The organism is Pseudoalteromonas sp. PAB 2.2, from assembly GCF_001938575.1.
Lineage (GTDB): Bacteria > Pseudomonadota > Gammaproteobacteria > Enterobacterales > Alteromonadaceae > Pseudoalteromonas > Pseudoalteromonas lipolytica.
Genome location: NZ_LYPI01000008.1, coordinates 346,029 through 461,371 on the forward strand (window position 1 = coordinate 346,029; position 115,343 = coordinate 461,371).

Genomic DNA, 115,343 nt, shown 5'->3' on the forward strand with positions numbered 1-115,343 from the left:
TGCTTGGCAATGCTTTATTTTTATTAATACTCCCCCTTTTTCGAGCAGTTCATTCAGTAAATCATGAAATTGATGCGTTAAGTTAAGTTTGTCATAACTCATTGCCAGCTCTTCAATAAACACAGGGGCAAAAAAGGTAAACTGGCTAATTAGCTCACGCCAATAGTAAATTGCTTTCACATAATCTTCTTTGGTAAAAGCGCTGTGGCCGAGCTCATACAAAGGGCGAATAGCTTTGTGGTTTAAGCTAATCGCCTTGCGCATAATTTGTGTATCGTTGTCTTGTAAAGCGGCTTCACAATAAAAATTAGCAATGGCTTTAACATGCTGTGGTTTTGTAAATAGCTCACTGTGCGCCTCGTACATGTTAATGCCTTTATCCCACTCTCGCGTTTGCGAATATAGGTTAATAATAGGCTCTAAGGCTTCTTTGTATCCGGCTTTCACAAGCCAGACTAAATGCTCTTCCGCACCATCTAACAGCCCTGCCATAATATAATCTTCGGCAAGCTCTAAACGGCTGGTGGCTGCTTGTTGTTCATCTAAACTGGGGTGTTTTAATAACAGCTCATGAATTTTAATTGCACGGTCTAACTCGCCACGACGGCGAAACATGGTCGCCAATGTTGAATAGTGTTCAACGGAGTCTGCTGCAACTTCAAGAAGATTAATTAAGTGTTCTAAGCCTTGGTCTTCTTCTCTGTCTAAGAGAAACTTTAAGCCTTTAGAATATTCAGAGGTGATTTGGCGATTAAGCTGATGAGCTTGGTTTTTAGCACTGTTTTTACCCATTATCCAGCCGTAACCGGCTGCAACGGGTAAAAGTAAAAACAGAAGCTCAATCATGATTAGGTGTCTTTATTAGCAACAAGCTTTTTATTGTTTTTTTCAGGCGCTAACTTTTTCTTTAAGCGATAATTTTGCCACTTTAACTGCGAAAACAGTGTAAAGCTTATAAAACAACCAATGGCGACACCTAAAATAAAGCAGATACTTATTACAACAGCTAAGGGCAACGTATTACTGGCAATTAAATAATTGATTTGCACAAGTTGTGGATTTTGTGAACCAAGTACAAATGCAATAAATAAGCACAGCGCTATTAATACAATTTTTAATACCCTAAACAAGTAACTACTCCTGTATAAAACTAGGCAATACTCGCATTTACGCGGTCACGTAATTCTTTACCTGGTTTAAAATGTGGTACGTGCTTACCGTCTAGCTCAACTGTTTCGCCAGTCTTTGGATTACGACCTGTGCGCGGAGAACGATAATGCAATGAGAAACTTCCAAAGCCACGGATCTCGATACGATCTGAGCTAGATAATGAACCGGCCATTTGTTCAAGAATTTCTTTAACGGCATTTTCAACATCTTTCACTGGAATGTGTGCGTGTTGTTCAGCTAGTTGTTCTATCAATTCTGACTTAGTCATAACGTTTCCTTAAAAAGAGATAAAGGAAGGGCAAAACTGCCCTTCCAATTAAAGACTATAGATTAGTCTTTTTGAGCATTTTTGAATGCTGCAGCCATTGCGTTTTCAAACGCTGGCTCTTCTTTCTTAAGCTTCTCTAGTACTTCTTTCTCTTCTGCTTCGAAAAGAGCTTTAACAGATAAGCTTAAAGTGCGGTTCTTACGATCAACACCAACGTATTTCGCTTCGATTTCGTCGCCTGCAGAAACTACAGTAGTAGCATCTTCAACGCGCTCTTGAGCGATATCAGCTACACGGATGTAACCTTCAACGCCTTCGATTAGCTCAACAGTTGCGCCTTTCGCATCAACTTCAGTCACTTTACCTTTAACAATAGCACCTTTTTTGTTTGCGTCCAGGTAGTTATTGAAAGGGTCAGCTTCGATTTGCTTAACGCCTAGAGAGATACGCTCACGCTCTGGGTCAACTTGCAATACGATAGCAGTGATTTCGTCGCCTTTCTTGAATTCACGTACAGCTTCTTCGCCTGGTGTGTTCCAAGAAATGTCTGAAAGGTGAACAAGACCGTCAATACCGCCTTCAAGACCGATGAAGATACCGAAGTCAGTGATTGATTTGATCTTACCAGTAACTTGGTCGCCTTTGTTTTGTAGACGAGCAAATTCTTGCCATGGGTTAGCAATACATTGCTTAAGACCAAGAGAAATACGACGACGCTCTTCGTCGATTTCAAGAACCATAACTTCAACAGTGTCACCTAGTGAAACAACTTTTGAAGGGTGGATGTTCTTGTTAGTCCAATCCATTTCAGAAACGTGTACTAGACCTTCAACGCCTTCTTCGATTTCAACGAAACAGCCGTAATCTGTAAGGTTAGTAACACGACCAGAAAGCTTAGAACCTTCTGGGTAACGACCAGCGATAGCTGCCCATGGATCTTCGCCAAGTTGTTTAAGACCTAGAGATACACGAGTTTTATCTTTGTCGAATTTAAGAACTTTAACTGCGATTTCGTCGCCAACATTAACGATTTCTGAAGGGTGCTTAACACGCTTCCACGCCATGTCTGTGATGTGTAGTAGACCGTCAACACCACCAAGGTCAACGAACGCACCGTAGTCAGTAAGGTTCTTAACGATACCTTTAACTTCTTGACCTTCAACAAGGTTAGCAAGAAGTTCTTCACGCTCTTGTGAGTTTTCTGATTCGATAACTGCACGGCGAGAAACAACAACGTTGTTACGTTTTTGGTCAAGCTTGATTACTTTGAACTCAAGCTCTTTACCTTCAAGGTGAGTTGTGTCACGTACTGGACGAACATCAACAAGTGAACCAGGTAGGAAAGCACGGATTGAATCAACTTCAACAGTGAAACCGCCTTTAACTTTACCGTTGATAACACCAGTAACAGTTTCTTGCTCTTCACATGCTTTTTCTAAGCGGATCCACGCTTCGTGACGCTTCGCTTTCTCACGAGAAAGGATAGTTTCACCGAAACCGTCTTCGATTGCATCTAACGCAACATCTACTTCGTCGCCAACAGCAACTTCTAGTTCACCAGCAGCATTTTTGAATTGCTCAGCAGGGATTGCACTCTCAGATTTAAGACCAGCATCAACAAGTACGATGTTGTTCTCGATTGAGATAACTGTACCTTTAACGATAGAGCCTTGCTCTGCTTCAAAACCCTTTAGGCTTTCTTCAAATAACTGCGCAAAATTTTCTGACATTATACGTCTCTAAATAATTAAATAACCAATTAGCAACCATGCTGCATGGGGTTGTTAAAATAGCGCTGGCATCCTGCCGGCACATTAAAAAATTTACTTTTTAGCTTTAGGGAGCTTACCCGCAAGTACGGCTTCGTCGACTAAAGTAATAACTTTATCAAACACTTGCATTGCATTGAACTCGCTAGTATCGATTTCAATGGCATCTTTTGCAGGCACAAGCGGCGCAACTTCACGTGTCATATCACGGTGATCGCGTGCTTTTATGTCCTCAAGTAGACCACTTAGTGTAACATCTAGTCCACGATCGTTCAACTCAGCAAAGCGACGACGCGCACGCTCCTCAGCAGTCGCTGTTAAATATATTTTTAATGGCGCGTCTGGGAACACAACCGTGCCCATATCGCGACCATCTGCAATTAATCCGCTTTCAGTACGAAACGCGCGTTGACGACGCAATAATGCTTCTCTTACGCGTGGTAAAGCAGCGACTTTTGAGGCTGCAGCACCAACTTCTTCGTTGCGAATTGTTGTTGTGACGTCTTCGCCTTCTAGTACAATTTTAGACGTGTGTGTTTGGCTATCTACCAAAAACTGTACATCTAAGTTTGCAGCCAGTGGCACTAATGCATCTTCATTGTCTAATTCAATTTGATGATGAAGTGCAGCAAGTGACAGCACACGATAAATCGCCCCGCTGTCTAATACATCCCAACCTAATTTCTCGGCTAACAAGCGACAAACAGTTCCTTTACCTGAACCACTTGGGCCATCAATGGTGATTACGGGCATTAATAACGCCTGCATTTATAACCTCCTGCAATGCACACCAAAATAAAACCGCAACATTATACGTCAGTTCTCGTAATAGATCCGCACTTTGAATGTAACTTTTTATATTTTCTTCTGTTTTATTGACTTGAGACAGACTCTAGTACCTTGAAAAACGTTGGAAAAGTTTTATATGTACACTTAGGATCATTAATGGTTATTGGCTTACCGCCAACGGCCACCATCGCAAAGCACATGGCAATACGGTGATCATTGTATGTATCTATCGCTACATCATTAAATGTTTTTGGCGGTGTAATTTCGATGAAATCTTCACCTTCGACTACCTCAGCGCCCACTTTACGAAGTTCTGTCGCCATGGCGTACAAGCGGTCTGTTTCTTTTACACGCCAGTTATAGATATTGCGGATTGCAGTTGTACCTTTTGCGAATAACGCAACAGTGGCCAGTGTCATGGCCGCATCAGGAATAGCGTTTGCGTCGATATCAACCGCGTTAAGTTCACCTTTACGTACAACCAGCTTTTCATCGTACCAATCAATCTTAGCGCCCACTTGTTCCATCACTTTAGCAAAGCCAATGTCACCTTGAACAGACGCAGCACCAACACCATTAATTTCTATTTCACCACCCGCTATTGCGGCAGCTGCAACAAAGTATGATGCGCTCGATGCATCACCTTCGACCATAATGCGCTCTAGTGCTTGGTATTGTTGGCACCCTTTTACATAAAATACTTCGTAGTTGTCGTGTTTAACTAACACACCAAAACGCTGCATAACATCTAAGGTAATATCAATATAAGGTTTTGATACTAACGTACCTTTAATACGGATTTCTGTATCACCATTAAATAATGGCGCTGCCATTAATAAAGCTGTTAAAAACTGACTAGATATACTGCCGTCAATTTCAACTTGGCCGCCATTAATTTTACCGCCTTTAATGGCCAGTGGTGGATAGTCTTTATGTTTTAAATATTCAACATCACCACCCAGCGCATGCAGAGCATCTACTAAATGTCCTATAGGACGCTCTTCCATACGTGGCTCACCGACAAGCTCATACTCGCCCTCTACAGCGGCAAGAACCGCTGTTAAAGGCCGATAAGCAGTGCCAGCATTGCCGAGAAATAACGGCTCGCTAGGTGTTAAGAATTTACCTGCTACACCTTCAACGGTCGCAACGGTTTTATCGTCATTTAAGGTAACATTCACACCCAATAGCTTAAGTGCGCCTAACATATGACGAATATCATCACTGTCTAGCAAATTTTCAACGACCGTGGCGCCCTGTGCAAGCGCCGCCAAAAGTAAAATACGATTTGATAAGCTCTTTGAGCCCGGCAGCGTGACACTGCCATTTACCTTTGAGATAGGTTCAAGACGAAGCTGTTCCATATTAGCTATTCTCCTTGGCGAATTTGTCCATAAAATCAACCAAGGCTTGTACACCAGCAAGTGGCATTGCGTTATAAATACTTGCGCGCATACCACCTACAATGCGGTGGCCTTCAAGCGCCAGTAAACCCGCTTCTTTCGATTCTTTAATAAACTGGTCATTAAGCGATTCATCGTTTAACCAAAATGGTACGTTCATACGCGATCGGCAATGCTTAGCAACTTTATTATTATAAAATTCTGAATTGTCGATAAAGTTATACAGCAATTCTGCTTTGGCAATATTTTGCTCTTCCATGGCTTTTACGCCACCGTTTGCTTCTAACCATTCAAACACTTCTGCTGCTAAGTACCATGCAAATGTCGGTGGCGTGTTGTACATGCTGCCTTGCTTTGCTTCTAATGCGTAATCAAGAATACCTGGTTTTTCGAGACCTTCGCGCTCAAGCAACGTTTTACGAATAATAACAATTGCTAAACCCGATGGGCCGATGTTCTTTTGTGCGCCTGCATAAATGACATCGAACTGGTTTACGTCAATTTCGCGTGACAAAATTGTTGATGACATATCGGCGACTATTGGCGCAGATGGGTGTGAAGGCACGTCAAAAATCTCAATACCATCAACCGTTTCATTTGGGCAATAGTGAATGTATGACGCATCAGCTGGTAATTCCCAGCTTGTCGCTGGTTTAATTGAAAACTGGCCATTTTGCTGCTCGTCATTACGAACATTAATACTTGTCACTGCGGTGAACTTTTCGGCTTCTTGTGTCGCGCCTTTTGACCACACACCGTTTTCACAATACACCGCGGGCTTATCTGCTAAATGCAAATTTAGTGGTACAGCACTAAATTGGCCTCGGCCACCGCCGTGCATGAATAAAACTTCAAATTCGTCACTGATATTCATTAGACGGCGTAAGCTTGCTTCACATTTTGCTGTAAGCTCTAAAAAGTCGCTACTACGATGGCTGATTTCCATCACAGATACGCCTAAACCTTGCCAATCTATAAATTCTTTTTGTGCTTTTTGCATTACTGCCGGCGGTAACATTGCCGGTCCTGCACAAAAATTATATTTAGTCATTACTTTGCCTCATTCCAGTAATTATAGTGCGGATAAAAAAAGCGGCCGAAGCCGCTTTTTAAATCAATGTTACTCTGAAGGTGGGTTATCAACCGTTTCTTCAGTATGTGTATCGACTACTTCAACGCCCTCGCCTTCGATGGCTTCAAGCTCATCAACTTCGATTTCTTCGATACGTTGTAAACCAACTACTTGCTCTTCGTCAATAGTTCGTATCAAAATAACGCCCTGCGTATTACGACCAACCGTAGAAACCTCATTAACACGAGTACGAACAAGCGTACCGCGATTAGAGATAATCATGATTTCGTCGTTTTCATCAACTTGTACTGCACCAACCACTGCGCCATTACGCTCGCTTACTTTGATTGATACAACACCTTGTGTTGCACGGCTCTTCGATGGGTAATCGGCAAGTGCTGTACGCTTACCATAACCATTTTCAGTCACGGTGAGGATTGCACCGTCTGTCTTAGGCACAATTAACGACACAACGCGTTGGTCGTCTGCCATCTTAATACCACGCACACCGGTTGCAGTACGACCCATTGGGCGTACACCTTTGAAGCGGATTTCAGGGTTACCCTCTTCATCAAGTACCGGATTGCCATTTTCATCAACGACGGTCGACTCTTCCGCTTCTTTAAAGCGTACTACCTTGCCTGCGTCTGTGAATAGCATGATTTCGTTTGTACCATCAGTGATATCAACACCAATTAGGCTATCGCCTTCATTTAGGTTGACCGCAATGATACCGCTTGCACGTTGACGGCTATAAGCTGTTAATGGTGTTTTCTTAACTGTACCAAATGCTGTAGCCATGAAGATGTATTTATCTTCTTCGTACTCACGTACAGGTAGAATTGCAGTGATACGTTCGTCAGCTTCAAGCGGCAGTAAGTTCACAATTGGCTTACCACGCGCTGCACGGCTGGCAAGTGGTAATTGGTATACTTTCAGCCAGTATAAACGACCAGCAGTCGAGAAACACAGAATCGTATCGTGTGTATTTGCAACAAGGAGACGTTCAATGAAATCTTCATCTTTCATCTTCGTTGCTGATTTACCTTTACCACCACGACGTTGTGCTTCGTAGTCTGATAATGGCTGATACTTCACATACCCTTCATGAGAAAGCGTTACGACAACGTCTTCTTCATTAATTAAGTCTTCAAGGCTGATATCGTGAGCTGCTGCACTGATTTCTGTACGGCGTTCGTCGCCATATTGTTCTTTAATTTCAACTAGTTCGTCGCGAATAACTTCCATAAGGCGATCTGGGGTTGAAAGGATATAAAGTAGTTCAGCAATAAGATCGAGTAGTGTTTGGTACTCGTCTAAGATCTTCTCATGCTCAAGACCCGTTAATTTGTGTAAACGTAGGTCAAGGATCGCCTGTGCTTGTTGCTCAGATAAATAGTACTCACCATCACGAATACCTAGCTCTGGTGCTAGCCAATCTGGACGCGCTACATTTTCTTCACCGGCTTTTTCAAGCATGGCTTTAACAGTGCCTAGTTCCCAAGACCTTGCTGTTAAGGCTGCTTTTGCTTCAGCAGGCGTTGGTGATTTACGAATTAACTCAATGATTGGGTCGATATTCGCAAGGGCAATCGCTAAGCCTTCAAGCGTATGGGCACGGTCACGGGCTTTACGTAAATCAAATACCGTACGACGGGTGACTACTTCGCGGCGGTGAATGATAAATGCTTCAAGCATTTCTTTTAAGTTGAAACACTTAGGCTGGTTGTTATCAAGTGCAACCATATTCATACCAAACACGGTTTGTAACTGTGTTTGTGCATAAAGGTTATTCAGAATAACTTCGCCTACATCACCACGTTTAATCTCGATAACGATACGCATACCGTCTTTATCTGATTCATCACGGAGTGCGCTAATGCCTTCAATTTTTTTGTCTTTAACAAGTTCAGCGATTTTTTCAATCAAGCGTGCTTTGTTAACTTGGTACGGAATTTCGTGGACGATGATCGTTTCACGACCCGTTTTTTCGTCTACTTCAATTTCTGCGCGTGCGCGGATGTACACTTTACCACGACCCGTTAGGTAAGCTTGCTCTATGCCTTTCTTACCATTAATGATCGCGGCTGTAGGGAAATCTGGACCTGGGATATATTCAATCAGATCAGCAATTGTCATATCTGGGTTTTGGATAAGTGCCAAACACCCATTAATAACTTCAGTTAAGTTATGTGGCGGAATGTTCGTCGCCATACCAACCGCAATACCCGATGAACCATTCACTAATAAGTTAGGTACTTTCGTCGGTAATACGTCAGGAATTTGCTCCGTACCATCATAGTTAGGTACGTAATCAACCGTTTCTTTTTCGAGGTCGGCTAATAGCTCATGTGACATTTTTGCCATACGGACTTCCGTATAACGCATTGCTGCCGCAGAGTCACCGTCAACTGAACCAAAGTTACCTTGGCCATCAACAAGCATATAGCGTAATGAGAAAGGCTGCGCCATACGTACGATGGTGTCATATACCGCGCTGTCGCCATGTGGGTGGTACTTACCGATTACATCACCAACAACACGTGCTGATTTTTTGTAAGGCTTATTCCAATCATTATTGAGTTCGTTCATTGCGAATAAAACACGACGGTGAACAGGTTTTAGACCATCACGTACGTCTGGCAATGCACGTCCTACAATTACGCTCATTGCGTAATCAAGGTAGGAGTTTTTTAATTCATCTTCAATATTGACTGGCAGAATTTCATTGGCGAGATCAGTCATTTGATTTCACATTCCTTCAGTATTGACTCATAAAGAGGCAAAGCGCCGCCTTTAGAGCTTTAGTTATTATTTCATGACCATGCTACCACAATTAATTTAGATTTACAGGCGCTAAATCTTTGCGATTTATTAATTTACCCCTATATAATGGCCTCAGATTGACGAGGAAGTTTTTTATGACCGAACATCAAAATGTAGATAATGCAGAAATTGCAAAGTTTGAAGCCATCGCTGAACGTTGGTGGGACCGCGACGGAGAGTTCAAACCTCTTCATGAAATAAATCCTCTTCGCTTGGATTTTGTTGCCGACAAAGTTGGCGGCTTATTTGATAAAGAAACCTTAGATGTTGGCTGTGGTGGCGGCATTTTAAGTGAAAGCATGGCACGCATGGGAGCTAAAGTAACAGGCATCGATATGGGTCAAGAGCCATTAACCGTTGCTAAGTTACACAGTTTAGAAACCGGTGTCCCTGTTGATTACATGAAAGTACCGGCTGAAGAGTTTGCTAAAGAGCACCCTGCTCGCTTTGATGTAATCACCTGTATGGAAATGTTAGAGCACGTGCCAGACCCTGCTTCTATCATTCGTGCGGTCGCTGAACTTGCAAAACCTGGCGCAGATGTATTCTTTTCGACATTAAATAAAACACCTAAAGCGTATTTATACGCCATTGTGGGTGCTGAAAAGTTATTAAAAATGGTGCCCGAAGGCACGCACGACCACAAAAAGTTTATAAAACCCGCCCAATTAATTGCATGGGCAGAAGACGCAGGCTTAAAAGTAAGAGCAAGCACAGGCCTCAGCTATAATCCATTTTCTAAGCAATACAGTTTAAATGACGATGTGAGTGTTAATTACATTCTTCATTTTGAGAAACTTGCCTAATGGCTGGTTGTAATCCTGATATCGCTTTTGATGCCTTTATTTTTGATTTAGATGGCACATTACTCGATACTGCGGATGACCTTGGCGGCGCATTAAATCGCGTATTAGCAGATGCGAATATCGCGCCTGTTGATAAAAGCATTTATCGCCCAGCAGCGTCAAATGGGGCCAATGCATTATTAGAGGTCGGCTTTGGTGATAAATGGCCCGACGTTGAACAATTAGCATTAAGGCAGCAACTGCTCGACTATTATGCAGAAGACATTGCGATTCATAGCAAGTGCTTTAATGGCATTGAGCAACTTCTCGCCTCACTTGAGCAAAACAGCATTAAATGGGGGATCATGACCAATAAGCCCGGCTTTTTAACCGAGCCATTGGTGCAAGCTATCCCAAGCCTTGCTAATGCCATGGCTGTCGTGAGTGGTGATACCTTAGCAGTTGCTAAACCATCGCCAGAGCCACTTATTCATACTGCAAACATGCTCGATGTTGATCCAACGCGTTGCTTATACATAGGTGATGCCGAACGCGACATACAAGCAGCAAAAGCTGCCAATATGTACAGTGCAACTGCACTTTGGGGTTATATACCAAGTGTGGATACCGCACTGAGCTGGGGCGCAGATTTTAACTGGCAATCTCCAACTGATGGATTTATCCATATATAGTGTTAGTTTTAAGTTAAAACACCATATATTGTGATTGGGTTGAGTTTTAAGCAAACTTTGTTGATAAAAAAAACAGTCAGAAATTATTTTTAAAAACGATAATTTTTGTAGATCTTGAGTTGATTTTTACAAATTTCATCATCAATGAATGATCAAAGGTTAATGCTCACTAACACAATTCGTTTATCCAATAGTTATCCACAAAATGGGGCATTTCTATCCCTTGCAAATGATCGCAGACCACACTATCTTGTGATCTGCGTTTTAAAGAACACCAGATATTGTGGCTAAATGTTATTCAATTGACTCATGCTGGTGCTAATAATAATTATAATTAAGAATACCTTTGTCACTAAAAATATAATTTCCCAAGGAATACAGGCAAAACTATGAACCAACAGCTATCTGTAAGCAAACGTGACGGCCGTAAAGAGTCACTTGATCTAGATAAGATCCATCGCGTCATCGCTTGGGCCGCCGAAGGTCTAAATAATGTGTCTGTGTCACAAGTTGAATTGAAATCACATATTCAATTTTACGATGGCATTCGTACTGACGACATTCACGAAACTATCATTAAAGCAGCAGCCGATCAGATCTCTAAAGATACCCCTGATTATCAATACCTTGCTGCTCGTTTAGCTGTATTCCATTTACGTAAGAAAGCGTATGGTCAATTTGAGCCGCCGCGTTTATACGACCACATTACAAAACTGGTTGAAGACAAACGTTATGATCAACACTTACTCGTTGATTACACTGAGCAAGAAATTGACGAGTTAGATGCGTATATTGATCATAACCGTGATCTAAACTTCAGCTATGCCGCTGTAAAGCAGCTTGAAGGGAAATACCTAGTACAGAACCGTGTAACGGGTGAAATTTACGAAAGCGCGCAGTTTTTATATATCTTAGTGGCAGCGAGCTTATTCTCTGACTACCCTCGAGAAACACGCCTTGATTACATCAAGCGCTTTTATGACGCGGTTTCGACATTCAAAATTTCATTGCCGACTCCTATTATGGCTGGTGTGCGTACACCTACGCGTCAATTTAGTTCATGTGTACTGATTGAGTGTGGTGATAGCCTTGATTCAATTAATGCGACATCATCTGCGATTGTAAAATACGTATCACAACGTGCAGGTATTGGTATTAATGCGGGCCGTATTCGTGCTTTAGGTAGCCCAATCCGTAACGGTGAAGCATACCATACTGGGTGTATTCCATTTTATAAACACTTCCAAACGGCGGTTAAGAGCTGTTCTCAAGGCGGTGTCCGTGGTGGTGCAGCAACCCTATTCTACCCGCTGTGGCATTTAGAAGTTGAAAACTTATTAGTCCTTAAAAATAACCGTGGTGTTGATGACAACCGTGTTCGTCATCTAGATTACGGTGTACAGTTCAACAAATTAATGTACAGCCGTTTAATTAAAGACGACTACATTACTTTATTCAGCCCATCAGACGTACCGGGTCTTTACGATGCATTCTTCGAAGACCAAGCTAAATTTGATGAGCTATACGTAAAATACGAGCAAGATGAGTCGATTCGTAAAAAACGTATTAAAGCGATTGAGCTGTTCTCAATGTTCGCACAAGAGCGTGCTAGTACAGGTCGTATTTACTTACAAAACGTTGACCACTGTAATACTCATAGCCCGTTTATCTCAACGGTAGCACCGATCCGTCAGTCTAACTTATGTTTAGAAATTGCATTACCGACTAAGCCACTTAGTAACGTAATGGACGAAGAAGGCGAAATCGCACTGTGTACACTTTCTGCATTCAACTTAGGTGCAATTGAGTCACTTGATGAGTTAGAAGAGCTTGCTGAACTTGCAGTACGTGCGCTTGATAACTTACTTGATTTCCAAGACTACCCTGTCCCTGCAGCGAAAAACGCAACCATGGGTCGTCGCACGTTAGGTATTGGTGTCATCAACTACGCATACTACCTTGCTAAAAACGGTAAACGTTATTCTGACGGTAGTGCAAATGCATTAACGCACCAAACATTTGAAGCAATTCAATATTATTTAATGAAAGCATCAAATGAGCTTGCTAAAGAACGTGGTGCTTGCCCTAAATTTAATGAAACAACGTACTCGCAAGGTATTATGCCAACAGATACGTACAAGCGCGACCTTGACCAAATCTGTGATGAACCTCTTCACTTAGATTGGGATACACTGCGCGCAAACATTAAAGAACATGGTATGCGTAACTCAACATTGTCGGCATTAATGCCATCAGAGACTTCATCACAAATCTCTAATGCAACAAATGGTATTGAGCCACCGCGTGGACACATCAGTGTTAAAGCAAGTAAAGATGGTATCTTGAAACAAGTAGTACCAGAGTATGAGCGCCTAAAAGACAATTATGAGCTACTTTGGGATATCCCATCAAACGATGGTTATCTGCAATTAGTGGGCATTATGCAGAAGTTCGTTGACCAAACGATCTCTGCGAATACAAATTATGATCCATCTAAGTACGAAGGCGGTAAAGTACCTATGAAGGTGCTTTTAAAAGACCTCCTTTCAGCATATAAACTGGGTGTTAAAACGTTGTATTACCATAACACCCGTGATGGCGCTTCAGATGCTCAAGATGAGCTTACACCTGAGGTGGAAGATGATGGTTGTGCAGGCGGTGCTTGTAAAATCTAATTAAATTAATAACATACACAAGCGGGCTCCTTAGCCCGCTTTGTCCTGACTGTTTTTTGAGTATTCACTATGTCATATACAACTTTTAGCCGAAACCATAATAACCAATTACTAGAACCGATGTTTTTCGGCCAGACGGTAAACGTGTCACGTTACGACCAACAAAAGTACCCTATCTTCGAGAAGCTAATTGAAAAGCAATTATCTTTCTTCTGGCGTCCTGAAGAAGTTGACGTAAGTAAAGACCGTCTTGATTTTCAAGCTTTACCTGACCATGAAAAACACATTTTTTTAAGTAACTTAAAATACCAAACATTACTTGATAGTGTGCAAGGTCGTTCGCCTAACGTTGCCTTACTGCCAATTGTGTCAATTCCTGAACTTGAAACGTGGATTGAAACATGGGCATTTAGTGAAACAATTCACAGCCGTTCTTACACGCACATTATTCGTAACGTAACGCAGTCACCTGAGCTTATTTTTGATGATATCGTGAGTAACGAAAAAATCAGTGAACGTGCCGATGCGGTGACAAAGTATTACGATGAATTAATCAACATGATTTCGATTTACAACCTTTACGGTGAAGGTAAACATGTGATTAATGGTGAAGAAGTTAAAGTGAGCTTGTTCGACCTTAAAAAGTTGCTTTACCTTGCGATAATGTCGGTTAATATTCTGGAAGCAATTCGTTTTTATGTCAGCTTTGCATGTTCATTCGCGTTTGCTGAACGCGAGCTAATGGAAGGCAATGCAAAAATCATTAAATTAATTGCGCGTGATGAAGCTCTTCATTTATCAGGCACACAACACATCTTAAACATTATGCAAGACGGTAAAGACGATCCTGAAATGGCGATTGTTGCAGCGCAATGTAAAGATGAAGCAATTAAAATGTTTGTTGATGCCGCAGAGCAAGAAAAAGACTGGGCTGAATACCTGTTTAAAGATGGCTCAATGATTGGCTTAAACAAAGATATTTTATGCCAATACGTTGAATACATTACAAATGCGCGAATGACTGCGGTAGGCTTACCTGCTCAGTTTGAAAGTAAGAGCAACCCGATTCCATGGATCAATTCGTGGTTAGTCTCTGATAACGTGCAAGTTGCACCGCAAGAAGCCGAGATAAGTTCTTACCTTGTTGGTCAAATCGATTCTCAAGTTGATGCATCAGACTTTGGTGATTTCGATCTGTAATGAGCACTAAACACACTGCACAGGTTATCCTTGCAGGAACAGACAGCCAGAGTATAGATTTTGACTCTGGCTGTTCATCTCTCCTTGAATGCCTTGAACAACATAAAATAGATGTCCCCTATCAATGCCGCGAAGGATATTGCGGTGCTTGTCGTGCTCAGCTTGTAGAAGGCGACGTACGTTATAATCAAGAGCCCCTTGCCTTTGTGCGTCCAGGTGAAGTATTACTGTGTTGTAGCAAACCTAACGGTAAAATCACTATTGAACTTTAATGCCATACAAGATCACGTGTTTGGTAAAAATGGTGTTTATCTGCCACGCTAATCGTTTGCTGATCAATGGTAATATCCCACTGCAAATTTTTACTTAGATGAGTAACGAGTTGTTCAATAAACTGGCTATCGAAAGCAATAAGGTGACTGTTGCTGATCAACGCAAGCTGACGTTGATACTCATTTAACCAGTCACTTTCAAGCGTGGTGACAACCCACAGTTCATCAACACGCTTAGCAATTTTAGTTAACATGGATATATCGGGCTGATCAACAGACAGCCACGTCTCATAATGCTCATCGAGCGCTTTTATTGACACATCGGGTTGATTATTTTTTAGCCGAGCATTGATAGTTGCCTGCTTATTATGCGAAAACAAACAATAGCTCAGCAATTTGAGCACAAAATGCTGATAACTTTCCCCTCTGTCACAGGCGGTGGTGAAGGTTTCTTGATGATTACAATGCTCACGTAAATCTGCGATGGTGAACTGCGCCTTAAATACTCTATTTTTATCAGACATAACCACGGGCCATACCGATTAAATAATCTAAGTATAGTGTATGAAATTTAAATCGCGACAGTTTATAAGTTATAGTATAACGTTATTGCCATTGAAAAATGGTGGTGTTATATTATATCACAACACTCAACAACCAACGTAAAAAGTAGTAACAATGAAGCAATTTTCAATTATTTCTAGTGCTGTTGCCGCTGCACTGTTTTCTCAATCAAGCATTGCTGCTGTTATCACAGGCCAAGTAGTAGATAAAAATCAACAACCCGTTGTTAATGCACAAGTCCATGTGCATGGTAAATCACAGGCTGTAATGACTGACGCGCAAGGTGAATTTAAAATTGATGTCGACAGCAAAGGTCAACTTCATGTAAGCAAAGATAATTTCATTGATAAGCGTGTTGATATTAATGGTGATGATCAATCTGTTGTTGTTACTTTGACGCCTACATCCGTAGAAACCGTTGTTGTGTATGCGTCAGCCTTACACAAAAACAGCTTAGAGATGATCTCACCGGTTAATGTGTTATCAGGTGACAATTTAAAGAATAAAGCGAAACCGACTCTAGGTGAAACTTTAAAAGGCTTACCGGGTGTTAATGCCAGTTATTTTGGTCCCGTTTCATCAAGCCCTATTATTCGTGGTTTAGATGGCCCGCGTGTTAAAATCACACAAAATGGTTTAGACAGTAGTGATGCATCTCGTATCGGACCCGATCATGCCACTTCAAATGACAGTTTAGCAGCAGAGCAAATTGAAGTGCTTCGTGGCCCAGCGACCCTACTTTATGGTTCAGGCGCAATTGGGGGTGTTGTAAACGTTGTTGATAACCGTATTCCTACCGATAACATCGAGACATTGACAGGTGCGGCTCAATACACACACGACACAGTATCAAATACGAATACCTATGCAGCTAAGTTAGAAACAGGTAACAACGGTTTCAACTTCCATTTTGATGGCACAAAACGCACGGGTGACGACTACAAAACTCCCGCGTTTGAACTTCCAGAAGAGCATGAAGAACACGAAGGTGAAGAACACGCTGAGCACGAGACTGCTAAGAGCGTAGAAAATACCTTTATAGACAGCCAAACCGTTAACTTTGGAACTAGCTACGTTGGTGAACATTTAACGTTAGGCGTGTCATATGGCCGTATTGAAACAGATTATGGTATTCCTGCCCATGAACATCATGGCCACGATCATGAAGAAGAAGCTGAACATGAAGAAGCAGGACATGGCGAAGAAGCCCATGAAGAATCTGTTTTTGCTCAGTTAGAGCAAGACCGTTGGCAAGGCTACATGAGTTACGCTCTTCATAATAACTGGATTGAAAACATCTCGTTGCGCGTAGGTTATACAGATTATAAGCATGCTGAAATTGAAGACGGTGAAGTTGGAACGGTGTTCAGTAACAAAACAACTGAAGCGCGTGCGACAGTCGAGCATAAACTTGGTCTTTGGCACGGTATGGCTGGTTACCACTATACAGAGTCTGACTATGATGCCGATGGCGAAGAAGCGTTCACACCGGCTAGTGTAACAAAATCAAACGCGCTATTTTTACTTGAGGAAAAACAATTTGGTGATGTCACTGTTGAACTAGGTGCGCGCATCGAAGATTACCAAATCGATTCTGCTGTCACATTGGCTGAACATCATCATGATCATGCAGAAGAAGCGCATGATGAAGAGGAAGAAGCTGAAACAATTAACTACAGTGCCGATTTCACTAACTTAAGCTTATCTGCGGGTGCTATTTGGCAATATCAAGAAGGCCAAAGCGTTGCGCTTAGCGTGTCTCACTCGGAACGTGCGCCATTAAGTGCAGAACTACTCTCGAATGGTGTTCACATTGCAACAGGTACTTATGAATTAGGCTTAGGTTATCATATTGAAGAAGGTGAAATTCACTTTGAACCTGAAGACATCAAACAAGAGACTGCAACAAACTTTGATTTAAGTTTCCGTCGTTTCATTGGTGACTTTGGTTATACAATCAACTTTTTCTATAACGACATTGAAAACTTCTATTACCAACAAAATACGGGCTATTTCTTTGATGAAGAACATGGCTTAGAAATGGCAGAAGAAGTACACGATGATGCCATGGCGGTTTACCAATTTACCAGTAAAGATGCCAAATTGTATGGGTTAGAATTTGATGTGCACTATCAAGTTTCACCTAGCACCTTAGTGAAAGTATTTGGTGACTCGACGACAGCTAAATTAAAAGATGACAATAACTACTTACCACGAATCCCAGCGAATAAATTGGGTTCAGAGTTACAGTATACCGTCTCTGATTGGCAGTTTAGCCTAACAGGTACACATTACTTTGAGCAGTCAGACATCACTGCCTACGAGACAAAAACAGAAGGGTACACTTTGTTTGATGCGTCAGCGAATTATCAACTTGACTTAGGCCCAGTAGATACACAGCTTTATATCAACGTTGATAACATAACAGACGAACTTGGCTTTGTTCACAGCTCGTTTATTAAAGAAAAAGCGCCACTACCGGGCAGAAACTTCAGCCTAGGTATCCGCGGTTACTTCTAAAAAGTAACGAATATAAAAAAACCCTTTCACTTTAATAAGTGAAAGGGTTTTTTATTAACTTTTAAAAAAGTTAAACGCGCTGTTTAACCTTTTTGTTCGATTTTAGCCCATGAATCACGAAGACCCACCGTTTGGTTGAACACAAGTGTCTGTGCTTTATTATCGCGACAGAAATACCCTGTACGTTCAAACTGGAAGCCCTGCTCTGCTTGTGCATTTGCAAGTGAAGGTTCTAACTTCGCATTTGATAACACCACAAGCGACTCTGGATTAAGCGTTGCATTAAAGTCTTCAGCAGCTGCTGGGTTAGGTACGTTGAATAGACGATCGTATAAACGTACTTCTGCAGTAATAGACTCGCTAGCAGATACCCAATGGATTACCCCTTTCACCTTGCGACCATCACTTGGGTTTTTACCCAGCGTTTCATCATCGTAAGAACAGAAGATCGTGGTGATTTCACCATTAGCGTCTTTTTCAATGCGTTCAGCTTTTATCACATAAGCTCCGCGTAAACGCACTTCTTTACCCAGCACTAAACGCTTAAACTTATTGTTTGCTTCTTCACGGAAATCTTCGCGTTCAATATAAAGCTCGCGAGTAAATGGCACATCACGGCGTCCCATTTCTTCTATGTTCGGGTGATTAGCGACTGATAACGTTTCTACTTTATCTGCATCATAGTTCTCTAGAACCACTTTAACAGGGTCAAGTACAGCCATAGCACGTGGTGCATGTTCATTTAAATCTTCACGAATACACGCTTCCAACATGCCCATTTCAACCATGTTTTCTTGCTTAGTAATACCAATGCGTGAACAGAACTCACGTACTGAAGCTGGTGTATAACCACGACGACGTAAACCAGCAATCGTTGGCATACGTGGGTCATCCCAGCCTTCAACATGGCCATTAACCACTAAGTCATTTAATTTACGCTTAGACATAATGGTGTATTCAAGATTTAAACGTGAAAACTCGATTTGCTGTGGATGGCATTCTAGGCTGATGTTATCAAGCACCCAGTCATAGAGACGTCGGTTATCTTGGAATTCAAGCGTACATAAAGAATGTGTAATACCTTCAAGCGCATCAGAAATACAATGTGTAAAGTCATACATTGGGTAAATGCACCACTTATCACCTGTTTGGTGATGGTGAGCAAAACGTACACGGTACAAAATAGGATCGCGTAATACAATAAACGAGCTTGCCATATCAATTTTAGCACGCAGTACACACTCGCCTTCTTTAAACTCACCGTTACGCATTTTTTCGAATAAGGCTAAGTTCTCTTCAACAGGTGTATCACGATAAGGGCTATTTTTTCCTGGCTCTTTTAGCGTACCACGGTACTCACGTGCTTGGTCTGCTGACAAGAAACACACATACGCAAGCCCTTTTTCGATAAGTTCAACGGCATAGCCATAAAGTGCATCAAAGTAGTTTGATGAATATTTAATTTCACCATCCCATTGAAAACCGAGCCACTGCACATCTTCTTTAATAGAGTTTACGTAGTTGATATCTTCTTTTTCTGGGTTTGTATCATCAAAACGTAAGTTGCAAAGGCCATTGTAATCCTGGGCAATACCAAAATTTAAGCATATAGACTTTGCATGACCAATGTGTAAAAAACCATTTGGTTCTGGTGGAAAACGTGTATGCGTAGTCGCGTGTTTACCGCTTGCGAGATCTTCGTCGATACGCGTTCTTATAAAGTTACTTGGGCGATTCTCAATTTCCGCCATAGGAGCATAATCCTCTGAATATTGCATGGTGACAAAACTACTGCATTATTACAAAAAGAAGCGCTAACATACAGTAGTTGATGTGTGTTTATCGAAGATAATAATGCGATTGTTAAAACCCTACGGTCAAATCGGTAAAAAAGTTGTTCTAACGCAATAAAATGATCATTGACTGACGATATAGTGCCGATAGTTTCACTATTTAATAAGGAAAAGAGATGGCTTCACTCAATCAACACCGAGTCTATATTCCTAGCTCTGCACGTGCAAACCAGTATGTGTTAGTTGAATTTAAACCCAATGATGAGTTTTTTGCCCAGTTTACGAACATTAGCTGCGGTTACAAGCGTCTTGCAAGGGAATTATTTGCGCTGTGCGATGAGTATGAACTTCATAACGTACATCTCATTGCGAATGATAAACTACCTGTCGTACGCTACCATGATGAGGCGTACAGTTTAGAAACAACAAAACAAATATTATTTTTCTATAATCCACAATACCACGAAGCACACAATGTATTTGCTAATGGCGAAGAAAGATGCAAAAAAATTCGCTTATTATTCTTAGCAACCGGTGACGATATTCGTGCAAATGCGGCACAGTTCCACCATAAAGTGCAACGGGTAATCAATACATTACAAGACAAGCTTTTAAGCAACCAACCCCCGCTTAAGATTAGAGATCATCAACACTTAACCTATGACTTATTTGCCAAAGCCAAAGGCCACAAAGAAAGCTATGGCTATAAGTTGCGAAGTTTATATCCGCGTTATCAATCGCGCCAATGCCATTTGCCAAGCGATCACAGCGAAATGACCTATGCAGGCTTTTCAATTCCTGTCACACGCGCAATTAAGACACAATTTCAGCATATGCTAAATGAAGAAAACTACAGTCAGTTTTATCACTATATTTTTGATGCGTTTAAACGTGCCTGTGATAAGCGTCAACTTAACTTAGCTGCCTTTATCGCAAATGGCACACGCCCGATTGTGCGTAATAGTAATATTGACAATGCACAGAGCAATAGCGAGTTACAAAAACTGACTTTCGACTGCACCAGCGAGCAAGTACAAATACAGCAATTTTGGAATGCGGATACGTTGGTCGATGTGCTGCACTTTGTTATTGCAGCAGCAGAAAAAGATAAACACGATATCGGTTACGGCCGATTTATGAACCAAGTACAAAGTGCCATTAATGAGGTGACAGACGAACTTGCGTTTAATCCAACACGCCAAGACTTACGCGTGCGCTTTTATCAGCATATTAACTATCAATATTAAACAGGTTTTACGTGGGTGACAGCGATGTGTCACCCCTTTTACCTTAACGATTTTTTGGTAATTTAGATAAGTCTAAGCGTAATACCTTTGAGCGTCGCTGGTAGTTATACAACGACTTTTTCTTTGCGGGCAGTTCATCGACCGTCACCAATTCAAAACCTTGTTCAATAAACCAATGAATACTGCGCGTTGTTAACGCAAATAAACCATGATAACCACACCGTTTGGCTTTATTAATTATAAAACGTAATAAATTACTGCCTCGGTCTGCATCACGATATTGAGGGTGAACAGCAAGACTTGCAAATTCACCAACCTGCTCTTCATCAAATGGGTAAAGGGCAGCGCACGCGATAATAAGTCCATCACGCTCAATCACTGTGAATTGCTCAATTTCTATCTCTAATTGCTCTCTTGAGCGACGCACTAAATAGCCCTGCTCTTCAAGTGGTCTAATTAAGTTTAAGATACCGGTTATATCACTGATCGTTGCACTACGAAGTTGTTCAGAACTTTGCGGCGCAATCTGGGTCCCAATACCATCCAAAGAGAAGAGCTCTTGCAATAAGGCACCATCTTCTTTGTAGCTGACAAGGTGACACCGATGCACCCCGCCCCGACATGCATCAATAGCAGCTTGCAAAAAGACAGGGGCGCTCAAACATGAAGGTGTATGAGTGCGATAGTGCTCTAACACTCGCTCGGCTTCGTTTGGCATTAATTCTGCTATCGCTTCGCCATTTTCATCTAAAATACCTGCATCTTGGCTAAAGCCTAGCATTTTGTCTGCTCTGAGCTTTAAAGCAACTTGAGTCGCAATTTCTTCTGCGGTTAAATTAAAGCTCTCACCCGTCACTGAGGCAGCAATCGGACCTAGGAGCACAATACTATTGTTATTGAGTTGGTGGCGTATTCCCTCAACATCAATTCGCCTAACCCGCCCCGAGTGGTGGTAATCAACCCCTTCATCAACGCCTAAAGGCTGCGCTATAACAAAATTACCACTGACTACATTTAAAAATGAGCCCGACATGGGGGTGCTACTTAATGACGTGGATAAACGTGCGGTGATGTCAAATTGCATTGCTCCGGCCACTTTTTTAATCACTTCAAAAGTGGTGTTATCGGTAACACGGATCTCGTTATGAAAATGACTAGTTATGCCAACCTCATTCAAAGCGGCATTAAATTGTGGCCGTGCGCCAAACACCAAAACAATCTTAATACCTAAGCTTGTTAATAGAGCAACATCATTAATAATACTTCGACAGCCTGGCTGGTCTATCGCCTCACCACCCAGCATTACAACGAAAGTCTTGCCTCTATGGGCATTTACATAAGGAGTCGACTGACGAAATCCGTCTACTAATTCTGTAGTACGCACGTGCTAATTACCTTTTAAATTCAAGCGTTTTTTATTAAAACGGAAACAGAGGAATTAGTGTAAGGAATTTTTATTCATAAATAAAGAATTTTTATTCTTTATTTATGAATAAAAATTGACAGTGAATTAAGTAATAAAAAAGGCCCGCATAAGCGAGCCTCTTTTTAAGAGATTAAAGACCGATTACCAGCCTGTTTTCTCTTTAAGTGCAGCACCGATGTCAGCTAGTGAACGTACTGTTTTAACGCCAGCAGCTTCTAATGCAGCAAATTTCTCATCAGCAGTACCTTTACCGCCTGCGATGATTGCACCCGCGTGACCCATACGCTTACCTGGAGGCGCAGTTACACCCGCAATGTAAGAAACAACAGGCTTAGTTACGTTGTGCTTGATGTATTCAGCAGCTTCTTCTTCTGCTGTACCACCGATTTCACCGATCATAACGATTGCTTCAGTTTGCTCGTCTTTTTCGAACATTTCTAAAACGTCGATGAAGTTAGTGCCAGGGATTGGGTCGCCACCGATACCAACACATGTTGATTGGCCGAAACCAGCATCAGTAGTTTGCTTAACCGCTTCGTAAGTAAGTGTACCAGAACGTGATACGATACCTACTTTACCAGGCTTGTGGATGTGACCAGGCATGATACCGATCTTAGTTTCACCCGGAGTAATAACACCTGGGCAGTTAGGACCGATCATGCGAACACCAGTTTGCTCAAGCTTAACTTTAACGTCAACCATGTCTAGTGTTGGGATACCTTCAGTGATACAAACGATAAGCTCGATGCCAGCATCGATAGCTTCTAAGATTGCATCTTTACAGAAAGGTGCTGGTACGTAGATTACTGATGCAGTTGCGCCAGTTGCTTCTACAGCGTCACGTACTGTGTTGAATACTGGAAGACCAAGGTGCGTTTGACCGCCTTTACCTGGGCTAACACCACCAACCATTTGTGTACCATACTCAAGCGCTTGCTCAGAGTGGAAAGTACCTTGGCCACCAGTGAAACCTTGACAGATAACTTTTGTATCTTTATTGATTAATACAGACATTATTTGCCCTCCGCAGCAGCAACAACTTTTTCAGCTGCGTCTGTTAGTGATTCAGCAGCGATGATGTTAAGGTCAGAATTAGCAAGTACTTCACGACCTAGTTCAGCGTTAGTACCTTCTAAACGTACTACTACTGGTACGTTTACGCCTACTTCTTTAACTGCACCAATGATACCTTCTGCGATCATGTCACAACGAACGATACCACCGAAGATGTTAACTAAAACAGCTTTTACGTTGTCGTCTGAAAGGATGATCTTGAATGCTTCAGATACACGCTCTTTCGTCGCGCCGCCACCAACATCTAGGAAGTTAGCTGGCTTGCCACCGTGTAGGTTTACGATGTCCATCGTACCCATCGCTAGGCCTGCACCGTTAACCATACAACCCACGTTACCGTCTAGTGCAACGTAGTTAAGCTCGAAGCTTGCAGCGTGAGCTTCACGTGCATCTTCTTGAGATGGATCGTGCATTTCACGGATTTTAGGTTGACGGTAAAGCGCGTTACCATCTACACCGATTTTGCCATCTAGACAGTGAAGGTTGCCTTCGTCTGTGATAACAAGCGGGTTGATTTCTAATAATGCGAAATCGAAATCGTTGAACATGTTCGCAAGACCCATGAAGATCTTAACAAACTGTTTCATTTGCGTTGGGTTTAAACCTAGTTTGAAGCCTAATTCACGAGCTTGATACGCTTGAGGACCTACAAGTGGATCGATTTCAGCTTTGTGGATTAGCTCTGGCGTTTCTTCAGCAACAGTCTCGATTTCAACACCACCTTCAGTAGATGCCATGAAAACAACTTTACGAGAAGCACGATCTACTACAGCGCCTAGGTATAATTCGTTAGCGATGTCAGTGCAGCTCTCAACAAGGATCTTAGCTACTGGCTGACCATTTTCGTCTGTTTGGTAAGTAACTAAGTTTTTACCTAACCAGTTCGCAGCGAACTCTTTAACTTCGTCGATTGTTTTAACTAGCTTAACACCGCCAGCTTTACCACGGCCACCTGCGTGAACCTGTGTTTTAACAACCCACATATCACCGCCAATTTTCTCAGCAGCTGCTGCAGCTTCTTCAGGTGTATCGCAAGCGTAACCGTGAGAAACTGGTAAACCATATTCGGCAAAAAGTTGTTTTGCCTGATACTCATGCAAATTCATGATGCTTTATCCAATTTTTTATACTAAAAGAGCTGAATATTTATGCAAATAAACAGCTATCCCAAATTGCGCACCTAGTATAAATCCCAAGGCTCAACATGAAAACCCCAGTTAGACCAAAGGCGCAAAAAAAAAGCTGTGAACGCAGTCCACAGCTTACATTTTATACAACTAGATTAAACATCTAGTAATAAACGTGTTGGATCTTCTAGTAACTCTTTAATTGTCACTAAGAAACCAACAGATTCTTTACCATCAATTTGACGGTGATCGTACGATAACGCTAAATACATCATTGGTAAGATTTCAACTTTACCATTTACAGCCATTGGACGATCTTGGATTTTGTGCATACCTAAGATTGATGACTGAGGTAAGTTGATAATCGGTGTAGAAAGTAACGAACCGAATACACCACCATTAGTGATAGTGAAGTTACCACCTGTCATATCATCAAGTGTTAATTTGCCGTCACGACCTTTAAGCGCTAATTCACGGATACCTTTTTCAATTTCTGCAACTGATAACTTGTCACAATCTTTAAGTACTGGTGTAACTAGGCCACGTGGTGTTGATACCGCGATGCTGATATCGAAGTAGTTGTGATAAACAATATCATCACCATCGATTGATGCATTCACTTCAGGGAAACGTTTAAGCGCTTCTGTTACTGCTTTCACATAGAAAGACATGAAACCTAAACGAATACCATGACGTTTTTCGAATACTTCTTGATACTGCTTACGAAGGTCCATGATAGGTTTCATGTTTACTTCGTTGAATGTTGTTAACATTGCAGTTGAGTTTTTCGCTTCAAGAAGGCGATTTGCAATAGTCTTACGTAAACGCGTCATTGGAACACGTTTTTGAGTACGGTCACCCATAGGTGCAGCAGGTGCTGCCGCTTCTGCTTTAGGTGCAGCCGCAGGCGCTTTTAAGAATGTATCAACGTCTTCTTTCGTTACGCGACCATTTTTACCCGTGCCCTTGATTTTTGATGCATCAAGGCCCTTTTCAGCGATTAGACGACGCACTGACGGTGTTAATACGTCTGAGCTATCGCTTGAATCGCTTGCTTGTGCCGCTTCTTCTTTTTTCGATTCTGCTTTAGCAGGTGCTGCACCCGCTTTAACAGTACCAATCACTTGTTCGCCAAGCACTGTTTCGCCTTCTGCGTGGATGTGCTCGCCCATGATACCGTCTTCTTGAGCAACAACTTCAAGAACAACTTTATCAGTTTCGATGTCAACTAGGTTTTGGTCGCGCGTTACCGCTTCACCTGGTTGAACATGCCAAGTAGCAATTGTCGCGTCTGCGACTGATTCTGGAAGTACAGGTACTTTAATGTCCACTTCTTTACCTTCTGATGCTGGTGCTGATTGCGCCGCTGGCGCGTCTTCTGATTTTGCTGGTGCTGATTCTTTAGCAGAATCGTCACTTGCTGGTGCAGCATCTGCATCACCAAGTAAACCAATTACTTGTTCACCAAGTACGGTTGCACCTTCTTCTTGTGAAATTTCAGTAATGACACCGTCGTTTGGTGCAACTACTTCTAAAACAACTTTATCTGTTTCAATATCAACTAAGTTTTGGTCACGGCTTACTTTGTCGCCAACACTTACGTGCCATGTTGCTACGGTAGCATCAGCAACCGACTCAGGAAGTACAGGAACTTTAATTTCTGTGCTCATTGCTTATCCTTTATTTTCAATAGTAAGCGCATCTGCAACGAGCGCTTGTTGTTCTTTAGTATGCACTGACATGTAACCACATGCTGGCGATGCTGATGCTTTACGGCCAGCATATTTTAATTTAGCGCCTTGTGGAATTGCATCGACAAAGTGGTGTTGAGAACAATACCAAGCACCTTGGTTTTGTGGCTCTTCTTGACACCAAACGAAGTCTTTAACGTGTTGATAACGCTGCATGATTGCATCCATCTCATCGTGTGGGAATGGATAAAGTTGTTCAACACGAACAATTGCAACATTATTAAGCTCTTGCTTACGACGCTCTTGAAGTAGTTCGTAGTAAACTTTACCGCTACAGAAAACAACGCGTTCAACTTTCTCTGCTGGGATGTCATCAATCTCGTCAATCATATTATAGAACACACCTTCCGATAACTCTTCCAGTGTTGATGTTGCTAATGGGTGACGTAATAATGACTTCGGTGTCATAACAATCAAAGGACGACGCAGTGGACGAACTGATTGACGACGTAGCATTGCGTAAACTTGCGCAGGTGTTGATGGCACACACACTTGCATGTTGTGATCAGCACACAGTTGTAAGAAACGCTCTAAACGGGCTGAACTATGCTCAGGACCTTGACCTTCATAGCCATGCGGTAACAAACACGTTAGACCACATAAACGGCCCCACTTTTGCTCGCCTGAACTTAAGAACTGGTCAAATACAACTTGAGCGCCGTTCGCAAAGTCACCAAATTGGGCTTCCCACATGACTAATGATGTAGGTTCTGCAGTCGCATAACCATATTCAAACGCAAGCACCGCTTCTTCAGATAACACTGAATCGTATACTTCAAATGCACCTTGCTTTTCGCTGATGTTTTGCAACGGTAAGTAAGTTGATGCATCTTGTTGATTATGAACAACAGCATGACGATGGAAGAATGTACCACGGCCTGAGTCTTGACCCGTTAAACGGATATCAGTACCTGCATCAACAAGTGTTGCATAAGCCAGTGTTTCTGCCATACCCCAATCAAGTGCTTTTTCACCTGATGCCATTAGTTTACGGTCGTCGTAGATTTTCTTAACACGAGACTGTGCTTTATGACCTTCTGGGTAACTTGCCACTTTCTCGCCAAGTTCTTTAAGTTTCTCTACCGACACTTTAGCGTCGTATTCTACATCCCAATCGTGACCAACGAACTTAGCCCAATCAGATGAATGAGATGTTTCAGGTTGAATTTCTTCAACAACGCACGAGCCACGGTCTAAGCCATTACGGTAATCATCTGCGAGTACTTTAATTTCGTCTTCAGTGAATGAACCTTCAGCCACAAGCTGATCAGCATAGATTAAACGAGGTACAGGGTGTTTTTTGATTTTTTGGTACATAAGTGGTTGAGTCGCATTAGGCTCATCCGCTTCGTTATGACCATGACGGCGATAACAGACCAAATCAATAACAACATCACGTTTAAACTGATTTCTGAAATCAAGCGCAATTTGTGTTACGAATGCAACGGCTTCTGGATCATCAGAGTTAACGTGGAAAATAGGTGCCTGAACCATCTTCGCAATATCTGTACAGTATGGTGTAGAACGCACATCAGCCTGTTTAGACGTTGTAAAACCAACTTGGTTGTTAACAACAATACGGATACTACCACCACAACTAAATGCATTAGTTTGTGATAGGTTAAATGTTTCTTGTACAACACCTTGACCTGCAATCGCAGAGTCACCATGAATTGTAATAGGCAGTGCTTTAATACCTGACTTATCACCTAAGCGGTCAAGACGCGCACGAACCGAACCCATCACTACCGGGTTTACGATTTCTAGGTGAGACGGGTTAAATGCAAGTGCCATGTGCACATTGCCACCCTTAGTCGCAAAGTCAGATGAATAACCCATGTGATATTTAACGTCACCTGAGCTTAATGTATCTTTATGTTTACCAGCGAACTCATCAAACAAATCTGATGGGTTTTTACCTAAAACGTTCACTAGTACGTTCAGACGACCGCGGTGAGCCATACCAATAACAGCTTCTTTTTGTCCGCTTTCACCTGCACGATGAATCAGTTCTTTAAGCATTGGTACTAACGCATCACCACCTTCAAGTGAGAAACGTTTTGCACCAGGGAACTTAGCCCCTAAATATTTTTCAAGACCATCCGCTGCTGTTAACCCTTTAAGGATGCGCAGCTTTTCTTCTTTAGAAAAAGTTGGACGTGATTGCACTGATTCCAAACGCTGTTGTAACCAACGCTTTTCTTCAGTCGATGTGATATGCATATACTCAGCACCAACAGAACCACAGTACGTGGTTTTAAGTGCTTGGTATAACTCACCTAAAGGCATGGTTTCGCGACCGACTGCAAACGAACCCACATTGAATTCACGGTCAAAATCAGCTTCAGATAAATCGTGGTACTCTAATTCAAGATCGCGAACACGTTCGCGTTGCCAGATACCTAATGGATCTAGGTTGGCATTTTGGTGACCACGGAAACGGAAAGCATTTATAAGTTGTAGCACTTTGACCTGTTTAGGATCACCAGAGCCACCCTCTGCTACCACCACTTCTCTATGCTTGTTTTTAGCAAGCTCCGCAAATTGTGCACGAACTTCAGAATGTTTTACGTCAACATCCACACCATCAACTTTTGGTAATTGTTCGAACACTTCTCGCCATTCTTCTGGCACAGAAGTCGCATCATCTAAGTACGCTTCATAAAGCTCTTCTACGTAAGCAACGTTACCGCCGTTTAAGTGAGAAGATTCTAGCCATGCCTTCATCACACCTTCGTGCATTTATAAGCCCTTTTCTTTAGCGCAGAAATTAATTGTTGTAAAAACAAGGTGGTTAATAAATTAACCACCTTACATATTCAATATTTTAAACCGAACGATTTAAAAGCATTGACTTGATTTGTCCAATTGCTTTGGTCGGATTAAGACCTTTTGGACACACGCTAACACAGTTCATGATACTGTGACAACGGAACACGCTGAACGCATCGTCAAGGTCAGCAAGACGCTCTTCTGTCGCTGTATCGCGGCTATCAGCCAAGAAACGATATGCGTGAAGAAGGCCTGCTGGACCGATGAACTTGTCTGGATTCCACCAGAACGAAGGACACGATGTTGAACAACATGCACATAAAATACACTCATATAAACCATCAAGCTTATCGCGTTCTTCGATTGACTGAAGACGCTCACCCGCCGCTGGCGTGTCGTTGATAAGATAAGGTTTTACTTTTTCGTATTGAGTGTAGAACTGACTCATGTCAATAACAAGGTCACGTACCACAGGTAAACCAGGTAATGGACGAATTACGATTTTACCTTTGCCACCTTTAAGTAGCGTTGATAAAGGCGTGATACATGCCAAACCATTTTTACCATTCATGTTGATACCGTCTGAACCACACACACCTTCACGGCATGAACGACGGAATGATAACGTTGGATCTTGCTCTTTTAATTTCATAAGCGCATCCAACACCATCATATCTTGACCTTCTTGCGTTTCTAGCGAGAAGTCTTGCATACGTGGTGCGTTATCAATATCTGGATTGTAACGATAAACGGAAAATTGTACTTGTGCCATCGTCTCGCTCCTAGTATGTACGTGCTTTAGGTGGGAAAGCTTCACGCAGTTTCGGCGCGTAGTTTACTTCACGTTTGCTCATTTCATCCGTTACAGGATTGAAAATTGAGTGACATAGCCAGTTTTCGTCATCACGATCTGGGTAGTCGAAACGAGAGTGAGCACCACGGCTTTCTGTACGGAAGTTTGCAGCTACTGCAGTTGAGTAAGCTGTTTCCATCAAGTTATCAAGCTCTAAACATTCAATACGTGCTGTGTTGAATTCAGTTGATTTGTCATCAAGACGCGCATACTGAAGACGTTCACGGATTTCTTTAAGCTCTTTAAGACCTGTTGCCATTGCTTCACCTTCACGGAATACCGAGAAGTTAAGTTGCATACACATTTGCAGGTCTTTCTTGATTTGAACAGGATCTTCACCTTGGCCAACTTTAGAGCTTTCCCAACGATTAAAGCGTGCAAGCGATGCTTCAAGGTCTGAATCAGACGCATCTTTACCCACTTCAACACCGTTTAGGTATTTGCCTAAGAAGTTACCAGCAGCACGGCCGAATACAACTAAGTCAAGTAGTGAGTTACCGCCAAGACGGTTAGCACCGTGTACAGATACACACGCAATTTCACCAACAGCGAATAAGCCTTCAACAACTTTTTCTTGGCCATTTGCATCAATTTGTAATGCTTGACCATTTACGTTAGTTGGAACACCACCCATCATATAGTGACATGTTGGGATAACTGGAATTGGCTCTTTAGCAGGGTCAACGTGTGCGAATGTTTTCGCAAGGTCACAAACACCTGGAAGACGAAGGTTTAGAGTTTCTTCACCTAAGTGGTCAAGCTTAAGCTTGATATGTGGACCATAAGGACCATCGCAACCACGGCCTTCACGAATTTCTGTCATCATTGAACGAGCAACAACGTCACGCGATGCTAAGTCTTTCGCATTAGGTGCATAACGCTCCATGAAACGTTCGCCGTCTTTGTTTAGAAGGTAACCACCTTCACCACGACAACCTTCCGTCACAAGTACACCCGCACCAGCAATACCGGTTGGGTGGAACTGCCACATTTCCATATCTTGCATTGCAACACCCGCGCGTGTTGCCATACCAACGCCGTCACCTGTATTGATGTGCGCGTTAGTTGTTGATGCAAAGATACGACCTGCGCCACCTGTTGCTAAAACAACCGCTTTAGATTTGAAATAAACAACTTCACCTGACTCGATGTCGATTGCTGTACAACCAACAACGTGACCGTCGCTGTTTTTAACAAGGTCTAATGCATACCACTCAGAGAATACATTTGTTTTGTTTTTAACGTTTTGTTGGTAAAGACAATGCAATAATGCGTGACCAGTACGGTCAGCTGCGGCTGCAGTACGTGCAGCTTGTTCACCACCAAAGTTTTTCGACTGACCGCCGAAAGGACGTTGATAAACACGGCCATTTTCAAAACGAGAAAATGGTAAGCCCATGTTTTCTAATTCAGTAATAGCTTCTGGGCCTGTTTTACACATATATTCGATAGCGTCTTGGTCACCGATGAAATCGGAACCTTTAACCGTATCGTACATGTGCCATTCCCAGTTATCTTCATGTGAGTTACCCAGAGCTACCGTAATACCACCCTGTGCAGACACAGTGTGAGAACGTGTAGGGAAAACTTTTGAGATAAGTGCACAGGTTTTGCCTGACTCAGTGATTGCGAGTGCTGCGCGCATACCTGCACCACCGGCACCAATCACTACAGCGTCAAATTCACGAACAGAATAATTCACTTAAACACCCCATAAAACGATTAGACCTATTGCTACGTAAGCAACGGCCATAAGGTTTAATACAAAGCCTAAAACAGCACGTAATTTAGCGCATTTAACATAGTCAGTTAATACTTGCCAAAGGCCAATACGGGTGTGAACCATGATGCAAACAAGGGTAATTAGTGTAAACCCTTTCATTGCTAGGTTTGAAAATAGGCCTTGCCAGGCTTCAAAAGTGACTTCGGGTGTACATAAAAAATAGCCAACAATAAAAATCGCGTAAGCGCTGATAATTAAAGCGGTTGTACGAAGTGATACGTAATCTTGTACACCATCACGTTTAAGAGTTGCTTGATTTAAAACCATATCCACACTCCTGCTAGAATTGCAGCAACAACGCCTAAAGCCATTGCAACTTTAGCGCTGAAGTTACCTGATTCAAGTTCTTCCCAGTGACCCATATCCATAATGATATGACGGACACCACCAATTAGGTGATACGCCAATACAGAAATGGTACCCCACGCTATGAATTTGGCAATGAATCCGCTGAACAGACCCTTGACGAATTCAAAACCTTCAGGAGAAGAAAGAGACTCAGACCACGCCCAAATGACAAACGTTAAAGCAAAAAATAATGCAACACCGGTGACGCGGTGAAGAATTGATGCTTTAGCCGTAGCCGGCATAGATATAGTTGTTAGATCTAGATTTACAGGTCTTTGCTTTTTCACAGTTACTTGCCCATCTTGCCCACTTAGGGGCTCATCTACTTGTTTTTCTAAAACCCATCAAAATGAATTTCGATGGAACTATCTAAGTAAACCGTGTTAATACACAAAAAGTTCACACTGGTGCAAAACTCAAATGTAAAAATAAAGTTTACCTACAGACAATACGGTATAAAACCTTGGATAGTATATATAGCCAATGGTCTTTTTACAATTCTTGTTTAGTAAGAGACGTTTGCGAATTAGCCAATGGTATAATATTTAATCCTGACAGAATATTTATTATCCTTTTATGCATACTATTTATAAAAATTGACTTTACACCCCTCTTTCACGTTAAAATGAAAAGAATGTGCTTAAACAGATTCAGAACATAACAATCAGAGTTGTTATCTTAATAGGAGATAAATAGATGGCGGATAAGAAAGCCACGGTCCATATTGATGGTCTTGATCCAATCGAACTTCCAATTTACCAAGGCACTGCTGGCCAAGACGTAATCGACGTACGTACGTTAGGTTCTCATGGTTATTTCACTTACGACCCAGGTTTCATGTCGACGGGTTCATGTGAATCTTCAATCACTTACATCGATGGCGGTAAAGGTGTTCTTTTACACCGTGGTTACCCAATTGAACAATTAGCTGATGAATCAAACTACATCGAGCTTTGCTATTTGTTACTTAATGGTGAGTTACCGACTAAAGAACAATACGATGCGTTTGCACAAGAAATCACGCACAACACAATGCTTGATACTAAAATTGCAAACTTCTTCCAAGGTTTCCGCTTTGATGCTCACCCGATGGCAATGCTATGTGGTGTAGTAGGTGCACTTTCTTCTTTCTACCATGAAGATTTAGACATCACTGATGCAACACAGCGTAAAACGAGCGCGATTAAGTTAGTAGCTAAGTTACCGACAATCGCAGCAATGGCTTACAAATATAACGTTGGTCAACCGTTTGTTTACCCACGCAACGATTTAAGCTTTGCTGAAAACTTCTTACACATGATGTTCTCAGTGCCTGCTGAAGAATACAAAGTGAGCCCAGTTTTAGCTAAAGCAATGGACAAAATCTTCATGCTTCACGCTGACCACGAGCAAAATGCGTCAACGTCTACGGTTCGTTTAGCGGGTTCATCTGGTGCAAACCCTTACGCATGTATCGCTGCTGGTATCGCATCACTGTGGGGTCCTGCACACGGCGGTGCTAACGAAGCATGTCTTAACATGTTAGAAGAAATCGGTTCTGTTGACCGTATCGACGAATACGTTGCTAAAGCGAAAGACAAGTCAGACCCATTCCGTCTTATGGGCTTTGGTCACCGTGTTTACAAAAACTTCGACCCACGTGCGACGGTAATGCGTCAAACATGTCATGAAGTATTAGCAGAGCTAAACATTCAAGATCCATTGCTTGATATCGCAATGAAACTTGAACAAATCGCGCTTGAAGACCCGTACTTCGTAGAGAAGAAACTATACCCTAACGTAGATTTCTACTCTGGTATCATCTTAAAAGCAATCGGTATCCCGACTAGCATGTTCACAGTAATCTTTGCTATGTCTCGTACTGTTGGTTGGATCTCTCACTGGGATGAGATGCTATCTCAACCTGGCCACAAGATCAGCCGCCCACGTCAGTTATACACTGGTGAAACATCACGCGATTACGTACCAACAGACAAGCGTTAATACGATTTCGTGTTTAAAAAAGGCCGCTAAGCGGCCTTTTTTATTGCCCACCACTTGTCTATTTGTGCAAAGTAATTAAAATCGTCGCATTCTTGTTGTTTAGGCTTATCCATGTTTGATTTCGAAACTATACGCGCCGACTTTCCTTTACTCACACAGACAGTAAATGAATACCCATTAGTGTATTTAGACTCAGCAGCTACCTCGCAAAAGCCTCTATCAGTTATCAAAGCCTTAGAAAGCTATTACAGTGCTGAAAATGCCAATGTTCATCGCGGTCGCCATTTTCTCAGTGAGCATGCGACACGTCGCTATGAAGATACACGAACAGCAATCGCAGCGTATTTCAATGTACAGCGCACCGAAATTGTTTGGACTAAAGGGGCAACCGAATCACTAAACTTAATTGCAAACGGCCTAACTTCACACCTAAAATCAGGCGATAAAATAGCGATTTCAGCGATTGAGCATCACGCTAATATCGTTCCGTGGCAAGAACTTGCAAAAAAAGTAAATGCAGAGCTCATTATTTTGCCCATTACAGCTGATTTAGTCTTGGATAGTAATGAATGTGCTGCATTTATTCGTGAGCATAAACCGAGCGTTGTTGCTGTAACCCATGCTTCGAATACATTAGGAAATATCACTGACTTAGAGCCAATTATCACTGCTTGCAAAGAAATTAATGCGACTTCTGTTATTGATGGCGCACAGGCGGCGATGCATTTAAAACCCGATTTAAATAAACTCGATTGTGATTTTTATGTTTTCTCTGCACATAAAATGCTGGGTCCAACAGGATTGGGGGGGCTTTATGGTCGTTACTCACGCTTAAATACGCTTGATGTCTATCAAACAGGTGGCGAAATGATTGAGACTGTAAGCTTAACACACAGCACATTTCGTGATGCGCCAGGCAAATTTGAAGCGGGTACGCCACACATTGCAGGCGTAATCGCCTTTGCCGAAGCAATCAATTATTTAACAGCACTTGATTTCAATGGAATGCGTCAACATGAGCATACAATTTTCAATTATGCGATAAAACAATTATCAACCATCGATGGGATTTCTATTTATTCGCATAAAGAAAATAACATTGGCAATATCAGTTTTAATTATCGTGATGAGCATCCATTTGATTTAGCAACGCTACTGGATGGTTACGGCATAGCTGTTCGTAGTGGCCATCACTGTACCCAACCAATTATGAGCAAATTAGGCATTCCTGGCACTGTGAGAGCGAGCTTCGCACTGTATAATTCGCTCGACGATGTTGATGCTTTTATTAAAGCACTCAAGCACTGTATAGAACTATTAGATTAATGTTGGATATATTATGAATTCACCTTTTCACACCGTGACTCAAGACATCGAGAATGCAAATGGCTGGCAACAAAAATATCGTCAAATTATGCTGTTAGGTAAAAAGCTACCGGTCATGCCCGATGTTTTAAAAGTTGATGATGCGCTTGTAAAAGGCTGTGAAAGTAAGGTATGGCTTTATATTGATTTTGACCACTCCGAAAACAGCCTAGTGCTTGCGGGTGATTCTGATACACGTATTGTTAAAGGGTTACTGGCCTTAATTTTGGCCTTATACAATGGTCTAACACCCGAGCAAGCAACTCAAATTAATGCCTATAACGAATTTGAACGACTTGGTCTAATTAGCCATTTAAGCCCATCACGCGGCAACGGCATAAAAGCCATGGTTGATAAAATTCAAACCATGGCTCAGGAAAAGCGCTAAAAAGCACTATTTTAAACTTCGCTGTTTTTTATCTAGGTATTTTCTAATTGCTTTGGCTGCAACAAAAAAGCCAAAGCTACCCGTTACCATGGTTGCTGAGCCAAAACCGTTGTTACAATCCATGTTCATCGAGCCATCTGCGCCTTGTTTTGCTTGGCACACTTCACCGTCGGACGTTGGATACACTAATTGTTCGGTCGAATAAACACAATCAACATTAAATTTTCGCTTAGGGTTGCTACTAAAGTTGTACTGTTTTCTGAGAATATAACGGACTTTTGCAAGCAATGGGTCATGGGTTGTTTTAGCAACATCACCAAAACTAATTTGGCTAGGATCCGTTTGCCCCCCAGCACCACCGGTTGTAATAACAGGTAACTTGACTCGCTTACAATGGGCTATCAGTGCCGCTTTTTCTTTTACTGCATCAATACAATCAATTACATAATCAAAGCCCTGAATGTGCTCACGAATATTATCTAGGGTAATAAAGTCATCAATGACATTGACTTTAATATCTGGATTAATTAATTCACAACGCGCTTTCATCGCGTCTACTTTAGCGTCACCTATCGTGCCAGTTAAAGCATGTATTTGACGATTAACATTCGTTGCGCAAATATCATCTAAGTCAATCAACGTCAATTGACCTACCCCGGTGCGTGCTAATGCTTCAGCAGCCCAGCTTCCGACGCCACCAATACCTATGACACAAAAATGTGCTTGCTGTAACCAATCAAATTGTTGATGGCCATATAAGCGCTTGATACCACCAAAGCGAATGTCTTGTGTTGTTTCTTTCATTTACCAATCCAACGTCCAAGGAGTCAGCCACTCTTTGAATTCGTCTGCGTTAAAAACTTCATTGAGATATGCGCCTGTCGTATGCGCACAGCGATATTCTTTTAGTTGACCTTGATACATAAATTGCAGGGCATATGCATGCAAATTAGTACGCTCATCTGGCGTACCAGCATAAGTAACGTCACCCAATATAGGCGCACCAATACTTTTCATTGCCACTCTTAATTGATGCGTCTTGCCAGAAAAAGGTTTTAATAAGTATGCGCGCAGGCCGGGGCGAATACTTTTTGAATAAAAGCGCGTGATAGCTGGGTTTTCTTGGCTTTTTAGCAACTTAAACGCACCTCGGCGACTTTTTTGCATATCACCTTTGATCCAGCCTTGCTTTTTTTTAGGTTTTTCATCACTTACAGCAAGGTAAAATTTATTCACTTGGTGCGCAGTGAAAAGCGATGTAAATTCTGCTGCTGCCTGCTTGTTTCTGGCTAAAATAATTAACCCAGACGTTACTTTGTCTAGCCGGTGAACAGGAAACAGCTTTTCATTCACTCGTTGCTCTGCAAGTACAACAAACCCTGCACAGTCTTCACTGTGAAAGCTGACGCCTGCAGGTTTGTAAAAAACAAAAAAGTCATCTTCGCTTGCGTGAAGATGAACAGCGTGAACATCAGTCATTGCACTCGTTGCTCAAAGCGGCTATTACACGTGTGAGATCGTCGGGTGTATCAACACCAGCTTGAGGTTCACACACAGCTCCTGCAATTTTAATGCTGTAGCCGTGGTATAAAACACGTAACTGTTCAAGTGACTCAAGTTGTTCTAAACGCGATTCAGGCAATGCGATATATTGCTGAATGAAGCCAGCACGATACGCATAGATACCAATATGACGCGCATAATCAGCCAGATTTAGCGTGCTGTTATCGTCGTTCATCATTGCATCGCGATGATAAGGAATAGGCGCCCGCGAAAAATACAGTGCGTTTTGCTCAGTATCACTGACAACTTTGACACAATTCGGGTTAAATATATCATCAGAGTCAGTTATTTTAGCACTGAGCGTTGCCATCGGTGCATCAGATTCAGCCAGTAACTTTGCCACCTGACTGACGTTTTCACTGGCCAATAATGGCTCATCACCTTGTACATTGACGACAATCGTGTCACTGGCAAGATTTAGCTTTTCAACCACTTCGGCAAGTCGTTCTGTGCCCGATTGATGGTCTTCACGTGTCATTAATACGTTATCTGTAAAGCCCTTTACAACATCAAACACCGCTTGATGATCGGTGGCAACATACACAGCACTTGCACCTGATGCAGCCGCTTTGTTGTAAACATGCTGGATCATAGGTTTACCACATATGTCAGCTAAGGGTTTACCCGGTAAACGGCTAGAAGCATAGCGTGCAGGAATGACAACTACGAATTCCACTTATCAACCTCTTCTTGGCTTAATTCACGCGCTTCGTTTTCAAGAAGCACAGGGATATCATCTTTTATTGGGTAAGCTAATTTTGCAGCAGTACTTATAAGCTCTTGATTTTCTTTATCTAAGCGCAACTTACCTTTACATACTGGGCAAGCAATTATTTCAAGTAATTTTGTATCAAAGGCCATGAAGGATCCCTTTTTGTTTTAATAATGAATGTAATTTTTCAATAACAGCGGCAGTCGGCCTTGCATCAACAGGTAGATAATACCAATTAGGTTTAGCAAAACTAAAGCACTTTACTGCGTCTTTTTCTGTCATGAACACGGCATCATTTTCAAAGTCCGAAAAATCAGTCGGTTGATAGTTATAATGGTCTCGAAAATGGTGTGTCGAAAGCAGGTCTATGCCTTGTTGCTTAAGGCTTAACTCAAAGCGTAAAGGATTACCAATTGCACTGATAGCGTGCCCGGTATTTAGCGTATCTGATACGCGTTCAAAGGATGCAACCGATCTAAATTGGCTGGGTACTAAGTCATAGCGGTAGTTTGTCGCCCCACCATTCTCTACCACAAGATCAACTGACTTTAAACGCGCTTTAGTTTCTCTTAGCGGGCCTGCAGGCATCAAAAATCCATTGCCAAACTGGCGTTCACTGTCGACAATACAACACTCAATATCACGCGCCATTTTATAATGCTGCATACCATCATCTGAAATGATGATATCAATAGCGTGTTCTTGTTGCAGCTTTTCAATACTCGCTTGGCGATTGGGTCCTACCATCACCACGCATCCTAGCCGACGTTGAATAAGTACAGGTTCATCACCCGCTTCACTTGGGGTTGTTTTTTGTGTGACTAACAGCGGATAATTCGAAGACTTACCGCCATATCCACGGCTGATTACCGCGACCTTTAAACCCTGCTGTTGTAAGTACTCAGCGAGCCAAATAACAAAGGGGGTTTTACCATTACCACCTACACTAATATTGCCAACAACAATGATAGGAACATTGGCCTTAAACGCCTTGAGTATTTTGAGCTTATAGAGACTAACTCGTAAGGTTGAAATTAGCCAAAAGATACAGCTCAAAGGTAAAAGCAGCACCGTTAAAAAGCGGGGCTGTTTGTACCAGCTTTGTTCAATCATACTCACTATTGTTCACCAAATTGCATCTTACAAAGCGCAGAGTAAGTACCGTCTTTTTCTAGCAGCTCGTTATGAGTGCCCTTTTCGATTACTTGGCCATTATCGATAACATAAATACAATCACTGTTTTCAATCGTTGATAAACGATGCGCAATCACGATTGATGTCTTCTCTTTCATTAAAGTATCAAGTGCCTGTTGGATCAGTTTCTCTGACTCGGTATCAAGCGCTGAAGTTGCTTCATCAAGAATCAAAATAGGTGCATCTTTTAAGATGGCTCGCGCAATGGCAATACGCTGACGTTGACCACCCGATAACATCACACCATTTTCTCCTACCAGGGTATTTAAACCCTCAGGTAAGTCTTTTACAAACTCCCAAACATGAGCCTGCTTGGCAACAGCAATTAATTCATCTTCAGTCAGACTTCTGTCTAACCCATAACAAATATTGTTCGCTATCGTGTCGCTAAACAACACGACTTGCTGAGAGACCAATGCAAACTGTTTACGAAGATCCGTTAGCTTGTAATCGGCAAGTGACACACCGTCGAGTAATATTTCGCTTTCACCTTCTAATTCATAATAACGAGGTAATAAATTAGAGATTGTAGATTTACCCGAGCCTGAGCGCCCGACCAATGCAATACTTTCACCGGCATCAATGCTGAGTGTTAAGTTTTTAAGAACAGGCTCTTCTTTAGTAGGGTAACAGAATGTCACGTTTTTAATTTCAATGCGGCCTGTTACCTTATCTACTGTATATGTACCTGTGTCTTTTTCGATTTCTTCATCAAGCACTAAAAATATACTTTGTGCAGCCGAAATACCTCGCTGAAGGTCGCTGTTCACATTAGAAAGTTGCTTTAAAGGTCTTAACAGCATCATCATAGATGAAATTAATAACACAAAATCACCTGAGCTTATCGTGTCAATCATCGACGGCATCGATACAACCCATAAAATAACCGCCATCGCACTGGCTGCTAATATTTGTATAATCGACACGCTTAAAGCTTTCGTCGCATCCATTTTAATGCGTTGCTGGCGGTTGTGGTTGTTAATTGCAGAAAACTGAGCGATTTCTTGTTGTTGTCCACCAAAACCATGGATCACTTTATGGCCTGACAACATTTGCTCTGAAGTACGGGTAACTTGACCCATTGCCGATTGAATTTTTTTTGAAATCATTCGAAAACGTTTAGATACAAACGCAACAATCACTGCAACGAGAGGAATAATCACTAAGAAAATAAGTGATAATTTCCAGCTGGTATAAAACATATTAAACAATAAAAAAACAACAAAGGCGCCCTCTCTCACCACAATTAATAATGCTTTGGTAATCGCTTGCTGTACTTGTTCTGTATCAAATGTGATCTTTGATATTAAATCACCATTCGAATTTTTATCATGAAAAGAAACGGGTAAATGTAAAATATGTTCAAATAACTGTTGGCGTAATGTACGCACGACTTGTGAGCCAACATAACTCAAACAATACGATGACATGTAGTTGAACATCCCACGTCCCAATACCAGTGCAACAACGACAAATGGAGCATATGTTAACACCTTCGAATTACGGGCATTTAACCCTTCATCAATGAAAGGTTTCATTAAGTTGATAAACAAGGCGTCCATTGCTGAATAACCAATCATGCCCACGATTGCAAAAAACGCGATTAATTTGTAATCACCGACATAACTCACTAATCGCTTATAGATTTGGGTTGTAGTTTGATCCATAACACTCTCTTATTCATAGACTTCGACTATTGTAGCCTTATGACAGTAAAAACAAAACGCCAATCTTATTCAAACCAGTAACTTTCCTGCTCACGGGCGAATTCTAAACGGTATGACTGCGGGTAAAATTTTATTCTTATGTGTCCATACTCAGCTGTGGTGTATTGTGGTATGTCACGGTCATTGTATCGCTTAACGACATCAGAATGAGGAAACGACCATTGCCCTTGGTAGGCAGATGAATGAAGTACAATCTCAGGATTTACAGCATCTATAAATAGGCCACTTGAAGATGTATTGCTACCATGATGGGGACTGATAAGAATAGTCGCATTTAAATCAACTTCCTGACTCACTAACTGCTGTTCAATGAATTTAGAAATATCGCCAGTCAATAACACGCTATGCTGGGGATTGCTTATTTTTAAAATACAGGAGCGGTCATTATTATTATCATGATTCGAGTCGGCTGTAAGCGAAGTGATATTGAGGTTTTCAAATTTAAAATGCTGAGACAAACATGGCAGTTTGATTCCACTGGGATGAAACTTTTCAAACGTAGCAGTGTAACCTGCTTGTTTCCAACTCGTCAGTCCTCCCGCGTGATCATTATCTTGATGACTTATAATAGTCGCCACAACTTCTAAGTTTTGTTGTCGAATATTTGCAACGAGTACTGAATTTACATAATCATAACGCGCAAAGTATTGCGGACCTAAATCATACACAATGGCTTTGTTATTGGTGCTTATCATCGCCATTAGACCATGCCCTACGTCAAATAAATCTAATTGAAATAAAGGTTTTGGTGTCAACAACCAGTCTATAATAAAAATAAAGCTCGGGATTATACTAAAGCGTTTAAATGGGCTAAACAGCCCAATTAACAAGGTACAATACAAGTACAACAACGATTTAAAACCATTAATCCTCACATCAATCCAACGCCAATCATGAGGCGTTGAAATAATAAACTCAAAGGAGCTGTAAAATACAGCATCGAACAGCTTAAAAACGTAACTTGTATTAACAATCATAGACAACAGCGAATACATTACTAAGAGCGGCATAACCACTAAACTAATCAATGGCACAGCTATCAAATTAACTAAAAGGCCAATGACACTGACTCCGTCGAAAAAATATAACGACAAAGGTAAAAGCCCCACAAAAAGCGCTCCTTGGATCATAAACAGCTGAACACTGTGCTTTATTAAACCGTTTTTTATAGTTAGAGGCTGGTTAATCACTAAAAAAATAATGGCAACAGCAGTAAAACTAAAATAAAAACCAGGATTGAGTAGTGAAAATGGATTCATGACCAACACCACTGATAAAGCAAATAAGATACTTCGCCACTGCAGGGGATTTTTAGCTAAAAGGTAAATTATTAAGTAACAACCCAACATCACCAACGCTCGGGTTGCAGATACAACAAAATCGCTTAAGTAAACATACAAAAATGCACAACAGAACCCAAACACCACAAAAAGTTTACTAAGTTGCATGCTTTGTTTAATAGCAATCTGAGTACACATAAACACCCATTTGCAGGTATAAAAACCGAGCGTAAATATCAGGCCAATATGTAGTCCCGATATCGCAAGTAAATGACTGAGCCCCAGTTCGCGCAAATGAGTTTTATCGACTGACGAAATTTTACTTCTGTCCCCTGTTAATAAGGCATAGTACATCCATTGTAGTTTCGTACCCGCGGTAATATCACTGATATAAGATTGATAGTGTGACCTGATCGCAGCGCTACTTGTACTGCTTAAATGATGTGTTTTACCAACTGTTCTGCCCTTATAAATAATTCGCTCTGTGAACGCAAAGCGCTCACGATTAAAGCTGTCAAAGTTTTTAACAGTTCGAAATGCTTTTAATTTAATTTGGCTTGTTAACAAGCTTCCCACATCTAGTTGCTTTTCAGTCGTAATACTTAGCATCGCTAAAGGGGCTATAAACCTAGGCAGCGAGCAGCCTTGAACATTAATCAAGCGTACTTTGGCATAATAAGGCGATGCAACAGAGTGAATTGAAATAATCTGTAAATGAGCGTCAATGGGTTTGTCTATTTCTATTTGGCATAAACTGGCTGAGTAAAAAATAAGATAATGAAAGATTACGATAAAAATACCACAAATAAACCCTGACAATACCGACAAAAAAGGCTTAAAATAGAGACTCGCTAAAATGACAGCAAAACTCATTATATAGAACGCCGCAGTGTTCAGTGTGTAAACGGTTATAAAACACCCCAACACAAAGCCACTGCATAACCAAATAGATGTAAATGGTTGCTTTAGATGGCTAAAAAAACGATCCAACGGTTTTTACCCGATCATAACAAGGTAAGAGATCATAAATATTTAAGAATTTTTGGTCGTTTATTACATGACGCCAACTTATGGCACTTAAATAGACGCTCCGCTCGGGGTGCTTTTGCGGTAGGTTTGTTTTTTGCTTTCATCCCTGTTCCTTTTCAAATGGTTTTAGCTGCCGCCTTGGCAATTCCATTACGTGTTAACTTGCCTATTTCTGTTGCAACAGTGTGGATCACTAACCCGTTGACAATGCCTCCTATCTTTTATTGTTCATACATTGTTGGGACTATAGCCCTTGCTCAACCCACTCAACATTTCCATTTTGAGCCAAGTTGGCAATGGTTTATAGATAGCCTCACTACGATTGGACCCGCTTTTTTAGTCGGCTCATTAATTTGTGCTTCAGCGGCATCACTTGTAGGCTATTTTGCGATTGATATGCTTTGGAAGCGCTCAGTGCGAAAAGCGTGGTTACACCGTCATAAATAAAGCAACAACAAAATACTAAAAAACATACCTTTCAGTATAGACAAAAAACCCAGCTTAAAGCTGGGTTTTTTCTGTTAATTATCGCGTAGTTAATTATTTCTTACTGAACACGCGGCGCACTGCAGCAAATGGCAACAGTAAAAACGCAAACCACGGAAAGCTTGCAGATTGGCGTTCATATTGCTCAACTTCTTCCGCCGGGCATTCCTCTACACTGCCACTAATAGGTGTTAGTTTTACAGCTACCGTAACACTTTCGTGTTCAATGTTGCCATCAACATCACGCACTACATTACCAAACGAATCTGTTTTCTCAACCGTTTTAGTTGCAACACCGAAAATTTCGTTATTGTTGTTGATTGCTTTCGCTTCAGCTATTTTATAACCAAAACGTGTTTCACCATCCGCTTCATAGCACGGTAATAAGTCATTTAAGTTAACAATTTTATCTTCACCAATGGTGTACATAAAACCTTCACGGCGACGTGTAGACGAATTAAAAATATCGGTTTCACCTTCACCGACAATAATACCATTATCATTTACATCATTAGCAATTGAGTTTGAACTTGCAAAGTAGTCGCTTGGGAATACAACAGTGTCATTTTGCTTGTCATAATAATAAAACTTAGTTGTTGTTCTACCCTCAATACGCTTTGAAGCATAACCAACAATAATGTCATTGTCATTCATCGACAGCACTTGGCCTAATTGCCAATCATCGTCCTGATTGATAAATTCTTTGACTTCTCCGTTTTCGAATATAACCGGCATCGTGGTGCGTCGATCTGTGTCTTTGTATCGCACTTCAGACATACCCGCAATTAACCCATTTTTGTTAATCGCATAAGCGCCACTTTTAAAAGCGAACTTTTCATCGTCTTTGGGGGTTAAACCTATACCCAAAATTTCAGTATTCGTGATGTTGAAATTATTATCTAATGTCCATTTAACGGCACGTTTATTGTATATTCCATTATTGTTATTTCGTTCAATACTCTCAACACAATCTGAAACAGGCTCGTCTTCACCATCACACCTGTCGTCGATATTTTCTTGGCGATCTTCTGCAATGTCTGTCGACACGGTACCAACAACTTCGTAACCAAGCTCTGTTTTAACAATATCATAAGCAGCACTAAAACCGCCAAATTCATCAAACTCAGGCGTAAGAGGCACTTTTACACCATCAGCTGAAATCACCACTCCCCGTCTAATAAAATCACGTAAGAAATGTGTTTCCGCTTCGTCTTCATCAGCTTGTGTAAAAGATGTTTTCTCGTAAGGAGCACTGCCCCAACCCGCCATAACACCGTCTTCAGCAACCGCACTTAAGTAGTTAGATGTAGAGCGTGTTAAACCATCATAATCCAATGATTGTTCATCAAAAATAACTTGTTCAGTTGACCCCTCAGCGCTATAGACAGTGGCAATTGCACTCGCTAATTTCTGATACTCGGAATCCACAGAACGGCTATCACTCGCTAAAAAACGGATCATAAACGTATGCGCATCGGCATTGGTATTTACGGCATCGTTATTTTCAATGTCATCAAGTGTAAACGTAATTTCTTTATCAATTAGTTCAAATCTGTCTTTTTCGCTTTCGTAAGCAGACTTAATAGCATTGTCATCAAAATCAATATAAGAAATATCAATTGGTAATCTGTAAACACCATTACTTAAACCAATAACATGACCATTTTCGCTAACGTCTGTTACATAATTCAGTTTTGCGCCATCTAAGCCACCAAGCTCTGTTAGCTTATAGGTCGCGCTCATCGCTGAGGTACTTAAGGTGGCTAAAATACTGGCAGCGAGTAGTTTATATTTCATTTTAATCCTTACTACTGATTCTTTAAATCTTCGAGTTCTTCCCAGCGCTCAAATGCGGCTTCAAGCTCAGACTCTAACTGGGCTAAATGGTTCAATGCTTCTGTTGTAATTGCTGCATCTTGCTTAAAAAAGTCCGGATCACTAACCACAAGTTGCTGAGCATCGAGCGCTTTTTCAAGTTGTTCCACTTTACTGGGTAATTCTTCTAATTCAAGTTTTAATTTGTAAGAGAGTTTATTGCTCTTCTTTTGCGTTTTATCATTGCTCACACCAGCAGACTTTTCTGGTTTCACTTGTTGCTGCTGTTGTTTTTGCTGTTCGGCTAAATATGCGGTGTAGGCTTCATAATCGCTGTAACCACCCACAATATCACTTATTTTACCATCACCCTCGAAGGCCCACACGGAGTTACATGTATTATCAATGAACTCACGGTCGTGACTTACAATCAAAACCGTTCCTTGGTATTGGTTAATAATATCTTCCAATAGCTCAAGTGTTTCAATATCTAAATCATTGGTCGGTTCATCCAGAACCAAAATATTTGAAGGCTTTAAAAATAACTTCGCGAGTAATAAACGGTTTTTCTCACCACCTGACAGTGCTTTAACAGGCGTGCGTGCACGAGCTGGCGGAAATAAGAAATCTTGTAAATAACCCAACACATGACGTGAACGACCGCCCATCATCACTTCTTGTTTACCTTCTGCTACGTTATCTTGCACTGTGGCTTCTTCATCCAATTTCTCGCGATATTGGTCAAAATAAGCAAATTCAAGGTTTACACCTTGCTTAACAGTACCTGCATCCGGTTGTAAATCACCAAAAAGAATTTTTAATAATGTTGTTTTACCGATACCGTTAGGACCGACAAGACCAATACGATCACCACGCATGACCAGTGTAGAGAAGTCTTTAGCAATCACTTTATCTTTAAAAGCGTGGGCAATATGCTTCGCTTCAAAGACTAACTTACCAGAGCGCTCTGACGTTTCTATATTGAAGTCTGTTTTACCCACTTGCTCAACACGTTGTTGACGTTCTTTACGAAGCGCTTTTAGCGCACGCACACGTCCTTCATTACGTGTTCTTCGGGCTTTGATCCCTTGACGGATCCAGGTTTCTTCTTCTGCTAAACGTTTATCAAAAAGGGCATTCTGTGCTTCTTCTACTTTTAAATCATGTGCTTTTTGCTCTAAGTAGGTGGCATAATCCCCAGGATAAGAGACAAGTTTACCGCGGTCTAAATCAAGAATCCGCGTTGCAACAGCACGTATAAAGGCACGGTCATGAGAAATGAAAACAATGCCACCTTTAAACTCTTTTAAAAATTGCTCAAGCCAAATAACACTGTTCATATCCAAGTGGTTGGTTGGCTCGTCAAGCAATAACAAATCGGGTTCGCTTACTAAGGCTCGCGCTAAGGCAACTTTACGAAGCCACCCGCCAGATAATGACTCTAATTTAGCTTCAGGTTCGAGCTCTAAACGTGACAAAACCAGTTGAATACGCGTATCAAACCGCCATCCATCCACTGTTTCAAGTTGATTTGATAAACGTTCAAGTTTATTCAGCAACTTGTCATTGCAGTCCGTTTGCATTTGATTACTGACCTGATGATAATCAATTAATAGCTGAGCTATATCTGGCATACCCTGGGCTACGTAGTCAAATACAGTACCTTGAGCACCTTTTGGTGGATCTTGCTCTAAACGAGAAATGCGGATACCACCTAACTGGTTTATCTCACCATCATCTAGGGTAACTTGCCCATCTAACACTTTTAATAACGTTGATTTACCGGCACCATTGCGCCCTACAATACACACTCGTTCACCTGACTCAATAACCGCATCAGCATCATCAAGTAAAGGATGTGTACCGTAAGCAAGCTGTGCTTTGGCAATTCTGATTAAATCCATCGTGACTACTACTCTTATTCTTAATTATCAGCAATAAATTTTGCTAACTGTAATTCATCAAATGGCCAATATAGTGTTTCACCATTTTCTTTTTTAACAACTGGAATACTCGTTTGATACGCACTGATTAACTGTTCATCGTCCATAATATCGTGCGCTACATAATTTACCTTTGCAGCCACTAATAATTCATCGGCCAATTCACACAAATGACAACCATCTGTGTGATACAAAGTAAACTTAGCCATGAGTAATTAGCCAGCTATTATGAATTTGCTTATTACGCTTAAAGTCTGGAGATAAGGTATTCGCTGAAATATTTTCTGCTTTTAACCCTAAGCCCATCAGACCCACTTCATCAATTGTGAAACCGCGTTTGTTATTAGAGAAAATTAATGTGCCATTTGGACTTAGAATTTTCTTTACCCAAGTCAATAATTTAATATGGTCGCGTTGAACATCAAAAGCATCTTTCATGCGTTTTGAATTCGAAAACGTTGGCGGATCTAAAAAGATAAGATCATATTGGCCCTGCGCATACTCTAACCACTTTAAACAATCGGCTTGTTCAAAACGATAACGAGTATTACTAATACCATTCAGGTCAAAATTTTCTTGTGCCCATTTTAAATAGGTTTTCGACATATCAATCGTGGTAATCGCTTTTGCGCCACCCAATGCAGCATGAACAGATGCACTACCGGTATAAGCGAATAAATTTAAAAAGCGTTTATCTTTCGCATTTTGCTGAATGTAGCGACGAGCCAAGCGGTGGTCAAGGAATAAACCCGTATCTAAATAATCAAACAAATTCACTTTAAACTTAGCGCCAAATTCTTCAACCACTTGGGTGCGATTTTGTTTTGAAACTTTGGTGTATTGCTCTTCGCCTTTTTGTTTTTTGCGAACTTTTACTGCAATATTTTCAGCGGCTATATCTAATTGCTCAGCGGTTAAACTTATGACATCTTGCAAACGTTTTTGCGCTGTACTGTCATCAATTTCTTTCGGGGCGGCGTATTCGAAAATAACCGCGGCGTTATCATATACATCAACAGCGACGTTGTATTCAGGAATATCTGCATCGTAAACACGATAGCAACTTACTTCGTTTTGTTTTAACCAATTTTTTAGGTTCTGCTTGTTTTTCTTTAAACGATTAGCAAATGCTGTTGAGCCTTCATAGTTAAGTGCAGGTTTATCTTCTTTACTTAATTCAACTTGTTTATCGTCCAGTTGATAGAGATTAAGCACGACATCTAATGGGCCATTTTTAAACTTATAGCGTTTGAGTTTTACTAACTTCAATAATTTAAATAAGCTTTCATCTGTGCCTAATAAAGCTAACTTCCAATGATTAAAGTGCTTTTTAAAGCCCACACCTAAACTACGATGCAAGTTAACCAGCTCAGCCATTGAGCCGAGTCGCTCGCCATAAGGTAAGTTCGAAATCACAACACCGGGTAACTTAGCAACACTAGTCAATTTTGTAGCATCACTTTGCTTGAACTTAATCACGCTTGCAAGGTCTGCTCGCTCAGCATTTTCTTGTGCTTTTGCAATAACAGAGGCATCAATATCATGACCAATTAACCACAATTTAGGTTCTGTAATTTGTGCCATTAACTCTGCTTTTAATTCTTTATACTTTTGAATTCGAAAACTAGGTAAGCGCTCAAATGCAAAGCCTTCGCGGAATAAACCAGGTGCTTCGTTTCGTGCCATACTAGCCGCTTCAATCAAAATAGTACCAGAGCCACAACATGGATCGAATAATGGTTGTTGAACATTTTCAAGCCAGCCACTGCGTTTTACAAGTGCAGCTGCTAAGTGTTCTTTTATGGGGGCTTTGCCTTGATCTTGACGATATCCACGTTCAGACAAACGAGGACCAGAATAATCAATATACAACGCCACACCATGACGGTTTAATCGTGCAACAACACGCACATTAGCATTGTATTTATCAACATTTGGACGCTGTTCGAACAAGTCAGCAAAGTAATCAACAATTGCATCTTTTATTACTAAACCAGAAAACTGCGTGTTTTTTAAGCAATCATTCGTACCCGTAAAATCAACAGCGAATGTCTGTTTTGGCCCAAACCATTCTTGCCATGGCTGCAATCGTGCAAAATTATACAGGCTGTCTTTGTCTTTAACGCCTTCTTTCTCTTCTATCAACATTAGAATTCGCGTCGCAAACCGACTCGATAAACAAATTTTTTGTGCTAATAAGCTGTCAGCTTCAAAACGGACAGAACCAACAGTTTGCTTTGAGACTTCTGCGCCAAGTTCTGTTAACTCTTCAACAAGTAAATTTTCGATTCCGATAGAAGTAAGTGCGATAAATTGCAAAGTAAAAACCCTTAAATGCTAATTGCGCAGGATTATAGCATAGCTTAGCGAACAAAAACGCCATCATTTAAAGGGATATTAAGCAGATTTAAACTGTTTTTGTTGGATATAAACAGGAAAGATACGATTGTTTAGCACTTTGATAGCTTCAAATTGCTGCAACGATAGATTTTCATCTAACTGAAAGTGCTCACTTAAGTTAATACACACAGACGCATCGCTGCAATGATCAACAATTAAAAACTCACCTTCTTGGGCGTGTGAGCAAAGTTTAACAACCGCTTCAACACTTGGTTCACTGCCATGGTACTCATGAAAAAACCAACTTTTAGCAAGCACTGGTTTTAAATGAAATTTAACCGCAGTCGCGTTCAAAGCAATTTGGCAAAGCTGCGCAGGGCTCCAGAGCGAGAATGTCTCAAGATATTGATAGACTTGTTGGTAAAAATCAGCGTCTTCGAGGCTAAAATTTGGTTCACACAAGACAGCATCAGTGAGCTGACGAAGTTTGTAAGGCGTGCACAGCTGCATATTTTGGTCAAGGTCAACCAAAAGACGATTATTTTTAGAACAAGCAAGCCATTTCCATTGCTTTGATGCTTGTAACATGACTCCTCCCTCTACTAAAAATAAAAATTCCTGCATACTTAGCACATAAGTATAACTAAAGCAGACCATTAATAAAATGATTTTTTAGAACATTTTATTAATGATCAATTGCTTAGATAACTGATCCTTATAAGCCTTTTAGGATCGTTTTTACCAATTCTGGGCCTTTATAAATGAAACCCGTGTAAACTTGAACGAGGTCTGCACCGGCAGCAAACTTCTCTTTTGCTGATTCTGCATCATCAATTCCACCAACACCAATAATAGGTAACTTACCCTCAGTTAGACGCTTTATCTCACTAACGACGTGGGTTGAGCGAGCACGTACAGGTTGCCCCGATAAGCCCCCAGCTTCATCTGCATACTGTTGTCCTTGAACTGCTGCACGTTCAAGTGTGGTGTTTGTCGCAATAACACCATCGATCTTATTATTGATCAATGAGTCACTGACTTGTGAAATCTGTACTGCATCAAGATCAGGCGCTATTTTGACAAGCATTGGCACGTGCTTATTATGTTTTGCAGCCAAATCCAACTGTTCATTTTTCAGGCTTTGTAATAAATCATCTAGCGCTTCACCGTACTGTAAATCACGCAATCCTGGCGTATTTGGCGAAGAGATATTGACCGTAATATACGATGCATATTCGAATACTTTGCGCATACAGTGGATATAGTCGTCTTTACCCTGCTCGTTAGGTGTGTCTTTATTTTTGCCAATATTGATACCTAGAATGCCATCATACTTTGCAGCTTTAACATTATTAACAAGGTTATCGACTCCTTTATTATTAAAGCCCATACGATTAATGATCGCATTTGATTGAGGTAAGCGGAAAATACGTGGTTTGTCATTACCGGCTTGTGGACGAGGTGTCACTGTACCGACTTCAACAAAACCAAATCCCATTTGTGAAAAAGCATCAATACACTCGGCATTTTTATCTAGCCCAGCTGCAAGACCCACCGGATTTTTGAATTCTAAGCCAAGAAAATTAACAGGTTTATTAGGGACTGTTTGTGACCATGCTGCACTCAATGGAGTATGCGCAAATCGACGTAAATTATTAAGTGCAAATTCATGAGCCCACTCCGCATCACGGGTAAACATAAAACGGCGAGCTAGATCATAAAACATGGTTTGTTCCTTAGGTAAAATAAACAGTGTAGCTTTATTAAAACGCTACATTGCAAATTAAGGGCAAAAAAATACCCCAGCGAGCTGGGGTATGTATTTTAACGACTTTTCATTTATTTGGAAGTGTCACAGTTGTGGCTTAACAACATTAGTTCACGAAGTGCCACTGAGAACTTCGCAAAATCATGGCTTTGCGATGTCTTAAACTCAGATAACATCTGTTTCCAACGTTGTAATAACAACTCTTGATTATCCATCCACTCGTCAATTTGTGCGTCTACATCTTTGTTGTCACCAACAAAGCTATTTAACACAACCGCTGACAATGTGCGTTGTTGCCAGTCAAGCTCTTCTCGGTATGATGCACGAGCAAGTGCTTGCCAATGGTTTGCAACAGGTTGATTCGTAATTTGGTCTAAGAACCAATGTAATCCCATACGCGCACCCAGCTTGAAGTAAGTGTTAGACACCATGTCGATACTGCAATTTGAGTTATTAGCAATTTCAGCTAAGTCCATTACAGAGAATAAGCTTGAAAGTGAGACAATGCGCGTAGCCAGTGCTTTTGGCACATTGTTATCAATCAATTTATCTGCTGCTTTAACTAAGCGTTCGCTTTCTTTCTCAACCATGTAGCTGTTTAAGTTTTCGCTTAAATCGGCGAATGTGGGTGAGAAGAACTCAATTGCTTGTTCAATCGTTTGTGCTTTATTACGGTGACGTAAGAACCAACGTGTTGCACGACGTACAGTACGGCGTAATTGATACAGCATTTCTGTCTGAACTGCCGCTGGTATCTTATTATCAAGCGCCACAATTGATGACCACGTATCTGTCATCTGGAACACTTCTTTAGCGATTGAATAACACAGTGCTATTTCAGCTTCGTTTGCACCGGTTTCTTCATTCATACGAACCATGAAGTTAAGGCCCATATCGTTTACGATATTATTGGCAAGTTTAGTTGCAATAATCTCTTTACGAAGTGGGTGGTTATCCATTGCGTCGTTAAACTTCTCGCGAAGTGGCACTGGGAATGAATTAACTAACAACTGACGGTAATAAGGGTTTTCTGTGATCTCTTCAACAACAAGAGACTCTTTAAGAACCATTTTCGCGTATGAAACAAGCACAGACAGCTCAGGACGAGTTAAGTCTTTACCTGCGGCTGCGCGCTCAGCTAATTCTTCATCTGTTGGGATGAACTCAATCGCACGATTTAACTTGCCATCTTTTTCAAGTGCATGAATAAAGCGTACTTTTTCTTTAAGTGTTGACGTACCTTTAGACTGAGTAATAGACAGTGTATGCGTTTGACGGTAACAATCTTTAATGACTAGTTGTGACACTTCATCGGTCATTGAATACAGTAACTCATCACGTTGTTTACGTGTTAAGTCACCTTCAGTCACTAAACCATTTAATAAGATTTTGATGTTAACTTCGTTATCCGAACAGGCAACACCGCCCACGTTATCAATAAAGTCAGTATTTACACGGCCACCTTTGGCAGCAAATTCGATACGACCCAGTTGCGTCGCACCTAAGTTACCACCCTCACCTAAGATTTTCGCACCAAGTTCAGCACCATTAATACGTAATGCATCATTCGCGCGGTCGCCCACATCTGCATCTGTTTCTTTAGAGTTCTTAATGTAAGTACCGATACCACCATTCCACAGTAAATCAAACTCCATCATTAAGGCAGCTTTGATTAACTCATTAGGTGTCATGCTCGCTTTCTTGGTGCCAAGCATTTTCTTCATTTCAGGGCTTAAGCTAATTGATTTAGCGGCACGAGAGAAAACGCCACCCCCTTGTGAAATAAGATCTTTATTGTAATCTTCCCACGAAGAACGTGGTAGATTGAATAAACGCTCACGTTCTGGATATGACGTCGCTGCATCAGGGTTAGGATCAACAAAGATGTGCATGTGGTTAAACGCCACTTGCAGTCGAATGTGCTTAGAAAGCAACATACCATTACCAAATACGTCACCCGCCATGTCACCTATGGCCACCACAGTGAAATCAGTTGTTTGACAGTCGATATCCATTTCGCGGAAATGACGTTTAACAGATTCCCACGCACCTTTTGCAGTGATACCCATTTTCTTATGGTCATAACCCACTGAACCACCTGATGCGAAAGCATCACCTAGCCAGAAGTTATACTCGTTAGCAATGCCATTTGCGATATCAGAGAATGTAGCAGTACCTTTATCGGCAGCAACAACAAGATATGGGTCGTCTTCATCATGACGGACAACATCAACAGGCGGAACAATCTCGCCACGCTCAATGTTATCTGTAATGTCTAATAAACCACGGATAAAGATTTTGTAGCACTCTTGGCCTTCTTTAAAGAATGCTTCACGGTCTGTTGGAAGTTGCTTACAAACGAAACCACCTTTCGAGCCTACTGGCACAATAACTGTATTCTTAACTTGTTGTGCTTTAACAAGACCCAATACTTCAGTACGGAAATCTTCACGACGGTCTGACCAACGCAGACCACCACGCGCAACTTTGCCACCGCGTAAATGCACACCTTCAACACGCGGCGAGTAAACGAAAATCTCGAACGCTGGAAGCGGTAGTGGCATTTCAGGGATCATAGAAGGCTGTACTTTGAACGATACATATGACTTAAATTGGCCATCAGCTTCTTTTTGGAAGAAGTTAGTTCTTAGTGTCGCGTTAATCATATCAACGTATAAACGAATGATACGGTCATCATCTAGGTTAGCAACGTTTTCAAGCTCAAGGTAAATTTGACTAATCAGTTTCTCAAGCGTCTTTTCGCTACCAGGATTCTTAACAGAGAACTTCTTAGTAAATAAATTAACGATTTGCGATGCAATATGCGGGTAATTAGCAAAAGTACTTTCAATGTAAGTTTGCGAGAACGTTACACCAATTTGACGCATATATTTCGCGTAAGCACGTAAAATTGATGCTTCACGGCCTGTTAAGCCACCCATTAATACTAAACGGTTGAAGCCGTCGTTTTCTAAACGATTGTTCCAAACATTTGTTAATGCAGCACGGAATCGAGCTGACACTTTATCAAAGTCAGCGATACCCTTGTTGTCAATTAGCATGGTGAAGTCCATGATCCAATTAACGTTACCATCAGTTGTTTTTACTGAGTAAGGCGTTTCACCTACAACGCGAAGTCCAAAGTTTTCTAACATTGGCATGACGTCAGATAAATGAATAGGCTCATCCTTATGGAACAAGCTTAAGCGTACAACATTGGTATTCGCTTCTTCTTGCGGACGATAGAACAACATTTCTAATTTGTTTTCGTCGCTAAGAAGCTCAAGCTTTTCAATATCAACAACTGCAGCGCTTGGAAGAACTTGATCTTTATACGCACTTGCAAAAGCTTGCGCATATTTACGGTTTAATTCTTTACCGCGTGCTTCACCTGCACTTTCAAGTAATGCAGATTGTAATCTATCTTCCCAAGTACGGGCTGCTTCAATTAGGTTATTTTCGATGTCTTTCACGTTATATTCAATATTATTGTCAGTCACACGCACCGTGTAGTGTGTACGGGCTAATGTCGACTCAGAGAAGAAAGTAGTAAATTCGACTTTTTCGTCAGAATTAAATGCATTCGCTAAAATACTTTGTGTTTCACGGCGAAGTGCGGTGTTGTAACGCTCGCGTGGTACATAAACCATACACGAGAAGAAACGACCGTATGCGTCTTTACGAACAAAAATGCGACACATATCACGCTCTTGTACTTGTAACACGCCCATTGCAACTTCTAGCAGCTCGGTTTCACGTGCTTGTACAAGCTCATCACGCGGGTACGTTTCTAAAATATTTAACACGGCTTTGTATGCATGCGTACCTTTTGCAAAATCACACATTTCCATAATGCGGTTGATTTTACTTTTTAGTACAGGCACATCAGCAGCGCTGTTGTTATAAAAACTTGATGAGAATAAACCGATGAAACGGTCTTCACCAACCACGTTACCTTTGTCATCGAAACGTTTAATGCCTACATAATCGATGTATGCAGGACGATGAACGCGAGACACTGAGTTCGTCTTTGTTAAGATGAGTAAGTTATTGCTACGCGCTTCTTGACGCGCCACTTCAGGTAACTCAGATAAAAGACGGCTGTGCTCTTCGTCTGAGTTTTTCATTAAACCTAAGCTAGTGCCTTTTTTACCTTTTAACTGATAGTCGCCTTGAACTGGCGAAAGCTCGTATTCACGGTATCCCATTAGAGTGAAATTATCTTTCGCTAACCAGTCTAAAAACTCAACCGTTTCAGAAACTTCACTTTCTTTATTATTATGGTGACGCTTCGGTAAGTCTTTCGTTACAGCAATTAGTTTTTCACGAATTGGCTGCCAATCTTCTACAGCAACAGAAACATCAACAAGCACAGATTCAAGCTCTTTCTTAAACGATTCAATCACTTTTGCGTCTGTTTGACGATCAATTTCGATAAAGAATACCGTTTTTGTAGACGTTGATTCTTGCTCTGCTTTTAAGCTAGAAATACCCGTGATTTTTGCGTTTTTATCACGTTGAATTTTAAGCGGAGAGTGAAGTAGCAAGTGAGAAGCGATGTTTTCGCGGGTCATGGCCATGCGCACAGAATCAACTAAGAAAGGCATATCTTTAGCGATAATTTCTACAATTGTGTGCGATGACTGCCAGCCATCTTTTGCTACTTCAGGATTGAAAACACGGACAACCGCGTCATCAGAATTATTTTTTTCTAGCGAGTTCCATAGGCTTAGTGCAGCGCCATATAAGTCACTATCGTTGCGATGTGCCAAATCCTCTTTAGACATATTGCTGTACAAGGCTTTGGCGAATTTCTCAACGAGTAACACATTATCAGCGTGAACTTTTTTCTGGATCAGCTTACAGACATTATCTAAGATAACCGAGGCTTGCCCTTCATTTCGTGTCATTGTATGTTCCTTAATCTATACTACTTATTGATTAGTAGAATATTTGTACAGCCATTTATTAGCGTGGAGTCAGGTAAATTCTAACTCTTTTACAGCTAATAAACAGCCTTTTCGATGAAATCATTTTAAGCTTTTCAGCTATTTGGTCATCTATTCACAAAATATAGATATATATGGCCATTCCTGGCCATATCGGAGCACAATTATTTACATTATTTTTTCTGGTCAGTCCAGAGGAAGCTACCAATCGCGGGTAAAAGCAGCACTGCACCTAACATATTCACTAAGAACATAAAGGTAAGCAGAATACCCATATCCACCTGGAACTTCAGATCAGAGAAAATCCACGTGCTCACCCCTATCGCCAAGGTGATACCTGTGAAGAGTACTGCACTGCCTCGTTCAACAAGGGCGTTACGGTAAGCGACTTCTAATGCAACGCCACGTTTTAACTGTGACATCATCGATGACAGAATGTAAATTCCGTAATCAACGCCAATCCCCACCCCTAATGCGATAACAGGTAAGGTTGATACCGTTAAGCCTATTTCTAATTGCACCATTAATGCTTGCGCAAGTGTTGATACGATATACAACGGCAGTACCACGGCTACTGTGGCTTTTACGCTCCTAAAACTCACTAAGCAAAGTAAAATAACTGCGCCATAAACATAGAGCATCATCGGTAATTGTGCAGCCGACACAGATTCATTTGTTGCAGCCATTACCCCAACAGGGCCTGAAGCTAGCTTAAATTGCACTTTATCGGTTTGCTCTTGAGCTGCAAACTCTTTTACCTTTGCGACAACATGATCAATTGTCTCTGCTTTATGGTCATTTAAGAAAATGATTACAGGCATCACTGAACAGTTACCATCTAACAAACCAGAGCTGGTCTCAACACGCGATGTCGATTGCACTAAGCTTGCGGTATTACGCGGTAAACTTTGCCATTTTAAATTACCTTCATTAAAACCAGCATTAACCGACTGAGCAACGCTACTTAAACTCACTGCTGATTGTACGCCAGCTACATTTTCCATTTGCCATTGGAAACGACCGATTCGCTCCATTACATCATGCTCTGTACACGCTGCTGGATATGCTTCAACAATCACTTTTAAAATGTCTGATGAAATCGTGTACTTATCTGAAATCAAGAAGGTGTCTTGATTATATCGCGCATCTTGATGCAGTGAAGGTGCGCCGGCATGCAAGTCACCAATACGCATTTTATCTGCCTGCCAGTAACCGACTGCAAAGAGGAGTGCCGTTAAAACAATGATGACTGCTGCGGTCTTACGTTCAGTTGTCTTAACCAAAATTTCACGCAAGGTATCCAGCATGTTTGGTGTGTCTGTGTGGTTACCAGATTGGATACGCACCGAACCTTCAAAGTTCATGTAAGACGCCCAAACAGGCAGAAGGATCAAGTTAGTGAATATAATCACCGCCACACCCAAACTCGCTGTAATCGCTAACTCTCGGATAATACCGATATCAATGGTTAATAATGTTAGGAAGCCAATCGTATCAGATAACAACGCTATACCACCGGGAATTAACAAGGCCCTAAAACTTGCCTGACAACACACGCGTGTATTGCTGCCGGTGCACACTTTTTTACCAATGTCGTTGATCATTTGCACGCCATGGCTTACACCAATAGCAAACACCAAAAATGGCACTAGGATTGACATTGGATCAAGTCCAAAGCCAAGACTTGACAGTAAACCAAGCTGCCAGATGACCGCTATAATTGAGCAAGCAATCGGCAAAATTGTTAGTTTTAAACTGTGGCAGAATAACCACACCATGATAAATGTAAATGCGATAGCAATAGCGAAAAACAGCACCACGCCTTTCGCACCTTCTGCAACATCACCCGCCATTTTCGCAAAGCCAATAATATGAATACTGACTTTGTCTGTACTGAGCGGTTCGCGTACTTGTGTTTCTAATTTTTCAGCAAATGCGAGGGTATCGAGTTTTTCTTGCGTTTGGGGATCAAATTCAAGTAGCTGTGCTGTCACCATCGCACATGAATAATCACTCGCAATCATGCGCCCCACAACTTTTGCTTTTTCAATATTCTCTTTTACAACTGCTAAACCTTGTTTATCAGCAGTAAAGTTGGCTGGAATAATTGGGCCACCGGCAAAGCCGTCTTCGACAACTTCTACAAAACGTGCACTGGGAGCAAAAATTGAGTTTACTAGCGGACGGTTTACCCCTGGAATAAAGTAAAGTTGGTCATGAACAGCTTTTAACTGCGTAAAAAACTCCTCATTAAATATATCGCCCTCAGCATCACACACTGAAATTAAAATGCTGTTTGCACCACCAAACTGCTTTTCATGTTTGGTATACACTTTCATGTATTCGTGGTTTAGTGGAATATTCTTATTAAACGACGCATCGAGTTGAATTTGTGTTGCTTTAAACAATAAAAAACAGGTGATTACTGCAAACGAAATAATCGCAAATAGACGATGACGAAACACCGCCTTTTCTAAAAAATCTAAAAAGCCACGCATTACTGATTCAACTCCTTCACTTTAATGCCATCTTCAGAAGCCATAACCAGTTTATTCTGAAATACAACGCCATCGAGTAATGATTTACCATCAGCCATTTGCTCTTCTGTTAGCTCACCATCTTTGATATGAAAAATAACCCCACTGTTTGCGAATAATAGCCATTCATTTTTGTAATTAATTGCGCTATTAACGGTAGCGTGATTATCAGAGTCAACTTGTAGCCACTCTTGAGATTGCGCTTGGCGTGTAAAAATATTTCCCCGTAGACCTGCAACAAGATCTTCGCCACCGCTTTGTGCAGTTGACGCAAACGTAAAGAAAGAACCCATATATATTTCTTCTAAACGCTGCCATGTTTGACCATTGTCTAGGCTTTGCGCCATTAAACCCATTTCACCCACGAGCATTAGACGGTCTGCAACGTTAACAATACGGTTAAAATGTGGCAGGATTGATGCTGTTTCAGCTTCGTATCCTTCAGGATCATTGTTTTTAAGATCGTTTAAATAATCACGGTCATCCTCAAATAATAAGCTGTCTAAAAACCGTTTATTCCAGTTTTTTCCGCCATCATTCGTTTCAAAAAACATCCCATAAGCACCCACTGCGTAGCCATGCTGCGCTGAGGTAAATAAAATGTCTAAGCACGGCTTATCCATATGGGGCAATGCCTGTTGCAATTGCCATGTTTTACCAGCATCCGTCGTATTAATAATGGTTGCATCATGGCCACATGCCCATCCTAAATCCGTGTCATAAAAGTTAACTGCCGTTAATAACACTTGTGTAGGTACACTCGCCTGTTGCCATTGCTGTGCATCTGAGCTGGTAATGACAACACCATGTTTACCAACTGCGATCAGTTGATTGCCTGATATCTCAATATCAGTGAGAAGGGTTTTGTCTGCGTTAACAGCAGAAATTGCCTGCTGAGGCTGTGGCATGTCTTGAGCAAAACATGAAGCACTATAAGCAAGACAAGCATAAAGCAAATACTTCATAAAGATAAATCGCCTTCGATAGAATAAAAAAGCAAGCCAACAACATAATCGTGATTACACCTTTCATACGTTGACTTGCCTACATTGCAAGAGGCACCTGTTTTCAGGTGCCTAGTGTGTAGATTAACGACCTTCGCGGCGTAATGCGCTAGAGGTAAACTCATTGTCGTTTAATGTTTTTGAGAAGTCATACATTTTTTCTTGGTTATCTAAACCAATCGCTAAATAACGACGTGAATTTAAGTCGTGGTATACATCTAGCGTACTCCAATGCGTAGGTACTTCGTAGTAGTTCAAGCCATGCGACATTGCAACACGATACATTTGATCGCGATTATCATAAATATCGGCTACATGAACTTGCCAGCTATCCTCGTCAATATAAAACACACGCTTTTTATAAATATGACGCGTGCCTTCTTTAAGGTTCGCTTCTACAACCCATACTCTGTGCTTTTCATAGCGCACATGCTCAGGGTTAATATGACCCGCTTGTAAAATATCATCGTAGGTTAACTTGTCGCTATGAAGCTTATAACTATTGTACGGAATATAAAGCTCTTGCTTCCCTTTTAATGTCCAGTTATAGCGATTTGGTGAACCATTAAACATATCAAAATCATCGGTTGTACGTAAGCTATCTGCTGCAGTACCCGGTGCATCATAGGCTACGTTTGGCGCACGACGAACACGACGTTGACCTGAGTTGTATGTCCATGCTTGACGTGGCGTTAAGATTTGGTCCATTGTTTCATGAACAAGCAATGCGGTACCAGCAAGACGAGCAGGTTCTGTTACCTTTTGCTTAAACTTAAATAGAATATTTGATTCTTGAAGTTGTTCAGGTGTCGATTTTGGATTTGAGTATTCAACTAACAACTGTTCATCAAAACCTACATAATTATACGAGCCTGATGCCGTCGGTGCTGCTTGTCCAGCATAACGCTCTACGGCTAAACCACGAAAACGTAATAGGTGATTCCAAATGGCTTCTAAGCCGTCTTTAGGAATTGGGAATGGCACGCCTACTGCCGTGTTCTTAATACCATTACCGCCTTCAACTAACTCAGCCGTAGTCGCGTATTTTTTAGTAGCATCGTATACAAACTGAGGATACGAAGCACTGCGACGGGTTGGATAAATGTTCATTTTAAATGTGTCAGGGTATGTATCGAATAACTCAATTTGACCAGGACTCAAGAGATCTTTGTATTTATCGACGTTCGACTTATCGATTGTGAATAATACCTTGTCATCTGCAAACGGATCAGGGTGATGCATACCCGGTTTGTAATCTGCAGGAGGCGTTGTAATACCGCCTGTCCATTCAGGGATAGATCCATCTTTGTTTGCCGATTTTTCTGCACCAATGGGTGTTAAATCTTTACCTAAACGTGCCGCTTCATCAGCGGTAATTTTTGCAAGCACACTGCTGCTTGCAAAAACGCTACAAAACGCTGCAGCAATGAGGGTAGGTTTTCTAATAATCATAATTTACCCTTAAATTGAATATTTAATATTGAAAGAAACATAATCGCGGTCAGAGAAAGTATTCGTCGCACCACCACCCCAGAAAGAGTTGTAGCTAAAGTCGAATGACCACGCATTTTGATAGTTAAAGTTCATTGTCACGCCCAGTGACTTACGATCTTCAACAAACAGGAACATCGGATCAGGTGTAATACCATTCACGTCGTGTGAGAACACGAAACGTGGTGAGAAATTCACCCCGTTAAAGACATTAAAGTAATCACCTTTTGCGATTAAGCGATAACCCCACGCAGACGCAGTTGGGAATGGGTTTGTCTCAGGGCCGTTTGAAATACCGAGGTGGAGTGTCGAATAATCATCACCTAATGGGCCTTGCATAATACCGCTTCGACCCGTACCCGCAACATTCAAGCGTAACTCATCGTATTCCGGCATATCATTAATACGAACACCACCGATTTCACCCACAACAGCCCAACTATCAGCACCAAGAGATGGGCCAAATAAATGGGTAGCAGTAAACTGAAGCTGAGCTGTATTACGAAGAATATAGCCTTGTGCAACTTCACCAGGACCAACGACACTGGTCGCATCGCCTAAGCTCATTTGCGAAATACCTGCAAAATCAGGACGAATACCCGCAACAGCTAATTGCTCAGGCATACCAGCGTATAATAATTCAACATCATCTATTTGCAGTGGCTCATCTTGACGGAAGGCAAATTCGCCCGCAAGTGCGGTCTCACCCACGGTTGTATTAAAGCTTAAACCGTACAGCTTAATATCTTCAGGGTACTCTAATTGCCCTTTAGTGAATGCTTGAAGACTTGTAACATTATCTTCTGTTATTTCAGAAGTTAATAGCATACCAATATCAGCAGCCAATGCTTGCGATGTAAAATTAGATACTTGACCAGAAATAACAGGTCGGCGGCTGTGATAGTTAATGTGGTAAAGGGCGACTTCTGTATCGTTTAGTTCAGGTAAGTACATACCTAAACGTAAACCGTATTGTCCACCATCATCAGGTTCATTTTTACCCGCATCCCCCTTGCCTTTTAAAGCAACTTTGGTCGGAAATGCCAGGTACATTTGCGCCATCATTGCTTGCCCTTGCGGCGATTCAGGATCGATACCTTGTGAGCGCACAATATCATCTAAACTATTTAAGCTGTCTGTTAAGAAAGCTAAATCGATATCAGGGTTTGATGTGAAACCAAGCTGGATATTTTGTTGGTAACCATTTTCAGACGCGAAATCATTCGTTGAAAAATAAGTACCTGCAGCAGGAAGGCGCGTTTCGTGCCATTCATACTGATAAAAACCTTCAAGGGTAATATTATCGGTAATACCTAATGAAGCCCATAGCATACCAACGGGTATGAATGCTTCTTTTAACTCCGCACCTGGCGCTTTCAAACGGTCAATATCAACCGGGTTTACGTTGATACCGTGAGAAATTAAGGTACTTTCACCCCAGTTAACGACCTGCTGACCTAAGCGAATAGATAGCGGGTTTCGACCTTCGTTAAGGTCAAAGTTCGCCCAGACGTACGCGTCAAGTAAGCGTAAATCGGCACATACTTGCTCTTTGGTGTCGTCATCATCACAGGGGTCAACTTTCTTACCTGATGTTGGGTTACTATATGCAAAGTCACCATCCATCAACGCGAAATCATAAAAGTACATGAAACGGGTAAAAAGACCGTAATTATCTTTACTAATCGATAACTCATGGTTGCCTTTTAACAGCTTTGAAAAAGAATCACCACTGTCGAAGTTAAGGTTACCAGCATCGCCATTATTTGAATAAGCGCCTGGCTGGTTCCATACATCAGAAGAAGAGTAAATAGGATTTAAAGCAGGATGATAGCCCGACCAATCAAATGATGGGTTATTACTTTTACCTATAATTGCAAAGTCACGGTCTTCGACTCGAATACTCTGCCCATATGAAAAGCTAGAGTCAAAACGTACGTCAAAATCACCTAATTGAAAAGTGGCCGCGTGCAAAGCTGTGCTTGAGAGTCCCAGAGTCGCCGCCGCGAATCCCAAAGCTATTTTGTTTTTAACAAAAAGCGATCTTTTTATCATTGTGTTCATCCCCCTGTAACGGGTTGTTTTGTGATCAAATTGTTGTTTTTAGAATCTTTCTAACGATAGAAGCGAAATAGTAAAAATACAATATAGAACGCGTTCAATCGGTTAATATTTATTTAAAAATGTGACGTTTACGTATTGGTAAGACGTCATACCAGATAATTTATACACGTAAATTAACAATAGAACAAATTGAATTAACAAAAATATAATAAGATTATTTTATAGGAGGGAGAAAAATGTGGCTAATTTTTGGGTAAATTAGCACACTTTGTCGTATGACAGCTTTAAGGCTATTTGGCGTTTTAACTCACTTTTTCAAGCTTTAAAAACTGATTATCAGCGCCCAGCGTGAGCCTAAAACGCCCTCTTATCCCTAATGATGAAATAAAAGGACGTAAATGCTTGGCAGCAAAACGAATTGTTTTGCCACCATCTTCTGTTACCTGTACTGAAGTATATTTACCATGATAGTAATCAAGGCATTCTGCATAACTTAAATACAAAGAAAAAAAGTATTCAGTCATTAACCTACTAACGCTTTCTCAACTTTTTCAAATAAATCATCACTTAGGTTCTCTAATGATGCCAAACGTTGCAATTGTGCTTTGATTGCCTGCGAACGGTCGTGATCATAACGTTTCCATGCCATAAATGGTGTTAACATACGTGATGCATTTTGCGGGTTAATATCATTGAGCTTAATAAGCAAATCACCCAATAATTGATACCCTTTGCCGTCTGCACGATGAAATTGTGTAGTATTAAAATGACTAAAGCTGCCGACCAATGCTCTGACACGGTTTGGATTACCAAAATCAAAACTTGGGTGATCATACAACTGCTTAATGTCTTCAATGCAGGTTGCTGACTCTTTCATTGCCTGCAATGCAAACCATTTGTCCATTACAAGTACATCATGTCGCCATTTAGCATCAAATTCATTGAGCAAATTATCACAGCGAGGGTGATTCGCTTTTACAACCGCACTTAGCGCAGCTAACACATTTGTCATGTTAGAGCTGGCTACGGCTTCGTCAATAAAGTTATTCACGTCTTGCTGTTCAGTTTTTGCTAAATAGTGCAAACAGACCTGTTTAAGTGCCCTAACGGCAACAGCCTCGGCAGATGTTGTGCCATCATCGTGTAATGCCTTATAACACGCAATCAATGAGTCCGATAAGTCAGTCGCAATGTGTAGTTCAAATGCATTCATTACTGAAACAATGTCATCAACGGGGATCACTGCATATTCAGCCGCAATCGTGTCATAGCTTGGTAATTTTAATAGCTCTGCAATCAGTGCCAAATCCCCTGCTCGTTCTGTAATTAATACGTTAAGAGCAGAAATGATGTCAGGAGATAAGCATGCATTACCCGATGATATTGCGGCTTTAATTTCGTTGGTAAATAATCGTTGCTGTGCATCCCATCGCGAAAAATCACTTCGTGCAAAACGCATAATATGGAGCAAATCAGCGGTGCTGCTAGTTTGGTTAACAATACAAGGAGCAGAAAAATCTTCCAGAAGCACTGCAACAGGCGGCTCTATAACATTTTCAAACACAAAGGTATGTTGTTTTTCAGTTATATTAAGCACAGAATCTTGCATCTGATTATTAATCGTTAACGGCACTGATTGACCAGCAGGGTCAAGTAGTTCAATCGCAAACGGAATATGTAACAACGCATTATTAGGTTGATTATCTGGCGCAAATTGCTCAATAGTCAGTGTAAAGGTTTGATTAACATGGTCAAAATATTGATCTACTTTTAATCTTGGAGTACCCGCTTGATTGTACCAACGCTTAAACTGCTGCAAGTCAATTTCAGAAGCATCACTCATGGCTGCAACAAAGTCATCACAGGTAACGGCTTGACCATCGTGGCGTTGGAAGTAAAGCGCCATACCTTGCTGAAACTTTTCTTCGCCTAATATCGTGTGCATCATACGAATAACTTCTGCGCCCTTGTCATACACTGTCACAGTGTAAAAGTTATTCATTTCAATAACTTTTTCTGGGCGAATTGGGTGCGCCATAGGCCCTGCATCTTCGCTAAACTGATGAGTTCGCATTACTTTTACAGCATCAATACGGTTTAGGGCACGAGATCCCAAATCACTACTAAACTCTTGGTCTCTAAATACGGTTAAACCTTCTTTCAAAGACAACTGAAACCAGTCTCGACAAGTAACGCGATTGCCCGTCCAGTTATGAAAATATTCATGCCCAACAATAGACTCAATCGTGTGGTAATCTTTATCGGTGGCGGTTTCTTGATTCGCTAACACACATTTAGAGTTGAAGATGTTTAATCCTTTATTTTCCATCGCCCCCATATTGAAGAAATCGACGGCAACAATCATGTATATATCTAAGTCGTATTCAAGATTGAAACGTTCTTCATCCCACTGCATTGATTTTTTTAACGATGTCATTGCATGCGGGGTTTTTGGTAAATTACCTTTATCAACAAATAAGGCCAACTCAACATTACGGCCTGATTTCGTTGTGTACTGGTCACGTAACACATCAAAATCACCTGCAACTAATGCAAACAAGTAACTTGGTTTTTTAAATGGATCCTGCCATTTGACAAAGTGGCGACCATCATCGAGTGTGCCTGCATCAATCTGATTACCGTTAGACAATAAATGCGTGTATTTTTGCTCAGCAATGATCGTAACATCAAAACTTGCCAATACATCTGGGCGGTCCAAGTAATAAGTGATTTTTCTAAAACCTTCAGCTTCACATTGCGTGCAATACGCGCCCCCTGATAAATACAGGCCTTCGAGGGAAGTGTTTGTTTGAGGATCGATATGGTTGACAATTTTTAAAATAAAATTAGCAGGTAAATTGTGGATGATGAGTGCCTCATCCTCAAGCGTATAGTCACTGTACTCTTGCTCATCTACATGCAGTGAGATTAGTGTTAAATCAACACCATCAAGCACTAAATCAGCCCCCGTTTCGTCCACACGGTTAATCGTCATTGTTGAGTGTACGACGGTTTTTAAGGGCGCTAATTCAAAGCGTAAATCGATATGTTGTATTGAAAAATGAGGGGCTTGGTAATCTTTTAAATATTGAGCTTGAGGTTTACTCGTTGCAGACATCATTGACTCCAAATGGCCCTGTTTAACAGGGCCTAACATGAATTATTCAGCGCTGGTTTGTTTAACGTGTTTTGGTTCGATACGTAAAATTTTAATACCTAAATATGCGTAAACAACAGCGAGTACTGGATTAATTAAATTAAAGAAAGCGTAAAGTGCATAATCAAATGGGTTAATTAATAAAACGCTTTGCATATATGCACCACACGTATTCCATGGGATCAGCGGGCTTGTAATGGTACCACCGTCTTCTAAAGTACGTGATAAATTCACCGGTTTTAAACCGCGTTTTTCATATTCATCTTTAAACATACGTCCTGGTACAACAATAGCAATGTATTGATCTGCCGCCACTGCATTGGTACCGATACAAGTCGCAATTGTCGCTGTTATAAGTGAGCCGGTGCTTTTCGCTATTTTCAATATGCTTTTTACAAACATATCTAGCAAGCCAGTTTTCTCCATAATGGCGCCAAACATCAATGCGGTCATAATTAGCCAAGTTGTGTTTAACATTCCGGCCATACCGCCGCCACTGAGCAATGAATCCATTTTTTCGTCGCCCGTATCGATGCTAAAGCCATCAAAAAATGTTGTCCACACTAGCTTGAAATAGCCAATTAACTGCCCTTGTGATGTATCGATTTGACTATTAATTAAATCTGATTGAAACAACATAGCCCAAATAGCGCCCAGTACAGCACCAATTGAAATAGCTGGAAATGCCGGCATTTTTCTTATTGCAAGAATAAGCAACACGACTAATGGCACGAGCATTTCAAGCCCGATATTAAAGTTGCTTTCTAACAGGTTAATGATTTCATCAATTCGGCCTGCTTCTGCTGAACCACCTGCATTAAAGCCCATAAAAATAAAAATAATTAAGGCAATGATAAAGCTAGGCACCGTGGTCCAAAGCATATGATGAATATGCTCAAACAGATCGGCTCCGGCAACCGCAGGGGCTAAATTTGTTGTTTCCGACAGTGGGCTTAACTTATCACCAAAATAGGCGCCTGAAATAACAGCACCGGCAGTCACCACCTGCTCAAGTCCTAACCCCGTTGCAACACCTAATAATGCCACACCGATGGTAGCAGCTGTCGTCCATGAGCTACCAATACTCATCGCAACAATGCCACAAATTAAACAACTAGCCGCATAGAACCAACTTGGATTGATAATTTGTAAACCATAGTAAATTAAGGTGGGTACTGTTCCAGATAGCAGCCATGTGCCAATCAATGCGCCTACCATTAACAGTATAATAATGGCACCTAATGATAAGGTGATCCCTTCAATCATCGCTTGTTCAAGCTTTTTCCAGGTATAGCCGTTTTTTAGACCGATTAAGGCAGCAGTAAAAGTAGCAAAGAGTAAGGCTATTTGATTTGGCCCCGATGATGAGTTATCACCGAATAAATAAACAGCTGCACCCAATAGGCACACGAGAACAGTAATGGGGATCAAGGCATCTAAAAAACTGGCCTGTTTGATCGGCTTCTCTTCAATTGAATTCAAAAGATAGTCTCCTACACGTCTTATGTGGCGTGTTTAATTATTATTGTTTGATTGTCTAAAGAACGCCTTGGATTAATGTTTATTAATTAGACCACGAACATTTTAGACAGCCAGATTGATCAATTATAACAAGATGCCCCGTTTTGGGCAGTAAAAAAGGCGCCTAAGCGCCTTTTTATTAACCAATTATAGGTATTTATTTTTTCGCGAGCCGACCATACTTAATATAGTCTTGCGTAATTAACGCGGCTTCTTCTAAGAAAGGGTCGAGATCATCAAGCGTATCAGGTAAATCATCTAAGCTTTCCACTGGTTTGTGACCTAATCGAACTAATCGTTCATTAGCACGCTCAAGCGCACGCTCTTCGCCTTCGTCTTTCTCTTTAATACGTGTTGCTTCAACAAGTGAAATTGTTTTTCGATCTTTCTCTTCTTGATAACGTTTAATGTCATCGAACACATAACCAAATTCAGGCTCATTGGCAATGCGCGCATCATGTAATTTATTGACATAAGCAATCGCAGGCTTCAAATCGTCAACTGAATTATATTTAGCGCGAATGATGCTGTCCCAAGGTAATGCATTGTCTTGCTGACTTTCGCCCCAGTCTGCTGGGTCAATCGCTGAGGGGAATGACACATCGGGGATCACCCCTTTATGCTGCGTGCTTCCGCCATTAATACGATAAAATTTTGCAATTGTGTATTGTACGCTGCCAAGTGGGTGATCATATAAATCATACGCACGGCCCAGCGGTTTGTGCTGTTGTACTGTACCTTTACCAAACGTTTGCTCACCAATCACAATAGCACGACCATAGTCTTGCATCGCTGCTGCAAATATTTCAGAGGCTGATGCACTGTAACGGTCAACTAAAACGGTTAATGGGCCATCATAAAAAGTGACACCATCGCGGTCTTTTTGCTCTTCGATACGGTTGTTTAACGTATGAATTTGTACGACTGGACCTTGATCAATAAACAGGCCTGACAATTGCGTCGCTTCATACAATGAACCGCCGCCGTTTTGGCGTAAATCGATTATGATGCCATCTACTTTCGCTTCTTTTAATTTCGCAATTTCGACTTTTACGTCTTGCGATAAATTATTGTAGAAACCTGGGATTTCTATCACACCGATTTTACTTGTTAAATCTGAGTATTTCGCTTCAAATACTTCTGATTTAGCAGCACGGTCTTCTAAACGAATTTTATCACGGGTTATTTCAACAACTTTCGGAGTACCATGAGCATCCGCCCCTTTTAGATACTGTAAGCGAACTTTAGTACCTTTAGGGCCTTTGATTAAATCAACCACGTCATCAAGACGCCAGCCAATAACATCAACAAAGTCTTCGCCCTCTTGAGCAACACCTATAATGCGGTCATCTGCTTTAATTTGTTCAGATTTGTCAGCGGGACCACCCGGAACTAGGCTTCGGATCACGGTATAATCTTCATCATAACTTAATACTGCGCCAATTCCTTCAAGTTCAAGGTCCATGTCCATTTTGAACTGTTCAGCACGGCGGGGTGATAAGTAAGATGTGTGTGCTTCAATACTACGTGCAAACGAATTCATTACAATTTGAAATGCATCTTCACTGTTTGTCTGCACTAAGCGTTTTTGCGCATTGTGGTAACGCTTGGTTAAGACCTCTTTTATGCCTTGCCAATCTTTACCGGTCATTTTTAAACGCAACGCATCGTATTTAACGCGCTGACGCCACAATTCATCAAGCTCAGCTTGAGTCGTTGCCCACTTAGCGTCTTCGCGGTCAAACATATATTCATCTGCTTTATCGAACTTCATTTCATTTTCAAGTAACGATAAAGAATAATCATAACGCTCAAAACGACGCTTTAAGCTCAGATTAAAAATATCAAAGGCAAACCCAAGTTTCCCTGAAGAGAGCGCATTATCGAACTGGTCTTTATATTGTTCGAAAGAAGCAATATCAGACGCTAAAAACACACTTTTATTAAAATCGAGGGATTCGATATAACGATCAAATATCTGTTCAGATAATTCATCGTTAAAGCGAATGGGTTTGTAGTGTGCACGAGTAAATAAGTTTGTCACCCGTTTGCTTGCTGTACTATGTTGGCTTTCTTGCTTGAGTACTGGTAAATCTTCTGCAGTTAAATTATCTGTAGAAGCCAATAATGAACCTGAAAACAGGGCAGCGACTAACGGAATGAGCGTAAACTTTTTACTCATACACAACTCCTTTATTTTTTACAGCTATTAAATGATATACAGGCTGTCTGCTTTGGTCTTAACTTGCATTCCTGTTACTAACTCAACGTGAACTTCATCTTTATTCACTTCAGTAATAACTGCGTTTACAAGTGCTTGGCCAAGTTTAACTTTAACCTTGCTATTAACCTTGACCTCTGAGGCAGGTAATGGTTCAACTTTTCCTGAACGTTTTGCAGGAGCAGCTTTAGCTGGTTTAGTGTTAACTCTAGCGCCTTTATCGCCTGTTTTGGCGTGCGAACCCGCATTCTTTTTGTAAGATTTTGTGTCTGCATCTTTACGTGGTGGACGCTGGGTTTTTTTGCGTTTAGCCATTTTTGCGCGGCTTTCTTCTAACGCTTTTTGAGCGTGCTCAATGTGCTCTTGTTCCACTTTTTCATCTTGATTACCATCAAGGTCAATACGGAACTCAGACTTTGTCACGGCTTCTAAATAGCGCCAGTTTGAGGTGTACTTTCTTAACGCTTGACGAACCTGAGTTTTACTTACTTTCTCAGAGCCTTCAATGCGCTCAGCGATATCTTTAAAGATACCCACTTTAAGCGGCTGAATGCCGTCTTTTTGTTTAAAACATTGTGGAAATTCTTGGTATAAGAAATCCAATACTTCATTAATATCTTTTAGCTTGTTTGTGGTTTCCATGTTAGAACCTTTTATTACATCTTTTCATCGAGCGATGAATCGACATAGTGTGTTACCCAGTCGGTTAACTCTTCGAAGTCCGCTTCAATAAGCGCTAAATCACCGCGAAGGTGTTCCCAAATACCATTTATAATTTCATCAATTGATTCACAGTCTAAGTCATCTGGAAGACGATCCCAAGCCATATGAATCAAGTCGTTGAGCCTTTCAGCTGCAACTTCTTCTTCCCCTTCCCAATCACCGACATCGTGAATGGCAAAAAGGTAATCTTGCACATTTAGCAGATCTTTCATTTCAGATTTGCCTCAAAGCATTTTACCAATGCTTCTAAACCAGCTTGATCATCAGTATCGAATCGACCGATGCTCGGACTATCGATATCAAGCACAGCAAACACGTGACCATCTTTGAAGATTGGTACAACAATTTCAGAGTTTGATGCTGCATCACAAGCAATATGACCTGCAAAAGCGTGAACATCTTCAACTAATTGTGTTTCTTGTGTTTGTGCCGCAGTCCCACATACCCCTTTTCCAACTGGAATACGGATACACGCAGGATTACCTTGAAACGGCCCTAGCACTAATTCTTCTGGCGAATCCAGTAAATAAAAGCCCGCCCAATTTATATCCTCTAATGAGGTAAATAACAACGCACTAATATTCGCCATATTAGCTATGACATTGGGTTCACCAGCGATCAGCGATTCAGTTTGTTTAACTAATGACTGGTAAAAATCTTGCTTTTGCATACCAAACTACTTCTTATTAAACATACAGTAGCTAAAGGTACTCTTTGTAGGCGATAAATGAAACCTTTTAAGGGCAAAAAAAAACATTTTGCCCTTAATTTCAGTCAGCTTGATTAAATATTCTGCTATTGATGAGATGTTTGAGATGGTAGACCCTGTCGCAAGCCAAATAAAAATAATCCTGCGGCCAATGCAGACATAATTGCATTTACAATAAACGCCATACCTGATGTCGCACTTAGCAAGTAACTAAAAATAGCACCCCCGAGTAAACCCAAAGTAAGAACGCCTGAATAGTTTACTTTTGCGTACTTGTACATAAGCAGATAACCAGGCACAACAAATGCTGCCATTGTAAGGCCAACAATATGTGCATTTGCAATCGCGTTCATAAATAAATTGAAAAAGATACGCCAGCCATTTCCTTCTAGCGTCAATGCGTAATACACACCGAGTACACAGCCAATAATGACGGGTGATAATAATGAAAGTCCTACACTCTTTGCTAAACGATGTTTCATAAATTCCCTAATTTCACAAAGATAATACGAGAAGTATTAAGCATGGACTAACTCGGTAGAATACGAAATATCGACCATAGTCGTAATTTAAAAACAGCAGAAACAAAAAAGCCGCTGAATTAGATTCAGCGGCTTTTATAATGGTGGAGAGATAGGGATTTGAACCCTAGAGGGGCTACAAACCCCTGCCGGTTTTCAAGACCGGTGCATTCGACCACTCTGCCATCTCTCCGAGTGCGGAAAAACTACTCGCTTTCGCCAGTAGTAAAAATAATGGTGGAGAGATAGGGATTTGAACCCTAGAGGGGCTACAAACCCCTGCCGGTTTTCAAGACCGGTGCATTCGACCACTCTGCCATCTCTCCGACGGCGTGCATAATAGATAAGGCAGCTTAGTTTGTGAAGCTTTTTTTTCAAAAAACTGTTTAAGTGATTAAAAAACAACTAAATCGTTCAGCAAAAACACAATGCGAGCCAAATTGTGAACAATCTGAACTTTTTTATTATTTATCGTGTCTATTGATCTACAAAGGTTTGCCCAAATATATAACTCTTGATAGGCTTAGTTCAGTTTAACTATTGGAACTAACGAACATATCAGTTCATTTAAGGAGCTCTAACAATGGCGTTTAATCAATCGTACAATACCGCTAGACCGGTTATGTCGACCATTGAAACAAATAAAGTACTAAAAAACACGTATTTTTTACTTGCTATGACACTGGCTTTCAGTGCCATCACTGCAGGTATTTCAATGGCAATGAACCTACCTTACTTTATGGGTATAGTATTTAGCTTAGTTGCGTTTGGTGTGCTTTTTGTGGTGCATAAAAAGGCAGACAGCGCATCGGGTGTTGCATGGGTATTTGTTTTTACGGGGTTGATGGGAGCAGGCTTAGGTCCGATTCTTAACTACTACGCAGCAATGCCAAATGGTCCAATGCTTATTATGCAAGCACTGGGTTCAACCGCACTTATTTTCTTTGGTTTATCGGCGTATGCGCTAACGACCAAAAAAGATTTCTCATTTATGGGCGGCTTTTTAACCGTAGGCTTAATCGTTGTTATCATTGCAAGCTTAGTCAATTTATTCATCGGCAGCTCAATCACGTTTATGGTGATAAATGCAGCAGTTGTGTTAATTATGTCGGGTTTAATCTTGTTCGACACAAGCCGCATTATTAACGGCGGTGAAACAAACTACATTCGTGCCACCGTTGCACTGTACTTAAACGTGTATAACCTATTCACTTCGCTTCTACATCTACTTGGCGCAAGTGATGACTAATTAAATAGTTCTGTTAAAATAGCCCCTTTCTAGGGGCTTTTTTATTGGATGCGTTTTGGCACAATTTGTACTTTCACTTCACACCGCACCGACCGATCATGACTGTACGCAACGTCTGATTAAATTTACACAGGCTTGCCTTGATTCAGGGCACACAATTTCAGCTGTTTTTTTGTATCAAGCAGGTGTGTATCACGCCAGTCAACATTTAGAACTCGCCAGTGACGAGTTACCTGTTAGTCGTTTATGGCAAGAACTCAACGCTAAAAGTATCCCACTTTTACTGTGTGTTACCGCGGCAGAAAAGCGTGGTTTAGACATCGAAAATACAGGGGTATTCACCGTCGCAGGTCTGGCCGAGTTTGCTATGCTCGCTGCGGATGCTGATAAATGGGTGCAATTTAAATGAAGAACATTTTAGTAATTAGCCAACATGGCCCGTTTGACGATCAGCATATGCGTGAATCACTCGACACCACACTGATATTTGCTGCCATTGAGCAAAATATTAGTTGGTTACTCAGTGGCGATGCTGTACTGGCACTCAAAAAACACCAACAACCTGAAGTATTGGGAATTAAAAACTATTTTAAAACCATTAAAACGCTTGAGTTATATGATGTTGAAAACATTTACGTTTGCGAAAAATCACTGATGGATTTTAATTTAACCAAAGATAATTTAATTATTGATGTAAAAGTCGCTAATTTTGAACAGCAGCGCCTCTTAATAAGTCAGCAGCACCAGGTGGTGACTCTATGAGTACCTTGCATATTTTTTCAAAACCTTTGTCGCACTACTGCACCAATGCACTTGAAAATTTAATCAGCAGTGATGACACTGTGCTGCTTGTCGGTGATGCTTGCTACAACATTAAACAGTACAGACAATTTTCTGCTGCTTTGCATTTATTAAAAGAAGATGCCACAGCGCGTGCCATTACGCTTAGCGAATATGATGTCGATATTGACTACAACCAGTTTGTTGAACTGACTTTAACTAGCCAAAACACTATCACGTGGTAAACCATGCTCGAATTTAATAACAAACAAATAGACACTGATAAACAAGGTTATTTACTCAACAGCGCAGATTGGAGTGAAGCACTGGCTCCTATAATTGCTGAGCAAGAAAACATAACCCTGACTGCACAGCATTGGGAAGTCGTGCATTTTGTTCGCGACTTTTATTTAGAATACAACACCAGTCCAGCTATTCGTATGCTAGTAAAAGCAATGGCACAAAAACTCGGCGAAGAAAAAGGCAACAGCATGTATCTATATAAGCTGTTTCCAAAAGGCCCTGCGAAGCAAGCTACAAAAATTGCAGGTTTACCAAAGCCAGCAAGGTGTATTTAATGGCACACAAACCTACGAGTAAACCGCGTCGCAGTAATGGGCGACGTTATTCAAGACCCACACTAAAACGTGAAGTAAAAGAACCCTTAAGCCCAGAGCAACGCAAAGTTGTGCTGTTCAATAAGCCATTTGATGTATTGTGCCAATTTACGGATGATCAAAATCGTAAAACTCTGGCTGATTTTATAAACATCAAAGACGTTTATGCTGCAGGTCGCCTCGACAGAGACAGCGAGGGCCTATTGCTACTCACCAATTGTGGAAAATTACAGCACACATTGACTGAGCCACATAAAAAGACCGCTAAAACTTACTGGGTGCAAGTCGAAGGCGATGTTACCGACGAAGCCATTTATGCGCTCAATAAAGGTATAGAGCTTAAAGATGGCATGACCAAACCAGCCAAAGTTAAACGCATTGATGAACCGACCTTGTGGCCTCGAACCCCACCGGTAAGAGAGCGTAAAAACATTCCGACTAGTTGGCTTGAAATCTCAATAACTGAAGGACGAAATCGTCAAGTAAGGCGCATGACAGCCCATGTTGGTTTCCCGACCTTAAGACTTATCCGTTACAGCATTGGCAAATATACCCTTGCAGGATTAGCAAGTGGCGAATATAAAGTAGTGAATAACCCAGATGCATAAACCTCATGTCACTGTTGCCGCTATCGTTACCAGTAAAAACAAGTTTTTACTGGTAAAAGAGCGTGATAAACACACCGGCGAAATTTGCTACAATCAACCTGCTGGGCATTTAGAAGCACACGAGACCGTGAGCGAAGCAGCAAGTCGTGAACTATACGAAGAAACGGGTTTAACGCTCTCCCCTTCACATCTTGTGGGTATTTATAATCTGCATGCCACAAATGGTGTACACTACATGCGATTTAGTTTTGCGTTTAGTTGCGCAGAGCAGCTCCCCCCTTCACCTATTGATAGCGATATTATAAGCGCTCACTGGTTCAGCTTAGACGCCATAAAAGAGCTGCCACTCAGAAGCCCTCTGGTTTTAAAGTGTATTGAAGATCATCTCGCAGGACATGCCTATCCTCTGAGCCTGATTTACCAATAACGACGCGTGTTATTTACCAATAATGACGATTGTTTTGATTAACGCTGTTAAATAAAAGCGATTTATTACAGTAGCAAGCAAATAACCACTATTTGCAATCAATAGCGCGCCTAAATTACGTTTAATCCTAACTGAAACTCGCATCTTGAAGTGGTTTGGGTATATAATATCGGCCTTTCCACAGCAGTTAAAAAATGACAGCGAATATTATGAGCGAAAATAGTCACATTAAAGTCATCGTTGGTATGTCCGGCGGTGTTGATTCTTCTGTATCAGCGTATTTATTAAAGCAACAAGGCTATCAAGTAGAAGGCCTGTTCATGAAAAACTGGGAAGAAGACGATAATGATGAATATTGCGCTGCTGCAGAAGATCTTAAAGACGCACAAGCCGTGTGCGATAAACTAGGTATTGAACTACATACTGTTAACTTTGCAGCAGAATACTGGGATAACGTGTTTGAGTACTTTTTAGCAGAGTACAAAGCAGGTCGCACACCTAATCCAGACATCATGTGTAACAAAGAAATCAAATTCAAAGCCTTTCTAGAATTTGCAGCTGAAGCGCTAGGTGCCGATTATATCGCCACGGGTCATTATGTGCGCCGTGAAAAGCGAGACGACAAATATGTTATGTGCCGTGGCCTTGATGACAACAAAGATCAAAGCTACTTTTTATACACACTAAGTCATGAGCATATTGCACAAACACTTTTCCCTGTTGGTGATATTGCCAAGCCAGACGTTCGTCGCATTGCCGAAGAACAAGATTTAATAACGCACGATAAAAAAGATAGCACCGGTATTTGCTTTATTGGTGAGCGTAAATTTAAAGACTTTTTACAAAAATTCTTACCGGCACAACCGGGCAAAATTGAAGACACTGATGGTAACGAAGTCGGTGAGCACGAAGGTCTTATGTACCATACCCTTGGCCAACGAAAAGGCCTGTTAATTGGCGGTATGAAAGAAGGTTCAGGCGAGCCTTGGTATGTTGTAGACAAAGACATTGCACGCAATGTTTTAGTGGTTGGTCAAGGTAAAGATCACCCTCGCTTATACAGTAATGGCTTAAATGCTAACCAACTTCACTGGGTTGACCGTGTTGGGCCAAAGGGCACGACGCGTTGTACAGTGAAAACACGCTATCGCCAAGAAGACATCAGCTGTACATTGCTGGTTGGTGAAGATGGTATGGCACGCGTATTATTCGATGAGCCACAAAAAGCAGTGACACCAGGCCAATCAGCCGTTTTTTATGCTGACGAAGTATGCCTCGGTGGCGGTATTATCGATTCGGTGATCAAATAATGACAGAGCACCAAGTCATGGCATTAGCCGCCATGTGTCAAGTTGCTAAACAGGTTCAAAAAGTAGCGCAATATGGCAGTGGTAGCGATCACGAATTAGAAAAATTACTCAACTGTATTGTAGAAACGTCACCGAATACCCCTGAAGATGTATACCAGGGAAAACATAATTTACGTGAGGGTTATCGCGTGTTGACTGCCCAGCTTTCAGCAGGCGCCGACAAAGACGTTGAAATCGTAAAGTATGTAGGTGGCTTAATGCAGTTAGAACGTGCATTAAGTGCAAAACAAAACAGTTTAAATGAATTAGGTCGACGTATCGATGATGTAAAACGACGCCTCGACCATTTTGCAATCACAGATGATACCGTGGTCGCAGCGCTTGCCGATATTTACTCATCGGTGCTAAGCCCCCTTGGGCATCGTATTCAAGTGTACGGCAAGCCAGAGTTATTAAAGCAGCAACTCACGCAAAACAAAATCCGCGCTCTCCTTTTAGCCGGAATTCGTAATGCCGTGTTATGGCGACAAATGGGCGGTAAACGCCGTCACTTTTTCTTTGCGAAAAGAAAAATTCTCGCTATTGCTAAACAGTATATTTAATTATCGTTCAAACTAGACAATTTAGGAGTCATTATGGAGCTTTCAGCGTTAACCGCTATCTCTCCGGTAGATGGTCGCTATGGCAGCAAGACCACGGAACTACGCAGCATTTTCAGCGAATTTGGTTTAATCAAATACCGTGTAACTGTTGAGGTTCGTTGGTTACAAGCCTTGTCTGCAGCAAGCGCAATCACAGAAGTACCGGCATTTAGCGACGAGGCTAATGCTTTACTTAATGCCATTGTTGATAACTTTAGCGAAGCTGACGCAGCACGCGTTAAAGAAATCGAGCGCACAACTAACCACGACGTTAAAGCCGTTGAATATCTACTGAAAGAAAAAGTAGCTGACAACGCAGAGCTTAACGCAGTGAATGAGTTTATTCATTTCGCATGTACATCAGAAGACATTAACAACCTATCTCACGGCTTAATGTTAACTGAAGCGCGTGACAAAGTGTTACTTCCTTACTGTGATCAACTCCTAAATGCTTTAAAAGAAAAAGCAGTTGAATATAAATCTGTTGCTATGATGACTCGTACACACGGTCAGCCTGCAACACCTTCAACAATGGGTAAAGAGTTTGCAAACGTCTACATGCGCTTAAAGCGTCAACGTGACCAAATTGCTCAAGTTGAAATGCTAGGTAAAATCAACGGTGCAGTAGGTAACTACAATGCCCACCTAAGTGCATACCCAGATTACGATTGGCACAACCATGCTGAACAATTCGTTACGAGTCTTGGTTTAACATTTAACCCATTCACAACACAAATCGAGCCACACGATTATATTGCAGAGCTTTTTGATGCAATTGCACGTTTCAATACTGTGCTACTTGATTTTGACCGTGACGTTTGGGGTTACATTGCTCTTAATCACTTTAAACAAAAAACGATTGCGGGTGAAATTGGTTCATCAACAATGCCACATAAAGTAAACCCGATCGATTTTGAAAATTCTGAAGGTAACTTAGGTATTGCAAATGCAATCTTTGCTCACCTTGCGCAAAAACTGCCTGTATCTCGCTGGCAACGTGACCTAACTGATTCAACCGTTTTACGTAACCTGGGTGTGGGCATGGGCTATACCCTAATTGCTTATCAAGCAACGTTAAAAGGTGTTAGCAAACTTGAAGTTAACGAACCGCGCCTTTTAGAAGAACTTGATCAAAACTGGGAATTACTTGCTGAGCCTATTCAAACAGTCATGCGTAAATACGGTATCGAAAAGCCGTACGAAAAGCTTAAAGACTTAACACGTGGTAAACGTGTTAACAAAGAAATCATGGCTGATTTCATTGATGGTCTTGATTTACCAGAAGAAGCAAAAGTTGAAATGAAAAAATTGACACCGGCAAACTATATTGGCCGTGCTGTTGAGTTCATTGATAACTTAGCATAAATTGCGTATGTGACTTTAAAAAGCGAAAGGCCTTCCTTTCGCTTTTTTATTACTTTTAATCATGCCAACTTGCTCAATTAATACCATCTTGCTTACTTAAGTGGTTTATTTTGAGGCAATAAAACCGCGTTGATAACAGGCAAAAATTTAGTTATTTAGTTGTTCTAAATCAGAAATTTTAACGCTGGTAGCGACTGGTTTAATCACTCAAGATGATTAAGTATTTTTGCACATTGGTATAACTCAACAGCTTGGTATTAGGTACCTATATGTATCAACTAACTATTAATTCGCTTACTCCGCAGCAATTCCTAAGCGAGTATTGGCAGAAAAAACCGCTACTTATTAAACAAGGTTTTAGTGATTTTCAAGATCCAATTGAGCCAGAGGAGTTAGCTGGACTTGCAATGGAAGACAGCATTGAGTCACGTATCATCACCAATCATGCTGATGACTGGCAGGCATACCACGGCCCATTCGAAGACTTTAGCTTACTAACAGAAAAGAATGCCACATTGCTAGTACAAGCCGTTGATCATTGGCATGCAGATGCAGCTCAATTACTTGAACCATTTCGTTTTATTCCAAACTGGCGAATTGATGATCTGATGATAAGTTACTCAACACCAGGGGGTGGCGTGGGTCCGCATCTAGACCAATATGATGTATTTATCATTCAAGGTCTTGGCAAACGTCATTGGCGTGTTGGTTTACCTGATGCAAACTTAAAACAATTCGCTCAAAATAAAAGTCTACTTCAAGTAGAACAATTCCCTGCTGTAATTGATTGTGTATTAGAGCCTGGCGATATTTTGTATATTCCTCCAGGTTGCCCACATGAAGGCTATGCAGTTGAAAATGCTCTTAACTACTCAGTGGGTTTTAGAGCACCTAATCAACGAGACTTACTCTCACAATTTGCCGATCACCTAATTGATACTGAACTTGGCAATACACGCTATGGCGATAGCAAGCTGACACTGCGCGATTCTAAAGGTGAGCTAAACAACCTAGAAGCCGAGCAAATTAAACAGCTCATGATCGCAGCCATCGATGATAATACAGTGTTTAAAACCTGGCTTGGTAACAGTTTAAGTCAACCAAAACACGATATGGACTTAGCGCCTTTAGAAGAGCCCTACACGGTTGATCAAGTACGTGAGCTGCTCACTGATGAAACGCTGGTTTTTGAACGTTTAGGTGGTACACGCGCTATTTATCAAATTATTGATGATAAAGTTCTTTTAAGTGTTAACGGTATAAACTACCTGCATGAAATGAGTGCACTTGCCGATATCAAAAGGCTTACAGACCAAAGCTGGCTGACAGCAGACGATATAAATAGTTCAAAAAATAACCACGACTTTTTAAAAACATTTACTACACTTTTAAATGAGGGTATTTGGTTTTGTTAGGAGCGTGTGCTTATGGGGTATCATATTGACGAAGTTGAATGGAGTATCGACAAGGAACTCTTACAACGGATCAGAGAACGTGTATTTGTATATGAGCTTCATATACCAAAACACGTTGAATTTGATCATTTAGATAAAACAGCCCATCACGTGCTCGTTACAGACGATGGAAAATGCCCAGTTGCCACTGGGCGTTTGTGTAATGATGGCTTGATTGGGCGCATTGCCGTCTTACCAGAGCATCGCAACCGTTCGGTCTATAAATCACTGCTAACCTACTTAGTTAATATGGCTGAAAAGCAAGGCTGTGATTGCGTCAGTATTAATTGTATTTTAAATGAAGTTGAACGATTTAAACGAAATGGTTTTGCTGCTGATGGCTTAGTATTTATGGAAGCGGGTATTCCTAGACAGCGAATGCTTTGCCCTATAAAACAGTTTGATACGCGACCATTCACGATGGTTCATTAGTGACTTTTGTCATTTTCATAAAAAAGCTGAATAAAATTATTCAGCTTTTTTTTATAATTAAAATGCGATTACGCGGGCTCATTCTGCCACATTTCATCTTTTTCGAATAACTCATACAAACCATGAGCGCGATTAATCAGTAGGTTAGCAAAATCAACTTTCGTTTTATCTGTTGCACCAGATTCCATCAACTGATCTGCTTTTAATTGCCACTGCATTGAGAAATAACGTAAGACTTCGCGTGGGTTTGCAGCCGCGCCCGCTTCAGCATGATCGGTAGGCAATCGACCCGTAATCACCCAATAACTTTTACCATTTTGCGCTTTGAACTTCCAAATTGCGACTAGCGGTGCAATAAAACGGCTTTCTTTTTCAACAACAGTTTGCGGTATAACACCTTTTTCAGCTAAGTGCTTTTGTGCATTTTGGAAACATTCTCTTTGCCAAATAACACTTTGCTTTTGTGCTTCTGCTTGTTCTTCAGGTGTTAATGGTCTCGCTTGTTTTTGTTCCATGATGGTTACTCTTTTACAACATTTCAGACACTTTAAGGCTTAATATTGAGCTGTGCAAGTGTTTAGGGGTAAACGAAGTGCATTTGGATATTATTCACCCAAGTTAAAAGGAAGAGCCCGGTTCCGTTAAAAATTGCAGCTCTTCTTGCGTTGATTCTCGCCCTAAAATGGCATTTCGGTGGGGATAACGACCAAATCTATCAATGATCAACTTGTGTTTTAGTTCAAATTCATAATTAGGCAGGCCCCTAAATAATTGTAAGGCCTGCTGATGAATCGCTTTTGATTCACTGTGCATAAAAGGCATATAAATAAAGGCTGCTTGTTCAGTCGGTAGTGCCTTGTCAAAGCCTAATTCGATTGCACGCTGAGCAAGAGTTAGCGCTTGGGCATCTTGGCTAAAAGCACGCGGTGAATTGCGATAAATATTACGAGAGAACTGATCTAAAACAATGATTTCTGCTAAAGAGCCTATCGCATCGACTCGCCAATTAGCGCACTCTCCTGCTATTACCTGCAAAAGTAACGGTGCGTATTTATCAGTAATTAACCTATCTAATTCATCGGACTGCTGATACCAAGCCGAAGGCCCTAAATCATTAAACCAAAAATCAATAACTGATTGCTTATCCATGCACTCGTCTCCTACATTTAATTGCCTAGCACTTTTGCTGGGTCTACACGGGTGGCTTGCCATGCAGGATATAAAGTGGCCAGTATCGCTAACACAAAGGTCACAATAACGGTGATCACAATATCTTGCCAGACTAATTTACTGGGTAAAAACTCAATAAAATAAACACCTTGTAAAGGGTTGTCGCCCAAAAGGTTACTCAGCCAAGTAAATAATTCGCTGATATTTAACGCCACCATTACACCGATAATAGTGCCAAGTACAACCCCTATTAGCGCCTGTGTAAATCCCTGCATCACAAACGTTGCTAAAATAGTACTGTCTTGTGCGCCCATGGTTTTTAGAATGGCAATATTTGCTTGTTTTTCGCGTACCTCCATCACCAAAGATGACACGATATTAAAGCTCGCCACAGCAATGATTAAAAACACCACAATATAAACAATGGTGCGCACCATTTGAATGTCTTGATACAAGCTGCCCTGCGTTCTAAACCAACTCGAGACATACACATAATCAGGGATAACTTGGCCAACACGCATCGCGATTTGATGAGCATTAAAAACATCATCCACTTTTAAACGTAAACCTGTAACCTGATCTTCACTAAAACCCAATACTGATTGTGCTTTATCTAAACGAATAAAAGCAGCCGTTTCATCAATAGGTCCACCCATGTTAATTATGCCAGCCAAGTTTAAACTAACCCGTTTTGGTGCAAGCAAGGTGTTACTTTGCTGGTTAATTTGCGGGATTAACAAAGTAACAGGATCCCCTATTTTCAACCCTAATTTATTAACAACTTGCTGACCTAAAAGAATATCTTCTTGTTGCAGCTGGCTAACCAGTCGGCCTTGAGTAAATTGATTAATCGCTGATACTTGGTTTTCAAATTCGCTAGCAACTCCACGTACCTCAACAGCCTTTAAATCACTTTTAAATTGCGCCATGCCATTCACGCTAATAAAAGGCGCTGCTCCCACTACACCAGATTGCGAGTTAAGTAGGCTTACTTTTGACTGCCAATTATTAATCGGTTTATTCGGCGCAACATATTCAACCTGAGGCACGACAGACAGTAAACGATGAACAAGCTGTTGCTCAAAACCATTAATAACCGAAAGGGCAACGATTAAAACCGCCACGCCCAATAAAATACCAATTGTCGATGCTTTAGCTATAAAGCTAACAAAACCGTTTTGCCCATCTTTGTGTCCTGAGTGCGCTCTAAAACGCTTCGAAATAAACGCACTAAGCAACATGCTGAGACTCTTTAATCGCTAATTTTCCATCGTCAAGATAAGCAATCTTCCCAAGCTTATCAGCAAGTTCTAAATCGTGTGTTACTACCACAAAGCTGGTTTTTAAGCTGCTGTTTAACTCTTTAATGAGGTCGTATATTTTAATCGCATTTTGCTTATCTAAGTTGCCGGTAGGCTCATCGGCAAGCACTAAAGCGGGCTCTGTCACCAATGCACGCGCAATTGCGACACGCTGACGCTCACCACCAGACAAAGCCGATGGTTTATGTTCACTACGATGCGACAACCCTACTTTATCAAGCATAACCCGTGCTTTTTCAGTCGCGTCCTTGGCACTTAATCCCTTTATGAGTAACGGCATTGCAACGTTTTCAACTGCCGTAAACTCCATTAATAAATGATGAAATTGATAAATAAACCCTAAATTCTCATTACGGAAATTAGCTTGTTGCTTACGATTTAGTTTACCGACTTGTTTACCTTTAATTTCAACTTTACCGTCTGTGGCACCATCAAGCGTACCTAAAATATGTAGTAACGTGCTTTTTCCTGAACCCGAGCTGCCAACAACAGCGAGCATTTCACCTTGCTCTAAGCTCAAGTTAACCCCTTTTAATACTGCAACTTGGTTTTCGCCATCTTGATACACTTTATTAAGCTGCTGACACTTGATTACTAACTCACTCATAACGTAATACCTCTGCTGGGTTCACTTTTGCAGCTTTACGGGCAGGATACAACGTTGCTAAAAAGCTCATTGCAATACTACCGGCGGCAATTAGGCTTAAACTGACTACATCAAATTTAACAGGTAAACGCATGCCTGCGAGTAAATTGATGCCAAACATATTCAATAATTCATTAATGTACTGACTAAACAACACACCCAGTAATGCACCAATGCTGGTGCCAATTAAACCGTTATACAGACCTTGGATCATAAATACATTTTGTACTTGTGCTGGTGTTAGCCCTAAGGTTTGCAAAATAGCGACTTCACTTTGCTTTTCACTCACCATCATGGTTAAAGCCGAGACGATATTAAACACCGCAACTAATACTATTAATCCCAGTAACATAGACATGATGCGCTTTTCCATGGCCACTGCTGCGAATAAGGTGCCTTGGCTATCGCGCCAGTCTGTGTGTTCAACGTCTTTAAATATATACGCATGACTTTTAAGCACCTGCTCAACGGCAAATGGTTCATGCAAAGAAACACTCAAATTAGGGGCAACTGATTGTGAGAGCTTTAAAACACGCTGCAATGAATAGCCGCTAGTAAATGCAAGTGACATATCGATTTCAGATTGTGTTTCGTACAGCGCTGCAACCGTAAATAAACGCTGGCTAGGTACTCGACCAAGCGGAGTATAGGTGCTTGCATTTGGCATGATCACCCGTACTTTGTCACCCAACGAAATACCCAGTTTACGACTTAAATAACGGCTTATTGCTATGTGATAATTTTCATCCATGACTAGTGACCAATTACCTGCCACTATTTTTTCTTTAATGTTATATAACGAGCTCCCATCATCATATAAGCCTTGTAAGAGCACACCATGAAGGTCTTGATTAGTTTGTAAAATAGCCTCTCCATGACGATACAAATTGACTTGTTTTACAGCAGGAGACTCCGACAGCTGTGACTTAATACGCGACATGGCTTCTTTAGACTGTGACTTAGCGTCCACTTCAATATGCGGGATCAAACCTAACATATTAGTCTTGAGGTTATTTTCAAAACCATTCATTACAGAGCTTACGGTAAAAAGAGCCATTAAACCGATAGCAATGCCCGCAATAGAAAAAAACGAAATAAAAGAGATAAAGGCGTTGCCCTTTGAGGAGCGGCTATATCTCAGCCCTATAAAAAGGCTAACAGGTTGAAACATAAGTAATTATAGGTTTTATAAGGGCTAAATATGCGCTCATGTTAGCATATATTTAGCCATGATGGGATTATCGAATTTGTAAAAAATAATTATAAATCTGATACTTGAACAGTCTCTATTAAGTGGTCTAATAATGCTTTTACATTCGTTGCAATAAATTGCCTTGGCGGATATACCCCCCAAACGCCTTCAGGTGCGGGGGCAACATTGGAAAGCACCGCGACTAATTGACCTGACTGCAAATATTTATCCACGTAATAATCTGGTAGCTGCACAATACCTAAACCTTTAATAGCAGCATCAACCAAAGCCCAGCCACTATTACACTGTAATCGACCCGCCACTTTAATATGTTTATCTTGAAGTTGATCTTTCACACGCCAGTAACTGTTATTTCCAATTAAACAGTGGTGCTGATGAAGTTCACTCACACTATGAGGCTGACCATAGCTATTGATATAGTCTGGGCTACAACAAATCACTAAACGTCGCTGACTGATTCGTCTGGCCTTTAATGATGAATCCTTTAAATGCCCTAACCGAATCGCCAGATCAAACCCCTCATCTAATAAATTGACTTGTTCATTGCTCAAGTGACTAATAACTTCAATATCAGGATGTTTCTGCATAAATGTATGGACAGCAGGCATAATGTAGCTTTCGCCATACATCACTGGTGCAGTTAATTTAATTGTCCCTTTTGGTGTCAGTTGCTGCTCAGCCAAAAGTGCCGTGGCGTCGTCCATCGCATTTTGCAATTGTTTAGTTTGATGAGCAAACACTTCACCTTCTTGGGTAAGTACCACCTTGCGTGTTGTCCGAGTAAGCAATTGCGTATTTAAACGCTCTTCTAATTGGCTCACATAGCGACTGACATGCGCCACTGACATCCCTAATAATCGACTTGCTTTAGTAAAGCTGCCTGTTTCAGCGACGGCTAAAAACTCATCAATTCCATGCCAACGATTCATTATTACCATACTGTAAAAGTGTTTTAATAAATCGAAGATTATCATCCATTGAGAAATAAATAAAATAGTCTATGTTAATTATCTACTACCTACAAATAAGGGAACGTTATGACTGATTTTATTAAATCAAAAGCAGCAATTGCTTGGGGACCAAACCAACCTCTATCGATTGAAGAAGTCGATGTGATGATGCCTAAAAAAGGCGAAGTGCTTGTAAAAATTGTAGCAACCGGTGTTTGTCACACAGACGCATTCACTTTATCTGGTGAAGATCCTGAAGGTATTTTCCCTGCTATTCTCGGCCATGAAGGCGGCGGTATTGTAGAGGCTGTAGGTGAAGGTGTAACTCACGTTGAAGTCGGCGACCACGTCATTCCTCTTTACACCGCTGAATGTGGCGAGTGTAAAATGTGTAAATCGGGTAAAACAAACCTGTGTTCAGCTGTTCGTGAAACACAAGGTAAAGGTTTAATGCCAGATGGCACCACTCGTTTCTATAAAGACGGTCAACCAATTTATCATTATATGGGTTGCTCAACGTTTTCTGAATACACTGTACTTCCTGAAATTTCACTCGCAAAAGTGAGTAAAGAAGCCCCGCTTGAAGAAATTTGCCTACTTGGCTGTGGCGTAACAACAGGTATGGGGGCGGTTACTAAAACTGCTAAAGTACAACAAGGTGACACGGTTGCTATATTTGGTCTTGGCGGCATTGGTTTATCTGCCATTATCGGTGCAAAAATGGCAGGCGCTAGTCGTATTATCGGTATTGATATTAATACCAGCAAATTTGAACTGGCTACTAAGCTTGGCGCCACAGATTTAATCAATCCAAATGATTTCGATAAACCAATTCAAGAAGTGATTGTTGAAATGACCGACGGCGGTGTCGATTTCTCATTTGAGTGTATTGGTAACGTAAACGTAATGCGCTCTGCACTTGAGTGTTGTCATAAAGGCTGGGGTGAATCAGTTATTATTGGTGTTGCAGGCGCAGGCCAAGAAATTTCAACACGCCCATTCCAACTTGTAACAGGCCGCGTATGGCGTGGTAGCGCATTTGGTGGAGTAAAAGGCCGTTCTGAGTTACCTGAAATCGTAGAACGATATATGAAGGGTGAGTTTGCACTTAATGACTTCATCACACACACCATGAAACTTGAAGATATTAATGAAGCCTTTGACTTAATGCACGAAGGTAAGAGTATCCGCTCTGTTATTCATTACTAATCATTAATAAGCGCCTTGATTTAAAAGGCGCTTTCATTTTCAAGGATGCTGATATGCTCGAAAATATAAGCTCAACAAAAGTCAGCGGTGGTTGGCATAAGCAATACACGCATCAAGCGAGCAGTACACACTGCACAATGCGTTTTGCTATATTTTTACCACCGGGTGCAAGTGAAACCAATAAAGTACCTGTGATGTATTGGTTGTCAGGCCTTACTTGTACTGATGAAAACTTTATGCAAAAAGCCGGTGCCTTTAAAAAAGCCGCAGAACTGGGTATTGCTATTGTCGCACCTGATACAAGCCCACGTGGTGACACCGTACCTGACGACGAAAGCTACGATTTTGGTCAAGGTGCTGGCTTTTATGTTAACGCAACACAAGCCCCCTACAATGTACATTACAATATGTATGATTATGTTGTGACTGAGTTGCCAGCGTTAATTGAAGCGCACTTCCCTGTTACTGATAAAAAAGCGATTGCAGGTCACTCAATGGGAGGGCACGGCGCCCTAATGATTGCGCTTAAAAATCCAAAACAGTTTGTTAGCGCAAGCGCATTTAGCCCTATCGTCAACCCTATAAATTGTCCATGGGGTGAAAAAGCATTTAGTCATTACTTAGGGACTGACAAAGCGGCGTGGCGCAATTACGATAGCTGCGAGCTCATGAAACAAGCAAGCCCAGAAGATTATTTACCGCTGCGTATTGATCAAGGCGAAGCTGACAACTTTTTAGTTGAACAACTAAAAACAGAAAACTTGTTTTTGGTCGTCAATGAAAAAGATTACCCCGCTGAAATAAATATGCATGCTGGCTATGATCACAGTTACTATTTTATTAGTAGCTTTATTGATGAACATTTAGAGTTTCATCACCGTCACCTGTAGTGTACTTAGTGTGAGGACATAACTTCCTCACACGCTTTCAACAAAGCAAACAGATAGGCGCTAACGGTTGGAGCCTTGCTTTTGTCACTAACTTACTTACCTGAGAATCAAAGTAGCTGAAAATACTCACCCACAACTATTAAAGTATATCCTCAAAAATTATAAGTCGATTTAATTGCAACATGGCAGTTATATTTTTAAGACTTATTCAACAACAAACCATTGTAAATAAAGCTATTTTCACCTCATCCCCTCACGAAATTACCTAATTTAAAGCGCAAGCAAACTCTAATGTGAGCGCTCTTGCGATAAATACGTGCATCCTTTTTCTCTCGCTTGCGTCTCTAGTAGTGAAGTGAATGTTTAATCACAAAATAAGGAAGCAAGGTAATGAGTACAACTAACAACACCAGTAACCCCGATACTAGCAGTAACTGCGACGAGGCCTGTGTCTGTAACAATGAAAGTAACTGTAACAATGACTGTGACAGTAGCTGTAATTGTAACTGCAACTGTGCTAACAATGAGTGCCAAACCTTACAGCCCTGCCATTGTAAGAGCTGTAACCCAAATACAAAAAACAGCTGCTGTTAAGCTGTCATAAATATCAAGGCAACAGCACTTAGGTGCTGATGCCTTAGTATGGACGAAGCCTAATTATGATTGAAAATATCTGGAAGCAATTCCACCAGCAACTGCTGGGATTTATCGCCAGCAAAGTGAACGACCAAGCGATGGCTGAAGACATACTGCAAGATGTCTTTATTAAAGTGCTTAACAATATCGACAGCCTTAGTGCCGCCGACAAGCTACAGCCCTGGCTTTATCAAATCTGCCGTCACGCCATAATTGATTACTACCGCAGTAAACGTCCCAATAGTAGTAGCGACAAACTAGAGCAACTGCATGCGCCTGAGGTAGACTGGGCAGCTGCTTACAGTGAGCAGCAACTCAACCGCTGTATTAACACGTTAATTCAAGATTTACCCGCCCATGTTAGCAACATACTTATCGACAGCGAGTTGCAGCAACTCAAACAACAACAAATTGCCGACAAATATAAATTGAGCCTGCCAGCGGTTAAATCACGCATCAAACGCGGTCGCGAACAACTAAAAACTAAATTACAAGCGTGCTGTAACTTTACCTTCGCGGCACAGGGCATGGATGCAGAGTGTAAGAATCAATGCGGTTGCAGCGCAGATAGCTAGCCTATTAGAAAGCCGGCACTCACTATTTACTTTAAAGAGTCAGCCAGCAAGACGAGATTTCCTCACACGCTTTCACCGTGACAAAATTTTGCGGCACACTCACTGCGACTCTTCTTTAACCACCTCTTACAAATAACTAACAATCAATGACGACTGTAAAAAATGTTGAATAGCTTACTTACATAAGTCACGAACAAATTCTTTTAAAAACCCAACAAGTTGTAAAATAAAAATTATCAAAAAAGGCAGTGCCCCAAGAATCGCTACACTTCTATTTAGTAGCTCATCGTGTTGAAGCAACAATACATAACTACATAAAAACAAAGCTAAGCACCAAGCATATAAAGTAATCCCCTGCGAGTTTTCACGCCCCACTAGCTGCTTAATGACTAAAATTGCAGAGTCTGCTGATGTCGCAACAAACACAAGTAACAGCAGCAAACTAGCCCAAATAAATACCGTACCTTGCCAACCTAATTGATGAAAAAAAACAAACAGCCCTTGGCTATAATCATCTTTTATAGCCAATAAAATACCCGATTGATTCAGTTTATCCCATTCAATTGCTGCACCAGAAAATGCAGAAAACCAAATAATTGTTACAACCGTGGGAATGCAGACAACAGCTAAAACAAACTGCCAAACAGCTCGTCCTTGGCTAATTTTCGCTAAAAAAACACCCACGAATGGCCCCCATGCTAACCACCAAAAGTAGTAATTATAAGTCCATCGATTCGCCCAATCTGAGTTATTTAACTGGCTATCAAACTGCCAAGTACCCGTTACAAGTAGTTGTATGTAATAACCTGTACCATCTAAGGCTATCTGTATAATTGGCGCTATAGGAACGACACACAAAAGCCAAATTAATAGAGTAAACGCCAAAATTACATTAAATATACTTAACGATTGCACACCGCGCCTAATACCAAACTTTGCCGATACGGTATAAATAATGAAGAGCACCCCCACTATTAGAGAGCCAATTAAAGCTGGCGAAGTTATGTTTAACTCAAGCTCAACTCCTTTGCTGATCAGTAATGTAGAATTAGCAATGGTACCAACCACACCAAAAAAAATAGCAAATACGGCAATCAACTTAACCACAAAACAGAGAGTAAGTTGCCCCTGTTTATCTACCTTATTGCCTATTGCACTCATTACAGGCGCGCACATGTCACCGGATTTACCGCTGTATTGAGTTAAACCACCTAACACGATGGCAAACACAGCATATAATGCCCACGCATGTGCGCCCCAATTAACCAGCGTTAATGCAAGACTACTTGCTAATCTATCGGGGTATAAACTTTGCTTTAAGGGTGGGTTCAATGAATGCAGCGCAGGCTCAGCGACTCCCCAAAAAACCAATCCAGAACCCATTCCCGCAGCAAAAAGCATGGCAAACCAACCAAAGTTTGAATATTCAATGCGTGCATTCTCACCTCCTATTTTACGAGTTCCCAATGGACTAAACGCAAGTATTATTACTGCAAATAATAAAAAGTTAATTAACAAAAAGAAGCCGCTGCCTATGTGTGCCAATGCTGTAGAAATCATCGGCTGAACTTGTTCTGTCATTAAATTAGGTAAAACAACAGCGATCAGTGCAACAGTCAAGCAAATAGCCAGTGCCGTTTTTTCAAGTGAAGAGGTAGAGTGTTTCAAGATTAAGCCTATAGAGTGAGCGCATTAAGAATACTGTCAGCACGGCGTTGATACAAACAGGCAAAAGTGTGAATTATTACCTTTAACGCGTAAATTATACCAATACTGAATCACTACAACGCGGCTACATGTCCCTTAAAAATGTATTTATAAGTAGAGTTATAGAGTTATAGAGTTATATACGCTCTTTTAAACTAAATTTTCTTACACGATTTAGGAGCTAAAAATAAGGTGTATTTTTTGGGGAAAACGAAAAAAGGCGCTTTAAAAGCGCCTTGCTGTCAAGAATGTGCTTAAACATGTCTTGATCTTAATACATATCCTTATAAGGATTCGATTTGTTGAACGCTATCGCTTTGTCAAAACCTGGGATAGTCATCGATTCTTCATTAATAACAATGTCGTTTTCATCAATTAAACCATCACCAAAACGATAAATAAGCTCATAATGGCCTAAATCAGCTTGTTGCTTATATTCATTTTGTGCTTGTGCAACATGGGTATTGCGGTCTTGGTACTGAGCCATTTTTGCATCGCCATGACGCTTTGTCAGCATTTGCATTGTCACGTTTGGCGACAGCACTGTGGCGGTTGCATTATTACCACCAAACCCTTTTGAGTTTATAAAAGCGATATCCATTGCATCACATTGATAGTGCGCTGTGCGAATATCTAAATGCTGGCTGTAAACATCATCGGCCACTTTATCAATAGTGGTAATACCCGGCATAATATTATGACTAAACACGCCTAACGCCATGGCAAGTTGATCACCACTTGCCGGTGCAATTGTGTGGCCAACATACGCTTTTGGCGCAGCCACTTTCCAACTATCAATCGCAAATGTTTCAGCTACTTTATGATAAATAAGAGACTCTGTTACACGATTTTGAGGTGTGCTAGAACCATGCGCTAAAATAAAGCTGCGTTTTTGTACGGCTTCTTGACCAACAATACTGCTGGCAAGCGCGACCGATTTAGCCATTGTAATATAGTTACCTGGGCCCGGTGCTGTAATTGACTTTTTAATACCGTCGGCATTTACAAATACATCGGCAACAGAGCCTTGAATATCAGCACCGAGTTCGAGTGCAAGCGCATCATCCATTAAAATTGCCACCTGTGCGCCTTCACCAATAGTAAAACCGCAGTTTTCACCAAATGGACGACTGGTACGTCGATGATCTACCACATCGGTATTATCAAGACGTTTTAGGCCTTCTTCGTTAGCAAGTGCGCTCATATTACCAAAGCCTTCGACAATTTCAGGCGTAATGGCGCATTCAACAGATGCAACAATCGCAACGCGGGTGCGACCAGCTTGAATATCGTTAACAGCAGCGCGTAGGTTGTATAAAAAGGTGGCACATGCGCCCGATGTGGTGAACGTTGTTCCAACATTACCGGTCACATACGCATTAATGAAATCAGTCGACATGGTATTTAAGCCAAGTGCTAATTGTTTGGTGCTTACGCGGTCGCCCTGTTGTCTCGCACGAATTAAGCCACCAAACCCTTCGTCATCCACTTGCCCTGCTACCGAGGCCGAATATGTACCAATTTGATCAGGCTCAACACTATTCATAACATGCTGCCATGCAAGCCCTGTAGAGCGAATGGCATCGGTTGCCGCAAAAATGGTCGCTTGTAGGCCTCGTGGTTGGTAACGACTGTTATACATGGTCGCTGGATCAAAACCTGTAGGTAATTGACCCGCGGCTTTAATCGGGTTGTCACGGGTGCTGTCGTGCTTAATAGCAAGGTCGGCACTAATGGTTACTTTTACTTTTTTATCGCTGAGATCTTCAACCTGCCAACTTGCAGGTACTGGCGTTGGTAAATCACGACGACGAGTTTCAAACACAATTTGCTGCTCGTCAGACGCTGTCAGCGTCATTTTTTGTTGCCACGGAGTTGCATCAACGTCAAAGTGATTTTTTTCAATTTTACGGATTAGCGTACCTGCTAATACTTGTTCGCCGAATTGTGCTTCAATATCAGCTTCGTTAATAACGTTGCCTTCAGCATCTTTTAAAACGCCGTCGGTCAGTGTTACTAAATTCATTAACGTCGCTAAGCCTAAAAATGTCTCCTGACGGGCTGTTGCATCTAAGCTGTCTAACACGATACGACGATAACCTTGATGAAAAGAAGTGCGGCCAGCGGCATTAATACCACCCATACCAACAATAACGGGTAATGCTGTCATAAATAACCTTGAGAAACGTGTTACGAGAATTACTTAAGTTTAAATGGATTAACTAGGTAGCCTTGTGCTTTAATAGCCAAATAACATGCATAATAGGCCAAAACCAACTGGTCGGAGCAATAAAAGTGACACACGGTAAACATGCAAACGCCATCGAAATTAGTATTTTAGTGTACCCTCACCTACTCATTACAAGTCTTACTCTACCTATAGAAATGCTTAGGGCGGGTGAAGCTTTTGCGAAAAGTCATCACCGGTACGATGAATTTACCCCGCTTAATATCAATTTAGTTGCCAGCACAGTAAAACCGATTGCAAACAGAACGGGGCTTGCCATTATGCCCGACAGCGACCCCGACACAGCGCCATATAGCGATTTAATTATTGTTCCAGGTATTTGGCGTAACCCTCGACCTGTGGTGAGTAAACATCCTCGCCTTGTTAATTGGCTCGCTGATTCGTGGCTGCAAGGGAGCCATATAGTGGGCGTAGGCACAGGTAATTGCTTAGTAGCAGAAGCAGGTTTATTAAACGGTCACCCAGCCACAACGCATTGGCATTATGCTGAACAATTTAAACGAGATTACCCTAATGTACAGTTAAAGCCTGACTTCTTTATTACCCAGTCTGAGCGTATGTATACCGTTGCCAGTTTGAATGCCTTAGCCGATGTCATTGTGCATATAATTAGCCAGTATTATGGCCGAGAAGCCGCACAACATGTAGAGCGTAACTTCTCCCATGAAATTCGAAAACCTTACGAAGATCAGCGTTATTTAGAAGGTGCTGTTGATAAACACCCAGACGAATTAATTGCACAGATCCAGTTTTGGCTTAAAAACAATCTAACATCTGAGCTCACCTTACAGGAAATTGCAGCCCAATTTAGTTTAAGCTATCGAACGTTTACCCGACGTTTTCGCCAAGCCACCAGCCAAACTCCGATTGAATATTGGCAGCAGTTACGTGTACAAAGCGCGAAAGAATTACTCGCCTCTTCTAATTTATCAATCCAAGAGGTGGCACTTGAAGTTGGCTATAATGACCAAGGACATTTAACCCGTGTATTTAAGAAAGTACTGTCGCAAACACCCAGTGAATATAGAACAGTGGTAAGACGTAAGCTATTTGGTTAACGCTATTCGATACCATAAAACAACGCTTCAAAAGCCAACTCATACCATTTTGCTTAATTAAGTGAATAATTTTTGAGCGAATAAAACTTCGTTTGATAACAAGGCAAAAATTTAGTTATTTAGTTATTCTCGGCAATTGCTCCTGCATTGCTCTACCACCTGCATCCACGCAGTCGTAAATCAGACATTTTTAACGTAGGTAACGACCAGTTTAATCACTCGAAAGGATTTAATATTAATGAAAATGGGAATAGGTAGTGTAGGCGACGCATTTTTAATTATTGAGACAAACTAACTTAATTGGAAGCAAGCTCTTTGCTGAATATAATTTTGCTCTTGTGCGGGTTACCCCTGTCTTCATAACCCGCTATGGTATAGCCATTTTTTATCAACAGACTTAGCATCGCAGGAAAACGATTCATTGATTTCACATTAATTGCATCGTAATTATGCTCTTTCACCCACATTTCTTGTGCTGCTAATAAAGCTTGAGCAATTCCCATCCCTCGGCACTTTGGCAACACGGCACCAAGCCAACTATAAAAGGTATTATTATCTAACCCATAACCGAGCTTATACGCGACAGGCTCATTATCAATATACGCGACTAAAACAAGATGCTCACGACCAGCCAACTTTGCGTGTAATTTACTTAGCGTATTTCTGCCATCAAACTCAGGAATTTGGCTATCTACAAGTAATAAATCTTGTAAAGTAGCTGATTTTATTGAGTAACAAGTTGTCATTACATTTTTCCTACTCAAAATCTAAATTCAAATTGATCTGACTCCAAAAAGGATCCTACTTTATCGGGGTCAGATCAAATATCTAATGTTTGATTTCTAATTTCTAAAACTATTTTTCTTTCCGATAATACAATTTTGAATAGCGTTTTACTTGTGCGTGAACACCCCGGCCTAAACTTTTAAACTTCGCTTCCAGTACATCAACACCGTATAAAATAACCACAACCAATACCGAAAGCTTAATTGCGGCCATAAGGTTATCAGTGGCAATTACGACACCGATAGACGCTAATACCCAAATGGTTGCAGCTGAAGTAACACCGACCACTGCGCCATCTTTTGCCAGCATGACGCCGGCACCTAAAAAGCCAATACCTGTAATTATTTGCCCAACTACACGGGAGTGGTCAATTACATCACCATGTAACATAAATGCGGTGGCTAAGAATAAATAGGTCCCTAGAACAATAAGCGCCGAGGTGCGAATACCCACTGGCTTTCCGCGCAATTGGCGCTCCATACCAATGATCGCACCACAAAATGCGGCACTACCAATTGCAGACCAAGAGTAAGGGGCAATATCAAATAGACTATTCAGTGTCACTGTACTTCCAAATATTTGAATTAATAATTATAAAGAAAACGCCATCGCGGTGCTTAACCGCAATGATCCAAAGCTAGCCATTTTACTAAAATCGGCTTTTGCTATTGGCACATGTTGGCAATCAATGGCGAGTTGCTTTTTGTCTTCACAAAATGGGTCATGAACATATAAGCAATGCTCATCCACATGCGTTACGCACACCCAATGTGGTGATTTTTTACCATCAAAGCGATATGTACTAATGAGTAAAACCACCGCTTTACCCGCCGCCAGCCATGTTTCAATATCGTTAAGGGTTAGTTCTTGATAGCGTACAGGCATTTTCGCAACGATAGCTTCAGCAACAAATTGGTTATGCACTGTGTGTAAAATTGCTTTTTTCTTTTCACTTCTTACACCATCAATAAACAATGATTCACGGGTATTTAAAACAACATCAGCCTTAAATCCACGTTTCATCGCTGCAAGTGCTAAACCCAGCGGATGGCAGCCACCGTGACCCGAGGTCATAAAAATGGTGGTTGCCTCACGCCAAATATCAAGTTCTTTTAATTGGCTCATTGGCGTATTATTAAGCGACGACATAGCCATTAGTAATGCCGCGGGACCACAGGTAAATTCAGTGGTTTGTTGATACCACGGTGTGTGTTTATCAGCATTAAAGGCAGTATTACGACGAATCGTTTTTTGCATTCGTAGCGCATCACTGTGATCATCATAATAATCACTGTAATGACCAAACACATGATAGCCATGCTTTTCGTATAAACGAATTGCGGCCTGATTATTGACTGCAACCTCTAGTCGCATAAAACTACGACCTCGTTTTACAGTCTCGTTTTCAAGAGCAATTAGCAGCTGCGAAGCCACCCCTTTACCTTGTTGGCTCGCAAGGACGGCCAATGAGTACAACCGCGCTAACCGCGTGCCCTTATGACACCACACAAGGCCATAACCGACCAATTCACTGTTAACTTCAGCAACCATTAACAAACCATGGTTTGCTGAAAGCCAGCGCTTTAAGCTGCGACTGCTTAATCTATCTTGACTAAAGCTTTGCTCTTCAATGGCAACAAGTGCCGCCAAATCCGATACTTTCGCAAACCGGATTTGGCAATGTGATGTCTTCATTTAACCTCGGCCTCGTGCTTCAAGGCGTTGCTTAAATTCGTCCATAATGATCATATAAAGCTCATCGCCAAGGTAGGCATCTTCTACTTTGTGATCAATGCTTGGGTTATCGTTTACTTCAAGTACGTACGCGCGCCCTTGATGTTCTTTTACATCAACGCCATACAAACCTTTACCCACTGTTTTACAGGCTTTTAATGCCGCATCTAATACCACTTTCGGTAACTCAAAAGTCGGGAGAGTTTCAAATCCACCTGAAAAAAAGCGTTTTGCATCATGGTTGTAAATTTGCCAATGATTACGCGCCATTAAATAACGACACGCATAAATCGCGCGACCATTTAACACCCCTACACGCCAGTCATACTCTGTGTACATATACTCTTGTGCTAGCACTAGCGCACTGAACTCAAAAAGCTCCGAGAGTTTTGCAATCAGCTCTTCACGGTTCTGAACTTTAAACACCCCTTTAGAGAATGACCCCTCTGGCATCTTTAGTACTAATGGGTACGTAAAGTTTGTTTCTAAGTTTTCAATGGTGTCTGTTGATGTATCAGCTACCACATGTGTTTTTAAGCTTGGCACTTTTTGATAATTAAAGGCATCGTGTAAGTACACTTTATTACAGCAGCGTAAAATTGACTCTGCGTCATCAATTACCACAAGCCCTAAGCTTTGTGCTTTACTTGCTAATCGATAAGTTGGGTGGTCAATCGCCGTTGTTTGACGAATAAATAGTGCGTCGTATTGCGCAATACTGGTAATTTCATCAAAAGTCAGTGCTTGTGCATAAATGCCATGCTTAGCTGCCGCTTTAATAAATTTTGCAATGGCGTCTTTATCACTGGGTGGTACTTTTTCTTGGTGATCAACCAAAATCGCCATATCCCAGCGGTAACGGCGTTTTTTATCGTGAATACGCCAGACAGATTCTGTGAAGCTGCTTAACTGTTTTACAAATTCGGCAAACGCGTCGTCATCAAGCGCCGCAATAGCACCTTGTTTCACTACACCTTGCTCGTCACACACCAGTATTGGCGCAGGGTATTGTGAAAACAATGCTTTAGTTGCTTTAATATCGTCTTCGCAATGTGTTTGCCCAAAAAATACGGTGCGACCTTGTAATTGCATGTGGCGAGAGCTGTGCTCATCTGAACGTAATGCATTAATGGTTTTTACGCTGGGTAATACTTGGTGCTGTCTTGCTTCTGCAAGTAAAGAACAATAGTAACCCTTACTTAAATACTGTCCTGTATCGCACAGATTTAAAATACGTGTTTTGGGTTCGTTATGTTTTGGGTAATCACGTAGGTAAGTATCAAAAGTGATCACATTTTCAAAGTTTTGAGCAATACGCTGCTCGTTGTTATCAACCACAATCAAGGTTTTAAACACGACTTTTCCTATAATAAGTCTTTAATAATGAAAAAACACCCAACCAATTAAGTGAATGCATGAGGCTAAAATTCACTCAACTAGATGGGTGCTTATGATACCAACCCGCAATAATGCAAAATCATTTAGATTGATTAAGCGTGTGGGTATAAGCGCTAAGCTTGATGTGATTTATAGAGTGTTTTGCGAGGAGTTACCAACGAGATATTTTTCACTTAAAGATGAAATTTACTAATTAAAAATCAGTGTGTTTAAATTAACTTATCAATGGTATAAAACTGCTTTTTGTCGCCTATGACAAGTTCGACTTCGTCATCCACTTTTTTACCAAGCAATTTTTTACCTAAAGGTGCTTCGCGAGTCACAACATAAATCGTGTGCTCTTTAACTGTCACTGATAAGCCACCAGAACTTGGACCAATAAAGAACCATTTTTGCTGGTCTTGATCATCAATAAGAGAGACCAATGCCCCTTCGCGAACTTTCGGAAATTCTGTTTCTTTGAATACCGTATTAAACGCTTGAATATCACGGTAACATTCATTCACTCGTTCAGCTTGACCTTGAGCTAAATAGGCCGCCTCTAATCCTAGGGTGTCGTATTGAGTTTCGGCCACACTTTCTTCATGGGTGGCAGCATCATGAGCCGCTTTTGCCGCTTCTTTAGCACGGTGTAATTGCGATTCTAAGGCGAAACGAAGGTGTTCTATAACGTGTGTTTTATTCATATCAAAGCAGCTAAAACGTAAAATGCGCATTCTACCCTGTTTTACGATTTTTGTAACTGAACTGATATGGTTTGAATATGTTAGCAATAGCTCATTAGCTTATCTGATTGGTGCTTTATATTGCGCGTGCTAAGTTTAAAAAAGCGCAGGGTTAATCATGATTAACCCTGCGCAAGTGTGGTTAAGGCATATCAATGTAAGCTTGGGTTTTATCATCTAAAGTTTGCGTGTAATTATCGCTACTCAGACCCAATAACTGCGGTAACGTGGCAGCAATACAAATTGATGAAAATGTTCCCACCACAATGCCGACAAATAAGGCAATCGCGAACCCGGTTAATGCAGCACCGGCTAACAGCCATATACATGCGATGGTCGCAAGTGTTGTACCTGAGGTAATTAATGTGCGAGTGAGTGTAGAGCGTATTGCATCGTTGATCACCACATGAGTATCAATGCGCTGACTACCTGATTGAATACGTAAAAGCTCCCTGACTCTGTCGCCAACAATGATTGAGTCATTTAATGAGTAACCAATAATTGCTAATAAACTCGCCAGCACGGTTAAATTAAACTCAAGCCCTAATAACGAAAACAAACCTAGCACCAAAATTAAGTCATGTAATAGTGCGACCACTGAGCCCACAGCCAGTCGCCATTCAAAACGCACGGCTAAATACACCATAATTGCGATAAGTGCGGCAAAAAGTGCTAAACAACCTTGCTCAAATAACTCATCACCCACTTGAGACCCTAAAAATGAAGTTGAAAGCACTTTAAAGTCAATGCCTTGCTGGCTAAGCTCTGCCTGCCAATTAGCCGTTGTATTAAGGTCTGGGGCTTGTCTTAAAACAAAGTGATGATCGCCTGCTTTGCTTATTATTAGTTTATCGACGACCTCAGGGCTTAACTTTGCTGTTAAGTCTGCAATCGAGGTAACCGATTCGGTGCTAATATCTGTGATATAGCCCCCTGTAAAATCAAGTCCAAAGTTTAACCCTTTAGCCGATAACACCCCAAGGCTACTTATCACTAGCGCACAGCTTAGAAGTAATCCTAAAACGCGCGCTTTACTTGCTGCTGTTAATGTAGACCAGCTCATGCTTTTGCCCCCGCTAAATTCGTTAATTTAATATACAGTGTTTGGCTAAGTGCTTTTGAAATATACACACCGGTGAACACACTGGTGAGTAAGCCAAGTGCTAACGTAATGGCAAATCCTTTGACGGGGCCATACCCGACTGCATACAAAATAATCGCCGTAATCATGGTTGTTACGTTTGCGTCAAAAATGGTGGAAAATGCTTGATTATAACCCTGCTCAATGGCTTGATAGGTGGGTCTACCTTTGCGTTTTTCTTCTTTAATACGCTCGAAAATAATCACATTAGTATCAACGGCCATACCTATGGTCAACACTAAGCCCGCAATGCCAGGTAGCGTGAGTACAACGCCCGGTAATAATGACATTAACCCCACTAGTGCCGTTAAATTAAGTAATAAAGCAATATTGGCAATAAGCCCTAACCGGCGATACCACAGCGCCATAAAAGCAAGAGTAATGCCTATACCCAGCATTAATGCAGCAAGGCCATGCTCAATATTCTCAGCACCTAAGCTTGGCCCTATCGTTTGCTCTTGAACTATTGTAACGGGTGCTGTGAGCGAACCTGCACGCAATAACAATGCTAAATCGTAGGCCGCTTGTGGGCTTTTCATATTGGTGATACTAAAACGTGAACTTAAATGTTGAGCAATATTGGCGATATTAATCACTTCACTTTTTTTAATCACTTCGCCGTTGGCGTTTCGCGAATACTCTGAGTAAACAGTGGCCATGGGTTTACCAATGTTGCGTTTTGAAAAAGCAGACATTGCATCGCCACCTTGCGAATCTAAACTCAACTGAACAAGCGGTTTCCCCCACTCATCTTTGCCCACATTAGCGTTATTAATATGGTCCCCCGAAAAAATAGCGACAGGGTTAAGGTTAACAACTCCGCCACCTTGTACATTAAAGGCTTTGCCACCTACTTCAACAACCTGATAAAAATCAAGGGTTGCTGTCGCACCAATGATCCGCTTTGCCTCTGCGGGGTCTTGCACACCGGGTAACTCTATGCGGATACGCTGCTTGCCTTGTCTCTGTGTTACCGCTTCAGTAATACCGAGCTCTTCAATACGTCCTCGTAATGTTGTTAAGCTCTGCGCCATCACTTGTTTATCAAACTCACTGCGGCTTTGCTCATCAAAATGCAAAAACGCCGTGGTTAAATTATTACTGGTTGATTTAGTTTGCACGAGGCCTTTAAATTGCGCTTGTAACGTGGCGACTAAGCCAGCCAGGTTATTTTCACCACTGGGTAAAACGTGCAGTTCAATGCCGCCTTTCACTTCACTGGCACGAATGCCGCGTACTTTCTCTTTGCGAAGTACTAACTTAGTTTGTTGATAGACACTACTTAGGTGCTCTTGCATCGCTTTATCTAAATCAACATCAAGCACGAATAGCACGCCACCGTTTAAATCTAGCCCGAGCTTTATTGGCGATAAGCCTAACTGCTGTAACCATTGAGGGCTTGTGGCATGCTCAACAATTTTGCTATTTAAGGTGGGGTACGCTGTTTTAATAAAGCTCAGCGCATTGGCACTTTGTGTTGGCTCATTTAATAAAATAGCCAACTGATTAGCTGAATCATTCGCTTTGTCTACCTTAAAACCCTGTTGATTTAGCGAATTAGTCACCATTTGCAGTGATACAACCTGTTCAGGTTGCTCGATGTGTAACCACGATTTATTTGGGTATAAATTAGGTAGCGCACTGATAGCTAATAAAATGCAGGCAGCTATCATAGCGGCATAGCTCATTTTTAGTCGACGCCAAAACGTCGGCTTTTGTTTCTTTGACATACAAGACTTCCTTCCGACTCTATTAAGCCGGTAAAATTAATTCCTAAAATAAAAAAATGACGAAGGAAGTCGTTTAGCTGTGGTATGTAGCGCGGGCTTTATAAATAAGATTAGCGTCTTTCCAGCCACTAATACGTGATTTTCGCGCACTCGTAATAGCAAACCAAGGAACAGTCTGTGCTCTTTTAGGAGGTGCTAAGAAATGTGCTTTACCCCAGTTTTCAGCGAAAAACTCAATCAATAACTCATAATCAGGATCTACCTGACTATGGTAAAGAAATAAGGATGAATTACTGGCTGTAAGTCGGGGTAATAAAGTATCAAAACCCGACTTTTCTAAAGGCTTTGGATGAACAATAACCTGTTTATGGGCAATGATAGGGGGTTTAGTTAACTCAAGCTGATAAAATTTAGTGGCAACCAGTGGCGAATCAGTCGAAGGCGCAGCTAAGCTCTGTGCACTAAAAAGCACAGTAAATAGCAATATAATGACTGAAAAAAACCGTAACAAAGAGAAACCAATAAATTAAGCGGATAACCCCTCTATAATGAGGGTTAAAAAATAAAAAACAAGTCATTAAACACATAAAAGCGAGCCTAAAGAGGCTCGCGTTTTAGTGTCAACTTACTGCGTTGTTATCACACGTCTAATGATGACATATCAATGACAAAACGTGAGGCCATATCACCTTGTTTTAATTTATCGAAGGCATCATTAATTTCGTCCATTTTGATCATTTCAACTTCCGGAAGAATATTATGTAAGGCACAGAAATCTAAGATCTCTTGTGTTTGCGCTATCCCTCCAATCAATGAACCGGCAACACGACGGCGCCCCAATAACATTGGAACTGAGTTTGACTCAGCAAGCTCACCCACTTGACCAACCAAGACTTGCGTACCATCAATATCAAGTAATGGCATGTAAGGTGTAAAGTCATGCTTTACAGGTATGGTATTTATAATGAGATCAAATTGATTAGCATGTGCTTGCATCGCCGCTTCGTCGCTTGAGACTAATAACTCTTTTGCGCCATACGATAGCACCTGCTGTTTTTTCTTATCGCTACGGCTAATAGCCGTCACATGTGCGCCCATTGCCGCTGCAATTTTAATTGCCATGTGGCCTAAACCACCTAAGCCGATTACAGCCACACGACTGCCCGGACCCACATTCCAAGTACGAAGTGGTGAATAGGTTGTGATACCTGCACATAAAATAGGTGCGCATTTAGCTAAATCTAAACCTTTTGGTACACGTAATACAAACTCTTCACGCACCACGATGTGTTTTGAATAGCCGCCTTGGGTTAATTCACCGCTAATTCGGTCTTGACCAGAATAAGTGCCAACCATGCCTTCACGGCAAAACTGCTCTTCACCCTGATGACATTGGTCACAACTCAGGCAACTATCAACCATGCAACCTACCGCAACATGATCGCCTACTTTGTACTTAGTAACGCCGCTGCCTACTTCAAGAACACGGCCTACAATTTCATGACCTGGCACAACGGGGTACTGAGTCCATCCCCAATCATTTTCTGCAGTGTGTAAATCTGAATGACACACACCACAATAAAGGATTTCAATCGAGACATCTTCGTCACGAAGTGCACGACGTTCAAAATGATACGGCTCTAAAGGTTTTTCTGAGGCATGTGCTGCATAACCAATGGTTTTCATGATTACTCCTTTACTTTCTTCGTGTTTACGTTTGTATTTAACTACATGTTAATGCTCTCATGTATACTGTCACCAGTATAGAGGTAAAGCTGCATTTTCACTTTCCTAAAATACCGATATGTTTGCCTATTTTTATTAAATTAATTCTAAGAGACCCCCATGCGTGGAATGAGCCGTCGAGAACAGGTTACAAAATCCCCTGATGCTATGAATTTGTCACAAAGCATTAAAACACTGTGGCCCTATTTAATGACGTTTAAAGGAAGAGTTACTTTAGCAGTATTAGCACTGATTGCTGCTAAAGGCGCGACATTATTGATGCCTTGGGCTCTAAAAGAAATTATCGACGCCGTTGATGCCAATATTCACCCTATTTTAAGTGTGCCTGTTGCCCTATTAGTGGCCTATGGTTTACTTCGTTTTGCGAGTGTGTTTTTTGGCGAAATACGTGATGCCCTTTTTGGACGCGTAACAGAACACGCAATGCGTCATATCGGTCTAAAAGTGTTTAAACATTTACATAACCTCGAATTGGCTTTTCATTTAGACAGACAAACCGGCGGTATTAGTCGCGACATTGAGCGAGGCACCAATGGACTTAGCTTTTTAATGCGCTTTTTAATGTTTAATATTGTGCCCACTTTATTTGAAATTATGACTGTGGCGATTATTTTTGCCACCCTATTCTCTGCGTGGTTTGCTTTAGTGACCCTCGTGGCCGTTGCAACTTATATTGTCTTTACTGTTGTTGTCACTCAGTGGCGCAACCGATTTATTCGTGAAGCAAATGCTGCTGATAATAATTCGAATACCCGTGCAATCGACAGTTTACTTAATTACGAAACAGTAAAATATTTTAATAATGAACAGTTTGAAGCAAACACCTACGACAGTTTTCTCGCTAAATGGGAACAAGCGCGACTTAAAAACCGCATGTCGTTGCTTGCGCTTAATTCAGGACAAGCACTTATTATTGCTGCGGCCATAACGGCACTAATGTGGCTGGGCGCCAGCGATGTTGTCAATAAAAAATTGAGTATTGGTGAGCTGGTCATGATTAATGCCTACATGATTCAGTTATTTTTACCGCTCAACTTTTTAGGCTTTGTGTACCGAGAAATCCGCCGTGCACTCACCGACCTCGAAAACATGCTCGGGCTTTTAAATAGAAAAGCAGCAATAAGCGATGATACACATGCCACACCGCTGAAATTACACAACGCAGCTATTCGCTTCGACAATGTGTCATTTAGTTACGACAAGCAACGCCCTATCTTAAAGCAATTAAGCTTTGAGGTAGCAGCTGGCAGTAAAGTCGCCATTGTGGGTGCCAGTGGAGCTGGTAAAAGTACCTTAAGCCGCCTGCTTTATCGGTTTTATGATGTCGATGCAGGAAACATTTATATTGATGACCAAGCAATTAATACGGTTACTCTAGAAAGTTTACGACAAGCAATTGCTATTGTGCCGCAAGACACCGTGTTATTTAACACCACAATTCGCGATAACATAGCTTACGGTAACCCCCAAGCAAGCGAGGCTGAGATTGATCACGCGATCTCACTTGCGCACCTTGATAGTTTTATTGCAAGTCTTGATAAGGGCGATCAAACACTCGTTGGTGAGCGTGGTTTAAAAGTATCGGGGGGCGAAAAACAACGCATAGCTATTGCTCGCGCAATTTTGAAAGGCTCACCGATTTTAGTGTTTGATGAAGCAACCTCGGCTCTCGATTCACATTCAGAACAAGCTATTCTGAGCGCCATGCGTGAAGTGGCTAAAAAACACACCAGTCTTGTTATTGCGCACCGCTTATCAACCATTACAGATGCCGATAAAATCATTGTAATGCAAAATGGTAAAGTGGTTGAGCAGGGTCAACATCAGCAGCTCCTCGCAGCGAATGGCGAGTATGCCCGAATGTGGCAATTACAACAGAGTGAAGAATAAAAACTGTTAACTAGCGCGCTAAATGATTAGAATAGCCGCTTTAATTTTCACTAAAACAAAAAGGCAACACGCAGATGGGAAGAGCTTACCAAAATAAAAAAGATTCAATGGCTAAAACTGCGGGTGCTAAAACCAAAGTTTATTCTAAGTACGGTAAAGAAATTTATATCTGCGCTAAGAATGGCGGTGTAGACCCTGATGGCAACTTAGCGCTGCGCCGTTTAATCGAGCGCGCAAAGAAAGACCAAGTTCCTACGCATGTAATCGAGCGTGCAATCGATAAAGCCAAAGGGGGTGGCGGCGAAGATTATGTTGCGACCCGCTATGAAGGGTATGGCCCAGGCAACTGCATGATCATAGTTGACTGTTTAACAGACAATAACAAACGTACTTTTGCCGACGTACGTGTGTGCTTTACCAAAGCAAACGCCAAAATTGGCGCACAAAACTCGGTATCGCATATGTTTGACCACCTCGCTATTTTTGTATTCGATGGCGACGATGATGAAGCCGTATTAGAAGCATTGATGATGGCCGATGTCGATGTGACGGATGTTGAACTTGAAAACGGTAAAATCACTGTATTTGCACCGCACACAGAATACAACAATACGCGCACTGCACTTGAAGAAATGGGCATTAGCGACTTCGATGAAGATCTCATTGCTTTCGTACCACAAGTTGAAGCACCAATTGAAGGCGAAGACGTTGAAGTAATGGAACGTTTTTTATCAATGCTAGAAGAGTGCGACGACGTACAAAACGTTTACCACAACGCACAGTTTTAATTAACAAGGCCAACTATGTTGGCCTGAACACATGGACTTAATTTTGAATACCCTCGAAGAGTTAAAATCAGGCGCTTTACAAGGCTGTACTCGCCTGCAACTCGTAGAAGCACTGACTGATTTTCCAAAAGAAATTTACACCCTCGCCAACACATTAGAAATTCTCGATTTATCGAATAATCAATTAAGCGACCTACCTGATGATTTCCACACGCTAAAAAACTTAAAGCGTTTGTTTTTATCATTTAATCAGTTTAAGCACATTCCGAAAGTACTAAAGCAATGCCCAAATTTAATCATGGTGGCGTTTAAAGGGAATCAAATTTGCGAGTTTGCCGAGCACAGCTTACCACGCAATATCGAATGGCTAATTTTAACCGATAACCAAATCAAAGCGTTGCCTGAATCATTTGGTGAGTACCGTAAACTAAAAAAATTAGCGTTAGCCGGTAATCAGTTAACGGCCCTACCAGAGTCAATGAGTGCTTGCCACGAGCTTGAATTGGTTCGCTTAAGTGCCAATAGGCTTTCTAACATTGATAACTGGTTGCTTGAACTGCCCAAACTTGCGTGGCTTGCATTTTCGGGCAATGATTTTAATCGTTCAGATTCTCTAAAGTCTGAGCAATTTTCTGAAATTGGCTTAGATGAACTAGATGTAAAACAGCAAATTGGCCAAGGTGCCTCGGGGTTTATTCATTTAGCACAATGGCAGCAGCGCCCTATTGCCCTTAAGTTATTTAAAGGCAATATAACCAGCGATGGCTACCCACTAGATGAGTTAAATTGTTGCTTACAAGCAAACGAGCACCCGAACCTAATCAAAGCACTTGGCTATATAAATGAGCCATCACAATTAGGTTTAGTCATGGAGCTGATTGGTGAAGGTTTCAGGAATCTCGGTTTACCACCGTCGTTTGACACTTGTACTCGCGATACCTTTGAAAATGGCTGCCAATATAGCCCTGAGTTTGTGCTAAAGGTTGTGAAACAAATGAGCAGCACACTGGCGCATTTGCACAAAAACCATGTCAGCCATGGTGACATCTATGCGCATAACAGCATGATAAACGACAACGCTGACTTACTTTTTGGCGACTTTGGCGCAGCAACCGACTTGTCACAGTTAGTGCCGTATCAGCAGCAATGCATACACGGCATAGAAATACGTGCGCTTGGTTATTTTATTGAAGACTTACTCACAGTCGTCAGCAACGAGAACGCCATTACCGAACAACTTGCCGCCATCGCTACAGATTGCTTACGCGTAGCAGCTATACAGCGACCCAGCTTTAGCGAAGTATTAAACCGGTTATAAAAATAAGGCCTCGTTGAGGCTTTATTTTTGCTTTTTAAACGGAAACAACTGCTGTTTGAGCATACCTTCTGGCATGTAATCACCCACCACACCGTATTTATCAGGCCACTCGGCTTGCCCTTTTACCGCCGTGCCAAGTACGTAATCTAAAAACGAGAAGTGCGCGGCATAGTTTCTATCAATTGCGGCTTTATCTGATGAATGATGCCAATGGTGAAATTGTGGTGTCACAATGATATATTTCAACCACCCAAATTTAACCCTCACATTGGCGTGGTTAAATACCGCCTGAAAACCAACAATGATCACGTAAAGACTAATGACATCAGAAGGAAAACCAAGCACGAAAATAGGCGTAAGCACTAAGCTGCGAGTCACTAAAATTTCTAAAATATGCTGACGAGATCCCGCTAACCAATCCATTTCTTTTGCACTGTGATGCACAGCATGAAAACGCCAAAGCAATGGCACTTCATGATAAGCTTTATGAACAAAATACTGCATTAAATCAGCCACTAAAATAATCAAAAACAGTTGTAGAACAAACGGCATTTGCACAATAAAGCCTTGTACAGTCTCAGACACTGCCCACCCAAACGCATGGTGAACAAACTGGTTCGTTGCAAGCAGTACAAAGCCAATAATTAAATGATTAATAAAGAAATGATTTAAATCCCCTTGCCACTCAGAACGTAAAATCTTTTGCTCTTTGCGATGCGGTAATAATTTTTCAATAAGGATAAAAATAAGCGTAGAGCCGAGTAAATCAAGAATAAACCAATCAAGCCCTAAATACGGCGTGTTATCCCTAAAGTCGCCCACTTCAACGTTAGGACCACCAAACGCAATCGCCACCGTTATCAATACCCAAGCAGTTGCCCCCAGTCGTTTATTGGTATTACGGACAAAGTTCAACAGTCCTAAACTGCCTGAAATAATCAGTGCCACAAACATTAACTGACGTAAAAATTCGACACTGTAACTTTGTCGTAATTCTGGGGTTGTAAGGTATTCAGGGAAGTGAAAAGCCAATACACCTAAACACGATAACATCGCTAAAAAACAGGCAATATAGCCACTAATATTACCCTCGCCGATGTGAAACTGCTCAGCACGGAAGAGTCGCTTACAAATACGAGACATCATCTAAAATCCATTTAATAATTTGTCGCAGCATAGCACAGACAATTATGCGTAAAAATGGGTAATTGAATTAGCCAACGCGACATTAAAACACGAAAGCGGAATATGTTATTTGAGCGCAGCCTACTGCAACACTAAGTAAAAAACTCGCGATGAAAGTGCGCTCTGGTAGTATGTGATACAGCAAAGTTGGCATTGTTTTAAGCTGCTTAAATGTTGGCAAAAACAAGGCACTATGCGACTCAAAGCGTAAAAAAAGCTGTTTAAATTTATAAAAATAAAGCTTGATACCAACTAAATGTATAAGCACAAATGTGGTTGGGCCTAAAATTTCAACTAACGCCATTAACTCGTAACCTATCATTAACTCTGGGCCAGCCAGAAGTATAACGAGAACAAGCGCGATTGATTTATAAACGCTGTTGCCTAATAACGATTTAAATTTTTGATACATTAACTTCCCTATTTAGGTATCGACTTCCCGATAGAAATCTATTGAAATGCTTTATCAAACTTTTCTTGATCAAGGTATTTATCAAATGCGCCCAAAGCATTACCAACACTGGGCTCTGTCATTAATTCTTGCATTGCAACTTCACCAACAAGACGAAATGCATTTTCCATTGCCCCTTGCCCACCGACATCAATAGCGGCTTTTGCTTGCTTTGGGCAGTCTTCGGTTAATAAGCGCGTAACTAATGCGCCAACATAGCGATTGGTATCATCGATATCTTGTTCTGTCACGTTTGAGAAAGGTTTGATAATACTGTGAGTCGACATACCCAGATAAATCCACTTGGCAAGGTTCTTACGTTCCTTACCGTTGAGTGAATCAGTTAGGCAAACAGCGAGTTGCTGCGCCTCTTGAGAAGCGAATGTATAACTAGGAAGCATTGCAAGTGCACTAAGTAGAAGCGGTAGCAGGATATTTTTCATTGTTCGTCCCTCGATGTATTTAACCATAGAATTCGACTTCAGTTTTTACACCGAATGGTAAAACAAACTCCCTGAATTCAGGATCACTTTTATCTGCTTTTGGGTATTTAAGGTTGTACATATTCTTCTTGAACATATTCAAAAATTGCTTATTTTGTAATTTATTATCCAATACCCTTACCTTAACTAAATCACCCGTTTGATTGACCATCAACAAAAATAAAATTTTATCATCAGAACGTCTAAAGTCGTCTTTTGCTTGTAACAAAACGTCTTTGGGGAGAGTAAAGTCAGGATAGTTATTAGTTGTGGTTGAGCCACAGGATGCTATGAGTAAACATAGTATTGGCAATACTTTATTCATTATTTTTCCCTGAAATATTGGTAAACAACACGATACTGCGAATAAAATGTTTTTTCTAGCAAAAACCAAAAAAGCCACGATAAACGTGACTTTGTTGGATAAAGCTTAAACTTTTACGGTTCTATTATAAGAACTTACCTAGCGCTTTAACTTGGTCTAGCATGCGGTTTGAGAAACCCCACTCATTGTCGTACCAAGCCATCACTTTAACAAGCTTACCATCTACTTTAGTTTGCGTAGAATCGAATATTGAAGACGCTGGATTGTGGTTAAAGTCGATAGAAACAAGCGGTAATTCGTTGTACTCAAGAATACCTTGCATTGCACCTTCTGATGCGGCTTTAACTACTTCGTTGATTTCAGCGGCTGTTGTTTCACGCTTAGCAACAAATGTTAAGTCTACTAAAGACACGTTAATTGTCGGTACACGCACTGCCATACCGTCAAGTTTACCCGCAAGTTCAGGAAGTACTAAACCAACGGCTTTAGCAGCCCCTGTTTTCGTTGGGATCATTGACTGTGTCGCACTACGCGCACGGTATAAGTCTGGGTGATAAACGTCAGATAGATTTTGATCATTTGTATAAGCATGAATGGTTGTCATGCTACCTTGCTCAATACCCACTGTGTCGTTGATTGCTTTTGCAATTGGCGCTAGACAGTTTGTTGTACACGATGCGTTTGAAATGATGTTGCTGTCAGCGTTTAATACGTCGCTGTTCACACCATGAACAACCGTCGCATCCATATCAGTACCGGGTGCAGATACGATCACTTTTTTAGCGCCCGCTTCAATGTGCTTTGCAGCAGCTTCGCGCGATGTGAATAAGCCAGTACATTCTAAAACGATATCTACATTTAGTGCTTTCCACGGTAAGTTGGCAGGATCACGCTCTTGTGTTAGGGTAATTTCGTCGTTACCAATTAACATGGTGTTTTCAGCAAGTGTTACTTTTTGAGAAAATTGACCATGTACTGAGTCAAATTGCGTTAAATGCGCGTTAACATTTGCTGGTGCTAAATCGTTGATGGCAACGATTTTGATTTCGTTGTTTTGAGCTGACTCATAAAGGGCACGTAATACGTTACGACCGATACGTCCATAGCCATTAATTGCAACATTAATCATTCTAATATCTCCCGTTAATTATTTTACTTCACTTGCTTGGCGAGCAAGCGCTTCAATGGCTTGCCAGTCTTTGTTTTCAATAAGTTGTTTATCTAACATCCACGTACCACCCACACAAATAACATTGCTTAATGCAAGGTAGTTAGGTGCGGTTTCAAGGCTAATGCCACCTGTAGGGCAAAAAGTCACTTGCGGTAAAGGACCGCCAATTGATTTGAGCATCGCGGTGCCGCCCGCTGCTTCTGCAGGGAAAAACTTTAAGAACTTAAAGCCATGGCTTACTAACTTCATTACTTCACTGGGGGTTGCGGCACCGGGTAAAAATGGAATGTCAGACTCTTTAGCCAGTGCTAATAATTCGTCGTTTACACCTGGGCTCACCATAAAGTCAGCACCGGCTTCAACAGATGCATTAAATGTCGCTTTATCAACCACAGTACCTGTGCCTACGTATGCTTCTGGTACGGCTTCTTTCATTAGCTTTACTGCCTCTGCCGCAATCGGTGTGCGCAAGGTGATTTCTAATGCTTTTAAGCCGCCGTTATAAAGCGCGCGTGCTAGCGGTGCTGCATCTTCAAGTTTTTCGATTACAACAACCGGTACCACAGGTGCCGATGATAAAATTTTCTCAATGCTCATTGTATGTTCCTCATAGCCCAGTAACGGCGTATTATTATTCTAAACCGAAGGCGCTTGCGCCAAGGTCTGCACTACTTACTATATTTCTGAAACCTGCGAATAACTCTCGGCCTGTACCGTATGTTTGGCTCGGTTGGCTAAGTTGTAATTCACGTTTTGCTAATTCTTCATCACTTACATGCACCTTTAATACACCCGCTGGTGCATCAAGCGTTATCAAATCACCTTCGTGAATTTTAGCAATCACACCACCTTCAACCGCTTCTGGTGCTAAGTGAATGGCTGCAGGCACTTTACCTGACGCACCCGACATACGGCCGTCTGTTACGATAGCCACTTTGTAACCTTGGTCTTGTAGCGTTGCCATCACAGGTGTGAGCTTATGAAGCTCAGGCATCCCTTTTGCTTTTGGCCCTTGCTCTTTTAAAACAGCAATAAAGTCGGTGTTAAGTTCACCACGGCTGTACGCTTCTTGTAGCTCACCTTGCGAGCTGAATACTTTAGCTGGTGCAGATACAACTTGGTGCGACTCTGCAACCGCTGATACTTTAATAACCGCTTTACCCAGATTACCCGTTAATAGTTGTAAGCCACCTTGTTTGCTAAATGGATTATCAATTGGGCGTAATACTTCTTCGTCGTGTGATTTTTCTGGACATGCAACCCATTTCACTTTGCTTGGCCCTGAGCTATCCGTCATGATCACTGAAGTATCTTTATCTAGCATTGGCTCAGTTGTATAGGCCTCTAAGCCATCACCTACTATGGTTTTTACATCGTTATGTAAGTAGCCTTTGCTTAATAGCTGCTTCATTAAGAAGCCCATGCCGCCAGCGGCTTGGAAATGGTTCACATCGGCTGAACCGTTCGGGTAGATACGTGTAAGCAGAGGCACAACCTCTGACAAGTCAGACATGTCTTTCCACGTCAGGATCACACCTGCCGCTTTAGCAATAGCCACTAAGTGAATCGCGTGGTTTGTAGAGCCACCTGTAGAAAGCAAGCCTACAAGACCATTAATGATCGTTTTTTCACTGACGACGTCGGCTAGACAGTTTGCATCTTTCGTTTCAATTAACTGTTTCAACATTGTTTCAACAGCATGGCCTGTTAAACCATCACGAAGCTCTGTGTAAGGGTTAATGAATGAGCTACCTGGAAGGTGAAGACCCATAATTTCCATTAACATTTGGTTAGAGTTTGCCGTGCCGTAGAATGTGCAAGTACCTGCACTGTGGTATGACGCGCTTTCAGCTTCTAAAAGCTCTTCACGACTAACCAAACCTTGAGCAAACTTTTGACGAACACGGGCTTTTTCTTTGTTAGGGATGCCAGACTGCATTGGCCCTGCTGGCAAGAAATACGTAGGTAAGTGACCAAAAGATAACGCACCAATTAATAGCCCTGGGACAATCTTGTCACACACACCTAAACAGAAAACACCGTCGAACACATCATGTGATAAAGAAACCGCAGTAGACATTGCAATCACATCGCGTGAAAACAATGACAATTCCATACCATCACGACCTTGCGTAACACCGTCACACATGGCTGGTACGCCACCAGCAACTTGAGCGGTTGCATCATACTTGGTAGCAAGGTTTTTGATGATTTCAGGATAATCTTTGTAAGGCACATGCGCTGAAAGCATGTCGTTATAAGAATTGATAATCGCTAAATTAGGTTGCTCATCTGCTTTTAAACGAGCTTTGTCATCACTGCTACAGGCAGCCATAACATGGGCGATATTACCACAACCTAAACCGGCACGGACTCTTGTTTGTTTTTTTGCGTGCGCGATTCGCTCTAAATAAGCTTGGCGGGTCTCTTTACTGCGTTCGATAACGCGTTCGGTGACTTCTTGAATACGAGGATGCAACATATAAATTCGACTCATCTCTATAGTTAGAGGATAAAGGCTCAGTGACAATTAAAGACTCCACGAAAATAATTGCACTGAGCATCTTTGATTTACCCGTTCAAAGGTACGCTGGCAGGCTGTCTCTCACAACCAACCTGACACCGGTGTCACTGTATTAACTCATGACTGTGACACCGGTGTCAACCCTATCTGTTAAATTTAGTTTAATTTTTTAAAATGACCAAATAATGAACAGTACTATTTTAGCTTAGTATGAATAGAATTCATGCAAAATCATGAGAAAGAGATTTATTGAATGATGACACTAATAAGAGTTAACTTATTAATAAACAATATATTAGATGTTTTATATGAACGGTTTATAGATCAAATAAAAAAGCCCGAAAAAGCGTCACTCAATTTCGGGCTACTGTGAAAAACAAGATGAAATTTATTTAATTGCTGCCGTTGACTCACGAGTAATCAATTTTGCTTCCAAAGTCACTTGATATGGTGACTCCTGTGGCTCACTAATATGGCTAATTAATTGTGTTACTGCTTGGTGTGTCATTTCTTCGACTGGTTGAGCAATGGTGGTTAAACCAGGCCAAATATGACGCGCAATGGGGGCATTATCAAACCCTGCTATCGAGATATCATCGGGTACTTTTAGCTGCATTTGTGTTGCTAATTTAAGGACCGCAGCAGCCATGTAATCATTTGATGCAAAAACAGCAGTCGGACGTGGGCTTAAATCTAAAATAGTGCGCGCACTATCAACACCTGAATGGTAACTAAAGTTACCCTCTTCGACTAAACGCTCGTTAAACTCAATG

General features: G+C 41.3%; 99 protein-coding genes and 2 tRNA genes (2 of these 101 cut by a window edge). 30 read left to right on the top strand and 71 right to left on the bottom strand.

Features of this window, described 5'->3' with window-relative positions:
* The 8 genes from lapB to gyrA form a co-directional block, all read right to left on the bottom strand.
* Nucleotides 1-846: the 5' portion of a lipopolysaccharide assembly protein LapB gene (lapB, locus tag BWD47_RS05640; protein ID WP_075593606.1), read on the bottom strand. 291 nt of this gene lie to the left of the window's left edge; the window shows 846 of its 1,137 coding nt (coding positions 1-846); its start codon is at nucleotides 844-846; its stop codon lies off the left edge, out of view.
* A 2-nt stretch (nucleotides 847-848) separates the two neighbouring features.
* On the bottom strand, nucleotides 849-1,130 hold the full coding sequence (locus BWD47_RS05645) for a lipopolysaccharide assembly protein LapA domain-containing protein (protein WP_054551349.1): 282 nt from the start codon (nucleotides 1,128-1,130) through the stop codon (nucleotides 849-851).
* Between the two features lie 20 nt (nucleotides 1,131-1,150).
* Nucleotides 1,151-1,438: an integration host factor subunit beta gene (ihfB, locus tag BWD47_RS05650; RefSeq protein WP_036968575.1), complete on the bottom strand. Its 288-nt coding sequence runs from the start codon at nucleotides 1,436-1,438 to the stop codon at nucleotides 1,151-1,153.
* 62 nt (nucleotides 1,439-1,500) lie between these two features.
* On the bottom strand, nucleotides 1,501-3,168 hold the full coding sequence (gene rpsA / locus BWD47_RS05655) for a 30S ribosomal protein S1 (protein WP_036968578.1): 1,668 nt from the start codon (nucleotides 3,166-3,168) through the stop codon (nucleotides 1,501-1,503).
* 93 nt (nucleotides 3,169-3,261) lie between these two features.
* The gene (gene cmk, locus BWD47_RS05660) at nucleotides 3,262-3,975 is read right to left on the bottom strand and encodes a (d)CMP kinase (RefSeq protein WP_036968581.1); all 714 of its coding nucleotides are present in this window, start codon (nucleotides 3,973-3,975) and stop codon (nucleotides 3,262-3,264) included.
* 104 nt (nucleotides 3,976-4,079) lie between these two features.
* Complete coding sequence (gene aroA, locus BWD47_RS05665) at nucleotides 4,080-5,360, bottom strand: 3-phosphoshikimate 1-carboxyvinyltransferase (protein ID WP_075593607.1); 1,281 nt, start codon at nucleotides 5,358-5,360, stop codon at nucleotides 4,080-4,082.
* Between the two features lies 1 nt (nucleotide 5,361).
* Nucleotides 5,362-6,450: a 3-phosphoserine/phosphohydroxythreonine transaminase gene (gene serC, locus BWD47_RS05670; protein ID WP_075593608.1), complete on the bottom strand. Its 1,089-nt coding sequence runs from the start codon at nucleotides 6,448-6,450 to the stop codon at nucleotides 5,362-5,364.
* A 69-nt stretch (nucleotides 6,451-6,519) separates the two neighbouring features.
* On the bottom strand, nucleotides 6,520-9,216 hold the full coding sequence (gene gyrA, locus BWD47_RS05675) for a DNA topoisomerase (ATP-hydrolyzing) subunit A (RefSeq protein ID WP_036968590.1): 2,697 nt from the start codon (nucleotides 9,214-9,216) through the stop codon (nucleotides 6,520-6,522).
* Nucleotides 9,217-9,392: 176 nt separating this feature from the next.
* Between gyrA and ubiG the strand changes: the two genes are divergently transcribed.
* From ubiG to yfaE, 5 genes are all read left to right on the top strand, one after another.
* A complete protein-coding gene (ubiG, locus tag BWD47_RS05680) occupies nucleotides 9,393-10,103 on the top strand; it encodes a bifunctional 2-polyprenyl-6-hydroxyphenol methylase/3-demethylubiquinol 3-O-methyltransferase UbiG (RefSeq protein WP_075593609.1) in 711 nt (236 codons plus the stop codon).
* Entirely contained in the window at nucleotides 10,103-10,774 is a 672-nt protein-coding gene (locus tag BWD47_RS05685; RefSeq protein ID WP_074988251.1) for an HAD family hydrolase, read from the top strand. Before ubiG ends, BWD47_RS05685 begins: the two co-directional genes overlap by 1 nt.
* Nucleotides 10,775-11,163: 389 nt before the next feature.
* Entirely contained in the window at nucleotides 11,164-13,449 is a 2,286-nt protein-coding gene (gene nrdA / locus BWD47_RS05690; RefSeq protein ID WP_036968599.1) for a class 1a ribonucleoside-diphosphate reductase subunit alpha, read from the top strand.
* Between the two features lie 69 nt (nucleotides 13,450-13,518).
* Nucleotides 13,519-14,649, top strand: a complete 1,131-nt coding sequence (nrdB, locus tag BWD47_RS05695; RefSeq protein ID WP_075593610.1) for a class Ia ribonucleoside-diphosphate reductase subunit beta — start codon at nucleotides 13,519-13,521, stop codon at nucleotides 14,647-14,649.
* Nucleotides 14,649-14,921, top strand: a complete 273-nt coding sequence (gene yfaE / locus BWD47_RS05700; protein WP_036968605.1) for a class I ribonucleotide reductase maintenance protein YfaE — start codon at nucleotides 14,649-14,651, stop codon at nucleotides 14,919-14,921. The genes nrdB and yfaE overlap by 1 nt, the downstream gene beginning before the upstream one ends.
* Here the strand turns inward: yfaE and BWD47_RS05705 are convergent.
* Nucleotides 14,918-15,445 carry a YaeQ family protein gene (locus tag BWD47_RS05705; protein ID WP_065979888.1) on the bottom strand — a complete coding sequence of 176 codons (528 nt, stop codon included), beginning with the start codon at nucleotides 15,443-15,445 and terminating at the stop codon, nucleotides 14,918-14,920. The genes yfaE and BWD47_RS05705 overlap by 4 nt on opposite strands.
* Nucleotides 15,446-15,599: 154 nt before the next feature.
* Here BWD47_RS05705 and BWD47_RS05710 point away from each other — a divergent pair, with 154 nt between their 5' ends.
* Nucleotides 15,600-18,005: a TonB-dependent receptor gene (locus tag BWD47_RS05710; protein WP_075593611.1), complete on the top strand. Its 2,406-nt coding sequence runs from the start codon at nucleotides 15,600-15,602 to the stop codon at nucleotides 18,003-18,005.
* Between the two features lie 83 nt (nucleotides 18,006-18,088).
* On the opposite strand, the gene glnS is transcribed toward BWD47_RS05710, so the two are convergent.
* A complete protein-coding gene (gene glnS / locus BWD47_RS05715; protein ID WP_036968612.1) occupies nucleotides 18,089-19,756 on the bottom strand; it encodes a glutamine--tRNA ligase in 1,668 nt (555 codons plus the stop codon).
* Nucleotides 19,757-19,974: 218 nt separating this feature from the next.
* Between glnS and BWD47_RS05720 the strand changes: the two genes are divergently transcribed.
* Nucleotides 19,975-21,045, top strand: coding sequence for a DUF3083 family protein (locus BWD47_RS05720; protein WP_036968614.1), 1,071 nt, complete (start codon nucleotides 19,975-19,977; stop codon nucleotides 21,043-21,045).
* A gap of 43 nt (nucleotides 21,046-21,088) precedes the next feature.
* On the opposite strand, the gene argA is transcribed toward BWD47_RS05720, so the two are convergent.
* From argA to sdhC, 9 genes are all read right to left on the bottom strand, one after another.
* A complete protein-coding gene (gene argA, locus BWD47_RS05725) occupies nucleotides 21,089-22,429 on the bottom strand; it encodes an amino-acid N-acetyltransferase (protein WP_036968615.1) in 1,341 nt (446 codons plus the stop codon).
* A gap of 183 nt (nucleotides 22,430-22,612) precedes the next feature.
* Nucleotides 22,613-23,485: a succinate--CoA ligase subunit alpha gene (gene sucD / locus BWD47_RS05730; RefSeq protein WP_036968616.1), complete on the bottom strand. Its 873-nt coding sequence runs from the start codon at nucleotides 23,483-23,485 to the stop codon at nucleotides 22,613-22,615.
* The gene (gene sucC / locus BWD47_RS05735; protein WP_036968617.1) at nucleotides 23,485-24,651 is read right to left on the bottom strand and encodes an ADP-forming succinate--CoA ligase subunit beta; all 1,167 of its coding nucleotides are present in this window, start codon (nucleotides 24,649-24,651) and stop codon (nucleotides 23,485-23,487) included. Before sucC ends, sucD begins: the two co-directional genes overlap by 1 nt.
* A 176-nt stretch (nucleotides 24,652-24,827) precedes the next feature.
* Entirely contained in the window at nucleotides 24,828-26,342 is a 1,515-nt protein-coding gene (gene odhB, locus BWD47_RS05740) for a 2-oxoglutarate dehydrogenase complex dihydrolipoyllysine-residue succinyltransferase (RefSeq protein ID WP_075593612.1), read from the bottom strand.
* A 3-nt stretch (nucleotides 26,343-26,345) separates the two neighbouring features.
* On the bottom strand, nucleotides 26,346-29,165 hold the full coding sequence (locus BWD47_RS05745) for a 2-oxoglutarate dehydrogenase E1 component (RefSeq protein ID WP_065979886.1): 2,820 nt from the start codon (nucleotides 29,163-29,165) through the stop codon (nucleotides 26,346-26,348).
* A gap of 85 nt (nucleotides 29,166-29,250) precedes the next feature.
* Entirely contained in the window at nucleotides 29,251-29,967 is a 717-nt protein-coding gene (locus tag BWD47_RS05750; protein ID WP_065979885.1) for a succinate dehydrogenase iron-sulfur subunit, read from the bottom strand.
* A gap of 10 nt (nucleotides 29,968-29,977) precedes the next feature.
* Nucleotides 29,978-31,750 (bottom strand): succinate dehydrogenase flavoprotein subunit, encoded by a 1,773-nt coding sequence (gene sdhA, locus BWD47_RS05755; RefSeq protein WP_075593613.1) that lies wholly within the window; start codon nucleotides 31,748-31,750, stop codon nucleotides 29,978-29,980.
* The gene (sdhD, locus tag BWD47_RS05760) at nucleotides 31,751-32,098 is read right to left on the bottom strand and encodes a succinate dehydrogenase, hydrophobic membrane anchor protein (RefSeq protein WP_036968629.1); all 348 of its coding nucleotides are present in this window, start codon (nucleotides 32,096-32,098) and stop codon (nucleotides 31,751-31,753) included.
* On the bottom strand, nucleotides 32,089-32,466 hold the full coding sequence (gene sdhC / locus BWD47_RS05765) for a succinate dehydrogenase, cytochrome b556 subunit (protein ID WP_075593614.1): 378 nt from the start codon (nucleotides 32,464-32,466) through the stop codon (nucleotides 32,089-32,091). Before sdhC ends, sdhD begins: the two co-directional genes overlap by 10 nt.
* A gap of 409 nt (nucleotides 32,467-32,875) precedes the next feature.
* On the opposite strand from sdhC, the gene BWD47_RS05770 reads away from it, so the two are divergent.
* The 3 genes from BWD47_RS05770 to BWD47_RS05780 all read left to right on the top strand — a co-directional run bounded on the left by BWD47_RS05770 (nucleotide 32,876) and on the right by BWD47_RS05780 (nucleotide 35,915).
* A complete protein-coding gene (locus tag BWD47_RS05770) occupies nucleotides 32,876-34,162 on the top strand; it encodes a citrate synthase (protein WP_036968634.1) in 1,287 nt (428 codons plus the stop codon).
* Between the two features lie 111 nt (nucleotides 34,163-34,273).
* Nucleotides 34,274-35,488: an aminotransferase class V-fold PLP-dependent enzyme gene (locus BWD47_RS05775; RefSeq protein ID WP_075593615.1), complete on the top strand. Its 1,215-nt coding sequence runs from the start codon at nucleotides 34,274-34,276 to the stop codon at nucleotides 35,486-35,488.
* Nucleotides 35,489-35,501: 13 nt separating this feature from the next.
* On the top strand, nucleotides 35,502-35,915 hold the full coding sequence (locus BWD47_RS05780) for a SufE family protein (RefSeq protein WP_074988256.1): 414 nt from the start codon (nucleotides 35,502-35,504) through the stop codon (nucleotides 35,913-35,915).
* Nucleotides 35,916-35,921: 6 nt separating this feature from the next.
* Here BWD47_RS05780 and tcdA read toward each other — a convergent pair whose 3' ends face one another.
* From tcdA to BWD47_RS05815, 7 genes are all read right to left on the bottom strand, one after another.
* A complete protein-coding gene (gene tcdA, locus BWD47_RS05785) occupies nucleotides 35,922-36,719 on the bottom strand; it encodes a tRNA cyclic N6-threonylcarbamoyladenosine(37) synthase TcdA (protein WP_036968641.1) in 798 nt (265 codons plus the stop codon).
* Entirely contained in the window at nucleotides 36,720-37,394 is a 675-nt protein-coding gene (locus BWD47_RS05790; protein WP_065979880.1) for a TIGR01621 family pseudouridine synthase, read from the bottom strand.
* Complete coding sequence (kdsB, locus tag BWD47_RS05795) at nucleotides 37,387-38,154, bottom strand: 3-deoxy-manno-octulosonate cytidylyltransferase (RefSeq protein ID WP_036968651.1); 768 nt, start codon at nucleotides 38,152-38,154, stop codon at nucleotides 37,387-37,389. The genes BWD47_RS05790 and kdsB overlap by 8 nt, the downstream gene beginning before the upstream one ends.
* Nucleotides 38,142-38,339: a Trm112 family protein gene (locus BWD47_RS05800; RefSeq protein WP_036968654.1), complete on the bottom strand. Its 198-nt coding sequence runs from the start codon at nucleotides 38,337-38,339 to the stop codon at nucleotides 38,142-38,144. The genes kdsB and BWD47_RS05800 overlap by 13 nt, the downstream gene beginning before the upstream one ends.
* Nucleotides 38,329-39,309: a tetraacyldisaccharide 4'-kinase gene (gene lpxK, locus BWD47_RS05805; RefSeq protein ID WP_075593616.1), complete on the bottom strand. Its 981-nt coding sequence runs from the start codon at nucleotides 39,307-39,309 to the stop codon at nucleotides 38,329-38,331. Before lpxK ends, BWD47_RS05800 begins: the two co-directional genes overlap by 11 nt.
* Nucleotides 39,309-41,051: a lipid A export permease/ATP-binding protein MsbA gene (gene msbA / locus BWD47_RS05810; protein WP_036968660.1), complete on the bottom strand. Its 1,743-nt coding sequence runs from the start codon at nucleotides 41,049-41,051 to the stop codon at nucleotides 39,309-39,311. Before msbA ends, lpxK begins: the two co-directional genes overlap by 1 nt.
* Before the next feature lie 65 nt (nucleotides 41,052-41,116).
* Nucleotides 41,117-43,264: a DNA internalization-related competence protein ComEC/Rec2 gene (locus BWD47_RS05815; RefSeq protein ID WP_143474477.1), complete on the bottom strand. Its 2,148-nt coding sequence runs from the start codon at nucleotides 43,262-43,264 to the stop codon at nucleotides 41,117-41,119.
* 96 nt (nucleotides 43,265-43,360) lie between these two features.
* Here BWD47_RS05815 and BWD47_RS05820 point away from each other — a divergent pair, with 96 nt between their 5' ends.
* Nucleotides 43,361-43,867, top strand: coding sequence for a DUF2062 domain-containing protein (locus BWD47_RS05820; RefSeq protein WP_065979876.1), 507 nt, complete (start codon nucleotides 43,361-43,363; stop codon nucleotides 43,865-43,867).
* A 93-nt stretch (nucleotides 43,868-43,960) separates the two neighbouring features.
* On the opposite strand, the gene BWD47_RS05825 is transcribed toward BWD47_RS05820, so the two are convergent.
* The 21 genes from BWD47_RS05825 to BWD47_RS05925 form a co-directional block, all read right to left on the bottom strand.
* Nucleotides 43,961-45,703 (bottom strand): DUF3466 family protein, encoded by a 1,743-nt coding sequence (locus tag BWD47_RS05825; protein ID WP_074988259.1) that lies wholly within the window; start codon nucleotides 45,701-45,703, stop codon nucleotides 43,961-43,963.
* Nucleotides 45,704-45,714: 11 nt separating this feature from the next.
* Nucleotides 45,715-47,625, bottom strand: a complete 1,911-nt coding sequence (locus BWD47_RS05830; RefSeq protein ID WP_065979874.1) for an ABC transporter ATP-binding protein — start codon at nucleotides 47,623-47,625, stop codon at nucleotides 45,715-45,717.
* A 20-nt stretch (nucleotides 47,626-47,645) separates the two neighbouring features.
* On the bottom strand, nucleotides 47,646-47,873 hold the full coding sequence (locus BWD47_RS05835) for a glutaredoxin family protein (RefSeq protein ID WP_075593618.1): 228 nt from the start codon (nucleotides 47,871-47,873) through the stop codon (nucleotides 47,646-47,648).
* Nucleotides 47,866-49,983 carry a bifunctional 23S rRNA (guanine(2069)-N(7))-methyltransferase RlmK/23S rRNA (guanine(2445)-N(2))-methyltransferase RlmL gene (rlmKL, locus tag BWD47_RS05840; protein ID WP_074988260.1) on the bottom strand — a complete coding sequence of 706 codons (2,118 nt, stop codon included), beginning with the start codon at nucleotides 49,981-49,983 and terminating at the stop codon, nucleotides 47,866-47,868. The genes BWD47_RS05835 and rlmKL overlap by 8 nt, the downstream gene beginning before the upstream one ends.
* A gap of 78 nt (nucleotides 49,984-50,061) precedes the next feature.
* Nucleotides 50,062-50,592: a cell division protein ZapC domain-containing protein gene (locus BWD47_RS05845; protein ID WP_036968679.1), complete on the bottom strand. Its 531-nt coding sequence runs from the start codon at nucleotides 50,590-50,592 to the stop codon at nucleotides 50,062-50,064.
* Between the two features lie 127 nt (nucleotides 50,593-50,719).
* Nucleotides 50,720-51,730 carry a quinone-dependent dihydroorotate dehydrogenase gene (gene pyrD, locus BWD47_RS05850; RefSeq protein ID WP_065979872.1) on the bottom strand — a complete coding sequence of 337 codons (1,011 nt, stop codon included), beginning with the start codon at nucleotides 51,728-51,730 and terminating at the stop codon, nucleotides 50,720-50,722.
* A 113-nt stretch (nucleotides 51,731-51,843) separates the two neighbouring features.
* The gene (locus BWD47_RS05855; RefSeq protein WP_075593619.1) at nucleotides 51,844-56,682 is read right to left on the bottom strand and encodes an NAD-glutamate dehydrogenase; all 4,839 of its coding nucleotides are present in this window, start codon (nucleotides 56,680-56,682) and stop codon (nucleotides 51,844-51,846) included.
* A 212-nt stretch (nucleotides 56,683-56,894) separates the two neighbouring features.
* Nucleotides 56,895-59,219: an RND family transporter gene (locus tag BWD47_RS05860; RefSeq protein WP_075593620.1), complete on the bottom strand. Its 2,325-nt coding sequence runs from the start codon at nucleotides 59,217-59,219 to the stop codon at nucleotides 56,895-56,897.
* Nucleotides 59,219-60,223: a YCF48-related protein gene (locus BWD47_RS05865; RefSeq protein WP_075593621.1), complete on the bottom strand. Its 1,005-nt coding sequence runs from the start codon at nucleotides 60,221-60,223 to the stop codon at nucleotides 59,219-59,221. The genes BWD47_RS05860 and BWD47_RS05865 overlap by 1 nt, the downstream gene beginning before the upstream one ends.
* A gap of 123 nt (nucleotides 60,224-60,346) precedes the next feature.
* Nucleotides 60,347-61,711 (bottom strand): DUF1329 domain-containing protein, encoded by a 1,365-nt coding sequence (locus BWD47_RS05870; protein WP_075593683.1) that lies wholly within the window; start codon nucleotides 61,709-61,711, stop codon nucleotides 60,347-60,349.
* Between the two features lie 12 nt (nucleotides 61,712-61,723).
* Complete coding sequence (locus tag BWD47_RS05875; RefSeq protein WP_075593622.1) at nucleotides 61,724-63,808, bottom strand: DUF1302 domain-containing protein; 2,085 nt, start codon at nucleotides 63,806-63,808, stop codon at nucleotides 61,724-61,726.
* A 311-nt stretch (nucleotides 63,809-64,119) separates the two neighbouring features.
* Complete coding sequence (locus BWD47_RS05880; RefSeq protein WP_036968698.1) at nucleotides 64,120-64,341, bottom strand: DUF2835 family protein; 222 nt, start codon at nucleotides 64,339-64,341, stop codon at nucleotides 64,120-64,122.
* Entirely contained in the window at nucleotides 64,341-66,935 is a 2,595-nt protein-coding gene (gene pepN, locus BWD47_RS05885) for an aminopeptidase N (protein WP_074988370.1), read from the bottom strand. Before pepN ends, BWD47_RS05880 begins: the two co-directional genes overlap by 1 nt.
* A gap of 42 nt (nucleotides 66,936-66,977) precedes the next feature.
* Nucleotides 66,978-68,456 (bottom strand): Na+/H+ antiporter NhaC, encoded by a 1,479-nt coding sequence (nhaC, locus tag BWD47_RS05890; protein WP_065979868.1) that lies wholly within the window; start codon nucleotides 68,454-68,456, stop codon nucleotides 66,978-66,980.
* Between the two features lie 196 nt (nucleotides 68,457-68,652).
* On the bottom strand, nucleotides 68,653-70,677 hold the full coding sequence (gene prc / locus BWD47_RS05895; RefSeq protein WP_036968705.1) for a carboxy terminal-processing peptidase: 2,025 nt from the start codon (nucleotides 70,675-70,677) through the stop codon (nucleotides 68,653-68,655).
* A gap of 27 nt (nucleotides 70,678-70,704) precedes the next feature.
* Nucleotides 70,705-71,358 carry an RNA chaperone ProQ gene (gene proQ / locus BWD47_RS05900; RefSeq protein ID WP_075593623.1) on the bottom strand — a complete coding sequence of 218 codons (654 nt, stop codon included), beginning with the start codon at nucleotides 71,356-71,358 and terminating at the stop codon, nucleotides 70,705-70,707.
* Nucleotides 71,359-71,372: 14 nt separating this feature from the next.
* The gene (locus BWD47_RS05905; protein ID WP_036968711.1) at nucleotides 71,373-71,651 is read right to left on the bottom strand and encodes a hypothetical protein; all 279 of its coding nucleotides are present in this window, start codon (nucleotides 71,649-71,651) and stop codon (nucleotides 71,373-71,375) included.
* Nucleotides 71,648-72,109 carry a GAF domain-containing protein gene (locus BWD47_RS05910; protein WP_036968713.1) on the bottom strand — a complete coding sequence of 154 codons (462 nt, stop codon included), beginning with the start codon at nucleotides 72,107-72,109 and terminating at the stop codon, nucleotides 71,648-71,650. Before BWD47_RS05910 ends, BWD47_RS05905 begins: the two co-directional genes overlap by 4 nt.
* Nucleotides 72,110-72,234: 125 nt before the next feature.
* Nucleotides 72,235-72,630 carry a hypothetical protein gene (locus BWD47_RS05915; RefSeq protein ID WP_036968716.1) on the bottom strand — a complete coding sequence of 132 codons (396 nt, stop codon included), beginning with the start codon at nucleotides 72,628-72,630 and terminating at the stop codon, nucleotides 72,235-72,237.
* A gap of 141 nt (nucleotides 72,631-72,771) precedes the next feature.
* Nucleotides 72,772-72,862, bottom strand: a tRNA-Ser gene (locus tag BWD47_RS05920).
* Between the two features lie 42 nt (nucleotides 72,863-72,904).
* Nucleotides 72,905-72,995 (bottom strand) — tRNA-Ser (locus BWD47_RS05925).
* A gap of 257 nt (nucleotides 72,996-73,252) precedes the next feature.
* On the opposite strand from BWD47_RS05925, the gene BWD47_RS05930 reads away from it, so the two are divergent.
* The 12 genes from BWD47_RS05930 (at nucleotide 73,253) to BWD47_RS05985 (ending at nucleotide 81,552) form a co-directional block, all read left to right on the top strand.
* Nucleotides 73,253-73,918 (top strand): Bax inhibitor-1/YccA family protein, encoded by a 666-nt coding sequence (locus BWD47_RS05930; RefSeq protein ID WP_036968718.1) that lies wholly within the window; start codon nucleotides 73,253-73,255, stop codon nucleotides 73,916-73,918.
* Nucleotides 73,919-73,973: 55 nt separating this feature from the next.
* Nucleotides 73,974-74,327 (top strand): sulfurtransferase complex subunit TusD, encoded by a 354-nt coding sequence (tusD, locus tag BWD47_RS05935; RefSeq protein ID WP_065979866.1) that lies wholly within the window; start codon nucleotides 73,974-73,976, stop codon nucleotides 74,325-74,327.
* Nucleotides 74,324-74,680, top strand: a complete 357-nt coding sequence (tusC, locus tag BWD47_RS05940; RefSeq protein WP_075593624.1) for a sulfurtransferase complex subunit TusC — start codon at nucleotides 74,324-74,326, stop codon at nucleotides 74,678-74,680. The genes tusD and tusC overlap by 4 nt, the downstream gene beginning before the upstream one ends.
* The gene (gene tusB, locus BWD47_RS05945; protein ID WP_065979864.1) at nucleotides 74,677-74,943 is read left to right on the top strand and encodes a sulfurtransferase complex subunit TusB; all 267 of its coding nucleotides are present in this window, start codon (nucleotides 74,677-74,679) and stop codon (nucleotides 74,941-74,943) included. Before tusC ends, tusB begins: the two co-directional genes overlap by 4 nt.
* A 3-nt stretch (nucleotides 74,944-74,946) precedes the next feature.
* Nucleotides 74,947-75,276, top strand: a complete 330-nt coding sequence (gene tusE / locus BWD47_RS05950; RefSeq protein WP_036968729.1) for a sulfurtransferase TusE — start codon at nucleotides 74,947-74,949, stop codon at nucleotides 75,274-75,276.
* Nucleotides 75,276-75,923: an rRNA large subunit pseudouridine synthase E gene (locus BWD47_RS05955; protein ID WP_075593625.1), complete on the top strand. Its 648-nt coding sequence runs from the start codon at nucleotides 75,276-75,278 to the stop codon at nucleotides 75,921-75,923. The genes tusE and BWD47_RS05955 overlap by 1 nt, the downstream gene beginning before the upstream one ends.
* The gene (locus tag BWD47_RS05960; protein WP_075593626.1) at nucleotides 75,916-76,350 is read left to right on the top strand and encodes an NUDIX hydrolase; all 435 of its coding nucleotides are present in this window, start codon (nucleotides 75,916-75,918) and stop codon (nucleotides 76,348-76,350) included. Before BWD47_RS05955 ends, BWD47_RS05960 begins: the two co-directional genes overlap by 8 nt.
* A gap of 209 nt (nucleotides 76,351-76,559) precedes the next feature.
* Nucleotides 76,560-77,660, top strand: coding sequence for a tRNA 2-thiouridine(34) synthase MnmA (gene mnmA / locus BWD47_RS05965; RefSeq protein WP_065979989.1), 1,101 nt, complete (start codon nucleotides 76,560-76,562; stop codon nucleotides 77,658-77,660).
* Nucleotides 77,660-78,262, top strand: a complete 603-nt coding sequence (hflD, locus tag BWD47_RS05970; RefSeq protein WP_075593627.1) for a high frequency lysogenization protein HflD — start codon at nucleotides 77,660-77,662, stop codon at nucleotides 78,260-78,262. The genes mnmA and hflD overlap by 1 nt, the downstream gene beginning before the upstream one ends.
* Before the next feature lie 33 nt (nucleotides 78,263-78,295).
* Nucleotides 78,296-79,666 (top strand): adenylosuccinate lyase, encoded by a 1,371-nt coding sequence (purB, locus tag BWD47_RS05975; protein ID WP_036968740.1) that lies wholly within the window; start codon nucleotides 78,296-78,298, stop codon nucleotides 79,664-79,666.
* A gap of 269 nt (nucleotides 79,667-79,935) precedes the next feature.
* Nucleotides 79,936-81,081, top strand: a complete 1,146-nt coding sequence (locus BWD47_RS05980) for a cupin domain-containing protein (RefSeq protein WP_074988266.1) — start codon at nucleotides 79,936-79,938, stop codon at nucleotides 81,079-81,081.
* A 12-nt stretch (nucleotides 81,082-81,093) separates the two neighbouring features.
* A complete protein-coding gene (locus tag BWD47_RS05985) occupies nucleotides 81,094-81,552 on the top strand; it encodes a GNAT family N-acetyltransferase (RefSeq protein WP_036968745.1) in 459 nt (152 codons plus the stop codon).
* Nucleotides 81,553-81,620: 68 nt separating this feature from the next.
* Here the strand turns inward: BWD47_RS05985 and BWD47_RS05990 are convergent, their stop codons facing one another.
* The 6 genes from BWD47_RS05990 to BWD47_RS06015 form a co-directional block, all read right to left on the bottom strand.
* The gene (locus BWD47_RS05990) at nucleotides 81,621-82,067 is read right to left on the bottom strand and encodes a DUF4826 family protein (RefSeq protein WP_065979860.1); all 447 of its coding nucleotides are present in this window, start codon (nucleotides 82,065-82,067) and stop codon (nucleotides 81,621-81,623) included.
* Between the two features lie 103 nt (nucleotides 82,068-82,170).
* Nucleotides 82,171-82,701 (bottom strand): DUF924 family protein, encoded by a 531-nt coding sequence (locus BWD47_RS05995; RefSeq protein ID WP_074988267.1) that lies wholly within the window; start codon nucleotides 82,699-82,701, stop codon nucleotides 82,171-82,173.
* Between the two features lie 17 nt (nucleotides 82,702-82,718).
* Nucleotides 82,719-83,963 (bottom strand): lipoprotein-releasing ABC transporter permease subunit, encoded by a 1,245-nt coding sequence (locus BWD47_RS06000; protein ID WP_074988268.1) that lies wholly within the window; start codon nucleotides 83,961-83,963, stop codon nucleotides 82,719-82,721.
* Entirely contained in the window at nucleotides 83,953-84,651 is a 699-nt protein-coding gene (gene lolD / locus BWD47_RS06005) for a lipoprotein-releasing ABC transporter ATP-binding protein LolD (RefSeq protein WP_036968755.1), read from the bottom strand. Before lolD ends, BWD47_RS06000 begins: the two co-directional genes overlap by 11 nt.
* Nucleotides 84,644-85,861 (bottom strand): lipoprotein-releasing ABC transporter permease subunit, encoded by a 1,218-nt coding sequence (locus tag BWD47_RS06010; protein ID WP_075593628.1) that lies wholly within the window; start codon nucleotides 85,859-85,861, stop codon nucleotides 84,644-84,646. Before BWD47_RS06010 ends, lolD begins: the two co-directional genes overlap by 8 nt.
* Before the next feature lie 89 nt (nucleotides 85,862-85,950).
* On the bottom strand, nucleotides 85,951-86,832 hold the full coding sequence (locus tag BWD47_RS06015; protein WP_083633639.1) for a LysR family transcriptional regulator: 882 nt from the start codon (nucleotides 86,830-86,832) through the stop codon (nucleotides 85,951-85,953).
* 108 nt (nucleotides 86,833-86,940) lie between these two features.
* Between BWD47_RS06015 and BWD47_RS06020 the strand changes: the two genes are divergently transcribed.
* The 3 genes from BWD47_RS06020 to BWD47_RS06030 all read left to right on the top strand — a co-directional run bounded on the left by BWD47_RS06020 (nucleotide 86,941) and on the right by BWD47_RS06030 (nucleotide 90,163).
* Nucleotides 86,941-88,062, top strand: coding sequence for an S-(hydroxymethyl)glutathione dehydrogenase/class III alcohol dehydrogenase (locus tag BWD47_RS06020; RefSeq protein WP_036968764.1), 1,122 nt, complete (start codon nucleotides 86,941-86,943; stop codon nucleotides 88,060-88,062).
* A 53-nt stretch (nucleotides 88,063-88,115) separates the two neighbouring features.
* Nucleotides 88,116-88,952, top strand: coding sequence for an S-formylglutathione hydrolase (gene fghA, locus BWD47_RS06025; RefSeq protein WP_074988271.1), 837 nt, complete (start codon nucleotides 88,116-88,118; stop codon nucleotides 88,950-88,952).
* A gap of 659 nt (nucleotides 88,953-89,611) precedes the next feature.
* A complete protein-coding gene (locus BWD47_RS06030; RefSeq protein WP_075593630.1) occupies nucleotides 89,612-90,163 on the top strand; it encodes a sigma-70 family RNA polymerase sigma factor in 552 nt (183 codons plus the stop codon).
* A 174-nt stretch (nucleotides 90,164-90,337) separates the two neighbouring features.
* Here BWD47_RS06030 and BWD47_RS06035 read toward each other — a convergent pair whose 3' ends face one another.
* Both BWD47_RS06035 and BWD47_RS06040 read right to left on the bottom strand, forming a co-directional pair.
* Complete coding sequence (locus BWD47_RS06035; RefSeq protein ID WP_231387323.1) at nucleotides 90,338-91,831, bottom strand: BCCT family transporter; 1,494 nt, start codon at nucleotides 91,829-91,831, stop codon at nucleotides 90,338-90,340.
* A gap of 310 nt (nucleotides 91,832-92,141) precedes the next feature.
* Nucleotides 92,142-94,040, bottom strand: coding sequence for a beta-ketoacyl synthase (locus tag BWD47_RS06040; RefSeq protein ID WP_036968770.1), 1,899 nt, complete (start codon nucleotides 94,038-94,040; stop codon nucleotides 92,142-92,144).
* Nucleotides 94,041-94,165: 125 nt separating this feature from the next.
* Between BWD47_RS06040 and BWD47_RS06045 the strand changes: the two genes are divergently transcribed.
* The gene (locus tag BWD47_RS06045) at nucleotides 94,166-95,176 is read left to right on the top strand and encodes a GlxA family transcriptional regulator (protein WP_036968773.1); all 1,011 of its coding nucleotides are present in this window, start codon (nucleotides 94,166-94,168) and stop codon (nucleotides 95,174-95,176) included.
* Nucleotides 95,177-95,472: 296 nt separating this feature from the next.
* On the opposite strand, the gene BWD47_RS06050 is transcribed toward BWD47_RS06045, so the two are convergent.
* The 9 genes from BWD47_RS06050 to BWD47_RS06090 all read right to left on the bottom strand — a co-directional run bounded on the left by BWD47_RS06050 (nucleotide 95,473) and on the right by BWD47_RS06090 (nucleotide 104,376).
* Entirely contained in the window at nucleotides 95,473-95,922 is a 450-nt protein-coding gene (locus BWD47_RS06050; RefSeq protein ID WP_075593632.1) for a GNAT family N-acetyltransferase, read from the bottom strand.
* Nucleotides 95,923-96,031: 109 nt separating this feature from the next.
* Entirely contained in the window at nucleotides 96,032-96,526 is a 495-nt protein-coding gene (locus BWD47_RS06055) for an MgtC/SapB family protein (RefSeq protein WP_036968779.1), read from the bottom strand.
* 27 nt (nucleotides 96,527-96,553) lie between these two features.
* Complete coding sequence (locus BWD47_RS06060) at nucleotides 96,554-97,657, bottom strand: GNAT family N-acetyltransferase/peptidase C39 family protein (protein ID WP_075593633.1); 1,104 nt, start codon at nucleotides 97,655-97,657, stop codon at nucleotides 96,554-96,556.
* A complete protein-coding gene (locus BWD47_RS06065) occupies nucleotides 97,658-99,052 on the bottom strand; it encodes a RimK family protein (RefSeq protein WP_075593634.1) in 1,395 nt (464 codons plus the stop codon).
* A 251-nt stretch (nucleotides 99,053-99,303) separates the two neighbouring features.
* Complete coding sequence (locus BWD47_RS06070) at nucleotides 99,304-99,780, bottom strand: GreA/GreB family elongation factor (protein ID WP_036969237.1); 477 nt, start codon at nucleotides 99,778-99,780, stop codon at nucleotides 99,304-99,306.
* Nucleotides 99,781-99,961: 181 nt separating this feature from the next.
* Nucleotides 99,962-100,882 carry a protein translocase subunit SecF gene (secF, locus tag BWD47_RS06075; protein WP_075593635.1) on the bottom strand — a complete coding sequence of 307 codons (921 nt, stop codon included), beginning with the start codon at nucleotides 100,880-100,882 and terminating at the stop codon, nucleotides 99,962-99,964.
* Complete coding sequence (gene secD, locus BWD47_RS06080; RefSeq protein ID WP_036968792.1) at nucleotides 100,879-102,690, bottom strand: protein translocase subunit SecD; 1,812 nt, start codon at nucleotides 102,688-102,690, stop codon at nucleotides 100,879-100,881. Before secD ends, secF begins: the two co-directional genes overlap by 4 nt.
* A 73-nt stretch (nucleotides 102,691-102,763) precedes the next feature.
* A complete protein-coding gene (locus BWD47_RS06085) occupies nucleotides 102,764-103,201 on the bottom strand; it encodes a hypothetical protein (RefSeq protein WP_036968795.1) in 438 nt (145 codons plus the stop codon).
* A 128-nt stretch (nucleotides 103,202-103,329) separates the two neighbouring features.
* Nucleotides 103,330-104,376, bottom strand: a complete 1,047-nt coding sequence (locus tag BWD47_RS06090; RefSeq protein ID WP_036968798.1) for an NAD(P)-dependent alcohol dehydrogenase — start codon at nucleotides 104,374-104,376, stop codon at nucleotides 103,330-103,332.
* A 207-nt stretch (nucleotides 104,377-104,583) separates the two neighbouring features.
* Here BWD47_RS06090 and BWD47_RS06095 point away from each other — a divergent pair, with 207 nt between their 5' ends.
* The 3 genes from BWD47_RS06095 (at nucleotide 104,584) to BWD47_RS06105 (ending at nucleotide 108,432) form a co-directional block, all read left to right on the top strand.
* Nucleotides 104,584-106,326, top strand: coding sequence for an ABC transporter ATP-binding protein/permease (locus BWD47_RS06095; RefSeq protein ID WP_075593684.1), 1,743 nt, complete (start codon nucleotides 104,584-104,586; stop codon nucleotides 106,324-106,326).
* Between the two features lie 74 nt (nucleotides 106,327-106,400).
* A complete protein-coding gene (locus BWD47_RS06100; protein WP_036968801.1) occupies nucleotides 106,401-107,114 on the top strand; it encodes a YebC/PmpR family DNA-binding transcriptional regulator in 714 nt (237 codons plus the stop codon).
* 31 nt (nucleotides 107,115-107,145) lie between these two features.
* Nucleotides 107,146-108,432 carry a leucine-rich repeat-containing protein kinase family protein gene (locus tag BWD47_RS06105; protein ID WP_231387322.1) on the top strand — a complete coding sequence of 429 codons (1,287 nt, stop codon included), beginning with the start codon at nucleotides 107,146-107,148 and terminating at the stop codon, nucleotides 108,430-108,432.
* Between the two features lie 21 nt (nucleotides 108,433-108,453).
* Here BWD47_RS06105 and BWD47_RS06110 read toward each other — a convergent pair whose 3' ends face one another.
* The 7 genes from BWD47_RS06110 to BWD47_RS06145 form a co-directional block, all read right to left on the bottom strand.
* Complete coding sequence (locus tag BWD47_RS06110; protein WP_075593636.1) at nucleotides 108,454-109,578, bottom strand: sterol desaturase family protein; 1,125 nt, start codon at nucleotides 109,576-109,578, stop codon at nucleotides 108,454-108,456.
* A gap of 489 nt (nucleotides 109,579-110,067) precedes the next feature.
* The gene (locus BWD47_RS06120; RefSeq protein ID WP_118844217.1) at nucleotides 110,068-110,511 is read right to left on the bottom strand and encodes a hypothetical protein; all 444 of its coding nucleotides are present in this window, start codon (nucleotides 110,509-110,511) and stop codon (nucleotides 110,068-110,070) included.
* A 19-nt stretch (nucleotides 110,512-110,530) separates the two neighbouring features.
* Complete coding sequence (locus BWD47_RS06125; protein ID WP_075593638.1) at nucleotides 110,531-110,875, bottom strand: hypothetical protein; 345 nt, start codon at nucleotides 110,873-110,875, stop codon at nucleotides 110,531-110,533.
* 124 nt (nucleotides 110,876-110,999) lie between these two features.
* On the bottom strand, nucleotides 111,000-112,004 hold the full coding sequence (gap, locus tag BWD47_RS06130; protein WP_036968813.1) for a type I glyceraldehyde-3-phosphate dehydrogenase: 1,005 nt from the start codon (nucleotides 112,002-112,004) through the stop codon (nucleotides 111,000-111,002).
* Between the two features lie 18 nt (nucleotides 112,005-112,022).
* Nucleotides 112,023-112,643, bottom strand: a complete 621-nt coding sequence (locus tag BWD47_RS06135) for a bifunctional 4-hydroxy-2-oxoglutarate aldolase/2-dehydro-3-deoxy-phosphogluconate aldolase (protein ID WP_036968816.1) — start codon at nucleotides 112,641-112,643, stop codon at nucleotides 112,023-112,025.
* 34 nt (nucleotides 112,644-112,677) lie between these two features.
* A complete protein-coding gene (gene edd, locus BWD47_RS06140; protein WP_065979841.1) occupies nucleotides 112,678-114,528 on the bottom strand; it encodes a phosphogluconate dehydratase in 1,851 nt (616 codons plus the stop codon).
* Between the two features lie 430 nt (nucleotides 114,529-114,958).
* Nucleotides 114,959-115,343, bottom strand: the end of a protein-coding gene (locus BWD47_RS06145) for a LacI family DNA-binding transcriptional regulator (protein WP_036968823.1). It continues 629 nt past the right edge of the window; the window shows 385 of its 1,014 coding nt (coding positions 630-1,014); its start codon lies beyond the right edge, outside the window; the stop codon is at nucleotides 114,959-114,961.

What these genes read in the sequence shown, in the direction of transcription:
- fghA (WP_074988271.1), top strand. Translation starts at nt 88,116, where the DNA reads ATGCTCGAAAATATAAGCTCAACAAAAGTCAGCGGTGGTTGGCATAAG.
- BWD47_RS05845 (WP_036968679.1), bottom strand. Translation starts at nt 50,592, where the DNA reads ATGTTACAAGCATCAAAGCAATGGAAATGGCTTGCTTGTTCTAAAAAT.
- BWD47_RS05835 (WP_075593618.1), bottom strand. Translation starts at nt 47,873, where the DNA reads ATGGCTAAGTTTACTTTGTATCACACAGATGGTTGTCATTTGTGTGAA.
- BWD47_RS05995 (WP_074988267.1), bottom strand. Translation starts at nt 82,701, where the DNA reads ATGGATAAGCAATCAGTTATTGATTTTTGGTTTAATGATTTAGGGCCT.
- BWD47_RS05860 (WP_075593620.1), bottom strand. Translation starts at nt 59,219, where the DNA reads ATGCGTGGCTTTTTAGATTTTTTAGAAAAGGCGGTGTTTCGTCATCGT.
- secF (WP_075593635.1), bottom strand. Translation starts at nt 100,882, where the DNA reads ATGAGCTGGTCTACATTAACAGCAGCAAGTAAAGCGCGCGTTTTAGGA.
- tusC (WP_075593624.1), top strand. Translation starts at nt 74,324, where the DNA reads ATGAAGAACATTTTAGTAATTAGCCAACATGGCCCGTTTGACGATCAG.
- aroA (WP_075593607.1), bottom strand. Translation starts at nt 5,360, where the DNA reads ATGGAACAGCTTCGTCTTGAACCTATCTCAAAGGTAAATGGCAGTGTC.
- BWD47_RS05825 (WP_074988259.1), bottom strand. Translation starts at nt 45,703, where the DNA reads ATGAAATATAAACTACTCGCTGCCAGTATTTTAGCCACCTTAAGTACC.
- tusE (WP_036968729.1), top strand. Translation starts at nt 74,947, where the DNA reads ATGCTCGAATTTAATAACAAACAAATAGACACTGATAAACAAGGTTAT.
- BWD47_RS05915 (WP_036968716.1), bottom strand. Translation starts at nt 72,630, where the DNA reads ATGAAACATCGTTTAGCAAAGAGTGTAGGACTTTCATTATTATCACCC.
- tusB (WP_065979864.1), top strand. Translation starts at nt 74,677, where the DNA reads ATGAGTACCTTGCATATTTTTTCAAAACCTTTGTCGCACTACTGCACC.
- nrdA (WP_036968599.1), top strand. Translation starts at nt 11,164, where the DNA reads ATGAACCAACAGCTATCTGTAAGCAAACGTGACGGCCGTAAAGAGTCA.
- gap (WP_036968813.1), bottom strand. Translation starts at nt 112,004, where the DNA reads ATGATTAATGTTGCAATTAATGGCTATGGACGTATCGGTCGTAACGTA.
- BWD47_RS06070 (WP_036969237.1), bottom strand. Translation starts at nt 99,780, where the DNA reads ATGAATAAAACACACGTTATAGAACACCTTCGTTTCGCCTTAGAATCG.
- BWD47_RS05820 (WP_065979876.1), top strand. Translation starts at nt 43,361, where the DNA reads ATGGCTAAAAAAACGATCCAACGGTTTTTACCCGATCATAACAAGGTA.
- BWD47_RS06060 (WP_075593633.1), bottom strand. Translation starts at nt 97,657, where the DNA reads ATGAAGACATCACATTGCCAAATCCGGTTTGCGAAAGTATCGGATTTG.
- BWD47_RS05990 (WP_065979860.1), bottom strand. Translation starts at nt 82,067, where the DNA reads ATGGAACAAAAACAAGCGAGACCATTAACACCTGAAGAACAAGCAGAA.
- BWD47_RS06020 (WP_036968764.1), top strand. Translation starts at nt 86,941, where the DNA reads ATGACTGATTTTATTAAATCAAAAGCAGCAATTGCTTGGGGACCAAAC.
- BWD47_RS05830 (WP_065979874.1), bottom strand. Translation starts at nt 47,625, where the DNA reads ATGGATTTAATCAGAATTGCCAAAGCACAGCTTGCTTACGGTACACAT.
- BWD47_RS06110 (WP_075593636.1), bottom strand. Translation starts at nt 109,578, where the DNA reads ATGATGTCTCGTATTTGTAAGCGACTCTTCCGTGCTGAGCAGTTTCAC.
- BWD47_RS05775 (WP_075593615.1), top strand. Translation starts at nt 34,274, where the DNA reads ATGTTTGATTTCGAAACTATACGCGCCGACTTTCCTTTACTCACACAG.
- BWD47_RS06095 (WP_075593684.1), top strand. Translation starts at nt 104,584, where the DNA reads ATGAATTTGTCACAAAGCATTAAAACACTGTGGCCCTATTTAATGACG.
- BWD47_RS06040 (WP_036968770.1), bottom strand. Translation starts at nt 94,040, where the DNA reads ATGACAGCATTACCCGTTATTGTTGGTATGGGTGGTATTAATGCCGCT.
- tcdA (WP_036968641.1), bottom strand. Translation starts at nt 36,719, where the DNA reads ATGAAAGAAACAACACAAGACATTCGCTTTGGTGGTATCAAGCGCTTA.
- odhB (WP_075593612.1), bottom strand. Translation starts at nt 26,342, where the DNA reads ATGAGCACAGAAATTAAAGTTCCTGTACTTCCTGAGTCGGTTGCTGAT.
- prc (WP_036968705.1), bottom strand. Translation starts at nt 70,677, where the DNA reads ATGAGTAAAAAGTTTACGCTCATTCCGTTAGTCGCTGCCCTGTTTTCA.
- BWD47_RS06050 (WP_075593632.1), bottom strand. Translation starts at nt 95,922, where the DNA reads ATGACAACTTGTTACTCAATAAAATCAGCTACTTTACAAGATTTATTA.
- rpsA (WP_036968578.1), bottom strand. Translation starts at nt 3,168, where the DNA reads ATGTCAGAAAATTTTGCGCAGTTATTTGAAGAAAGCCTAAAGGGTTTT.
- BWD47_RS05780 (WP_074988256.1), top strand. Translation starts at nt 35,502, where the DNA reads ATGAATTCACCTTTTCACACCGTGACTCAAGACATCGAGAATGCAAAT.
- BWD47_RS06015 (WP_083633639.1), bottom strand. Translation starts at nt 86,832, where the DNA reads ATGAATCGTTGGCATGGAATTGATGAGTTTTTAGCCGTCGCTGAAACA.
- pyrD (WP_065979872.1), bottom strand. Translation starts at nt 51,730, where the DNA reads ATGTTTTATGATCTAGCTCGCCGTTTTATGTTTACCCGTGATGCGGAG.
- BWD47_RS05955 (WP_075593625.1), top strand. Translation starts at nt 75,276, where the DNA reads ATGGCACACAAACCTACGAGTAAACCGCGTCGCAGTAATGGGCGACGT.
- BWD47_RS05710 (WP_075593611.1), top strand. Translation starts at nt 15,600, where the DNA reads ATGAAGCAATTTTCAATTATTTCTAGTGCTGTTGCCGCTGCACTGTTT.
- gyrA (WP_036968590.1), bottom strand. Translation starts at nt 9,216, where the DNA reads ATGACTGATCTCGCCAATGAAATTCTGCCAGTCAATATTGAAGATGAA.
- mnmA (WP_065979989.1), top strand. Translation starts at nt 76,560, where the DNA reads ATGAGCGAAAATAGTCACATTAAAGTCATCGTTGGTATGTCCGGCGGT.
- sucC (WP_036968617.1), bottom strand. Translation starts at nt 24,651, where the DNA reads ATGAATTTGCATGAGTATCAGGCAAAACAACTTTTTGCCGAATATGGT.
- ihfB (WP_036968575.1), bottom strand. Translation starts at nt 1,438, where the DNA reads ATGACTAAGTCAGAATTGATAGAACAACTAGCTGAACAACACGCACAC.
- BWD47_RS05930 (WP_036968718.1), top strand. Translation starts at nt 73,253, where the DNA reads ATGGCGTTTAATCAATCGTACAATACCGCTAGACCGGTTATGTCGACC.
- BWD47_RS06000 (WP_074988268.1), bottom strand. Translation starts at nt 83,963, where the DNA reads ATGTTGCTTAGTGCGTTTATTTCGAAGCGTTTTAGAGCGCACTCAGGA.
- cmk (WP_036968581.1), bottom strand. Translation starts at nt 3,975, where the DNA reads ATGCAGGCGTTATTAATGCCCGTAATCACCATTGATGGCCCAAGTGGT.
- nrdB (WP_075593610.1), top strand. Translation starts at nt 13,519, where the DNA reads ATGTCATATACAACTTTTAGCCGAAACCATAATAACCAATTACTAGAA.
- BWD47_RS05705 (WP_065979888.1), bottom strand. Translation starts at nt 15,445, where the DNA reads ATGTCTGATAAAAATAGAGTATTTAAGGCGCAGTTCACCATCGCAGAT.
- BWD47_RS05685 (WP_074988251.1), top strand. Translation starts at nt 10,103, where the DNA reads ATGGCTGGTTGTAATCCTGATATCGCTTTTGATGCCTTTATTTTTGAT.
- lolD (WP_036968755.1), bottom strand. Translation starts at nt 84,651, where the DNA reads ATGAGTGAGTTAGTAATCAAGTGTCAGCAGCTTAATAAAGTGTATCAA.
- BWD47_RS05905 (WP_036968711.1), bottom strand. Translation starts at nt 71,651, where the DNA reads ATGAAAGATCTGCTAAATGTGCAAGATTACCTTTTTGCCATTCACGAT.
- BWD47_RS05815 (WP_143474477.1), bottom strand. Translation starts at nt 43,264, where the DNA reads ATGAGTTTTGCTGTCATTTTAGCGAGTCTCTATTTTAAGCCTTTTTTG.
- yfaE (WP_036968605.1), top strand. Translation starts at nt 14,649, where the DNA reads ATGAGCACTAAACACACTGCACAGGTTATCCTTGCAGGAACAGACAGC.
- BWD47_RS06100 (WP_036968801.1), top strand. Translation starts at nt 106,401, where the DNA reads ATGGGAAGAGCTTACCAAAATAAAAAAGATTCAATGGCTAAAACTGCG.
- BWD47_RS05985 (WP_036968745.1), top strand. Translation starts at nt 81,094, where the DNA reads ATGGGGTATCATATTGACGAAGTTGAATGGAGTATCGACAAGGAACTC.
- BWD47_RS06135 (WP_036968816.1), bottom strand. Translation starts at nt 112,643, where the DNA reads ATGAGCATTGAGAAAATTTTATCATCGGCACCTGTGGTACCGGTTGTT.
- BWD47_RS05910 (WP_036968713.1), bottom strand. Translation starts at nt 72,109, where the DNA reads ATGCAAAAGCAAGATTTTTACCAGTCATTAGTTAAACAAACTGAATCG.
- BWD47_RS05770 (WP_036968634.1), top strand. Translation starts at nt 32,876, where the DNA reads ATGGCGGATAAGAAAGCCACGGTCCATATTGATGGTCTTGATCCAATC.
- BWD47_RS05875 (WP_075593622.1), bottom strand. Translation starts at nt 63,808, where the DNA reads ATGATAAAAAGATCGCTTTTTGTTAAAAACAAAATAGCTTTGGGATTC.
- BWD47_RS05790 (WP_065979880.1), bottom strand. Translation starts at nt 37,394, where the DNA reads ATGACTGATGTTCACGCTGTTCATCTTCACGCAAGCGAAGATGACTTT.
- secD (WP_036968792.1), bottom strand. Translation starts at nt 102,690, where the DNA reads ATGTCAAAGAAACAAAAGCCGACGTTTTGGCGTCGACTAAAAATGAGC.
- BWD47_RS05720 (WP_036968614.1), top strand. Translation starts at nt 19,975, where the DNA reads ATGGCTTCACTCAATCAACACCGAGTCTATATTCCTAGCTCTGCACGT.
- msbA (WP_036968660.1), bottom strand. Translation starts at nt 41,051, where the DNA reads ATGGATCAAACTACAACCCAAATCTATAAGCGATTAGTGAGTTATGTC.
- BWD47_RS05960 (WP_075593626.1), top strand. Translation starts at nt 75,916, where the DNA reads ATGCATAAACCTCATGTCACTGTTGCCGCTATCGTTACCAGTAAAAAC.
- proQ (WP_075593623.1), bottom strand. Translation starts at nt 71,358, where the DNA reads ATGGAAACCACAAACAAGCTAAAAGATATTAATGAAGTATTGGATTTC.
- purB (WP_036968740.1), top strand. Translation starts at nt 78,296, where the DNA reads ATGGAGCTTTCAGCGTTAACCGCTATCTCTCCGGTAGATGGTCGCTAT.
- serC (WP_075593608.1), bottom strand. Translation starts at nt 6,450, where the DNA reads ATGACTAAATATAATTTTTGTGCAGGACCGGCAATGTTACCGCCGGCA.
- sucD (WP_036968616.1), bottom strand. Translation starts at nt 23,485, where the DNA reads ATGTCTGTATTAATCAATAAAGATACAAAAGTTATCTGTCAAGGTTTC.
- BWD47_RS06010 (WP_075593628.1), bottom strand. Translation starts at nt 85,861, where the DNA reads ATGTTTCAACCTGTTAGCCTTTTTATAGGGCTGAGATATAGCCGCTCC.
- BWD47_RS05750 (WP_065979885.1), bottom strand. Translation starts at nt 29,967, where the DNA reads ATGGCACAAGTACAATTTTCCGTTTATCGTTACAATCCAGATATTGAT.
- BWD47_RS05745 (WP_065979886.1), bottom strand. Translation starts at nt 29,165, where the DNA reads ATGCACGAAGGTGTGATGAAGGCATGGCTAGAATCTTCTCACTTAAAC.
- pepN (WP_074988370.1), bottom strand. Translation starts at nt 66,935, where the DNA reads ATGTCTGCAACGAGTAAACCTCAAGCTCAATATTTAAAAGATTACCAA.
- BWD47_RS05865 (WP_075593621.1), bottom strand. Translation starts at nt 60,223, where the DNA reads ATGAAGTATTTGCTTTATGCTTGTCTTGCTTATAGTGCTTCATGTTTT.
- BWD47_RS06125 (WP_075593638.1), bottom strand. Translation starts at nt 110,875, where the DNA reads ATGAATAAAGTATTGCCAATACTATGTTTACTCATAGCATCCTGTGGC.
- BWD47_RS06030 (WP_075593630.1), top strand. Translation starts at nt 89,612, where the DNA reads ATGATTGAAAATATCTGGAAGCAATTCCACCAGCAACTGCTGGGATTT.
- BWD47_RS06090 (WP_036968798.1), bottom strand. Translation starts at nt 104,376, where the DNA reads ATGAAAACCATTGGTTATGCAGCACATGCCTCAGAAAAACCTTTAGAG.
- BWD47_RS05980 (WP_074988266.1), top strand. Translation starts at nt 79,936, where the DNA reads ATGTATCAACTAACTATTAATTCGCTTACTCCGCAGCAATTCCTAAGC.
- BWD47_RS06105 (WP_231387322.1), top strand. Translation starts at nt 107,146, where the DNA reads ATGGACTTAATTTTGAATACCCTCGAAGAGTTAAAATCAGGCGCTTTA.
- sdhD (WP_036968629.1), bottom strand. Translation starts at nt 32,098, where the DNA reads ATGGTTTTAAATCAAGCAACTCTTAAACGTGATGGTGTACAAGATTAC.
- hflD (WP_075593627.1), top strand. Translation starts at nt 77,660, where the DNA reads ATGACAGAGCACCAAGTCATGGCATTAGCCGCCATGTGTCAAGTTGCT.
- ubiG (WP_075593609.1), top strand. Translation starts at nt 9,393, where the DNA reads ATGACCGAACATCAAAATGTAGATAATGCAGAAATTGCAAAGTTTGAA.
- glnS (WP_036968612.1), bottom strand. Translation starts at nt 19,756, where the DNA reads ATGGCGGAAATTGAGAATCGCCCAAGTAACTTTATAAGAACGCGTATC.
- BWD47_RS06120 (WP_118844217.1), bottom strand. Translation starts at nt 110,511, where the DNA reads ATGAAAAATATCCTGCTACCGCTTCTACTTAGTGCACTTGCAATGCTT.
- edd (WP_065979841.1), bottom strand. Translation starts at nt 114,528, where the DNA reads ATGTTGCATCCTCGTATTCAAGAAGTCACCGAACGCGTTATCGAACGC.
- BWD47_RS05800 (WP_036968654.1), bottom strand. Translation starts at nt 38,339, where the DNA reads ATGGCCTTTGATACAAAATTACTTGAAATAATTGCTTGCCCAGTATGT.
- BWD47_RS05880 (WP_036968698.1), bottom strand. Translation starts at nt 64,341, where the DNA reads ATGACTGAATACTTTTTTTCTTTGTATTTAAGTTATGCAGAATGCCTT.
- BWD47_RS05855 (WP_075593619.1), bottom strand. Translation starts at nt 56,682, where the DNA reads ATGACACGAAATGAAGGGCAAGCCTCGGTTATCTTAGATAATGTCTGT.